This is a genomic window from Streptomyces sp. NPDC091279 (assembly GCF_044757465.1).
In the GTDB taxonomy this organism is placed as follows: Bacteria; Actinomycetota; Actinomycetes; order Streptomycetales; family Streptomycetaceae; genus Streptomyces.
The window spans coordinates 54,610-169,952 of the sequence record NZ_JBIVVA010000014.1 but is presented as its reverse complement, the minus strand read 5'-3'; the positions used below and the strand labels follow the sequence as shown (position 1 = coordinate 169,952).

The 115,343-nt window shown below is 71.3% G+C and carries 90 protein-coding genes, 1 tRNA gene, 1 other RNA gene and 2 pseudogenes (2 of these 94 only partly in view); 53 read left to right on the top strand and 41 right to left on the bottom strand.

Translation table 11 applies throughout. From position 1 onward, the window contains the following. Window positions 1-4,508: the 3' portion of an NAD-glutamate dehydrogenase gene (locus ACIQOU_RS31290; protein ID WP_401542153.1), read on the top strand. The gene continues 451 nt to the left of window position 1, outside the view; the window shows 4,508 of its 4,959 coding nt (coding positions 452-4,959); its start codon lies beyond the left edge, outside the window; the stop codon is at window positions 4,506-4,508. 359 nt (window positions 4,509-4,867) lie between these two features. Here ACIQOU_RS31290 and ACIQOU_RS31285 read toward each other — a convergent pair whose 3' ends face one another. Next, entirely contained in the window at window positions 4,868-5,707 is an 840-nt protein-coding gene (locus tag ACIQOU_RS31285; RefSeq protein WP_401542150.1) for an ABC transporter ATP-binding protein, read from the bottom strand. Beyond that, window positions 5,700-6,614, bottom strand: a complete 915-nt coding sequence (locus ACIQOU_RS31280; protein ID WP_401542147.1) for an ABC transporter permease — start codon at window positions 6,612-6,614, stop codon at window positions 5,700-5,702. Before ACIQOU_RS31280 ends, ACIQOU_RS31285 begins: the two co-directional genes overlap by 8 nt. 218 nt (window positions 6,615-6,832) lie before the next feature. Between ACIQOU_RS31280 and ACIQOU_RS31275 the strand changes: the two genes are divergently transcribed. Continuing rightward, window positions 6,833-7,459 carry a TetR/AcrR family transcriptional regulator gene (locus ACIQOU_RS31275; protein ID WP_401542145.1) on the top strand — a complete coding sequence of 209 codons (627 nt, stop codon included), beginning with the start codon at window positions 6,833-6,835 and terminating at the stop codon, window positions 7,457-7,459. Window positions 7,460-7,514: 55 nt separating this feature from the next. Further along, entirely contained in the window at window positions 7,515-8,159 is a 645-nt protein-coding gene (locus ACIQOU_RS31270; RefSeq protein ID WP_401542142.1) for a response regulator transcription factor, read from the top strand. Between the two features lie 128 nt (window positions 8,160-8,287). On the opposite strand, the gene ACIQOU_RS31265 is transcribed toward ACIQOU_RS31270, so the two are convergent. The 4 genes from ACIQOU_RS31265 to ACIQOU_RS31250 form a co-directional block, all read right to left on the bottom strand. Beyond that, on the bottom strand, window positions 8,288-9,247 hold the full coding sequence (locus tag ACIQOU_RS31265; RefSeq protein WP_401542140.1) for an alpha/beta fold hydrolase: 960 nt from the start codon (window positions 9,245-9,247) through the stop codon (window positions 8,288-8,290). A gap of 244 nt (window positions 9,248-9,491) precedes the next feature. Beyond that, window positions 9,492-10,529: a UDP-glucose 4-epimerase GalE gene (gene galE, locus ACIQOU_RS31260; RefSeq protein ID WP_401542137.1), complete on the bottom strand. Its 1,038-nt coding sequence runs from the start codon at window positions 10,527-10,529 to the stop codon at window positions 9,492-9,494. Between the two features lie 37 nt (window positions 10,530-10,566). Beyond that, a complete protein-coding gene (locus ACIQOU_RS31255; RefSeq protein WP_401542134.1) occupies window positions 10,567-11,862 on the bottom strand; it encodes a glycosyltransferase 87 family protein in 1,296 nt (431 codons plus the stop codon). Between the two features lie 75 nt (window positions 11,863-11,937). Then, window positions 11,938-12,435: a MarR family winged helix-turn-helix transcriptional regulator gene (locus ACIQOU_RS31250; RefSeq protein WP_401542132.1), complete on the bottom strand. Its 498-nt coding sequence runs from the start codon at window positions 12,433-12,435 to the stop codon at window positions 11,938-11,940. Between the two features lie 120 nt (window positions 12,436-12,555). On the opposite strand from ACIQOU_RS31250, the gene ACIQOU_RS31245 reads away from it, so the two are divergent. Beyond that, window positions 12,556-12,969 (top strand): organic hydroperoxide resistance protein, encoded by a 414-nt coding sequence (locus tag ACIQOU_RS31245; protein WP_401542129.1) that lies wholly within the window; start codon window positions 12,556-12,558, stop codon window positions 12,967-12,969. On the opposite strand, the gene ACIQOU_RS31240 is transcribed toward ACIQOU_RS31245, so the two are convergent. From ACIQOU_RS31240 to ACIQOU_RS31200, 9 genes are all read right to left on the bottom strand, one after another. Beyond that, window positions 12,959-14,566: a hypothetical protein gene (locus ACIQOU_RS31240; RefSeq protein WP_401542126.1), complete on the bottom strand. Its 1,608-nt coding sequence runs from the start codon at window positions 14,564-14,566 to the stop codon at window positions 12,959-12,961. The two genes, ACIQOU_RS31245 and ACIQOU_RS31240, sit on opposite strands and share 11 nt — an antisense overlap. Before the next feature lie 99 nt (window positions 14,567-14,665). Continuing rightward, window positions 14,666-15,973 (bottom strand): hypothetical protein, encoded by a 1,308-nt coding sequence (locus ACIQOU_RS31235; RefSeq protein WP_401542124.1) that lies wholly within the window; start codon window positions 15,971-15,973, stop codon window positions 14,666-14,668. Next, on the bottom strand, window positions 15,970-18,186 hold the full coding sequence (locus ACIQOU_RS31230) for a CDP-glycerol glycerophosphotransferase family protein (RefSeq protein WP_401542122.1): 2,217 nt from the start codon (window positions 18,184-18,186) through the stop codon (window positions 15,970-15,972). The genes ACIQOU_RS31235 and ACIQOU_RS31230 overlap by 4 nt, the downstream gene beginning before the upstream one ends. Window positions 18,187-18,193: 7 nt before the next feature. Continuing rightward, a complete protein-coding gene (locus ACIQOU_RS31225) occupies window positions 18,194-20,401 on the bottom strand; it encodes a CDP-glycerol glycerophosphotransferase family protein (protein ID WP_401542119.1) in 2,208 nt (735 codons plus the stop codon). Window positions 20,402-20,565: 164 nt separating this feature from the next. Beyond that, window positions 20,566-22,695, bottom strand: coding sequence for a CDP-glycerol glycerophosphotransferase family protein (locus ACIQOU_RS31220; protein ID WP_401542117.1), 2,130 nt, complete (start codon window positions 22,693-22,695; stop codon window positions 20,566-20,568). A 172-nt stretch (window positions 22,696-22,867) separates the two neighbouring features. After that, complete coding sequence (locus ACIQOU_RS31215) at window positions 22,868-23,749, bottom strand: carbohydrate ABC transporter permease (protein ID WP_401542114.1); 882 nt, start codon at window positions 23,747-23,749, stop codon at window positions 22,868-22,870. Further along, window positions 23,746-25,095: a carbohydrate ABC transporter permease gene (locus tag ACIQOU_RS31210; protein WP_401542111.1), complete on the bottom strand. Its 1,350-nt coding sequence runs from the start codon at window positions 25,093-25,095 to the stop codon at window positions 23,746-23,748. Before ACIQOU_RS31210 ends, ACIQOU_RS31215 begins: the two co-directional genes overlap by 4 nt. A 13-nt stretch (window positions 25,096-25,108) precedes the next feature. Next, window positions 25,109-26,536: an ABC transporter substrate-binding protein gene (locus tag ACIQOU_RS31205; RefSeq protein ID WP_401542109.1), complete on the bottom strand. Its 1,428-nt coding sequence runs from the start codon at window positions 26,534-26,536 to the stop codon at window positions 25,109-25,111. A gap of 113 nt (window positions 26,537-26,649) precedes the next feature. Next, a complete protein-coding gene (locus tag ACIQOU_RS31200; protein ID WP_401542106.1) occupies window positions 26,650-33,438 on the bottom strand; it encodes an FHA domain-containing protein in 6,789 nt (2,262 codons plus the stop codon). Between the two features lie 488 nt (window positions 33,439-33,926). On the opposite strand from ACIQOU_RS31200, the gene ACIQOU_RS31195 reads away from it, so the two are divergent. From ACIQOU_RS31195 to ACIQOU_RS31180, 4 genes are all read left to right on the top strand, one after another. Beyond that, window positions 33,927-35,561: a serine/threonine-protein kinase gene (locus tag ACIQOU_RS31195; protein ID WP_401542103.1), complete on the top strand. Its 1,635-nt coding sequence runs from the start codon at window positions 33,927-33,929 to the stop codon at window positions 35,559-35,561. A 154-nt stretch (window positions 35,562-35,715) separates the two neighbouring features. Then, a complete protein-coding gene (locus ACIQOU_RS31190) occupies window positions 35,716-36,954 on the top strand; it encodes a serine/threonine-protein kinase (RefSeq protein WP_401542100.1) in 1,239 nt (412 codons plus the stop codon). A 466-nt stretch (window positions 36,955-37,420) separates the two neighbouring features. Continuing rightward, window positions 37,421-38,527: a peptide chain release factor 2 gene (gene prfB / locus ACIQOU_RS31185; RefSeq protein WP_401542098.1), complete on the top strand. Its 1,107-nt coding sequence runs from the start codon at window positions 37,421-37,423 to the stop codon at window positions 38,525-38,527. 333 nt (window positions 38,528-38,860) lie between these two features. Beyond that, window positions 38,861-39,463 (top strand): LPXTG cell wall anchor domain-containing protein, encoded by a 603-nt coding sequence (locus ACIQOU_RS31180; RefSeq protein ID WP_401542096.1) that lies wholly within the window; start codon window positions 38,861-38,863, stop codon window positions 39,461-39,463. A gap of 173 nt (window positions 39,464-39,636) precedes the next feature. Here the strand turns inward: ACIQOU_RS31180 and ACIQOU_RS31175 are convergent, their stop codons facing one another. After that, window positions 39,637-39,828, bottom strand: coding sequence for a hypothetical protein (locus ACIQOU_RS31175; RefSeq protein WP_093824555.1), 192 nt, complete (start codon window positions 39,826-39,828; stop codon window positions 39,637-39,639). A 333-nt stretch (window positions 39,829-40,161) separates the two neighbouring features. Here ACIQOU_RS31175 and ftsE point away from each other — a divergent pair, with 333 nt between their 5' ends. From ftsE to ssrA, 5 genes are all read left to right on the top strand, one after another. Next, entirely contained in the window at window positions 40,162-40,851 is a 690-nt protein-coding gene (gene ftsE, locus ACIQOU_RS31170) for a cell division ATP-binding protein FtsE (protein WP_401542093.1), read from the top strand. Window positions 40,852-40,886: 35 nt separating this feature from the next. Continuing rightward, a complete protein-coding gene (gene ftsX, locus ACIQOU_RS31165) occupies window positions 40,887-41,801 on the top strand; it encodes a permease-like cell division protein FtsX (protein WP_401542091.1) in 915 nt (304 codons plus the stop codon). A 138-nt stretch (window positions 41,802-41,939) separates the two neighbouring features. Continuing rightward, on the top strand, window positions 41,940-43,115 hold the full coding sequence (locus ACIQOU_RS31160; RefSeq protein WP_401542088.1) for a S41 family peptidase: 1,176 nt from the start codon (window positions 41,940-41,942) through the stop codon (window positions 43,113-43,115). Between the two features lie 46 nt (window positions 43,116-43,161). Next, the gene (smpB, locus tag ACIQOU_RS31155) at window positions 43,162-43,704 is read left to right on the top strand and encodes an SsrA-binding protein SmpB (protein ID WP_401542085.1); all 543 of its coding nucleotides are present in this window, start codon (window positions 43,162-43,164) and stop codon (window positions 43,702-43,704) included. 127 nt (window positions 43,705-43,831) lie between these two features. Continuing rightward, window positions 43,832-44,220, top strand: a transfer-messenger RNA (tmRNA) gene (gene ssrA, locus ACIQOU_RS31150). Between the two features lie 71 nt (window positions 44,221-44,291). Here ssrA and yicI read toward each other — a convergent pair. From yicI to ACIQOU_RS31125, 5 genes are all read right to left on the bottom strand, one after another. Then, complete coding sequence (gene yicI, locus ACIQOU_RS31145) at window positions 44,292-46,541, bottom strand: alpha-xylosidase (RefSeq protein ID WP_401542083.1); 2,250 nt, start codon at window positions 46,539-46,541, stop codon at window positions 44,292-44,294. Window positions 46,542-46,552: 11 nt separating this feature from the next. Then, window positions 46,553-47,383: a carbohydrate ABC transporter permease gene (locus tag ACIQOU_RS31140; protein WP_401542080.1), complete on the bottom strand. Its 831-nt coding sequence runs from the start codon at window positions 47,381-47,383 to the stop codon at window positions 46,553-46,555. Further along, the gene (locus tag ACIQOU_RS31135) at window positions 47,380-48,342 is read right to left on the bottom strand and encodes a carbohydrate ABC transporter permease (RefSeq protein ID WP_401542077.1); all 963 of its coding nucleotides are present in this window, start codon (window positions 48,340-48,342) and stop codon (window positions 47,380-47,382) included. Before ACIQOU_RS31135 ends, ACIQOU_RS31140 begins: the two co-directional genes overlap by 4 nt. After that, entirely contained in the window at window positions 48,339-49,661 is a 1,323-nt protein-coding gene (locus ACIQOU_RS31130) for an ABC transporter substrate-binding protein (RefSeq protein ID WP_401542074.1), read from the bottom strand. The genes ACIQOU_RS31135 and ACIQOU_RS31130 overlap by 4 nt, the downstream gene beginning before the upstream one ends. Window positions 49,662-49,825: 164 nt before the next feature. Next, window positions 49,826-51,124, bottom strand: a complete 1,299-nt coding sequence (locus tag ACIQOU_RS31125; RefSeq protein WP_401542072.1) for an MFS transporter — start codon at window positions 51,122-51,124, stop codon at window positions 49,826-49,828. Window positions 51,125-51,280: 156 nt separating this feature from the next. On the opposite strand from ACIQOU_RS31125, the gene ACIQOU_RS31120 reads away from it, so the two are divergent. After that, complete coding sequence (locus ACIQOU_RS31120) at window positions 51,281-52,282, top strand: LysR family transcriptional regulator (RefSeq protein WP_401542070.1); 1,002 nt, start codon at window positions 51,281-51,283, stop codon at window positions 52,280-52,282. 129 nt (window positions 52,283-52,411) lie between these two features. Here the strand turns inward: ACIQOU_RS31120 and ACIQOU_RS31115 are convergent, their stop codons facing one another. After that, window positions 52,412-53,029 carry a hypothetical protein gene (locus tag ACIQOU_RS31115; RefSeq protein ID WP_401542067.1) on the bottom strand — a complete coding sequence of 206 codons (618 nt, stop codon included), beginning with the start codon at window positions 53,027-53,029 and terminating at the stop codon, window positions 52,412-52,414. A gap of 92 nt (window positions 53,030-53,121) precedes the next feature. Then, a complete protein-coding gene (locus ACIQOU_RS31110; protein ID WP_401542064.1) occupies window positions 53,122-54,507 on the bottom strand; it encodes an aminotransferase class V-fold PLP-dependent enzyme in 1,386 nt (461 codons plus the stop codon). Window positions 54,508-54,666: 159 nt separating this feature from the next. Between ACIQOU_RS31110 and ACIQOU_RS31105 the strand changes: the two genes are divergently transcribed. The 9 genes from ACIQOU_RS31105 to ACIQOU_RS31065 all read left to right on the top strand — a co-directional run bounded on the left by ACIQOU_RS31105 (window position 54,667) and on the right by ACIQOU_RS31065 (window position 65,826). Next, window positions 54,667-55,641: a hypothetical protein gene (locus ACIQOU_RS31105; RefSeq protein WP_401542061.1), complete on the top strand. Its 975-nt coding sequence runs from the start codon at window positions 54,667-54,669 to the stop codon at window positions 55,639-55,641. 164 nt (window positions 55,642-55,805) lie between these two features. Beyond that, a complete protein-coding gene (locus ACIQOU_RS31100) occupies window positions 55,806-57,179 on the top strand; it encodes a nitrate/nitrite transporter (RefSeq protein ID WP_401542058.1) in 1,374 nt (457 codons plus the stop codon). 130 nt (window positions 57,180-57,309) lie between these two features. Beyond that, window positions 57,310-58,467, top strand: coding sequence for a uroporphyrinogen-III synthase (locus ACIQOU_RS31095; RefSeq protein ID WP_401542055.1), 1,158 nt, complete (start codon window positions 57,310-57,312; stop codon window positions 58,465-58,467). Window positions 58,468-58,698: 231 nt separating this feature from the next. Beyond that, entirely contained in the window at window positions 58,699-59,295 is a 597-nt protein-coding gene (locus ACIQOU_RS31090; RefSeq protein ID WP_401542053.1) for a CGNR zinc finger domain-containing protein, read from the top strand. Between the two features lie 329 nt (window positions 59,296-59,624). Further along, window positions 59,625-60,146 carry a sigma-70 family RNA polymerase sigma factor gene (locus ACIQOU_RS31085; RefSeq protein ID WP_010039908.1) on the top strand — a complete coding sequence of 174 codons (522 nt, stop codon included), beginning with the start codon at window positions 59,625-59,627 and terminating at the stop codon, window positions 60,144-60,146. Window positions 60,147-60,205: 59 nt separating this feature from the next. After that, entirely contained in the window at window positions 60,206-60,973 is a 768-nt protein-coding gene (locus tag ACIQOU_RS31080; protein WP_401542050.1) for an anti-sigma factor family protein, read from the top strand. An 81-nt stretch (window positions 60,974-61,054) separates the two neighbouring features. Next, window positions 61,055-63,349 carry a HelD family protein gene (locus tag ACIQOU_RS31075; RefSeq protein ID WP_401542048.1) on the top strand — a complete coding sequence of 765 codons (2,295 nt, stop codon included), beginning with the start codon at window positions 61,055-61,057 and terminating at the stop codon, window positions 63,347-63,349. A gap of 491 nt (window positions 63,350-63,840) precedes the next feature. After that, window positions 63,841-65,256 carry an NAD-dependent malic enzyme gene (locus ACIQOU_RS31070; protein WP_401542045.1) on the top strand — a complete coding sequence of 472 codons (1,416 nt, stop codon included), beginning with the start codon at window positions 63,841-63,843 and terminating at the stop codon, window positions 65,254-65,256. A 288-nt stretch (window positions 65,257-65,544) separates the two neighbouring features. Next, window positions 65,545-65,826 (top strand): HU family DNA-binding protein, encoded by a 282-nt coding sequence (locus ACIQOU_RS31065; RefSeq protein ID WP_007382399.1) that lies wholly within the window; start codon window positions 65,545-65,547, stop codon window positions 65,824-65,826. Between the two features lie 453 nt (window positions 65,827-66,279). Here ACIQOU_RS31065 and murA read toward each other — a convergent pair whose 3' ends face one another. After that, complete coding sequence (gene murA, locus ACIQOU_RS31060; RefSeq protein WP_401542042.1) at window positions 66,280-67,626, bottom strand: UDP-N-acetylglucosamine 1-carboxyvinyltransferase; 1,347 nt, start codon at window positions 67,624-67,626, stop codon at window positions 66,280-66,282. Between the two features lie 253 nt (window positions 67,627-67,879). On the opposite strand from murA, the gene ACIQOU_RS31055 reads away from it, so the two are divergent. From ACIQOU_RS31055 to ACIQOU_RS30990, 14 genes and pseudogenes are all read left to right on the top strand, one after another. After that, window positions 67,880-68,452: a YqgE/AlgH family protein gene (locus tag ACIQOU_RS31055; RefSeq protein WP_401542039.1), complete on the top strand. Its 573-nt coding sequence runs from the start codon at window positions 67,880-67,882 to the stop codon at window positions 68,450-68,452. A gap of 30 nt (window positions 68,453-68,482) precedes the next feature. Beyond that, on the top strand, window positions 68,483-68,773 hold the full coding sequence (locus tag ACIQOU_RS31050) for a DUF3039 domain-containing protein (RefSeq protein WP_401542036.1): 291 nt from the start codon (window positions 68,483-68,485) through the stop codon (window positions 68,771-68,773). 318 nt (window positions 68,774-69,091) lie between these two features. Next, entirely contained in the window at window positions 69,092-70,399 is a 1,308-nt protein-coding gene (locus tag ACIQOU_RS31045) for an extracellular solute-binding protein (RefSeq protein WP_401542033.1), read from the top strand. Continuing rightward, a complete protein-coding gene (locus ACIQOU_RS31040; protein ID WP_401542030.1) occupies window positions 70,396-71,361 on the top strand; it encodes a carbohydrate ABC transporter permease in 966 nt (321 codons plus the stop codon). Before ACIQOU_RS31045 ends, ACIQOU_RS31040 begins: the two co-directional genes overlap by 4 nt. After that, a complete protein-coding gene (locus tag ACIQOU_RS31035; RefSeq protein WP_401542027.1) occupies window positions 71,358-72,203 on the top strand; it encodes a carbohydrate ABC transporter permease in 846 nt (281 codons plus the stop codon). Before ACIQOU_RS31040 ends, ACIQOU_RS31035 begins: the two co-directional genes overlap by 4 nt. A gap of 106 nt (window positions 72,204-72,309) precedes the next feature. Beyond that, on the top strand, window positions 72,310-74,004 hold the full coding sequence (locus ACIQOU_RS31030) for a beta-N-acetylhexosaminidase (protein ID WP_401542024.1): 1,695 nt from the start codon (window positions 72,310-72,312) through the stop codon (window positions 74,002-74,004). A gap of 257 nt (window positions 74,005-74,261) precedes the next feature. Further along, window positions 74,262-75,155 (top strand): FAD binding domain-containing protein, encoded by an 894-nt coding sequence (locus ACIQOU_RS31025; protein WP_401542021.1) that lies wholly within the window; start codon window positions 74,262-74,264, stop codon window positions 75,153-75,155. Beyond that, window positions 75,152-77,041, top strand: coding sequence for a 2Fe-2S iron-sulfur cluster-binding protein (locus ACIQOU_RS31020; RefSeq protein ID WP_401542018.1), 1,890 nt, complete (start codon window positions 75,152-75,154; stop codon window positions 77,039-77,041). Before ACIQOU_RS31025 ends, ACIQOU_RS31020 begins: the two co-directional genes overlap by 4 nt. Beyond that, window positions 77,038-79,350 carry a xanthine dehydrogenase family protein molybdopterin-binding subunit gene (locus ACIQOU_RS31015; protein WP_401542016.1) on the top strand — a complete coding sequence of 771 codons (2,313 nt, stop codon included), beginning with the start codon at window positions 77,038-77,040 and terminating at the stop codon, window positions 79,348-79,350. The genes ACIQOU_RS31020 and ACIQOU_RS31015 overlap by 4 nt, the downstream gene beginning before the upstream one ends. Window positions 79,351-79,985: 635 nt before the next feature. Further along, window positions 79,986-81,149 carry an SUKH-4 family immunity protein gene (locus tag ACIQOU_RS31010; protein ID WP_401542014.1) on the top strand — a complete coding sequence of 388 codons (1,164 nt, stop codon included), beginning with the start codon at window positions 79,986-79,988 and terminating at the stop codon, window positions 81,147-81,149. Between the two features lie 361 nt (window positions 81,150-81,510). Further along, window positions 81,511-81,732, top strand: a pseudogene (locus tag ACIQOU_RS31005) (hypothetical protein); the annotation flags it as partial. A gap of 83 nt (window positions 81,733-81,815) precedes the next feature. Continuing rightward, the gene (locus ACIQOU_RS31000) at window positions 81,816-82,496 is read left to right on the top strand and encodes a class I SAM-dependent DNA methyltransferase (RefSeq protein ID WP_401542012.1); all 681 of its coding nucleotides are present in this window, start codon (window positions 81,816-81,818) and stop codon (window positions 82,494-82,496) included. Window positions 82,497-82,726: 230 nt separating this feature from the next. Further along, window positions 82,727-83,035: pseudogene (locus ACIQOU_RS30995) on the top strand (DUF6879 family protein); the annotation flags it as partial. Then, on the top strand, window positions 83,025-83,609 hold the full coding sequence (locus ACIQOU_RS30990; protein WP_401542011.1) for a Scr1 family TA system antitoxin-like transcriptional regulator: 585 nt from the start codon (window positions 83,025-83,027) through the stop codon (window positions 83,607-83,609). The pseudogene ACIQOU_RS30995 and the gene ACIQOU_RS30990, both read left to right, overlap by 11 nt. Before the next feature lie 10 nt (window positions 83,610-83,619). Here the strand turns inward: ACIQOU_RS30990 and ACIQOU_RS30985 are convergent. Beyond that, window positions 83,620-83,694: transfer RNA gene (locus ACIQOU_RS30985), tRNA-Cys, on the bottom strand. A gap of 252 nt (window positions 83,695-83,946) precedes the next feature. On the opposite strand from ACIQOU_RS30985, the gene ACIQOU_RS30980 reads away from it, so the two are divergent. The 3 genes from ACIQOU_RS30980 to ACIQOU_RS30970 all read left to right on the top strand — a co-directional run bounded on the left by ACIQOU_RS30980 (window position 83,947) and on the right by ACIQOU_RS30970 (window position 88,013). Next, complete coding sequence (locus tag ACIQOU_RS30980) at window positions 83,947-85,746, top strand: DEAD/DEAH box helicase (protein ID WP_401542009.1); 1,800 nt, start codon at window positions 83,947-83,949, stop codon at window positions 85,744-85,746. Window positions 85,747-86,260: 514 nt separating this feature from the next. Then, window positions 86,261-86,902 carry an IclR family transcriptional regulator gene (locus tag ACIQOU_RS30975; RefSeq protein ID WP_401542006.1) on the top strand — a complete coding sequence of 214 codons (642 nt, stop codon included), beginning with the start codon at window positions 86,261-86,263 and terminating at the stop codon, window positions 86,900-86,902. Between the two features lie 316 nt (window positions 86,903-87,218). Beyond that, window positions 87,219-88,013, top strand: coding sequence for a S16 family serine protease (locus ACIQOU_RS30970; RefSeq protein ID WP_401542003.1), 795 nt, complete (start codon window positions 87,219-87,221; stop codon window positions 88,011-88,013). Between the two features lie 2 nt (window positions 88,014-88,015). Here the strand turns inward: ACIQOU_RS30970 and ACIQOU_RS30965 are convergent, their stop codons facing one another. The 5 genes from ACIQOU_RS30965 to ACIQOU_RS30945 form a co-directional block, all read right to left on the bottom strand. Beyond that, complete coding sequence (locus ACIQOU_RS30965; protein ID WP_401542201.1) at window positions 88,016-88,903, bottom strand: glycine betaine ABC transporter substrate-binding protein; 888 nt, start codon at window positions 88,901-88,903, stop codon at window positions 88,016-88,018. Window positions 88,904-89,082: 179 nt separating this feature from the next. Continuing rightward, window positions 89,083-89,937: an ABC transporter permease gene (locus ACIQOU_RS30960; RefSeq protein WP_401542000.1), complete on the bottom strand. Its 855-nt coding sequence runs from the start codon at window positions 89,935-89,937 to the stop codon at window positions 89,083-89,085. After that, window positions 89,934-91,226 (bottom strand): betaine/proline/choline family ABC transporter ATP-binding protein, encoded by a 1,293-nt coding sequence (locus ACIQOU_RS30955; protein ID WP_401541997.1) that lies wholly within the window; start codon window positions 91,224-91,226, stop codon window positions 89,934-89,936. The genes ACIQOU_RS30960 and ACIQOU_RS30955 overlap by 4 nt, the downstream gene beginning before the upstream one ends. Further along, window positions 91,219-91,866: an ABC transporter permease gene (locus tag ACIQOU_RS30950; RefSeq protein WP_401541994.1), complete on the bottom strand. Its 648-nt coding sequence runs from the start codon at window positions 91,864-91,866 to the stop codon at window positions 91,219-91,221. Before ACIQOU_RS30950 ends, ACIQOU_RS30955 begins: the two co-directional genes overlap by 8 nt. Before the next feature lie 26 nt (window positions 91,867-91,892). Further along, window positions 91,893-92,372: an Lrp/AsnC family transcriptional regulator gene (locus ACIQOU_RS30945; RefSeq protein ID WP_401541992.1), complete on the bottom strand. Its 480-nt coding sequence runs from the start codon at window positions 92,370-92,372 to the stop codon at window positions 91,893-91,895. Window positions 92,373-92,517: 145 nt separating this feature from the next. On the opposite strand from ACIQOU_RS30945, the gene hppD reads away from it, so the two are divergent. Further along, window positions 92,518-93,666, top strand: coding sequence for a 4-hydroxyphenylpyruvate dioxygenase (gene hppD, locus ACIQOU_RS30940; protein ID WP_401541990.1), 1,149 nt, complete (start codon window positions 92,518-92,520; stop codon window positions 93,664-93,666). Window positions 93,667-94,011: 345 nt separating this feature from the next. Further along, window positions 94,012-94,791, top strand: coding sequence for a Teichoic acid biosynthesis protein C (Precursor) (locus ACIQOU_RS30935; RefSeq protein WP_401541987.1), 780 nt, complete (start codon window positions 94,012-94,014; stop codon window positions 94,789-94,791). A 14-nt stretch (window positions 94,792-94,805) separates the two neighbouring features. Here the strand turns inward: ACIQOU_RS30935 and ACIQOU_RS30930 are convergent, their stop codons facing one another. Further along, on the bottom strand, window positions 94,806-96,287 hold the full coding sequence (locus ACIQOU_RS30930; RefSeq protein WP_401541985.1) for a tetratricopeptide repeat protein: 1,482 nt from the start codon (window positions 96,285-96,287) through the stop codon (window positions 94,806-94,808). Window positions 96,288-96,378: 91 nt separating this feature from the next. On the opposite strand from ACIQOU_RS30930, the gene ACIQOU_RS30925 reads away from it, so the two are divergent. Continuing rightward, window positions 96,379-97,785 carry an FAD-binding oxidoreductase gene (locus ACIQOU_RS30925; RefSeq protein WP_401541982.1) on the top strand — a complete coding sequence of 469 codons (1,407 nt, stop codon included), beginning with the start codon at window positions 96,379-96,381 and terminating at the stop codon, window positions 97,783-97,785. A gap of 131 nt (window positions 97,786-97,916) precedes the next feature. On the opposite strand, the gene ACIQOU_RS30920 is transcribed toward ACIQOU_RS30925, so the two are convergent. Beyond that, window positions 97,917-98,330, bottom strand: a complete 414-nt coding sequence (locus tag ACIQOU_RS30920) for an SsgA family sporulation/cell division regulator (protein WP_401541979.1) — start codon at window positions 98,328-98,330, stop codon at window positions 97,917-97,919. A 245-nt stretch (window positions 98,331-98,575) separates the two neighbouring features. On the opposite strand from ACIQOU_RS30920, the gene ACIQOU_RS30915 reads away from it, so the two are divergent. From ACIQOU_RS30915 to ACIQOU_RS30900, 4 genes are all read left to right on the top strand, one after another. Next, window positions 98,576-100,063, top strand: coding sequence for an RDD family protein (locus tag ACIQOU_RS30915; RefSeq protein WP_401541977.1), 1,488 nt, complete (start codon window positions 98,576-98,578; stop codon window positions 100,061-100,063). 303 nt (window positions 100,064-100,366) lie between these two features. Further along, window positions 100,367-100,723: a hypothetical protein gene (locus ACIQOU_RS30910; RefSeq protein WP_401541974.1), complete on the top strand. Its 357-nt coding sequence runs from the start codon at window positions 100,367-100,369 to the stop codon at window positions 100,721-100,723. Between the two features lie 112 nt (window positions 100,724-100,835). Further along, window positions 100,836-101,198 (top strand): hypothetical protein, encoded by a 363-nt coding sequence (locus ACIQOU_RS30905; protein WP_401541972.1) that lies wholly within the window; start codon window positions 100,836-100,838, stop codon window positions 101,196-101,198. Window positions 101,199-101,390: 192 nt separating this feature from the next. Then, a complete protein-coding gene (locus ACIQOU_RS30900) occupies window positions 101,391-102,146 on the top strand; it encodes an RDD family protein (RefSeq protein WP_401541969.1) in 756 nt (251 codons plus the stop codon). Window positions 102,147-102,247: 101 nt separating this feature from the next. On the opposite strand, the gene ACIQOU_RS30895 is transcribed toward ACIQOU_RS30900, so the two are convergent. Continuing rightward, entirely contained in the window at window positions 102,248-102,514 is a 267-nt protein-coding gene (locus ACIQOU_RS30895) for a hypothetical protein (protein WP_401541967.1), read from the bottom strand. Window positions 102,515-102,932: 418 nt separating this feature from the next. Between ACIQOU_RS30895 and ACIQOU_RS30890 the strand changes: the two genes are divergently transcribed. Together ACIQOU_RS30890 and ACIQOU_RS30885 are read left to right on the top strand one after the other, a co-directional pair. Beyond that, window positions 102,933-105,278 carry an immune inhibitor A domain-containing protein gene (locus ACIQOU_RS30890; RefSeq protein ID WP_401541965.1) on the top strand — a complete coding sequence of 782 codons (2,346 nt, stop codon included), beginning with the start codon at window positions 102,933-102,935 and terminating at the stop codon, window positions 105,276-105,278. 120 nt (window positions 105,279-105,398) lie between these two features. Beyond that, window positions 105,399-105,737, top strand: coding sequence for a hypothetical protein (locus ACIQOU_RS30885; protein WP_401541963.1), 339 nt, complete (start codon window positions 105,399-105,401; stop codon window positions 105,735-105,737). A gap of 325 nt (window positions 105,738-106,062) precedes the next feature. Here ACIQOU_RS30885 and ACIQOU_RS30880 read toward each other — a convergent pair whose 3' ends face one another. Further along, complete coding sequence (locus ACIQOU_RS30880) at window positions 106,063-106,983, bottom strand: MBL fold metallo-hydrolase (protein ID WP_401541960.1); 921 nt, start codon at window positions 106,981-106,983, stop codon at window positions 106,063-106,065. A 101-nt stretch (window positions 106,984-107,084) separates the two neighbouring features. Between ACIQOU_RS30880 and ACIQOU_RS30875 the strand changes: the two genes are divergently transcribed. After that, window positions 107,085-108,098: a cupin domain-containing protein gene (locus tag ACIQOU_RS30875; RefSeq protein ID WP_401541957.1), complete on the top strand. Its 1,014-nt coding sequence runs from the start codon at window positions 107,085-107,087 to the stop codon at window positions 108,096-108,098. A gap of 152 nt (window positions 108,099-108,250) precedes the next feature. On the opposite strand, the gene ACIQOU_RS30870 is transcribed toward ACIQOU_RS30875, so the two are convergent. Together ACIQOU_RS30870 and ACIQOU_RS30865 are read right to left on the bottom strand one after the other, a co-directional pair. Continuing rightward, the gene (locus ACIQOU_RS30870) at window positions 108,251-108,811 is read right to left on the bottom strand and encodes a peptide deformylase (RefSeq protein WP_401541954.1); all 561 of its coding nucleotides are present in this window, start codon (window positions 108,809-108,811) and stop codon (window positions 108,251-108,253) included. Beyond that, window positions 108,811-109,395 carry a hypothetical protein gene (locus ACIQOU_RS30865; RefSeq protein ID WP_401541952.1) on the bottom strand — a complete coding sequence of 195 codons (585 nt, stop codon included), beginning with the start codon at window positions 109,393-109,395 and terminating at the stop codon, window positions 108,811-108,813. Before ACIQOU_RS30865 ends, ACIQOU_RS30870 begins: the two co-directional genes overlap by 1 nt. A gap of 70 nt (window positions 109,396-109,465) precedes the next feature. Here ACIQOU_RS30865 and ACIQOU_RS30860 point away from each other — a divergent pair, with 70 nt between their 5' ends. Then, the gene (locus tag ACIQOU_RS30860; protein ID WP_401541949.1) at window positions 109,466-109,867 is read left to right on the top strand and encodes an AAA family ATPase; all 402 of its coding nucleotides are present in this window, start codon (window positions 109,466-109,468) and stop codon (window positions 109,865-109,867) included. 100 nt (window positions 109,868-109,967) lie between these two features. Here ACIQOU_RS30860 and ACIQOU_RS30855 read toward each other — a convergent pair whose 3' ends face one another. Next, a complete protein-coding gene (locus ACIQOU_RS30855) occupies window positions 109,968-111,443 on the bottom strand; it encodes a hypothetical protein (protein ID WP_401541946.1) in 1,476 nt (491 codons plus the stop codon). A gap of 193 nt (window positions 111,444-111,636) precedes the next feature. Beyond that, on the bottom strand, window positions 111,637-112,299 hold the full coding sequence (gene phzG, locus ACIQOU_RS30850) for a phenazine biosynthesis FMN-dependent oxidase PhzG (protein ID WP_401541944.1): 663 nt from the start codon (window positions 112,297-112,299) through the stop codon (window positions 111,637-111,639). An 85-nt stretch (window positions 112,300-112,384) separates the two neighbouring features. On the opposite strand from phzG, the gene ACIQOU_RS30845 reads away from it, so the two are divergent. After that, window positions 112,385-113,365: a GNAT family N-acetyltransferase gene (locus ACIQOU_RS30845; protein WP_401541942.1), complete on the top strand. Its 981-nt coding sequence runs from the start codon at window positions 112,385-112,387 to the stop codon at window positions 113,363-113,365. Between the two features lie 70 nt (window positions 113,366-113,435). Here ACIQOU_RS30845 and ACIQOU_RS30840 read toward each other — a convergent pair whose 3' ends face one another. From ACIQOU_RS30840 to ACIQOU_RS30830, 3 genes are all read right to left on the bottom strand, one after another. Next, on the bottom strand, window positions 113,436-113,651 hold the full coding sequence (locus ACIQOU_RS30840) for a hypothetical protein (protein ID WP_401541939.1): 216 nt from the start codon (window positions 113,649-113,651) through the stop codon (window positions 113,436-113,438). Between the two features lie 310 nt (window positions 113,652-113,961). Then, window positions 113,962-114,423, bottom strand: a complete 462-nt coding sequence (locus ACIQOU_RS30835) for a hypothetical protein (protein ID WP_401541936.1) — start codon at window positions 114,421-114,423, stop codon at window positions 113,962-113,964. A gap of 208 nt (window positions 114,424-114,631) precedes the next feature. Then, window positions 114,632-115,063 (bottom strand): ATP-binding protein, encoded by a 432-nt coding sequence (locus tag ACIQOU_RS30830; RefSeq protein ID WP_401541934.1) that lies wholly within the window; start codon window positions 115,061-115,063, stop codon window positions 114,632-114,634. A gap of 211 nt (window positions 115,064-115,274) precedes the next feature. Here ACIQOU_RS30830 and ACIQOU_RS30825 point away from each other — a divergent pair, with 211 nt between their 5' ends. After that, a protein-coding gene (locus ACIQOU_RS30825) for a helix-turn-helix domain-containing protein (RefSeq protein ID WP_401541931.1) crosses the window boundary here: on the top strand, window positions 115,275-115,343 show its start. 819 nt of this gene lie beyond the right edge of the window; 69 of the gene's 888 nt are visible here — the first part of the coding sequence; the start codon lies at window positions 115,275-115,277; the stop codon falls past the right edge of the window.

Here is a 115,343-nt window from a genome sequence, read left to right as displayed (position 1 = left end):
TCGTCCGCCGTGACATCACCGGCAAGCTGATCGAGGTGCTCGCCGCCCAGCCGGGCGCGAAGCTCCCGCACGACGGGCACATCGAGTCCTGGATTCACGTCGAGATCGACCGGGAGACCGACCGCGGCGATCTCAAGCAGATCACCGCCGACCTGCTGCGCGTCCTGTCCGACGCCCGCGAGGCCGTCGAGGACTGGGAGAAGATGCGTGACGCGGCCCTGCGCATCGCCGACGAGCTGCCCGCCGAACCCGTCGCCACCGACCTGGTCGACCAGGACGTCGAGGAGGCCCGCGAGCTGCTGCGCTGGCTGGCCGCCGACCACTTCACCTTCCTCGGGTTCCGCGAGTACGAGCTGCGCGACGACGACTCGCTGGGCGCCGTGCCCGGCACCGGCCTCGGCATCCTGCGCGCCGACCCGCACCACTCGCAGGACGAGGGCCACCCGGTCAGCCCGTCCTTCGAGCGGCTGCCCGCCGACGTCCGCGCCAAGGCCCGCGAGCACAAGCTGCTGGTGCTGACCAAGGCCAACAGCCGCGCCACCGTGCACCGGCCGTCGTACCTGGACTACATCGGCGTCAAGAAGTTCGACGCGGAGGGCAACGTCGTCGGGGAGCGCCGTTTCCTCGGGCTGTTCTCGTCGGCCGCGTACACCGAGTCGGTGCGCCGGGTTCCGGTCATCCGGCGCAAGGTGCAGGAGGTGCTGGAGCGGGCCGGGTTCTCGCCCAACAGCCACGACGGCCGCGACCTGCTCCAGATCCTGGAGACCTACCCGCGCGACGAGCTGTTCCAGACGCCGATCGGTGAGTTGCAGTCCATCGTCACCTCGGTGCTCTACCTCCAGGAGCGCCGCAGGCTGCGGCTCTACCTGCGTCAGGACGAGTACGGGCGCTACTACTCCGCCCTCGTCTACCTGCCGCGCGACCGCTACACCACCGGCGTCCGGCTGCGGATCATCGACATCCTCAAGGAGGAACTGGGCGGCACCAGCGTCGACTTCACCGCCTGGAACACCGAGTCGATCCTGTCCCGGCTGCACTTCGTGGTGCGGGTGCCGCAGGGCACCGAGCTGCCCGAACTGTCGGACGCCGACAAGGACCGGATCGAGGTCCGGCTGTCCGAGGCCGCACGGTCCTGGGCGGACGCGTTCGGCGAGGCGCTGAACGCGGAGTGCGGCGAGGAGCGGGCCGCCGAGCTGCTGCGCCGTTACGGCAGCGCCTTCCCCGAGGGCTACAAGGCCGACCACACCCCGCGCGCCGCCGTCGCCGACCTCGTCCACATCGAGGCGCTCGACGAGGGGAACACGTTCGCGCTCAGTCTCTACGAGCCGGTCGGGGCGGCGCCCGAGGAACGCCGGTTCAAGATCTACCGCAAGGGCGGCGCCGTCTCCCTCTCCGCGGTGCTGCCGGTGCTCAGCCGGCTCGGCGTCGAGGTCGTCGACGAGCGGCCCTACGAGCTGCGCTGCTCGGACCGTTCGATCGCCTGGATCTACGACTTTGGCCTGCGCATGCCGCAGTTCTCCGGCTCCGTCGCCGACTACCTCGGCGAGGACGGCCGCGAGCGCTTCCAGGAGGCCTTCGCCGCCACCTGGACCGGCAAGGCGGAGAACGACGGCTTCAACGCGCTGGTGCTGAGCGCCGGTCTCTCCTGGCGGCAGGCGATGGTGCTGCGCGCCTACGCGAAGTACCTGCGCCAGGCGGGATCGCCGTTCAGCCAGGACTACATGGAGGACACCCTCCGCAACAACGTGCACACCACCCGGCTGCTCGTCTCGCTGTTCGAGGCGCGGATGGCGCCGGAGCGGCAGCGGGCCGGGCACGAGATCGTCGACGCGCTCCTCGAAGAGGCCGACGCGGCGCTCGACCAGGTGGCCTCGTTGGACGAGGACCGCATCCTGCGCTCGTTCCTGACGGTCATCAAGGCGACCCTGCGCACCAACTTCTTCCAGGCCACCACGGGCGGCACGCCGCACGACTACGTGTCCATGAAGTTCGACCCGCAGGCCATCCCGGACCTGCCCGCGCCGCGTCCGGCGTTCGAGATCTGGGTGTACTCGCCGCGCGTGGAGGGCGTGCACCTGCGGTTCGGGAAGGTCGCGCGCGGCGGGCTGCGCTGGTCCGACCGGCGTGAGGACTTCCGCACCGAGATCCTCGGCCTGGTCAAGGCGCAGATGGTGAAGAACACCGTCATCGTGCCGGTCGGCGCCAAGGGCGGCTTCGTCGCCAAGCAGCTGCCCGACCCGGCCGCCGACCGCGACGCGTGGCTCGCGGAGGGCATCGCCAGCTACAAGACGTTCATCTCGGCGCTCCTCGACATCACCGACAACATGGTGGCCGGCGAGGTCGTCCCGCCGGCCGACGTGGTCCGGCACGACGAGGACGACACCTATCTCGTCGTCGCCGCCGACAAGGGCACCGCGACCTTCTCCGACATCGCCAACGGGGTCGCGCAGACCTACGGGTTCTGGCTCGGGGACGCGTTCGCCTCCGGCGGCTCGGCCGGGTACGACCACAAGGGCATGGGCATCACCGCGCGCGGCGCCTGGGAGTCCGTCAAGCGGCACTTCCGCGAGCTGGACGTGGACACGCAGGCCGAGGACTTCACCGTCGTCGGCATCGGTGACATGTCCGGTGACGTGTTCGGCAACGGCATGCTGCTGTCCGAGCACATCCGCCTGGTCGCCGCCTTCGACCACCGGCACATCTTCATCGACCCGACCCCCGACGCGGCCGGCTCCTACGCCGAGCGCCGCCGCGTCTTCGAGCTGCCCCGCAGCTCCTGGGCCGACTACGACACCGGCCTGATCTCGGCGGGCGGCGGTGTCTTCCCGCGCACCGCCAAGGCCATCCCGGTCAACGCGCACATCCGCGAGGCCCTCGGCATCGAGGCCGGCGTCACCAAGATGACCCCGGCCGACCTGATGAAGGCGATCCTCAAGGCACCGGTCGACCTGCTCTGGAACGGCGGTATCGGCACCTACGTCAAGGCGTCGACGGAGTCCCACGCCGACGTCGGCGACAAGGCCAACGACCCGATCCGGGTGGACGGCGCCGACCTGCGCGTCAAGGTCGTCGGCGAGGGCGGCAACCTGGGCCTGACCCAGCTCGGCCGCATCGAGTTCGCGCTGTCCGGCGGAAAGATCAACACGGACGCCATCGACAACAGCGCGGGCGTGGACACCTCCGACCACGAGGTGAACATCAAGATCCTGCTCAACGGCCTGGTCAACGACGGTGACATGACCGTCAAGCAGCGCAACAAGGTGCTCGCCGCGATGACCGACGAGGTCGGCACGCTGGTCCTGCGCAACAACTACGCGCAGAACACCGCCATCGCCAACGCGCTCGCCCAGTCCAAGGACATGCTCCACGCCCAGCAGCGGTTCCTGCGCCACCTGGTGCGCGAGGGGCACCTCGACCGGGCCCTGGAGTTCCTGCCCTCGGACCGCCAGATCCGCGAGCGGCTCTCCCAGGGCCAGGGTCTGACCAGCCCCGAGACCGCCGTGCTGCTGGCCTACACGAAGATCACCGTCGCCGACGAGCTGCTGCACACCACGCTGCCCGACGACGACTATCTGCGCGGGCTGCTGTACGCGTACTTCCCCTCGGACGTGCGCGAGAAGTTCGCCGAGTACGTCGACAAGCACCCGCTGCGCCGCGAGATCGTCACGACCGTGCTGGTCAACGACACCGTCAACACCGGCGGAACAACGTATCTGCACCGGCTGCGCGAGGAGACCGGCGCGTCGCTCGAAGAGATCGTCCGGGCGCAGACCGCGGCCCGCGCGATCTTCCGTTCGGGGCCGGTGTGGGACGCGGTGGAGGCGCTCGACAACACCGTCGAGGCCGCCGTCCAGACCCGTATCCGGCTGCACTCGCGCCGGCTCGTGGAGCGGGGCACGCGCTGGCTGCTCAACAACCGGCCGCAGCCGTTGCAGATCGCGCAGACGGTGGAGTTCTTCGCGGAGCGGGTCGAGCAGGTGTGGCAGGAGCTGCCGAAGCTGCTGCGGGGTGCTGACGCGCGGTGGTGGCAGAAGATCCACGACGAGCTGGCGGGGGCGGGGGTGCCGGATGAGCTGGCCACGCGGGTCGCCGGGTTCTCGTCCGTCTTCCCCGCCGTCGACATCGTGTCGGTGGCCGACCGGATGGGCCGGGAGCCGATGGATGTCGCCGAGGTGTACTACGACCTCGGTGACCGGCTGAACATCTCCCAACTCATGGACCGCATCATCGAGTTGCCTCGTGCGGACCGGTGGCAGTCGATGGCGCGGGCGTCGATCCGGGAGGACCTGTACGCGGCGCACTCCGCGTTGACGGCGGATGTGCTTGCCGTGGGGAGCGGTTCGGATACGCCGGGGGCTCGGTTCGAGGCGTGGGAGGAGAAGAACGCGCCGATTCTTGGGCGGGCGCGGGTGACGCTGGATGAGATCCAGGGGTCTGAGGCGTTTGACCTCGCCAACCTGTCTGTTGCTATGCGCACGATGCGTACGTTGCTGCGCACGCGGGCGTAGTTCTTGAGGGGCGTTGCTTTGACGCCCCTTCTTTTCAACGACGATGAAGGCGCCCCGGACCTTGATGGTCCCGGGCGCCTTCATCGTCGTTCCACGACCAGGTTGTCGGGCGGGTGCTGCGCCGTCGTGGCTGGTCGCGCAGTTCCCCGCGCCCCTTAAAAGCCGGGCGTTGCAGCGCCGTTGGCTAGCTGCTCGGCCCTGCTGGTCGCGCCCGCGCGGCGGAGCCGCATATCGATAACAGCCCCGCGCCCCTTAAAAGCAAAAGCCGGGTGTTGCGCCGCCGTTGGCTACAGGCTTGCGCCCCTGAAAGGGGAAGCCGGGCGTCGGCCCGCCGTTGGTCGGCTGGTTACTGGAGTTGGTTAGGCCGGGATTGGGGTTTTCTTTGGGGTTTTTGGGTGGGGCTTCTGGGTGGATTTGTCGCCTGTGAAGGATTCGTATTCTTGGAGGACCTCTTCGGTGGGGCCGTTCAGGCGGAGTTCGCCTCGTTCCAGCCAGAGGACCCGGTCGCAGGTGTCCCGGATGGACTTGTTGTTGTGGCTGACGAGGAAGACGGTGCCGGCGTGCTTGCGCAGTTCGCGGATGCGGTCCTCGGAGCGCTTCTGGAACTTGCGGTCGCCGGTGGCCAGCGCCTCGTCGATGAGGAGCACGTCGTGGTCCTTGGCGGCGGCGATGGAGAAGCGCAGCCGGGCCGCCATCCCGGAGGAGTACGTGCGCATCGGGAGGGTGATGAAGTCGCCCTTCTCGTTGATGCCGGAGAAGTCGACGATGTCGTCGTAGCGGTCCCTGACCTGCTCGCGGGACATGCCCATGGCGAGGCCGCCGAGGTAGACGTTGCGCTCGCCGGTGAGGTCGTTCATCAACGCGGCGTTGACGCCGAGCAGGGAGGGCTGGCCGTCGGTGTAGATGCGGCCGTTCTCCACCGGGAGCAGCCCCGCGACCGCCTTGAGCAGCGTCGACTTGCCGGAGCCGTTGGTGCCGATGAGGCCGATCGCCTCGCCGCGGTAGGCGACGAACGACACGTTCTTGACGGCGTGCACGCGGCGTACGCCGGCCGCCTTCTCGGTCTGCCCGCGGCGCAGCATGCGGTTGAGGGCGGCGGTGGCGGTGCCGCGTCCGGCGCCGGTGCCGTTGACCCGGTAGACGATGTCGACGCCGTCGGCGACGACGGTGGGGATCAGCTCGGGGGTGTTCTCAGCCACGGCCGTACGTCTCCTCGGACTTCCAGAAGTAGATGAACCCGCCGACTCCGGCGAGCAGCGCCCACCCGACCGCCGCCGGCCACACGTGCGGCGGCAGCTGGCTGGAGTGGAAGGTGTCGATCAGCGAGTACCGCATCAGGTCGATGTAGACGGCGGCCGGGTTGGTCTCCAGCGCCACCGTCACGACGTGCGGCAGGTGGTCCTTCTTGGTGAGCTTGTCGATGCTCCACATCACGCCGGACACATACATCCAGGTGCGCAGCAGGAACGGCATCAGCTGGGCGATGTCCGGGGTCTTCGCGCCCATCCTCGCCATGATCATCGACATGCCCGCGTTGAACACGAACTGGAGCACCAGCGCGGGCACCGCCAGCAGCCACGACGCCGAGACGGGCACCCCGAAGCAGAGCAGGATCACCACGAGGGCGCCCATCGAGAACAGCAGCTGCTGGAGCTGCTGGAGGCAGAACGAGATCGGCAGCGCCGCCCGCGGGAAGTGCAGCGCCCGCACCAGGCCGAGGTTGCCGGAGATCGCGCGGGTGCCCGCCATGATCGAACTCTGCGTGAAGGTCCAGATGAAGACGCCCGTGACCAGGAACGGGATGTAGTCGGGCACGCCCCGCTTGGTGTCCAGCAGGACGCCGAAGATGAAGTAGTAGACGGCCGCGTTCAGTAGCGGCGTCATGACCTGCCAGACCTGGCCGAGCTTCGCCTGGCTGTACTGCGAGGTGAGCTTGGCGGTGGAGAAGGCGCTGATGAAGTGGCGCCGGGCCCACAGCTGGCGGACGTACGCCGACAGGCTGGGGCGGGCGCCGCTGACGGAGAGGCCGTGGCGGGCGGCGAGCGCCGCGAGTTCGCCGTCGGCGTGGGCCGGCGCCGGGGGCGGTGTGTCGATGACCTGGCTCACATCCGCTGCTTTCGCTCGGGGGAGGGGAGGGAGGGGAGGGGAGGAGACGGGGTGGGGGTGAAGGCTGGTGGGCGGCGGGTGCCCGGCGGCCGACGTTTCCTTACGCTTCTCTTCACGTTTTCTTACGTCGGGACGGGACCGTATCGTCGCAACGTGAGCGTAGGCCGAATCGACGTCGGGACGCAACCGTTTCGTCGTGACGGCCTATGCTGGTCGGCATGACGACGAACGCCGACGAGCCCCAGACGCGTCCGCGCCGCCGTGCCCCCGCCGGGGCGGCCGTTCTGCGGGAGGACGTGACGGAGGCCATCCGGGCGGCCGTCTTCGAGGAACTCGCGGCGGTCGGGTACGCGCGCATGTCCATCGAGGGCATCGCGCGGCGCGCCGGGGTCGGGAAGACGGCGGTGTACCGGCGGTGGCGTTCCAAGCTGCACCTGGTGCTCGACGTGGTGTCGGCGCTCGCGGTGCAGGGCCTGCCGGCTCCGGACACCGGTTCCCTGGAGGGTGACCTGCGGCTGCTGTACGAGGTGACCTCGCGCGCCCTGCGGCACCCGGTGGCCTCCCAGATCATCCCGGACCTCCAGGCCGAGGCGGCCCGCAACCCGGAGATCGCCGAGGCGATGCAGAAGGCGCTGCGGGAGGGCCAGGAGGGCGTCGCCAGCAAGATCGTCGTCGCGGCCGCCCGGCGCGGCGAGGTCGGCCAGGACATCGACGAGGACCTCGCCCTCGACCTGATCTCCGGCCCCCTCTACTGGCGTGCCGTCGTCATCCGCACCCCGAAGCTGCCCAAGTCGTATCTGCCGTCGCTGGCCCGGGCCACCGCCGCCGCGCTGAAGGCACTGTGAGTAGGCTGCCCGCGCAACGTCGCCGCACGGCGGCCCGAGCCTGGACGGTGCTGCCGTGAGAGTTGTGATCGCTGAGGACAACGCCCTGCTCAGGGAGGGCCTCGTCCTGTTGTTGACGTCTGCCGGGCACGAGGTGGTCGGCGTCGCGGTCACCGGCCCCGAGGTGCTGCCCGCCCTGCTCGAACACCGTCCGGACGCGGCCGTGCTCGATGTCCGGATGCCGCCCGGGTTCCGGGACGAGGGGCTGCGCGCGGCGCTTGAGGCGCGGGAGCGGATTCCCGGGCTGCCGGTGCTGGTGCTCTCGCAGTACGTGGAGGAGTCGTACGCCGCCGAGCTGCTGGCCGGGGGCGCGGGCGGGCTCGGCTATCTGCTGAAGGACCGGATCGGCCGGGTCGACGCGTTCCTCGACGCCCTGGAGCGGGTCGCGGCGGGCGGTACGGCCCTCGACCCCGAGGTCGTCACCGAGCTGCTCACCCGCCGCAAGGACTCTCCGCTGGACGCGCTCACGCCCCGCGAGCGTGAGGTGCTCGGGTTGATGGCGGAGGGCCGCGACAACGCGACGATCGCCCGGACCCTCGTCGTCACCGAACGCGCGGTCCACAAGCACATCGGCAACGTCTTCCTGAAGCTCGGGCTCCCGGCGAGTGACAGCGGGCATCGCCGGGTGCTGGCGGTGCTGGCCTACCTCAACAACCGGTAACGGGACGGGACTTGCCGGTGCCGGTGCCGGTTCCGGGTGCGTGGGCGGGGGCGGGGGACGGGACTTCGCGGTGCCGGGTTGGTGAGGCGGACCGGGATTTCATGCCCGGGTCGCGAACTCGGGGCTGGTCAGTGTTGGTTCAGGAAGGTGAGCAGGGTGTGGTTCCAGGCGGCGGGCTGTTCCCAGTGGGGGTTGTGGCCCGCCTCGGTGATGACGTGGGTCTCGACGTTCCGGAGGTGCCGGGCGATGAGCCGCTTGACGGAGGGCGGGGAGTAGAGGTCCGCGTCGCCGGTGATCAGCTGGACCGGCAGGGCGAGGGTCTCCAGGGCCGCCCAGGTGATGGTGTGGGCGAACGTCTGGCTGAACGCGTCGTCCGTCCTGGCCCGCGCGTGGATCGCCAGCCAGGCCGCCACACCGGCCGGGTCGCCGCCCCGGTAGGAGGGGCCCAACTCCTGGAACTCGACGGGCAGTTGGGAGAACCCGGCGGGCCGCAGCGACGCGGAGAGCCGGGTGTAGTCGGCGTCCGAGATGCCCATGATGCTGCCGGAGACGGTGAGGCTGCGCAGCCGTTCCGGATGGGACAGGGCGTGGTCGACGGCGACCTGGCCGCCCGCCGCCGACGCGGCCAAGTGGAAACGGTCCAGGCCGAGTTGGTCGGCGAGGGTGTGCAGATCGCCGGAGACGGTGTCCGCGCGGGCCGGGTCCCCGGCCACCGAACCGTGGGCGCCGCGCCGCGAGTAGCCGATCGTCCGGAACCCGGCGCGGGCCAGCACCGGCTGCTGGTACGGCCAGCTCTCGCCGCTGCCGGAGCCGGGGTGCAGCAGCACGACGGGCTCCCCGTTGCCGCCGGTGTCCCAGCACCACAGGCTGCCGCCCCCGGCGACCGGCACCCGGTGTTCGGTCACCGGCACCTGTTCCGGCACCGGCACGGGCTCCCAGGGCACGGCCGGCCCCTCCACTCCGCCCCGCCCGGCGCCGTCGTCGGCGGCGGAAGCCTGCCCGGCGCCGACACCGGTGACGGACAGCGCGGCCAGCGCACCGCGCCCCACCAGCGCACGCCGACTCGGCCCCGACGACCCGGCCGTCATCCGTCCTTCGCCCCGGTCGCCGGTATCGCCCCTGCCACCCTTGCGGCCCCTGCCGCCCAAGTCACCCATGCCGTCCACGCCTTCCTGGTCCGCCTGTGATCACGCCGATCGCACTGTAACTACCGTGCTCCCAGCGGAACTTGGGAAGTTGACGTGATCGAGGTGCAGGCGGACAGGTCAGGGCGCGTCGACGCGTCGCCGTCGGCCCGGACGGCAACGGCCCCTGCTGCGAGGCCTGTTGGAGTCAGGCCGGGGTCGTGGGCAGGTCGGTGGGGCCCGCAACCGGACGGGCGCCTGCCTCCGGGCGGGTGTCCGCCTCCGGATGCGTGCGCACCCAGCCCGCCCATGCCGACGTGATCATGTCCTGGACGTCGTGGTGGGCCTTCCAGGCCAGCTCGGTGTGGGCGCGGGCGGCCGAGGCGACGACGCTCGCCGGGTCACCGGGGCGGCGCGGGACGACCAGCGGGGCGCGGACCTGACCGGTGACGGCACCCACCCGGTCGATCATCTCGCGCACCGAAACGCCCTCGCCCCGCCCGATGTTGAGGGTCAGAGCGCGACCGGGACCGGCGCGCAGGGCACGGGCGGCGGCGACATGGGCCTTGGCGAGGTCGACGACGTGGATGTAGTCGCGCACGCAGGTGCCGTCGGGGGTGTCGTAGTCGGCGCCGAAGATCCGGGCGGGCTCGCCCGCGCCGAGCCGCTCGAAGATCATCGGGATCAGGTTGGTGACGCCGGTGTCGGCGAGGTCGGGGGAGGCGGCGCCGGCGACGTTGAAGTACCGCAGGGACGCGGTGGCCAGGCCGCTGGCGTGACCGGTGGCGCGGACCAGCCACTCACCGGCGAGCTTGGTCTCGCCGTACGGCGACATCGGCACGCAGGGCGTCTCCTCCGTCACCAGGTCGACGTCCGGCATGCCGTAGACCGCCGCCGACGACGAGAACACGAACGCCCCGACCCCGGCCGACGTGACCGCCTCAAGCAGGACGCGCAGGCCCTCGACGTTCTCCCGGTAGTAGTGCAGGGGGAGGTGGACGGACTCGCCGACCTGCTTCTTCGCCGCGAGGTGGATGACGCCGGTGACCTCGTGGTCGGCGAGCGCGCGGGCGACCCGTTCGCCGTCCAGGGTCGAGCCCGTCACCAACTCCACGCCGTCCGGCACCCGTTCGGCGGCCCCCGTCGACAGGTCGTCGTACACCACGGTCCGCTCGCCCGCCGCCGTCATCGCGCGCACGACATGTGCCCCGATGTATCCGGCGCCGCCGGTGATGAGCCAGGTCATGTCGGCCGTCCCCTCGTCAGTTGGCCTGTTCCCGGTATCAGTGAAGCAGGCGGGGCGCGCCGAGGGCGGGGGCGGGGAGCCGGGCGCCTCGGGTCAGCGGCGGCAGCGCGAGGGGCCGGGTCGTGCGCCACAGACGCGTGAACGACACGACGGCCGCCGCCAGCAGCAGGCCGTTGCGCAGCACCATCAGGCCGCACCCCGTCCAGGTGCACTCCCTGACCTGGTCGTACAGGACCGGGTAGACGACGGTGCTGACGGCCGTGGCCGCGAGGATCAGGGCCGCCACCGGGCGTTGCGTGGTGTGCCGCGAGGTCAGGCAGACGGCGGCCAGGCCGAGCAGCCAGATCAGGTACTGCGGGCTGATGACCCGGCTGGTCACCGTGAAGAGCAGCACGGCGCTGAGCGCGGCGTCGTAGGGCGTGGCCGGGCTCCAGCGGCGGGCCCGCAGCCGCCACAGCAGCATCAGCGCGAACGCCAGCGCGGTGAGCGCGAGGGAAGCGTGCGCCACCGTACGGACGTACGGTCCCGTGAACTCGAAGGCGCCGTACCGGTAGCGGACCTTCCCGGGCCAGCCGGCGTGGGTCGCGAGGCCGAGCACGGTGCCGCCGAGGGACTCGATCTGCACACCCCGGCCGCCCTGTTCGCGCAGGAAGGACAGGGGGTGGCTGAAGAGCGCGGCCAGCACGCCGAGGGCACCGGCGCCGGTCGCGGCGGCCCAGCTCCACGACGACCTCGTCGCCCGCCCCTTCGTCACGCCCAGCAGCACCAGCACCGGCCACACCTTCACCAGGGCGCCGAGTGCCGCCAGCGCCCCGCACGCACGCGTGGAGCGCGACAACGTCAACAGGGCGATGACGGCGAACGCCGTGGCCTGCACGTCGTAGCGGGCCAACGGGAGGTGCAGCAGCAGCGGGAGGCCCCCGGTCCAGTAGGCGGCGCCCCGCAGCGAACGGCCGGGACGCGCACCCGCGCGCGCGAGCGACGCCGTGACGGCCGCGTCGGCGACGAGAGTGAGGGCGACGAACGCCTGGAAGTACGTCAGCCCCGGCAGCAGCGCGGGCGCGAGCAGCACCGGACCCGCACCCGGCGGGTACTGCCAGAGCGGGTCGTGGGTCGGGAAGACGCCGTGCGCGAGGACGCCGTACCAGTGGTGGTAGAGGCGCCACACCTCCCGGGCGACGCCGCCCCAGCGCAGCGCGGGCGACCCGCTCTCGACGAGCAGCCACAGCATCAGGGCGCGGCTCAGGGCCCAGCCGACGGCGAGAACGAGGAGCCGGTGGGCGCCGGCGACGTTGCGCAGGATGTCCGTGATGGCACGTGGGGAGGCTTTCATCACGGCGGATCGTAAGCCGCCCGTATGCCGGGTCCGTGCCTATACGCGACTAATGGTCGGTAAGAGTCGCAACGGCTAGGAGGTCGGCGGTGGCTGTGGGGCGGACGTCGGCGCGCTCGCCTCCCGGTGGGTCGCCGCGTCCAGGGCCGAGGTGAGGGCGTCGAGGCGGGTGCGCAGGGCGCCGATCTCCTCGATGTCGAAGCCGGTCGCGGTGGCGATGCGGCGGGGCACCTCCAGGGCCCGTTCGCGCAGGGCGGTGCCCTCGGCGGTGAGGCGGATCTCCACCGAGCGTTCGTCGCGGGCGCTGCGTTCGCGGTGGACCAGACCGGCCGTCTCCAGCCGTTTCAGCAGCGGGGAGAGGGTGCCGGAGTCGAGGCGCAGCTGCTCGCCGAGCTTCTTGACGGGCAGTTCGCCGTGTTCCCACAGCGCCAGCATCACCAGGTACTGCGGATAGGTGAGGCCGAGGTCCTTGAGGATCACGCGGTAGAGGCCGCCGAAGGCGCGCGAGGCGGCGTTCAGGGAGAAGCAGATCTGCTGGTCGAGGCGGAGCCAGTCGGCGGAGGGCGTGGTCATGAGCCCAGGATAGCCCCGGCGAGCCATTTAGTTGTGCCCAATTGAATTGTGTGCTCTACTTCTGCTGTGAGGCGGCACCCCAGGAGCCGCCGGACACGACTTCGAGAGGGATGGTTCTCCATGGACGCGCTCTACACCGCCGTCGCCACCGCCACCCACGGCCGCGACGGCCGTGCCGTCTCCTCCGACGGCAAGATCGACCTCCAGCTCGCCATGCCGCCGCAGCTCGGCGGCGACGGCAACGGCACCAACCCCGAGCAGCTGTTCGCCGCCGGGTACGCCGCCTGTTTCGGCAGCGCCCTCGGCCTCGTCGGCAAGCAGGCCAAGGTCGACGTCAGCGACGCCGCCGTGACCGCCGAGGTCGGCATCGGCAAGGTGGGCGAGGGCTTCGGCCTCAAGGTCACCCTCCGCGTCGAGCTGCCCGACACCGTGGACCAGGCCACCGGACGCACGCTGGTCGAGACCGCCCACCAGGTCTGCCCGTACTCCAACGCCACCCGGGGCAACATCGAGGTCGACCTCGTCATCGAGTGACCCCCGCCGACCCCGGCGACCCGACCCGCGCCAGCACCTCCCCGGTCCGCCGGTTCCACGCCACCACCACCGCCTCCTCCGGCACCCGGTGCCAGCGCGTCAGCAGCAGCCAGCGCACGCGGTACCGGCGGGCGACGGCGGCACGCCCCGCGCGGGTCGAGTCGCGGGCGAGGTAGGCGCGGACGTCGGCGACCCGGCGCAGCCGTTCCCGCTCGTCCAACGACGCGTCCGGCCAGGCCGGCGCCGCGAGATCGGCGCCGTACCCGGCCAGCGCGTGACCGGCGTAGTAGCCCTCGGTGATCACCGGCTCGCCCGGCTTGATGTGCCGCGCCGCCCAGGTGTACGCGGGCCAGCGCGGCGGCTGCTCGAACCCCACCGGATCGAGCGCCCTCGGCACCACCGCCCCCGCCTGCACGGACAGGAACCCGACCCCGGCACCCACCGCCGCGACCCACCCGAGCACCCGGCGCCGGGTGGGCCAGGGGCGCGGCGCCGCCAGCTCCACCGCCAGCGCGAACTGGAGCGGCACCAGCGTCAGCCCCAGAATCCGCCCGTAGGTGTAGTGCCCGCTGACCCAGCCGTACGTCACGACCAGGCAGTCGAGCAGGAACAGCAGCACCAGCGGATCACGCGCCCAGGACCACACCGAGCCCGGGCGCGCGGTGCGCCGGGCCCGCAGCCACAGCGCCGGGAGCCCGATGGCCGCCAGCCAGAAATGGCCGCCGAGCGTGTCGTAGAGCCGCCGGTGCACGGCGTCGACGCTGGGATCACCGGCCAGCGCGAACACGTCGAAGTACGGCCACGCGCCCGCCACCAGCAGCGCCGTCGCCCCCGCCAGCGCCCAGCGGCCCAGCACCTCCGCACCCCAGCCGCGCTGCCAGCCCGCCACGAACGCCACCGCGCCCAGCGCCGCCGCCACCGACGTGATCGGGTGCACCAGCAGGATCAGCCCGTACAGCACCCCGAGGCTCGCGTACCCGGCGAGGTTCGGCAGCCCGCTCGGGCCGACGTACCGCATCCGACCGGCGTTGCGGGCCCGCTCCGCCGTCAGCGCCCACGCCCAGAACGTCAGGCCGATCGCGCACGTCGACGGGTAGCCGAGGTTGCCGGTCATCGACATCAGCCCGAGGTACCCGCTCCACCAGGCCCGCTCGGTGCCCCACAGCAGCGTCATCGCGGCCAGCGCCAGCACCGGCGCCCACGGCCGGGCCGTCAGCACCCGCACCAGCCGCCCCACGCCGGTCAGCAGCACCACCAGGTTCAACGGCCCCGCAAGACGCAGCACCTCCCAGCCGCCGAGGCCGGTCAGCCGCGCGAACACACCCTCGGCCACCGCGTACGGCGAGTAGTACGGGCTGCCCGCGCCCGGCAGGTCGGCCATCGGATGACGCGGCGCGAACAGGGACGCCTTGAGGCGCTCGACGACCGCCGCGTGCTGACCGGCGTCGCAGCACAGCGGCACCCGCCAGTAGGCCAGCGACATCACCAGCCAGAACACGAGACCGCACAGCTGGAACGGCGTCGGACGCCAGAACCGGCCGCCGCGCAGCGCCGTCGCGCCACGCGTCGCCCGCCGGACGCCGAGACCGGCGCTCACGAGGAGGAAGGGGTAGCTCGGGGCATTTGCGGTATCTTCCCGAGCCCGTCAACCATATGACCGACCATCACCTTGTCGGGTGAGCAGATCGGCTGATTTTCACCTCATCGAGTGAGCTGCCCGCTCTCCTTGACCCTGGCCCTGGCCCTGGCCCTGGCCCTGATCCTGGCCCGGCACACCGACCCGCGCCCGCACCACCGGCTCCAGCAGCAACGGCACCCCCAGCACCGGCAGCAGCCACGCCAGCACGATCAGCCGGTCCCCCCAGATCCCGATGTCCGGATGCCCGGCCTGCGTCAGCACCCCGGTGGCCGCGCCCGCCACCAGGAACGCCCCGAACGCGGGCCGCCGCGACGCGCCCCACGCCCCGGCCGCCAGCGCCGCCACGAACACCGGCTCCCACAGCTGCCGGCGCGTCCACTCCACCCAGAAGTTGACCGTCAGCCGCAGGAAGTCCGCCCACGGCCGGGCCCGGTCGGGCCGCGCGAAGTGATCCGTCAGCAGATCCTGGAGGCTCTCCGACTCCGACGGATAGTGCAGCAGCCGCGCCAGCAGCAACGTCCCCAGCGCCGCGCCCAGACCGATCCCGGCCACCGCCACCACCCCGCGCCCCGGCGCCCGGCCCCCACGACGCCGGGCAACGGCGATCAGCGCGCCCGCCCCGGCCAGGCACAGGCCGAGGAACAGCGCCTGCGAGTGCTTCACCGTGAACAGCGCCAGCAGCGCACCGCCGACCAGCGCGAGCCCCGCCCGCGGCCGCGTCCCGCGCAGCACCAGCGCACAGCCCCACAGCGCGGCCAGCGTCAACGCCAGCAACAGCCCCTCGGTCATCGGCCGCATCGCCGTCGTCCCGCACGGCAGCACATAGAACAGCGCCTGCCCGGTCAGCGCCAACGGCACCGGCACGGCCAGCGCCCGCAGGATCAGGAACGCCAGCACCCCGCCCGCGACCGTCACGACGACCCCGGCCAGCCACAGCCCCCAGGTCACCCCGAACAGCGTGAGGAACGGCACCAGGAACGCCGGATACCCCGGCCGCACCTCGAAGATCCGCTGGAACCGGTACGACGCGAACGGCACCGTGTGCGCGCCGGTGTCCCCGGCCCGCAGCCGCTGCTCCACGCCCCGCCACTGCGCCGCCCGGCACCGCGCGGCCACCCGGGGCGCCGGATCGGGGGCGTGGAAGTGGACGACGTTCACGAGCTGGTTGCGGTGGGCCATGGTCGCCTCGCCCGCGCAGACGTAGGCGACGGTGGCGGCGGTCGCGGCCCGGGTGTCGTCGCCGCGCAGGAGCAGCGCGTACGCCAGGTAGTTCTTGGTGTCGGGGGTGTCCCGGCCGGTGACGTTCGCGAGCTGGAGCACGGCGAAGACGGCGGCCAGGAGCAGCACCCAGGTACGCGGCCTCACGAGGAGGCGAGCAGGTCGCGGGCCGACTGCGGCGACGGCACCCGGGGGTCGCCCGGCGCGGGCATGTCCTCGCCGAGGAGCAGGGTCCGCACCACCCGCTCGGCGGCCCGCCCGTCGTCGAACTGGCCGAACCTGTCCCGGAATTGGCCCCGGTGCCGGGCCGACTCCGCGTCCCGCCAGGTCCCGGACGCGAACAGCCACGCCAACTCCCGGTAGGAAGCGGTCACATGGCCGGGCGGCGCGGCGGTGACGTCGAAGTACACGCCCCGGCTCGCGGTGTAGGCGCCCCAGTCGTCGGCGTGCACGACGATCGGCCGGTCCAGGAGGGCGTAGTCGAACATCAGGGCCGAGTAGTCGGTCACCAGCACATCGGCGGCGAGCAGCACATCCTCGACGTGCGGGACGTCGGTGGCGTCGACCAGGACGCCCCGCCGGTGCAGGTCCGACAGGCCCAGGCCGCGCGCGTGTCCGGTGGCCAGCGACGGATGCAGCCGCACGACCAGGGTGTGGCCGGGCCCCAGATCGGCGGCGAACCGGGCCAGGTCGATCCGCTCGACATGCCCGCCCCTGCGGTACTCACGCCGGGTCGGCGCGTACAACACGGCGGTGTGACCTGCGGGGATGCCCAGGCGCTCGCGGGCCTCGCGGGTCCGGGCGGCGGGCGCGGCGACCAGGACGTCGTTGCGCGGGCTGCCGGTCCTCGCCGACGTGAAGTGGCAGGGGTAGGCCCGCTCCCACACCCGCTCCGAGTGCAGGTTGGCGACCAGGCTGTGGTCCCAGCGGTCGGCGCGGCGCAGCATCTGCGGCACGTCGACGCCGTGCCGGGCGCCCGGCTTGGTGAGCAGGTCGGCCGCCATGTACTTGAGCGGGGTGCCCTGGTGGGTGTGGATGTGGACGCTGCCGGGCCGTTTGGCCAGCGTGCCGGGCCAGTTGACGTTGTTGACGAAGAAGGAGGCCCGCGCGGTGACCCGGCGGTACTCCGGGGAGTCGAGCACGACACGTTCGACGTCCGGTGCCAGCAGCGCGGCCGTCTCCTCGTCCCGCACCACCCACACCCCGCGCAACTGCGGTGCGATCTCACGGGACTTGAGATAGATCGCCCCCGGGTCACCGAGCACACCCCGGTGCGAGAACGCCGAGTACACCACCAGGTTCGGGTCCAGGGAACGGCGAGCGGTGACCGCGTCGCGCGTGCGGGCAAGGCGAACGGCCGCTGCTTTACGGGGGCGTTGGGCGCGGCGGGCCAGCTCCCGCACCGCACGGCCCGCCTGCCGACGGGACTGGTAGACGGCGTAACTCCCCTCCAGCACCCGCAGTTCGGGCGGCACCCGCACGCCGTCGGGGCGGTGGGCGCGGAACATCCCGGCCGTGCGGCGGAAGAACTCGGCCTTGTCGGCGGGCGGCAGCCGGTCCGGCTTGGAGAGGATGTCGAGACAGTGCTCACCCATCTTGGCGTGCAGATACGGCCGCCAACTCACAAGCTCCGGGCGGGAGTCGACGAACGCGAAGACCCGCGCGTACTGGTCGTGGATGTCGAAGTGCTTACGGCTCGTGGTGGACAGGATGTTGCCCTGGCGCCGCTGCCGGTAGTCCAGACAGATCCGGTCCAACGTCGCGATCCGCCCCGCGCTCAGCAGCACCGGGAACGTCCACGGGGTGTCCTCGTAGTAGCCGGGCGGGAACACGAACCCGTGCTCGGCGACGAACTCCCGCCGGTACACCTTGTTCCACACGACCATCAACAGGTCCAGGATCTCCGGCCGTTCGGCGACCGTGAACGTCCCCTCGGCCGCGTCGGCGAGGATCTGCGCGAGGACGTTGCGCCGGGTGCCGCCCCACCAGTAGGTGCGCGCGTAGTCGAAGACCAGCACATCCGGATCGCCGGTCTCCGCCAGCCGGTCGGCCATCGCCCGCAGCGCGCCCGGGGTGAGGGTGTCGTCGCTGTCCAGGAAGAACAGGAAGTCGCCGGTGGCCTGCGGCATCCCGGCGTTGCGGGCCCGGCCGAGGCCGACGTTCTCAGGCAGGTGCAGCACCCGCACCCGGGGGTCGCGGGCGGCGTACTCGTCGAGGATCGCGCCGCAGCCGTCCGGGGAACAGTCGTCGACGGCGATCACCTCCAGGTCCCGGTACGACTGCTGAAGGACCGAGTCGAGGCACTCGCGCAGAAAGCCCTGCACCTTGAAGACGGGCAGGATGACGCTGAAGCGGGGCACTGCGGGGTCAGCTCCTTACGAGGGGGGCGGCGGCGGGGGCCGGGACGCGCTCGGCGAGCGGCGTGAGCGGGGGGATCGCCTCGGGCGGCTCACCGAGCAGCACCCGGCGCACGACCCGCTCGGCGGCCCGCCCGTCGTCGAACTGGCAGAAACGGGACCGGAATCGGGCCCGCGCCGCCGTCGACGCGGGCCCCGCGTACGAGCCGTCGGCGAAGACCCGCGCCAGCTCCTCGGCACTGCGCGCGACCGGGCCGGGCGGCGCAGCCAGCAGGTCGAAGTAGACGCCCCGGGTCTCCCGGTAGACCTCCCAGTCGTCGGCGAACACGACGATCGGCCGGTCCAGGTTGGCGTAGTCGAACATGATCGACGAGTAGTCGGTGATCAGCGCGTCGGCGGCCAGGCACACATCCTCGGAGGAGCGGTGCCCGGTCACGTCGATGACCCGGCCGTCGCCCAGCGCCCGGCCCTCGTCGTAGAAGTAGTGCGCCCGCAGCAGCACGACCACGTCGTCACCGGCCGCCCGGCAGAACGCGTCCAGGTCGAGGCCGGTCTCGAACCCGGTGTGGTGGTCGCGGTGGGTCGGCGCGTACAGCACCGCCGTCCTGCCCTCGGGGACGCCGAGTTCACGCCGGATACGGGCCACGTCGTCGGCGGTCGCCGTCAGATAGACGTCGTTGCGCGGATAGCCGTACTCCAACTGCTCGTAGGAGCCCGGGAAAGCGCGCTCCCACACCTCGGTGGAGTGCCGGTTCGACGACAGGTTGTAGTCCCAACGGTCCACCCGGCCCAGCAACTTGGTGAAACTGCCGGTCGCCGCGGCCACCACCGGGTACGTCGACTGGTCGACCCCCATCTTCTTCAACGGCGTCCCGTGCTGCGTCTGGACGTGCACGCTGCCCGGCCGTTTGACGACACCCTCGGCGAAGTTGGCGTTGTTCACCAGGTACGTGGCGCGGGCCAGCAGCTCCCAGGCGCGGTGCGAGCCGATCACCGCGTACTCCACGCCCTCCGGCACCGACGCCACCGCCTCCGGCTCCACCAGGAACACCGACCTGATGTGCGGGGCGAGTTCAGCCGCCTTCGCGTGGATCGCCGCCGGGCTGCACGCGTAACCCCGGCCCCAGTAGGCGCAGTACACCGCGAGGTTCTCGTCCAACGGGCGGCGCAGCGCACGCGCGTACCGCAGCCGGGTGCGCAGGCCACGCGGGCGGGGCAGCCGGGCCAGCGACCCGGACACCGCGCGGTTGGCGCCGCGCAGCGCCTGGAACGCCGGGTACGAACCGGCCGCGAGGAGCCGGTGCTGCACGCCGACGCTGCCGCCCGGGGCGCGGTACCCGGCCGGGCGGTGCCGTCGGTACAGGATGCTCGCCCGGCGGAAGAAGTCCCGGCGCCTGGAGCCGAGGCGGCGGGGGCGGGCGGCCGTCTTCAGCACCAGCGCGAAGAGCTGCTCGAACAGCGGGCCCGTCCGCCGTGCCGGGGTGCCGAGTTCGGCCGCGCGGGTCAGCAACAGGTCGACCTGGTCGAGGAGTTCGAGGTGCTCGGCCTCGGGGAGGGCCATCCGGCTGCCCTGCCTGCGGACCAGGTGGCGGACCAGGACCGTGCGCAGGACCGCGACGCGGGTGGCCGCCAGCATGGTCAGGCCGCCGAACGACACGTCCGTGAAGTCGCCGTCGTTGAAGGTGAGTTCGTGCTCCGCGAGGAAGGCGCGGCGGTAGGCGGCGCTCCACGCCGGGAGGTGGACGCCGGTCAGGCGGGGGACCTCCTCGGGGTGGAAGGCGTCCGGTGGGGTCTTCGGCACCAGGAGCGCGGCCGGGTTGGTGGCAGGGCCCTCCCACCACGGGACGCGTTCGTGCTCGAAGTGCAGGACATCCGGGTCGTCCGTCTCCCGCAGGCGGGCGTCCAGCGTTGCCAGCGCGCCCGGGGCGAGGGTGTCGTCGCCGTCGAGGAAGAGGACGTACGTGCCGGTCGCCGTGTGGAGTCCCGTGCGGCGGGCCGCCGCCAGGCCGGCCGACGGGGGGGAGTGCACGGGGGTGACTCGGGAGTCCCGTGCCTGGTGGCCGGCGGTGACTTCGGTGGCGGCAGGCGCGTCGGTGGGGGTGTCGTGGACCGGGATCAGCTCGAAGTCGCCGAAGGACTGGGAGAGGACAGAGTCCAGGGCCTCGGGTAGGCGGCCGGTCACCCCGTGGGACGGGACGATGATGCTGAAGCGGGGCATTCTTGTCTTTCTCTCCGGGGGATCGGGTTGTTTTTCGGGTGCGGCGCCGTGGGGCTGGTCGCGCTCGCGCGGCGGAGCCGCCTATCGAATACAGCCCCGCGCCCCTTGACCGGCGTTGCCGGGACGCTCGTTGGCAGGGACCCCGCGCCCCTTGGCTGTGTTTCTCAGCCGGGGTTGTCCAGGAGCACCCGGCGGGCCACTCGGGTCGCTGCTCTGCCGTCGTCCTGGGGGCAGAAGTGGGAGTGGAAATGGGCTCGTTGGCGGGTGGCGGCGGGGGATCGCCAGTGGTCCGTGGTGAAGAGGGTGATCAGGTCGTCCTCCGTTCGGGCGGTGGGGCCCGGTGGGGTGGCGTGGAGGTCGATGTACGTGCCCTCGGCCGCCTTGAACGTCTCGTGGTCGGCCGTGTGCAGGATGATCGGGCGGTTCAGGTTGGCGTAGTCGAACATCAGGGACGAGTGGTCGGTCAGCAGGGCGTCCGAGGCGAGGCAGAGCGACGGGACGCTCGGGTGGGCGCTCACGTCCAGGACGCCGGGGGGCGGCGGGCCGTCGAGGGAGGCGTGGGTGCGGGCCAGGATCGTGAAGCCGGGGCCGAGTTCGCGGGCGATCCGCTCCAGGTCCAGTGGGCAGTGCTGGGTACGCCGGAAGGCGCGGCGGGCCGGTGCGTAGAGGATCGCGACCGTGTCCTCGGGGATGCCGAGCGAGGCGCGCAGCCGGGTCACGTCCGCCGAAGTCGCCCGCTGGAACACGTCGTTGCGCGGGCTGCCGTACTCCAGGGTCGTGTAGGTGCCCGGGTGGACGCGTTCCCAGGTCAGCGTGGAGTGGCGGTTGGCGGAGACCACGTAGTCCCAGCGGTCGACGTCCTTGAGAAGCGCCTCGAAGTCCAACTCCCGTACTGCCGCAGGGCGTTCCAGGAGGTCGAGGCCCAAGTGGCTGAGCGGGGTGCCCTGGTGGGTCTGGACCATGATCTGGCCGCGCCGCTTGACCATGCCGGGCTCGAAGTGGGCATTGCTGACCAGGTACTTGGAGCGGGCCAGCGCCGTCCAGTACGCGGCCGAGTCCGGCGCGATACGGGCCGTGGCCGAGGGGATCGTGTGGTGGTGCTCGGGCCGCGCGACCCACGCCGTGCGCAGCTGCGGGGCGTGCGCGCGGAACGCCTCCTCCAGCGCGCCCGGATGACAGCCGTGGCCGTGCCCGTCGTCGCCGGTGAACACCGCACGGTCGGCCCGCAACGGCAACCGGCACTGCACGCGGTAGTGCAGCCGCAACGCCGAAGTGCGCAGCGCCCGCCGGGACGTGACGCCGATCCTGCGGACGCGACGGCGTGTGGACGCCGCCCACTGGAGGGTGCGGTACGTGCGGTGCAGGCCGCGCCTGACCAGGACGTGCCGCAGCCGCGCACCCGGCGTGAGATCGAGGCCCGGGACCCGGTAACGCCGGTAATACGTACGGGCCTTGCGCAGGAACTCGGCGCGGGCGGCACGCGGCAACCGGTCCTTGCGGGTGTACACGGTGAGCAGGTGATCGACCATCCGCCGGAACAACACCGGCTGCCAGCGCGCCAGTTCGGGACGCGTCCCGACGTACGCGAAGACCCGGTCGTACTGGTCGAAGACGTCGAAGTGGGCGCGGCCCGTGGTGGAGAGGATGTTGCCCGCCCGGCGCTGCCGGTAGTGCACGCACACCCGGTCCAGGGTCGCCACCGACTCCGCCGCCATCAGCACCGGATACGTCCACGGCGTGTCCTCGTAGTAGCCCGGCGGGAACAGGAACCGCTCCCGGAGCACGAACTCCCGCCGGTACGCCTTGTTCCACGCCACCATCAGCAGCCGCAGCAGCCCCGGCCGGTCCTCCAGACGGAACGGCGCCGGGCCCTCCTCGCTGAGCTGGACGGCCGCCTTGTTGCGGACGGTCTCACCGGTCCAGTACAGCCGCGCGTAGTCGTAGACCAGCACATCCGGATCGCCGGTCTCCTTCAGCCGGTCGGCGATCGAGCGCAGCGCGTGCGGGGCGAGGGTGTCGTCGCCGTCCAGGAACACCAGGTAGTCACCGCTCGCCCGCGCCATCCCGGCGTTACGGGCCTTGCCGAGCCCCTGGTTCTCCGCCAGCCGCACCGCCCGCACCCGCGCGTCCCGCGCCGCGAACTCCTCGATGACCGCCCCGCTCCCGTCCGGCGAACAGTCGTCGACCGCGATGACCTCCAGGTCCGGGTACGACTGCGACAGCACCGATTCCAGGCAGGCGGTCAGATACGCCTGCACCTTGTACGCGGGGACGATGACACTGAACCTGGGCAAGGCACATCCATGGGTCGGCGAGGACGGTCGGCCCGTCGTCGAACGGGCCTTTGCCGGGAACGGCCGAAGGAGTGACTTGGTTACGTTCCCTGCGGCATACGGGGGACCGGCCGGGCAGCCGAAAGGGCGGGACCCGCGCGGCCCCGCCCTCCCGATCCCGTTGCCCCGTCGGCTACTTGACCGCGCCCGCCATCACGCCCGACACGAACTGCCGCTGGAACGCGAAGAACACGACCAGCGGCACCACCATCGACAGGAACGCGCCGGGCGCCAGCACCTCGATGTTGCTGCCGAACTGCCGTACCTGCTGCTGGAGTGCCACCGTCAGCGGCTGCGACGCGGAGTTCGAGAACACCAGCGCCACCAGCATGTCGTTCCACACCCACAGGAACTGGAAGATGCCCAGCGACGCGAGCGCCGGAGCCCCCAGCGGCAGCACCACGGTCAGGAACAGCCGGGTCTCACCGGCCCCGTCGAGCCGCGCCGCCTCCAGGAGTTCGCGCGGGATCTCCGCGAAGAAGTTCCGCAACAGGAAGATGGCGAACGGCAGTCCGAAGCCGACGTGGAAGAGGACCACGCCGATGATGTCGCCGAAGATCCCGATCGTGCCGAACAGGGCGGAGAGCGGGATCAGCGCCACCTGCACCGGCACCACCAACAACGCCACCACCAGCAGGAACCACCAGTCCCGCCCCCTGAAGTCGATCCACGCGAAGGCGTATCCGGCCATCGCGCCGAACAGCACCACGAGCAGCGTCGCCGGGACCGTGATCCACACGGTGTTGAACAGGGCGTGCGTGATCGCGTCCTTCTCCAGCAGCGACTCGTAGCTGCGGGCGGTGAGTTGGCTCGGCGCGGTGAACACCTTCCACCAGCCCGACGACGCGATGTCCGTCGGATCGCGGAACGACGACACCAGCAGCCCGAAGGTCGGCACCAGCCAGAACAGGGCCACCAGGACCAGGAAGACCCGCAGCGCCCCGCCCGCCGCGCCGCTCGTCACCCGGGCGGCGAGCGAACGCCGGGCCCCTGCCGTCGTGTCGTGTGCGGTCACGGTCGGCGCTCCTTCCGCAGCCGGCGGATGTTCACGTACATCACCGGCGCCACCAGCACCAGCAGGATCACACCGAGCGCGCTGCCGACGCCGTAGTTGCCGCCGCCGCCGAACGACGACAGGAACAGTTGCAGCGCCAGCACATTGGCGTTGTCCTGGCTGGGCTGCGGGGCGATGATGTAGACGAGGTCGAACACCTTCATCACGTTGATCATCAGGGTGACCATGACGACCACCAGGACCGGCGCGAGCAGCGGCACGGTGACCCGGCGGAACACCTGCCACTCGTTCGCCCCGTCCACCCGCGCCGCCTCCAGCAGATTCCGGTCGACCCCGGCGAGCCCGGCCGCGATCAGCACCATCGCGAACCCCGCCCACATCCACACATAGCTCCCGATGATCGCCGGGGTCACCAGCGTCGGGCCGAGCCAGTCGATGCCGTTGTACGGCGCCGCGAAGTTCGAGCCCGGCAACCGGAGCCGGGCGCCGTCGGCCGAGGCGGGCAGCGTGAAGGTGCCGTCGGCGGCGGTCGTCGCGGAGGCCACCGTCCGCCCCTCCTTCACGGCCTCCACCCGCACCCCCTTCAGCGCCTTCTCGCCCGGGTCGACCCGGCCCTTCGTGCCGCCGCCGCCCAGCCTGAAGTCCAGCCAGACGGTGCCGGTGATCCCGGAGCCGGCTGCCGACCTGGCGTCCTTCGGCGTGCCGGGCAACCGGCCCGGGGCGATGCCGACGAGGGGGAGCAGCACCGGGGTGCCCGCCCGCACGGTGCCGGTCGTCGTGAACGACCCGCCGCCCGACGCCTTCAGATCGCTCGCCGCCGCGTTCGGCCGCGCGTTCGGATACACCGACGACGACACGAACGTGTCATGGATCGACTTCACGACCGCGTTCGCCGCCCCCTGACTCGGGTCCTGCTCGTACACCAGCCGGAAGATGATCCCGGCCGCCAGCATCGAGATCGCCATCGGCATGAAGACGATCAGCTTGAACGCCGTTCCCCAGCGCACCCGTTCGGTCAGCACCGCGAAGACCAGCCCGAGCGCGGTGACCAGCGCGGGCGCCACCGCCACCCAGATCGCCGTGTTGCGCACGGCGGTCAGCGTCGCGCTGTCGGTGAAGACGTCGACGTAGTTGCCGAGCCCCACGAACCCCGAACCGTCGGCGTCGTAGAGGCTGCGCCAGACCGAGTACCCGATCGGGTAGACCACGAGCGCGCCGAGCAGCACCAGCGCGGGCAGCAGGAACAGCACCGCCACCCCGCGCCGGGACCCGGTCACGCTCTTGCGCGGACGCGCGGAGGGCGGCGGCGGTGCACCGGCCCCCTCCGGACTCACCACAGTCGTCATGACCGTCCGCCCGTCAGCCGGACCCGTACGCCTTGGCCGCGTCGGCCTCCAGTTTCTCCTGAACTCCCTTGACATCCTTGGGGTTTCGCAGGAAGTCCTGGAGGTCCTTCCACTCACCGATGCCCTGCGTGCCGCCGAACGCCGCCGGGGCCTGGTCGGACATGTCGAACCGGAAGCTGTCGCCCGCCCGGATCAGCGCCCGCGCGATGGTCCGCGTCACCCCGTCCTTGTACGCGCCGAGGTCCAGCGACTTGTTCGGCGAGATGAACCCGCCCTGGCCCGCCCAGATCCGCGCCGCGTCCGTCGATCCGAGGAACGTCAGCAGGGCCTGTGCGCCCTTCCCGTCCTTCAGCGCGACGGCCACGTCACCGCCGCTGACCACGGGCGCGTCCGCGCCGACCGCCGGGAACGGGAACACCTTCGCGTCCGTGCCGAGCTTCGCCTTCGTGTCCGCGTCGATGTTCGCCGTCACGAAGTCGCCCTCGTAGACCATCGCGGCCGGGGCGTCGCCGGTGAACACCTGCGTGACCGACTTCGGGAACTCCGTGTTCAACGCGCCCTGCGTACCGCCCGCTATCAGATCGTTCTTGCCCCACAGCTGAGCGAGCGTGGTCAGCGCGGCGGTGACCGACGGGTCAGTCCACTTGATCTCGTGCGCCGCCAGCCGGTCGTACTTCTCCGGACCCGCCTGCGACAGATAGACGTTCTCGAACCAGTCGGTGAGCGTCCAGCCGTCCGCGCCGCCGATCGACACGGCCGGCGAACCCGAGTCCGACAGGGTCTGCGCGGTGGTCAGGAAGTCCTTCCAGGTCGTCGGGGTCCCGCTGATCCCCGCCGCCTCGAAGGCCTTCGTGTTGTACCAGACCAACGACTTGTTCGCGGCCTTCGCGTAGATGCCGTACTGCTTGCCCCGCCAAGCCCCCAGCTCCTGCCAGCCCTTGGAGAAGTTCTTCTCCAACTGGCCCTGCGCGTCCGCCCCGAGAGGCTTCAGCCAGCCCTTCTCCGCGAACTGGTGCAACACCCCGACCTGCGGCAGGAACGCCACGTCCGGCGGCTTGCCGCCCTCGATCTTCGTCCCCAGGAACGTCGAGGTGTTGTTGCCGGTCGGCACGAAGTCGACCTTGGCGCCGGTGCGCCGGGTGAACTCGTCCAGCACCTTGGTGAAGTTGTCCTGCTCCGGCCCCGTCCAGACCGCGGCGACCTCCAGGCTCTGGCCCTTGAGGCTCGGGAGCGTGACGGTGCTGGTCTGGCCGGTCGAGGCCGAGGCCGAGATGTCGACCGGGCTCGACTTCTGATCGCTCCCGCCGCACGCCGACAGAGCGACGGCTCCCGCCAGAAAGGCGGCGGTGGCGGCAACTGCCTTGTAGGTACGGCCTCTTGGACCCGCACTACCCGCACTACCCGTACTGCCCGTGGTACCCGTCCTACCTGTACTGCGCATTGCTGCCCCGTTCTTCGTCGAACGTTCTCGCGCTGTCCCCTGCGGATCGTCCATGGCGACGGGGGGTGGCGGCAAGGGTGCGTCACGACAACTCACCCTGGCCGCCCGGACTTTCAGAGCAGCGAGGGCGCCTTCTGGGCCGCTACCTGCTTCGCCGCCCGCTCCAACGCACTGGCCAGCAGCGCCAGGTCCGTCGGCCCGTTGCCCAGTTCACGCACCGGCCGCCGGGTCGGCGGGTCGCCCATCCGAGGCCAGTCCAGCGCGACGACCGTCGGCCGCAGGGTCGCGGTCCGGGGAATGCGCCCCGTCACCCGACCGCCCTGGAACGGCGTCGACGTCCCGTCCGGACGCGTCAACCGCCCCCGCCCCGGCGCCGGTTCATCGGGCCCCGAGCTGGGCGCGTCCAGCGTGACCCGCAGGCTCGCCAGGCGCGACGGCTCCGTCTCCGCCGTCCGGCCACCCGGACCCGCCGCCGCGACCAGATGCACGCCGAGCCGCTCACCCTCCCGGGCCACCGCCTCCAACGCCCGCATCACCGACCCCGCCGCAGGCCGCCCCGGCGACCCGAGCGCGGGCGACACCAGCGCGTCCAGATCATCGACGACCACCACAAGCCGGGGCAACGACGGTGACGGCGACGGCTGTTGACGCGTCGCCGTCGGCCGCAGCCGGATCGTCGCACTGGACGCCGACTCCACGTCCCCGGCACCGGAGGAGGGTTCACGGGGCGCCACCACGCGCCCGGCCGACGCCGACGGTCCGGCGTGCCGGGCCGCGAAGTCGCCGCGCCCCACCCACTCCGCCCGGCGCTTCAGCTCCGCGCTCAGCGACTGCGCGAACTCCCGCATCCGCACCGGGTCGTTGGCGGTCAGATGGGTCGTCACATGCGGGACGTCCGTGCACACCCGCAGCCCCTCGCCGTGACCGTCCACCAGGACGACGCCCAGCCGGTCGGGGCGCTCGGCCGCCGCCAGCGACGCGACCAGCGCCCGCAGCAACTCGGTGCGCCCGCTGCCCGCCGGGCCCTCGATCAGCAGATGCGGGCCCTCGGCCACCAGGTCCGCGGTGACCGGCCCACGCGGCCCGGCGCCGAGCACCGCCACCGCCCGGCCGCCGACCGACTCCGGGTCGTCCGCCGCGTCCGCCCACCGCGCCATCAACGACGCCGGGGTGGCCCGCGCGAGCCCCAACTCGTCCAGCAGCCGCGCCGCTTGGGGCAACGGCAGCGACACCCGAGGCCGGGACCCGGCCCCGGCGGTGCCGTCCTGCCGCAACGGCGCCAGCGCCCGCGCGAACCGTTCGGCCCAGGCCGACGACACCGCGTCGACGGCGGCGACGGTGCCGGGGCCGACCGGGACGGGGGTCGGTTCCTGCGGGGCACGCGCCACCCGCATCAGCCGCAGGGCCGTCGCCACATCGCCGCTCAGCAGCGCGACCGCCCCGCACTCCCGGAACGTCGGCGCCGCCGCGCACGCCGCCTCGTAGGTGTCCGTCACCGGCGACGCGGGCGACGCCGGATCGGCCTCGGCCAGACACACCACGTGGATACCGGCCCGCGGCCCCTCGCTCGCCAACTGCCCGACGGCGTCCCGGAGTCCGGCGCCGCCGGGATCGCCGTCCACGACCAGGACCGTGTACGGACCGGCGGACGGTTCGTCGAGTCGCCGCAGCAGTTCGCCGGTGCGGGCGGCCGCCTGCTCACGGTCGTACGCCAGCAGCAACCGGCAGTCCTGCCCGTGTGCCGGACGCAGATGCGGCAGCCACCCGAGCCAGCCCCACTCCGCGATCCGCTCCGCCTCGGAACGGCTCCGGTCCGCACTGATCAGCACGATCTCCAACGACTCCGGGGCGTGCAGCGCGGCCAGCTGCGCCAGCACCGCGCGCGCCAGCCCCGACAGCCGGTCCCGGGGCCCGGCCAGCCCCAACGCCCCGACCTCCCGCAGATCCGCCGTCACCGGCACCGCGGGCAACAGGCCGTCCGGCGCGGCCCGGTCGGCGGTCCCGAGCCGCACGGTGAGCGCCTCGGGATGCCCGGCCCCGCGCTCCCAGAGCCGCGGCCCCGGCCCGAGCGCGGTCAGCAACAACGCGGCGGGATCGGGCCAGGTGTCAGCCGACGGAACGCCTCCGGCGACAACCTGCTCGCCAACGTCCCCGACCTCCCGCCCTTCCTCCGGGTCGCGGTCATACACATCCCGCTCTCCCCGCCCGACCCCGGTCAACCACCGAGCCCAAGCCGAGAACCCGCCCCGCTTCCGAGGCCCAGGAGCAACGTCCCCACCCTGGTCCGGGACACCCCCACGCCGCCGCCCCGCTGCGGAGCCGTCGGACTTGCCGGGGCCACCCTTACGACGAGGCGACCCCTCGGGCTTGCCGGGGCCGCCTTGCCGACTGCCCGCTCCGGGGAGCTGATGAGTTCCGGTGGGCTCGGTGCCATAGGGATCGGCCCCCTGACGACGCCCTGCACGCGAGGCGTCCCGCTGATCGCGGGGCTGGGAGGCCTCACCGGGAGCACCACCACGCGACGAGGCACGGCGAGAGTCCGCCGGGCTCTCGCCAGGCGAGGCACCCGTGCCGCGCGCCGCCGTGCGACGCCGGTCCGTGGGCTCGCCGGGCGAGGATTCCGTGCCTCGCGGGGAGGTGCGGCGGGAGTCCGTGGGGTCGCCGACGGGCGCGGGGGCCTGGCGGCCGGGGGAGGCGTCCGTGGGGCGAGGAGAGGTGCGGTGCGGGGCGTCCGTGGGGTCGCTGGGCGTGACGCCGGGGCGGCCCTGCACGGGGACGTGCCGCGCGGGTGCGGTGTCCGCGCTGCGCGTGGAGGTGCGGTGCCGGTCTGCGGGGTCACCGGCCGGGTTCCCGGAGCGGCCCTGCGCGGCCTGGCGGTCGGAGGCGGCGTCTGCGCCGCGCGGCGAGGTGCGGCGCGAGTCCGTGGCGTCACCGACGGAGCTGTCCGGGCGGCCCGGTGCGGGGTTGGTGCGGGGGCCCGCCTCCCGGCCGCCGGGTGCGGCAACTCGGTTGCCCGGTGAGGGGATTCGGTGTTCGCCGGTGGTGTCAGAACCGTAGGGGCCGGCGGCCTGGTGATGGACCGTGCGCGGGGCTTCGCGGTCACGGGCGGTTGCCGGGTTGCCGGGGGCGGCGCCGGGGGCCTGACGGTCGGTGGGGTGTGCCGGGTTGCCCGGAGCGGCTCCGGAACGCCCGGCGCCCGGGACCTGGTGAGCGCCGGTGGTGTCGGCGTCGTACGGGTCGGTGACTTGGCGGTGGCTCGCGCGCTCGCGGGTGCCTGGCGCGTCGTCAGGGGAACTGCCTCGGCGGTCGGGACCGGGGAACTGACGGTCGTCGGCCGCCTCGTAGTCGAAGAGGGGGGTGGCGCCGCGCCGGGTGGAGCCGGGGAGCGGGTGGGTGCCGGTGCTTTCGGTGCCGTACGGGTCGCCGGCCTGACGGTGGCCGGCCCGGTCGCGGGTGCCTGCGGGGTCGTCGGTGCCGGTCAACTGACGGTCGCTGGCCCCGTCGTACAGAGGAGTGGCTCCCCGCCGGGCGGAACCGGGGAGCGGGTGGGTGCCGGTGGCGTCGCTGCCGTGACGGTGCCCTGCACGGGGGGTGTCCTGGTCGCCGGGGGCCGCCGGGGTGCCGGGAAGTTGGTGGGTGTTCGTGGCGTCGCTGTCGTACGGGCCGGTGCCTTGGCGGCGGCCTGCGCGGGGGGTGCCTTGGGCGCCGCTGGCCGTCGGAGTGTCGGGGCGGCCCGAGCCGGGGAGTTGAGGGGTGCCGGTGGGCTCGGGGCTGTAGGGGTCGGTGCTCTGTCGGCGGCCCGAGCGGGACGTGCCCTGGTCGCCGGTGGCCGCCGGGGTACCGGTGCGGGCGGAGCCAGGCATCTGGTGGGTGCCGGTGGACTCCGGGTCGTACGGGTCGGTGCTCTGGCGGCGCTGGGTGCGCGCGGACCGCTGTTCGCGGAGGTCCGTCGGGTCGTCGGAGACGGCTCCGGGTCGGCCCGGTGCGCGGTCACCGGTGTTCTCAGCGCGCCGCCCTGAGCTGGGCACCTGGTGGGTGCCGGTGCCCTCGGCGGAGTACTGGTCGGCGCCGGGTCGGTACGCGCGCGTGGCTTCCCGGTCACTGGTGGCCGTCGGAGTGCCGGGGCGGGCGGCGCCGGGGAGTTGGTGGGTGCCGGTGGGCTCGGGGCCGTAGGGGGCGGTGCTCTGTCGGCGGCCCGAGCGGGGGGTGTCCCGGTCGCCGGTGGCCGCCGGGCTGCCGGTGCGGGGGAGTTGATGGGTGCTAGTGGACTCCGGGTCGTACGGGTCGGTGCCTTGGCGGCGCCGAGTACGCGAGGACTGCTGGTCGCGCAGGTCGGTCACGTCGCCGGGGGCGGCTTCACGGCGGCCCTGTGTGGGGGCCTGGCGGTCGTTGGTGCCGTACCCCGGGGTGGCTCCACGTCGACTGCTGCCGGGGAACTGGTGAGTGCCGGTGGCGTCCGAGCCGTAGGGGTCGGTGCCCTGGCGGCGGCCCGCCCGGGGGGTGTCCCGGTCGCCGGTGGCCGGGGTGCCGGGTCGGCCCGAGTGGGGCATCTGGTGGGTGCCGGTGGATTCCGGGCTGTACGGGTCGGTGCCTTGGCGGCGCTGGGTGCGCGAGGACCGTTGGTCGCGGAGGTCCGTCGGGTCGTCGGGAACGGCTCCGGGTCGGCCCGGTGCGGGCGTCTGGCGGTCACCGGTGTTCTCGGCACGGCGGGCTGTGCCGGGGAGTTGGTGGGTGCCGGTGGACTCGGGGCTGTAGGAGCCGGTGCCTTGGCGGCGCTCGGTGCGGGAGGACCGTTGGTCGCGGAGGTCCGTCGAGTCATCGGAGACGGCTCCGGCTCGGCCCGCTCCAGAGGCCTGGCGGTCGTCGGCTGGTTCGGCACCGTAAGGCAGATTGCCGTTGCGGCGACCCGAGTTGGGCACCTGGTGCGTGCCGGTGTTCTCGGCGCTGTACTGGTCGGCGCCCGGTCGGGACGCGCGCGTGCCTTCCCGCTCACCGGGGGACGCCGAGGTGCCGGGCCGCCCCGAGCCAGGAAGCTGATGCGTGCCCGTGTTCTCGCTGCGGCGCCCCGTGCCGGAGGCCTGGCGCTCCCCGGTCGGGTCGGCGCCGTGCGCCGGGGCGTTGGGACGGCGCCCCGAGCCGGGCAACTGGTGCGTGCCCGTGCCCTCGGCACCGTACTGCTCGCCGCCCGACCGGTACGCGCGCGTGCCCTCCCGGTCGCGGACGCCCGTCGGATCGACGTCGGCGCCTCCACGGCGCCCCGTGCCCGAGGCCTCCCGCCCGCCTGCACCCCGAGGACCACCGTCGGCCACCGAACCGGTGTCCGCCCACGTCCCCGCGCCGCCCCGACCCGCCTGTGTGCCGCCGACCCCCCGAGGGCCACCCTCGGCTGCCGAACCCGTGTCCGATCGGGCCCCCGTGCCGCCGCGACCCGCGCGCGTGTCACCCAAACCCCGAGGACCACCGTCGGCAGCCAAGCCCGAATCCGCCCAGGCCCCCGCGCCGCCGGCCCCCCGAGGACCACCCTCGCCCACCGACTCCGTGTCCGCCCGGCCCCCCGTGCCCCCGCGACCCGCGCGCGTCTCACCCGAACCCTGCGGCCCCCGCCTGCTCTCGATGCGAGGCGCCCCGCCCTGCCCCGGAACCCCGGTGCCCGGACCGAAACCACTCTGGCCGGTGCCCCCCGAACCCTGCTCCGGCGTCACCGCACCCCGGTCGACGCCCCCGCCGCCCGACCCGCGTGCGTGCGGAAGCCGCCCCGAGGGCGTCGACGCCTCGGAGCCGCCCTCGCCGACGCGGGACACGCGCACGTGGCCTTCGTCGCCCGGGCCGCCCCGCCCTGCCATCCCGCGCGCGTGCCCGTCGCCGTCCCGCGCACCCGGCACCGGCCGCGCAGACCGCTGGCCGTCCGCTTGCGCCGCCGCACGACCCTTGCCGTCCGGCGCCGTCGGGGTGGGCCGTCGCCCATCCGCTCGCGCCGCCGCCCCACGACCCTCGCCGCCCGGCGCCGCCGTCCCACGCCCCCCGCCGACCGCGTCGGCGCCCGTGCCGTCCGCGCCCGTCGACACGCGCACGGGACCTTCGCCGTTCCCGCCGGTCGACACGCGCACGTAGCTCTCGCTGTCCTCGCCCCTCGTCACGCGCACGTGGCGCTCGCCGTTCCCGCCCGTCGTCACGCGCACGTGGCCTTCGCCGTTCCCGCCCCCCGGCACGCGCACGTGGCCCCCGCTGTCCGCCCCCGTCGGGACACGCACGTGGCCCTCGCCGTCCGGGGTGGTGGGGACTCGGGTGGTCGAGGGGGTGGACGGGGTGAGGCGGAGGGACGATTCGCCGACCTGGAGGAGGGCGCCCGAGGGGAAACGGACCGGACGGGACGTCACGGGGACGCCGTCCAGGAGGGTGCCGTTGGTGGAGCCGAGGTCGGCGACCGACACCTGGCCGTCGGCGGCGACCGTCACCACACAGTGGAGCCGCGAGACGTCCGGGTCGTCGAGCGGGACATCGGCGTCGGCGGAACGGCCGATGCGGATCTCGCCGCCGTGCAGGAGATGCACCCCGCCCGCGTCCGGACCCGCCGTGACGTGCAACTGGGTCGGCGCGTCGTCCAGTTCGGGGTGCGGCTCGGGCTCCGCGGGGGCGCCCAGCGCGAGCACCGCGCCGTCGATCAACGGCGGCTCGCCCAGCGTGCACCGGCGGTCGTCCAGGCGCTCCGCGCCCGCGTACAGCACCACCGGGCCGCGCTCCGAGAGCGCGCCCTCTCCCGAGACCACCGAGGACAGTGCCGACGCCACCGCCGACAGAGCCGTACCGGCGGGGGCCGTGACCAGCACGTCGCAACTCGCGGCGCGGCCCCGCCCCCGGTCGGTCGGGCCCAGCGGATCTACGACGGTCAGCCGGATCTGCATCGCCGTCAGCGGTCCCTTCTGCGCGGGAGCGGACTTTCCCCCCACCCCACACGAGCACGTCGGCCAATACTCCGAAGCATCCTCGCACCTGCCACTGACAATCTGCCCCCGCTCCCGCCAGAAGTGATCTTGATTGGTCGGCTCTGCCCTCAAAAGTGCCTGATCAGTAGTTCACTCTGGACCGATAGAGATCGGTCACGTTCGGGGCGAGCAACCGGAAGGACCAAGTCGAGCGTCTTTCCTTCGAACGTGTACGACACTTCCGAACGTGTACGACTCTTCGACCTTGGACGACTCTTCGAACGTGTACGACCGAACCCGTGCGACCAGCGGTCCGTAGGACGCACCAGGACGTACGGGGGCCCCACCAGGACGCACGGGGCCCACCCGAGACCCTCCGGGGACGCGACGGAATCAGGAGAACCCGGTGCCGGGCCGCCCGGCACTACAGTGGTCGGAACGCAAGCAAGCAGCAGGGAGCGGATGACGTGCGGCCGGTTGGCAGCAAGTACCTCCTGGAGGAACCGCTCGGACGCGGCGCCACCGGGACCGTCTGGCGAGCGCGCCAGCGGGAGACCGCGGGTGCCGAGGCCGCCGTGCCCGGCCAGCCCGGCGAGACCGTCGCGATCAAGGTCCTCAAGGAGGAGCTGGCGAGCGACCCCGACATCGTGATGCGGTTCCTGCGCGAGCGTTCGGTGCTGCTGCGGCTGACCCACCCGAACATCGTCCGGGTCCGTGACCTGGTCGTCGAGGGCGATCTGCTGGCCCTCGTCATGGACCTCGTCGACGGCCCCGACCTGCACCGCTACCTGCGCGAGAACGGCCCCCTCAGCCCCGTCGGCGCCGCCCTGCTCACCGCCCAGGTCGCCGACGCGCTCGCCGCCAGCCACGCCGACGGCGTCGTCCACCGGGATCTGAAACCGGCCAATGTGCTGCTGCGGCAGTACGACGGCCAGATGCACCCGATGCTCACCGACTTCGGCATCGCGCGCCTCGCCGACTCCCCGGGCCTCACCCGCACCCACGAATTCGTCGGCACGCCCGCGTACGTCGCGCCGGAGTCCGCCGAGGGCCGCCCGCAGACCTCCGCCGTCGACATCTACGGCGCCGGCATCCTGATGTACGAGCTGGTCACCGGCCGTCCCCCGTTCGGCGGGGGGTCGGCACTCGAAGTCCTGCACCAGCACCTCAGCGCCGAACCGCGCCGCCCCTCCACGGTCCCCGACCCGCTGTGGACGGTCATCGAGCGCTGCCTGCGCAAGAACCCCGACGAGCGGCCCAGCGCCGAGAACCTCGCGCGCGCCCTGCGGGTCGTCGCCGAGGGCGTCGGCGTGCACGCGGGGTCGGCGCAGATCGCCGCCGCGGACGCCGTCGGCACGCTGCTCGCGCCCGACCCGCAGCCCGCCGCCGTGCCCGGCGCCGCCGACCAGACGCAGGTGCTGCCGCACAACGCGGGCTCCTACGACCCGGCCGCCCCGACCAGCGTCCTCCCGCACACCGGCGCACCCGGCGGCCCCGCGGGCGCCGCCGACCCGACCGCCGTCATGCCCCCCGTGCCCCCGGGGCAGCCCGGCGGGTCGCCCGAGCAGCCGCACCCCTGGCAGAACCAGCTGCGCGCCGCCCGCGACCGCAACGAACAGACCCAGGTCCAGTACCTCGACCCGAACGAGGACCCGCTGCGCCGCCGCCCCCAGCGGCAGGTTTCCCACCAGCAACAGCAGCCCGCCGCCGACTACGGCTACCCGCCGCAGCAGCAGCCCCAGCAGCAGGCTCCGCAACGACGGCAGCAGCGGCAGCAGCGCCAGCAACAGCCGCAGTACGCCCCGCCGCAGCCAGAACCGCAGCGCTACGCCCCGCCGCCCACCCCGCAGCAGCCCGCGCGCGAGCCGCGTGAACCCCGCCAGCGCGGCGCCAACCCGATGAAGATCCCCGGGCTCGGCTGCCTCAAGGGATGCCTGTTCACGCTCGTCATCCTGTTCGTCGCGAGCTGGCTGATCTGGGAACTGAGCCCGCTCCAGGAGTGGATCGGCACCGGCAAGGGCTACTGGGACCAGCTCACCACCTGGTACGACCAGGTCGCGGGCTTCTTCAGCGACCTGGGCAACGGCGGCCCCCCGAACTAGCCGACCGACGCAGCCCTCCCCACGCCGGTCGCCTCAACGACGTTTCCGAGCTTGGGGATTTGTCGACACCTGCTGGGTGATTTCCGTCTCCGCGGTGAAGGTTGGCTTCTCGGACGCGTAGTTTTAGCGACAACACGCGTCGGTAGGAGCAGTCTTGGCACGGAAGATCGGCAGCCGGTACACCGCGAACCAGATCCTGGGACGCGGCAGCGCCGGCACGGTGTGGCTCGGTGAGGGACCGGACGGACCCGTCGCCGTGAAGCTGCTGCGTGAGGACCTCGCGTCCGACCAGGAACTCGTCGGCCGGTTCGTGCAGGAACGCACCGCGCTGCTCGGCCTCGACCACCCGAACGTCGTCGCCGTCCGCGACCTCGTCGTCGACGGCAACGACCTCGCGCTCGTCATGGACCTGGTCCGCGGCACCGACCTGCGCACCCGCCTCGACCGTGAGCGGCGGATGGCGCCCGAGGCCGCCGTCGCGATCGTCGCGGACGTCGCCGACGGGCTCGCCGCCGCGCACGCGGCCGGGGTCGTGCACCGGGACGTCAAGCCGGAGAACGTCCTCCTCGACATGCAGGGTCCGCTCGGGCCCGGCGGCTCGCATCCCGCGCTGCTGACCGACTTCGGCGTCGCGAAGCTGATCGACTCCCCGCGGCGCACCCGCGCGACGAAAATCATCGGCACGCCCGACTATCTCGCCCCCGAGATCGTGGAGGGGCTGCCCCCGCGCGCGGCGGTCGACATCTACGCGCTCGCCACGGTCCTGTACGAACTGCTCGCCGGATTCACGCCGTTCGGGGGCGGGCACCCCGGTGCGGTGCTGCGGCGGCATGTCACGGAGAGCGTCGCGCCGCTGCCCGGTATCCCGGACGAGCTGTGGCAGCTGCTCATCCAGTGCCTGGCCAAGGCGCCCGCGTCCCGGTTGCGCGCGTCCGAGCTGGGCACGCGGTTGCGGGAGCTGTTGCCGACGCTCACGGGGATGCCGCCGCTCGACGTCGACGAGCCCGATCCCGAGCTGGTCGAGCCGGCCGAGCCGGTGGAGCCGCCCGCTCCGGCGGAACGTCCCGCCAAGCGGCGGGGGGCGGTGCCGTTGGTGCCCGGTGCGAAGCCCTCCGGGGCCAACCGGGACACGCACACGTCGATGCGGGTGCCGGCGCCGGACGAGTTGGAGGGCGGGGCGCGTGGGACGGCGCGGGTGCCGAGGTCTCCCGGGGCTCGGCGGCCCGGTTCCGCGCGGCATCGGGCGCAGGCTCGGCGGCGGCGGATCGCCCTCAGTGCGGGGGCGGTGACCCTGGTCGCGGCGGTGGGTATAGGTACGTGGTGGGCCACGTCCGCCGACGACACGGACACGTCGCCGCAGACCACCCAGAACTCCTCCACGGCAACCCCGTGACCGCTCCGTCCTCAATCGCCGGACGGGCTGACTGGCCAGTCCCCCGCGCTACGGATATCGGCCCTGAACGGGCCTCGTCCTCAAACGCCGGACGGGCTGATTTTTGCCGACCCCGGCCCCAGAAGTCCCGGAGCCACCCACCCCAACGTCCTCAAACGCCGGACGGGCTGATTTTCCCGCACCAACGCCGCAAAGCCGAGCCGGACCACCACGCCCCCGCACCCCGAGACCTGAGCAACCGGCACACCCAGCCCGTCCGGCGTTTGAGGACAAGGCGCTCGGCCCTTCGCCGGGGGTCAGGCATATCCAGCCCGTCCGGCGTTTGAGGACAAAGGCGTGAGGCCCCGCTCGGCCGCAGCCGCACTCGGCCCGTGCTTCCGGCCCGTCCGGTGTTTGAGGGGGAGGTTGGTGGGGTTAGGGGGGTCGTAGGAGTGAGGTCGGTTGTTGTTGCCGTTAGGCTGGGCGTGTGGCAGTCGTCGATGTATCCGAAGAGCTCAAGTCCCTCTCCTCGACCATGGAGTCGATCGAGGCCGTTCTGGACCTCGACAAACTGAGGGCAGACATTGCCGTGCTTGAGGAGCAGGCCGCCGCGCCGTCCCTGTGGGACGACCCGGACGAGGCGCAGAAGATCACCAGCAAGCTGAGCCACCTCCAGGCCGAGGTCAGGAAGGCCGAGACGTTGCGCGGCCGGATCGACGATCTCGCCGTGCTGTTCGAGATGGCCGAGGAGGAGGACGACCCGGACACCCGCTCCGAGGCGGAGTCCGAGCTCGCGGCCGTCAAGAAGGCGCTGGACGAGATGGAGGTCCGCACGCTGCTCAGCGGTGAGTACGACGCCCGCGAGGCGCTCGTCAACATCCGCGCCGAGGCCGGTGGCGTCGACGCCGCCGACTTCGCGGAGAAGTTGCAGCGGATGTATCTGCGGTGGGCGGAGCAGAAGGGCTACAAGACCGAGATCTACGAGACCTCGTACGCGGAGGAGGCGGGCATCAAGTCCACCACCTTCGCCGTGCAGGTGCCGTACGCCTACGGCACCCTCTCGGTCGAGCAGGGCACCCACCGCCTCGTGCGCATCTCGCCCTTCGACAACCAGGGCCGCCGCCAGACGTCGTTCGCCGGTGTCGAGATCCTCCCGGTGGTCGAGCAGACCGACCACATCGAGATCGACGAGTCCGAGCTGCGGGTCGACGTCTACCGCTCCTCGGGCCCCGGCGGCCAGGGCGTCAACACCACCGACTCCGCCGTCCGCCTCACCCACCTGCCCACCGGCATCGTCGTCTCCTGCCAGAACGAACGCTCGCAGATCCAGAACAAGGCGACCGCGATGAACGTCCTCCAGGCGAAGCTCCTTGAGCGCCGCCGCCAGGAGGAGCAGGCGAAGATGAACGCCCTCAAGGGCGACGGCGGCAACTCCTGGGGCAACCAGATGCGTTCGTACGTCCTGCACCCGTACCAGATGGTCAAGGACCTGCGCACCGAGTTCGAGGTCGGCAACCCGGAGGCCGTGTTCAACGGCGAGATCGACGGGTTCCTTGAGGCCGGGATTCGCTGGCGCAAGCAGCAGGAGAAGTAAGTTCGGCCCAGGCAATGGGCCTCGCTTTGTCGACAAGGCAACTGCCGTTCATCAGACGGCAGTTGCCTTTCGTGTTCTGCCCGTGACCCCTTTTCTGTACGGGATGTCCGGGATTTACATCACACTCACAGAGTCCAACTCCCTGCAAACGCCATGGAGATGGACATTGCGTACGCAACGGCCTTGACGCTGCTGTGAAAAGTGGGTTGGGTGAAGCCTGGCACGCGTGTCTCCGGGGCGCATGTGAACCGGGGGGCTCTTTCGTAGCTGATCCCGTCATCGCCACCCCGAGCGCCGCCTCTCTGACGATCAGCTACTGGGGGTAGCAGACTTATGACGAACAAGACGCGGGTCCGCGTCGCGCGGATCGCCGCGGGCGCCGTGATCGCCGCCGGCGCTTCTTTCGCCGCCGCCGGTGTCGCCGCCGCCGACGACTGTGGCTTCCTGGGGATCTGCATCACCCCGGAGCCCACCCCGACCGAACCGGAGCCCACCCCGACCGACCCCGAGCCCACCGCCCCGACCGGGCTCCCCTCGGACCCGGAGAGCCCCGGCACCCCGACGCCCACCGGTGAGCCCACCGAGGAGCCCACGGAGGAGCCCACCGCCACCCCGACCGACCAGCCCACCGAGGAGCCGACCGGGAACCCCACCAGCACCCCGACCAGCGGCGGCGGCACCGGCAACAACGGCGGCGGCAACAACAACACCGACCCCAACGGCGGTTCCGGCACCTCCGCGCAGGAGGAGGGCTCCTCCGCCCTCACGGACACCCGCACCGACACCTCCGCCCAGGGCGGTGGCAAGGAGCTGGCCGAGACCGGCGCCGCGCAGACGACGTTCCTGGTCATCGGTGCCGCCACGATGATCGCCGGTGGCATCGGCTTCCGCATCCTCCCGCGTCTCGTGGGCGGCCGCGGCGGAGCTGCCGCCTGACCTCGGACGGCGGACACCGGGTGCCCGACACCCGGTGACCGATCGCTCACGTGAGGTGACTCTCGTACGACGCTGAAGGGCCCGGGGCGACCACTCACCCCGGGCCCTTCTCGTCGTTCACGAGGCCCGCCCCGCGCACGGCCGCACGCGGGGTGCCGTGCCGGGCCGGTGGCCTACGCGGTCTGGTGGGCCAGCAGGGCCACGGCCGCGATCAGTACCGCGAGCAGGGCGATCAGGGCCGCGGGGTTCAGACCCGCGAAGAAGTTCTCGTGCTGTAGGCGCTCGCGGTTCGCGCGGCACACCGGGCACCGGCCCTCACTGACGGGGGCCGCGCAGTTCGCGCACACCAGCCGGTCGTACGTCATGCGCTCGCCCTCCTTGCGACAGTTCTCCAGTATCGGAAGCTCCAGGGGGAGAACGTCTCCCGGGCGGAGAACGTTCCCCTTCCACTCTGCCAGGTTCCGCCAGCCGGTGCGCGGCCTCGCCCCGGACCGGGCCCGCGGGGGCCGTACAGGCCCGCCCGGAGCGCTCCACGCGGCCTCCCCGCACGCTCCCCGCGGTGTCCGTACCGCCCCCGTACCGCCTCCGTGTGGTCACAAACCGCACAACTGCTACGCAACCCCGACCGGCGCCTGCGCTCGCACACCCGGTTCGCGTATGGTCACGCTCATCTACCCCCGGCGACCCGTGGTGCACCCGTGATCCGATTCGACAACGTCTCCAAGGTCTACCCCAAGCAGAACCACCCCGCACTCAGGGACATCTCCCTGGAAGTCGAGAAGGGCGAATTCGTCTTCCTCGTGGGGTCGTCCGGCTCCGGCAAGTCCACCTTCCTGCGGCTGATCCTGCGCGAGGAGCGGTGCAGCCACGGCCAGGTGCACGTACTGGGCAAGGACCTGGCCCGGCTCTCCAACTGGAAGGTGCCGCAGATCCGCCGCCAGCTGGGCACCGTCTTCCAGGACTTCCGGCTGCTGCCCAACAAGACGGTCGCCGAGAACGTCGCCTTCGCGCAGGAGGTCATCGGCAAGTCACGCGGTGAGATCCGCAAGTCGGTGCCGCAGGTGCTCGACCTCGTCGGGCTCGGCGGCAAGGAGGACCGCAGGCCGGGCGAGCTGTCCGGCGGTGAACAGCAGCGCGTCGCCATCGCGCGCGCGTTCGTGAACCGGCCCAAGCTGCTGATCGCGGACGAGCCCACCGGCAACCTCGACCCGCAGACCTCGGTCGGCATCATGAAACTCCTGGACCGGATCAACCGGACGGGCACGACCGTCCTGATGGCGACGCACGACCAAAACATCGTGGACCAGATGCGCAAGCGCGTCATCGAGCTGGAGAAGGGACGCCTCGTCCGCGACCAGGCCCGCGGCGTCTACGGCTACCAGCACTGACCGCGACCGTCCACGGAAAGGCATAACCCGACGCCATGCGCGCCCAGTTCGTTCTGTCGGAGATCGGTGTTGGTCTCCGCCGCAACCTCACCATGACCTTCGCGGTCATCATCTCCGTCGCCCTGTCGCTCACCCTGTTCGGCGGCTCCCTGCTGATGCGGGACCAGGTCAGCTCCATGAAGGGCTACTGGTACGACAAGGTCAACGTCTCCGTCTACCTCTGCAACAAGGCCGACGCCGAGTCGGACCCCAACTGCGCCAAGGGCGCGGTGACCGACGACCAGAAGAAGGCCATCCGCGCCGACCTGGAGAAGCTGACGACGGTCGTCCAGAAGGTCAGTTACGAGTCCCAGGACGAGGCGTACAAGCACTACAAGGAGCAGTTCGGCGACTCCCCGCTGGCGAGTTCGCTCACGCCGGACCAGATGCAGGAGTCGTTCCGGATCAAGCTCAAGGACCCGGAGAAGTACGAGGTGATCGACACCGCGTTCTCCGGACGGGCCGGCGTGCAGTCGGTGGAGGACCAGCGCAACGTCCTCCAGAACCTCTTCAACCTGCTCAACGGCATGAACATCGCGGCGCTCGGCGTGATGGCGCTGATGCTGATCGTGGCCCTGCTGCTCATCGTCAACACCGTGCGCGTCTCGGCGTTCAGCCGACGGCGTGAGACCGGCATCATGCGCCTGGTCGGCGCCTCCGGCTTCTACATCCAGGCGCCGTTCATCGCGGAGGCCGCGATCGCGGGGCTGATCGGCGCGACCTGCTCCGTCGTGCTGATCGTCGGCGCCAAGTACTTCCTGATCGACCAGTGGCTGGCCGCGAAGATCCCGCTGGTCACCTTCATCGGCTGGGACGTCGTCGTCACCAAGCTCCCGCTGGTCCTGGCGATCGGCCTGCTGATGCCGTCGGTGGCGGCGCTCTTCGCCCTCCGGAAGTACCTGAAGGTGTGACGCGGCACGTCCCCGCTTGAGACGTCCGCCGCGCCCCCGCCCTGCCGGTGCGCATGGGCCCGGTGATGTGACGCACGCCCCGAGGGCCGTACGGTCAACCGGCCGTGCGGCCCTGCCTCTTGTCCTAGACTCCTCGGCATGCCAGGCCCCCGCGACCTGTTCTGCCAGCCCCGCCGCCTCGGCCGCGGGGCCGCCCTGACCATGGTGTTCGCGAGCGTGCTGCTGGCCGGAGCGGCCACCGGCGCCCTCCCCGACAACGGCCCCCAGGGCAACGGCGATACGGCCGGCGCCGACCGCGCCCCGGGCGCCCACGAGGACGTCGCCCGCGCCGCCGCCGAGGCCATGGCCGCCGGCAAGTCCCCGACGGAGGCCGCCGAACGCGCGGTCAGCCGCAGCGGCGACCGGTGGGGCGCGGTCTACTCGCCGGGCGAGTACGAGGAGTTCGAGGAGGCGCTCGACGGCCGCTACACCGGCGTCGGCCTCTCCGCGCGGCGCCAGCGGGACGGCCGTATCGAGGTGAGCCGGGTGCAGTCCGGGTCGCCCGCCGCCGCGGCCGGCATCCACCGGGGCGACCGACTGCGCACCGTGGACGGCGAGGAGGTCGAGGGCCGCCCCGTCACCGAGGTCGTCTCCTTACTGCGCGGCGACGCCACCGACGCCGCGGCCGGTACCGAGGTACGGCTCGGCCTCGCGCGCGGCGCCCACGACTGGTCCCGCACCCTGCGCCGCGCCGAACTCTCCACCGACCCGGTCACCGCCCGCGAACTGGACGACGGGACAACGGTGATCAGGGCGTCCGCGTTCACGAAGGGCGCCGGCAGCGCCATCGCCGACGCCGTACGGCACGCTCCCGCCGGTGTCGTCCTCGACCTGCGCGGCAATGCGGGCGGCCTGGTCACCGAGGCCGTCACCGCCGCCTCCGCCTTCCTCGACGGCGGCCTCGTCGCCACCTACGACGTCGACGGCGCCCAGCGCGCCCTGCACGCCGCGTCCGGCGCCGACACCTCCCGCCCGCTGGTGGTGCTCGTCGACGGCGGCACGATGAGCGCGGCCGAGCTGCTGACCGGCGCCCTCCAGGACCGGGGACGCGCGGTCGTCGCCGGGTCCCGCACCTTCGGCAAGGGCTCGGTGCAGATGCCCAGCCGGCTGCCCGGCGGCTCCGTCGCCGAACTGACCGTCGGCCACTACCGCACCCCCTCGGGGCGCACCGTCGACGGGCGGGGCATCACCCCCGACCTGGAGATCACCGCGTCCGGCGAGGCCGCCGTCCAGCGTGCCGAGACGGTTCTGAGCGGGCTCGGGGACGCTTCGTAATCGGCTTTCCCTCCAGGGCCCCTGTAGTGCGAAAATGGCCAGCACTATGAGCAAGGGAATGTACGTACCCAAGGAGTCCCAGCCCAAGCAGGGCGCCGGCACCGCGAAGGTCAAGGACGGCAAGCGGAAGATCGTCGCGCAGAACAAGAAGGCACGGCACGACTACGCGATCATCGACACCTACGAGGCCGGTCTGGTGCTCACCGGCACCGAGGTGAAGTCGCTGCGCCAGGGCCGCGCCTCGCTGACCGACGGCTTCGTGCAGATCGACGGGGGCGAGGCGTGGCTGCACAACGCGCACATCCCCGAGTACAGCCAGGGCACCTGGACCAACCACACGGTGCGCCGCAAGCGGAAGCTGCTGCTGCACCGCGAGGAGATCGACAAGCTGTCGTCGAAGTCGGAGGAGACGGGTCACACGATCGTGCCCCTCGCCCTGTACTTCAAGGACGGCCGGGCCAAGGCCGAGATCGCGCTCGCCCGGGGCAAGAAGGAGTACGACAAGCGGCAGACCCTGCGTGAGAAGCAGGACCGCCGGGAGTCGGACCGCGCCATCGCGGCGGCCAAGCGGAAGCAGCGGGGCGCCTAGCCACGGGAGTCTCCGGGGGCCCGCCGGGAATACGGTGGCACCTGCGGACGTCGGTCACGTACGATGGCTGCAAGCACCCCACAGCGGGTGTGGAGCTGTTGTGAACTGTCTTAATTGAATACAGCATGGGGATGATCGGTTTCGACAGCGGCTGTCGAAGCAGGGGAAGCGTGTCGAGGAAGCGGCAATGATCTCGTAAACCATATGTCGCAACCAATAATCGCCAACACCAAGCGCGATTCCCAGTCCTTCGCCCTCGCTGCCTAATAAGTAGCGACTGAAGGACCCTTAATGGGTGTCAGCCCGGGGAAGTTCCCGACCCGGACCCTGGCATAATCTAGGGAACTAAACCATCGAGCCCGGTCACGGGGTTCGATGGGAAATCAAACAGTGACTGGGCCCGTCGGCGACTTGTTCGCGTGATCACCGGGGCCGAGAAAATCACAGCGAACTGCACACGGAGAAGCCCTGATTCTGCACCGGTGGACGCGGGTTCGATTCCCGCCATCTCCACTCATCCCATGTTTGTGCAACAAGGAAAAGCCCCGCTGCTTCGGCAGCGGGGCTTTTCTTTTCCACGGTCACCGTCAGGCCTGCTCCAGGGCAAGCCGCCCGGTCCCCGCCGGTGCCCTGACCTCCCGGTCCCCGGCGGCCAGCGCCCAGGGCGCCGACGGGTCGTCGCAGCTCGCGCACAGGGTGCCGTCCTCGGGGGTGACGGTGAAAGTGACGTCGCCGACCGCCACGGTCACGTGGGCGCCCGGGGCCAGGCCGAACGCGCGCAGGGTGACGCCGTCGGCCAAGTCGTAGTCGGGCCGGTCGCACACCGCGCCGACCGGGATCACCGCGCCGGGCCGCACCAGCAGCGGCACGCTGAGGAACCCGTGCCGTTCCCGCGTCCAGCGGGGGCCGGTCACCGTCTCGCCGGTCAGGAAGTGCGTCCAGGTGCCCTCGGGGACGTAGTAGGTGACGTCACCGTCGTCGTCGAAGACCGGGGCGACCAGCAGATCGGGGCCCAGCATGTACTGCCGTTCCAGGTGGGCGCAGCCGGGGTCGGCCGGGAACTCCAGGACCATCGCGCGCATCATCGGCACGCCCTCGGTGTGGGCGGCGCGGGCGGCCTCGTGGAGGTAGGGCATCAGGGACAGCTTGAGGCGGGTGAAGTGGCGCAGCACGTCGACGGACTCCTCGTCGAAGTGCCACGGCACCCGGTAGGAGGAGGAGCCGTGCAGGCGGCTGTGCGAGGAGAGCAGGCCGAAGGCGACCCAGCGTTTGAAGAGGGCGGGGGTGGGGGTGCCCTCGAAGCCGCCGATGTCGTGGCTCCAGAAGCCGAACCCGGACAGGCCGAGGGAGAGGCCGCCGCGCAACGACTCGGCCATCGCGGCGTAGGTGGACTCGCAGTCGCCGCCCCAGTGCACCGGGAACTGCTGGCCACCGGCGGTCGCCGAGCGCGCGAAGACGACGGCGTCGCCCTCGCCCCGGTGTGCGCGCAGGACGTCGAAGACGGTCCGGTTGTAGAGGTGGGTGTAGTAGTTGTGCATCCGCTCGGGGTCGGAGCCGTCGGACCAGACGACGTCGAGGGGGACCCGTTCGCCGAAGTCGGTCTTGAAGCAGTCGACGCCCTGCGTGAGCAGCGCCCGCAGTCTGCCGGCGTACCAGTCGCGGGCGGCGGGACTCGTGAAGTCGACCAGGGCCATGCCGGGTTGCCACAGGTCACCCTGCCAGACGCTGCCGTCGGGGCGGCGCAGCAGATGGCCGAGTGCCTTGCCCTCGGCGAACAGCGGGGAGCGCTGGCCGATGTACGGGTTGATCCAGACACAGATGTGCAGGCCGCGTTCCTTGAGGCGGGCGAGCATGCCCTCGGGGTCGGGGAAGACGCGTTCGTCCCATCGGAAGTCGCACCACTGGAACTCGCGCATCCAGAAACAGTCGAAGTGGAAGACGGAGAGCGGCAGTTGGCGTTCCCGCATGCCGTCGATGAACGACGTCACGGTCTCCTCGTCGTAGGAGGTGGTGAACGACGTCGACAGCCACAGCCCGAACGACCAGGCGGGCGGCAGGGCCGGGCGGCCGGTGAGGGCGGTGTATCGGCGCAGGATGTCCCCGGGGGTGGGCCCGTGGATGACGTAGTACGTCAACTCCTGTGTCTCCACGCTGAATTGGACCTGGGAGACGGCTTCCGAGCCGACCTCGAAGGAGACCTTGCCGGGGTGGTCGACGAAGACGCCGTAGCCCGCGTCGGTGAGGTAGAACGGGACGTTCTTGTAGGCCTGTTCGGTGGCGGTGCCGCCGTCGGCGTTCCAGACGTCCACCACCTGGCCGTTCTTGACCAGCGGGCCGAAGCGTTCGCCGAGGCCGTACACGGATGTGCCTACGCCCAGGGCGAGTTGCTCGCGCAGATAGTGGGTGCCGTCGGCGTCCCGCATGATGCCGATGCCCTTGCGGCCGCTGCCGGTGAGGAGGCGGCCGTGAGCGAGGAAGTCGACGTGCCAGGGGCCGGTGCGGGGGAAGCGGACCGACAGGGCGCCGGAGGTGAGGGTGGCGCCCTCGTCGTCGTAGCTCGCCCGGGCGGTGAACTCCTCGTGGTGCAGGGCGAATCGGGGTCGCGGTGGCTCCGCGCCGGTGAAGTGGGTGAGGGTGATGCCGATGACGTCGGGCAGCGGGGCGTGGGCGCGGATCGTCACCACCGGACCCTTCAGCAGGTCGCCCCGGTGGCGGACGGGGTGGGTCGGCGCCTGGATCTCCAGGGTGCCGTCGCCCGCGATGACGTCGTGGGCGACGGCGGGGTGGGCGGCGGTGACGCCCGCGCGCGGCAGCCAGTAGCCGTCGGTGAACTTCACGTGGGGGGTCCTTACTTGACGGCGCCCACCGCGACACCGCGGGTGAGCGTGCGCTGGAAGACGAGGAAGAACACGAGCGCGGGCAGCACACCGAGCAGGGCCGCCGCGTTGGTCATCGTGGCGTCCATCAGCCGTTGCCCCTGGAGGACGCCGAGGGCGACCGAGACGGTCTGCTGGTCGTTGGAGATCAGCATGACCAGCGGCAGCAGGAACTCGTTCCAGGTCCAGATGAAGAAGAAGACCAGCAGTACCCCGAGGGCCGGGCGGCTGACCGGGACCACGATCCGCCACAGGATCTGCCAGGGACCGGCGCCGTCGATCCGGGCCGCCTCGACGATCTCGCGGGGGAACCGGCCGAGCACCGACGCGAGCAGATACGTGCCGAACGCCGCCTGGATCACCGTGAACACGATGATCACGCTGAGCCGGGTGTCGTAGAGGCCAACTGCCTTGCTGAGGTAGTAGATCGGGTAGACCAGCGCCTCCTGCGGGAGCATGTTCGCCAGCACGAAGAACGCCAGCACCCAGGCGCGGCCCCTGATCCGGCCGATGCCGAGGGCGTACGCGTTCAGCAGCGACAGGACGACGGCGAGGACGGCCACCGAGCCACTGATCAGCACCGAGTTGAACAGCTTCCGCCCGTAGTCGACCCGGGTCCAGAAGTCCTCGATCCCTTGCAGATAAAGGCCGTTGGGCATACTGAGCGGGCCGTGCGCCGCGTACTCGGCCGGTGACTTGACCGCGTTGACGGCGACGATCAGGAACGGCACCACCATGAACAGCGCGGCCAGCGAGAGGGCGATGAGCACCGGGTAACGGCGCAGGGCGGCCTTGGCGGTCATGCGCGGCCTCCTTCCTCGGCGTCCTCGGCGCGGGTCTGGAGGCGCAGGGCGAGCAGGGACAGCGCGAGGATCAGCACCGTGAGCACGGTGGAGATCGCGGCACCGTAGCCGACCTGCGTCTTCTCGAAGAACGTCGAGAACGAGAAGTACGACGGCACATCCGTGGCGCCGCCTGGCCCGCCCTTCGTCAGCACGTACACCGCGCCGAACACCTTGAGCGCGGCGATCGTGCACCAGGTGAGGACCACCGAGATCTCCGGGCGGATCTGCGGCAGCGTGATGTGCCAGAACCGGCGCCACCAACCCGCGCCGTCCAGTTCGGCCGCCTCGTACAGCTGCGGGTCGACGCGTTGCAGGCCCGCCATGAACACCACCAGCGGGAACCCGATCTGCACCCACACCATCACGCCCATCACGCTGTACAGGGCGAGGTCGGGGTCGCCGAGCCAGTCCTGCTGCCAGGAACCGAGCCCGACCGCCTGGAGCAGGGCGTTCAGGGAGCCGTCGTCGGGGGCGAGAATCCAGCTCCAGACGATTCCGGCGACCGCGATCGGCAGCACCTGCGGCAGATAGAAGCAGGCCCGCAGCACGGCGGCCGCGCGTGCCCCGACGTGCTTGCCGACGTAGTCGAACAGCGCGGCCGCCAGCACCAGACCGATCCCGGTCGGCACCAGCGCCATCGCGACGACCATGGCCAGACTGTGCCGGAACGACGCCCAGAACTCCGCATCCGCAAGCAGCGCACGGTAGTTGGCGAGCCCGGTCCACCGCGGCGTGCCGATGCCCTGCCACGCGGTGAAGCTGACGCCGGTGTTCATCAGGAACGGCACGACGACCACGGCGAGGAAGGCGAGGACGCCGGGGAGCAGGAAGAGGGCGTAGGAGTCACGGGGGCGGGACCGGCGCGGGCCGGGGTGTGCGCCGACGGCCCGCGTGCCCCGTTCGACGGGGGCCGTCATCGCTGCGGTACGCCCTTGTCGTACGCCTGTTGGAGGGCGTCGAGGTAGGCGTCCGGTGTCGCGCCGCCGGTCATCAGCTTCTGCGTCTCGGAGACCAGGACGTCGTAGAAGCCGTTGACCGGCCAGTCCGGGTAGAAGGCGAGGCCGTCGCGGGCGGAGAGGGTACGGAAGTTGTCGATCAGCGACTGTGAACGGGGGTCGGTGATGGCCGAGGGGTCGGCGGCGACCGGGATGCCGCCCTGGTTGCCCAGCAGGTTCTGGATCTTCTTCGACAGGGTGATGTCGATGAAGTCGTAGGCGAGTTGCTTGTTCCTCGCGTTCTTCGGAACGACCCAGAGGTTGCCGCCGGAGCCCAGGGTGAGCTTCGAACCGGGCCAGAGTCCGCTGTCCCAGGCGAAGTTGGCCTCGCTCCGGAAACGCCCGTACCACCAGCTGCCGGAGAACAGGATCGGCGCCTTGCCCTGAATCCAGGACACGCCCGCGTCCTCCGCCTTGGCGCTGGTCGTCTTCCTGCTGAGGTAGCCCTTCTTCACCCAGTCCGCGAAGGTGCGCGCCGCGTAGGTCCAGGCGGCGTCATGGAAGTCCGTCTTCCCCCGGTACAGCTGGTACGCGTCCACCCACGAGCGGTCCGCCTTCGACAGCGCCAGCTGGTACAGATACTGCTGGGCCATGTACTCGGCGCCCGCGTTGGCGAGCGGGGTGATGCCCTTGCGCGTGAACGCGTCCATGGCGGCGGTGAGTTCGGCGAACGACGTCGGCTGGGCGACCTGGTACTTCGTGAACAGGTCCTTGTTGTAGAAGACCATCGTGTACTCGGCGTAGTCCGGCACCCCGTACCAATTCCCGCTGCCCATCACGCCGTTGGTGTCGTACCGGCTGGTCGTGCGGACGGCCGCGCTCAGCTTCTTGTCCCAGCCGCGCCTGCCCGCCTCGGCGGTCAGATCGGTCAACAGCCCTTGTTCGGAGAGCTGTCCGGTGGTCGCGTTGCCCTTGTTGTACTCCATGAGGTCGGGGGCGTCGGAGGAGTTGAGGACCATGGGCGCCGTCTTCTGGATCTGCTCGAAGCCCTTCTCCTCGAACTCCACCTTCACGCCCGGGTGTTGGGCCTCGAACTCCTTGATGGCCGCGTTCCAGGCCACCCCCATCGCGCTGTCGGGACCCTCGTAGTGCCAGAGCCGCAACGTATGGGCGTCACCGGAACCACTGCCCGAGCCGCCGCACCCGCCGAGCAGCAGGGCGCCGGAGAGCGCCACCGCCGTGCACGCGGTCGCCCGCCGCGCCGTTCGCCTTCGTGCCGTTCGCCTTCGTACCGTCAACATCCAGTTCCTCCAAGGGAGTCGGATGGGTATCGGGGCGTCACGCGGGGTTCGTCGGACCGTTCCGACGCGTGACGTCGAAGCGCTTCGACGGGGCAACGTAGGCGGGCGGAGGGGATCACGTCAATGCGGCGGACGCGGCGAAACGGGGTGGGGGCGGGGGAGGTTCAGCGGGCGCGTGCGGTGAGGGAGACGGCCAGGGCGAGGGCCGCCGCGCTCACCGGTACCGCGAAACCGGCGCCCGGCGTGAGGTGTTCGGCCGCCCACCCGCCCGCCGCCGAACCGCAGGCGATGCCGCCGAGGAGACCGGTCACGGCGAGGGTCAGGGCCTCGTTGAGGCGGCTGGGCGGGGTGCGTTCACGGACCAGCGTCATCGTCGTGATCATGACCGGCGCGGTCGCCGTGCCCGCGATCAGCAGCGCGAGCGCGAGCAGGACGAGGGAGCCGGTGAGGGTCGCCGCGAGCGACGGCAGGGTCAGCAGGGCGGCCATCGCGGCCACGCACCACGGCAACCGGCGCGCGGCCGGGCCCCTTGTCCGCACCGCCCCGAACACCAGCCCCGCCGCGCACGATCCGGCCGCCTGGAGCCCCAGCACGACCCCGGCCGCCGCCCGGTGCCCCCGCTCGTCCGCGAACGCGATCGTCACCACCTCCATCGACCCGAATACCGCGCCCAGCGCCAGGCAGAGGGCGAGCAGCGGCGGTATGCCGGGGGAGCGGACCGGGGATCGCGTGCCCGTGCCCGGGTGCGCGGGCGGCTCGGTGGCGCGCCGCGCGGCGAACGCCACCACACCGGTGAGCAGCAGCACCGCCCCCACCAACGTGCCCGCCTCCGGGAAGAACGTCCCGCACAGGAAGGCCGCGAGGACCGGGCCCAGCATGAAACACAGCTCGTCGGCGGCCTGTTCGAAGGCCTGCGCGGTGTGCAGGGCGTCGTCGTCGCCCGTGAGATGGGCCCAGCGGGCGCGGGACATGGCGCCGGTGTTCGGGGTGGTGGCGGTCGCCGCGTAGGAGGCGAACAGCGTCCAGGCGGGCGCGTCGTACCGCACGCACAGCAGCAGCGCCAGCGACCCGAGCACCGCGCACACCGTCGCGGGGACGGCGATCCGCGCCTGCCCGTACCGGTCGACCAGCCGCGCGATCCAGGGCGCGACCACCGCCGTCGCCACGAGCCCCGTCGCCGTGACGGCCCCGGCGAGCGCGTACGACCCCCGCACCCCGGCGATCATCACGACCGCGCTCACACTGAACATCCCCATCGGCAGCCGAGCCACCACCCCGGCCAGCGCGAAACCCCGCGCCCCCGGCAGCCCGAGCAGCCGCCGATAAGGCCCGGGCGGACGGCAGTTGGACGAAGAACGTGGAGTGAGATCAACGATCACCAGGGCATCGCCGGTGACGGTGTGAAGCCGCGTGGGAGCGGGACCGGGGCCCCGGGGAGCGGGCTCGGGATGAGGAGAGGGCATGGGAACCACGGTGACGCGGGGACGATCGCGAGGTCCAACACCTGTTGGGAGGCGATTCACACGGGCGGGTTGTGAATGCGGGAGGGGGGAGGCTCGCGTGGGCGCCGGGTGAGAAATCGCCGGGGCGGGCGGGGCCCCGGGAGGTAGGTTCGCGGGATGCCCTCCCACCTCGATCCCCGGTTGCTGCGGGTCTTCGTCGCTGTCGCCGAGGAGTTGCACTTCACGCGGGCGGCGGCTCGGCTGCGCCTCGCCCAGCAGGCGTTGAGCCGTGATGTGCGGCGCCTGGAACGGGAGTTGGACGCCGAACTGTTCGTGCGGAGCACCCGGCAGGTGGTGATGACGGCCGACGGTGAACGTCTGCTGCCGTACGCCCGGCGGGTGTTGGCGGCGCAGGAGGAGTTGCTGGCGGCGTTCGCCGAACCCCGCCCGCTCCTCGTCGACCTGAACTCCCCGGGCCTGGTCACCGGCCGCCGCGTCCTGCACCGGGCCCGCGAACTCGCCCCCGACTGCGAGCTGATGGCCCGCTTCGAGAGCGGTCTCACCGGCGCCGCCACCGAACTCGTCGCCGGACGCCTGGACGCGTCGTTCGGCCGCTTCGCCGGTCTGGAACCGGCGCTGCGGGACCGGCTCGACCATCAGCCCGTCCGGTTCGAACCGATGGCGATCGTGCTGCCCGAACACCACCGGCTGGCCCGGGCGGAACAGGTGCCGCTGGCCGAGCTGGCGGGCGAGACGGTCTACGCCGGCGCGGGAAACCCCCGCACCCCCGAGTGGACCGACCTCGCACGACAACTCTTCAAGGACCGAGAAATCACCCTCGCACCCCCGGCCCCACTGGCCGTAGGCCCCGAAGAATTCCAACGCCTCATGACCAAGACGGGTGCACCGGTCCTGGCGGTGACGGACTTCCCGGCGCTACCGGGGATGGTGGTACGGGGGTTGGTCGATCCGGTTCCCTGGTCGCTCGTGTCCCTGGTGTGGCGAAAGGGGCTGACGCACCGAGGACTTGAGGCGCTACGCCGGGCGGCGGCGGAGCTGACCCAGGCGGAAGAGTGGCTTCGACGACCGGTCGAGGGCTGGATTCCCCCCGTCGACCTGCGCATCCTCCACGCACACAGAGGAAACGGGGCGGGAGCGCCGGAAACCGTGACGGGCTGATGCGCGTCCGAGGGCTCCGACGCGTCCTCGGCCGGGAGGCGACCGACGACATGGCACCCACGGCGGGGCTGGACGGAGTGCCGTGTCACGCTGCCCTGCTGGCCTGGCCGACGGCCCGGGCATGGCCAGTCACACCGTGCGGGAGCCGAGAGTTCCCGCCGATTCGCCGAGCGTGGCCGCGTTCCGTGCCGAGGCGGCGCTCACGGAAGGACCGTACTTCTGCGGCGAGGAACCCCGCTTGCTCAGGTGACCCCCTGCGATCTGGCCCAGTCCGAGTCTCTTCCACGGGATCATCGCCAGGGGCATCCAGCTGAAGCCGATGGCGAACACGGCGGTGAGCGTGGTGAGTTTCTCCGGCAGGAGGCGGCCGGCCTGCGAGACGAGCAGTGACAGGGCGAGTACGTAGGCGTCGAAGACCAGCAGGGCCAGCAGTGTGCGGGCGGCGGCGCCGGGGCCGACCCTCGGGGTGGTGTCGTTGCCCCGCACCATGCCGAACAGCACCACCGGCACGAACAGCCCGGTGCCGCCGCCGAGTGCGATTCCGCCGATGACCAGGGCGTTGCGTCCCGCGTCGGGGACCACTGAGGCCAGCGCCGCCGTGTCGAGCAGGAGCGCCACCGCGGCGAAGGCACCCAGCACCGTGGTGGCCAGGACGACCAGGAATCCCAGTGCGAAAGCGGCGTTCGCGACGGAGGAACGCCGGGGGCGCCGCGCCGTCGAGTGGTCGGAGTTGGGCTCGGCCGACATGGACTCTCCCCCTTCCTGTGCGGGTCCGGTCGAGGATAACGGGTGGGCGGAACGCGAAGGGGCCTGGTGCTGACCCCGGACAGAGCCGATCCTCAGCAGCCCACCCGGGGCTCTGTAGGTGTCAGTCCCGGGCGGTTCACTACCTTTGCGCAGACTGAGAGCAGGCGGTCTACGTCCTTCGTGTTCGTTGCCGCTCCCATGGAGGCTCGGATCGCGCCCTGGGTGTAGGTGTTCAGTTGGCGGAGGTAGGTGTCCACGTCGGGTGGGGAGCCCAGGGCGAGGGCGTTGCGGATCGTGGTCGGGGTGAGGGCGTTGGATTGTTCGGCGGTGCCCGGGTTGCAGAAGCAGCCGGTGCGGATGCTGATGCCGGCTGCGGAGGCGGCCCGTTGGAGGATGCGTTCGTCGAGGGGGGTGCCGTCGGGGGAGAGCAGGTTGAAGGTCACCGTCGGGCCCCGGCCGACCGGGGTGGCGGGGCCGAGGAGGCGGATCGCGGGGGCGCCGTCCTGGTGGCGCAGGCCGGTCAGGCCGGCCAGCAGGTGTGCCGTGAGGCGGGTGGTGTGGTGGGCCAGCGCCGGGAGGCCGACGGCGTCGTGCCAGGCCGCCGCCGCGGTCACGTCGGGCAGGGCCAGGAAGGGCAGCGTGCCGTCCTCGAACCCCTCCGGCGGCGGCGAGGGGAGGTGCCATGCCGTGGACGCGGAGGACGCCCGGACCGTGCCGCCCGCGAACCACGGCCTGCGCAGCACCTCCAGCGCGTCCCGGCGGGCGATCAGCGCGCCGACGCCGGTCGGGAACCCCGTGATCTTGTACCAGGACAGCACCGTGAAGTCGGCCGGGACCGCTCCCAAGTCCAGCCGCCCCGTGGGGAGATGGGCCGCCGCGTCCAGCAGGACGTGCCAGCCGCGCCGCCGAGCCGTCGCCACCCGGTCCAACGGGTGCCGGATTCCGGTGGCGTTGGACTGGGCCGGGTACGCGAACAGGCCAGGACCCGACCGGTCCGACAGGGCGTCGAGGCACCCGGTGAACTCCTCCTCGTCGGTCTCCAGGGCGTCGTTCAGGGGCACCGCCGCGAACGGGGCCCCGGCGCGCTGCGCGTAACACCGCATGCCCAGCACGGAGTTGTGGTTGTCCGCCGAGAACGCGAGCGGGGTGGCGGGGCCGAACGGGTAGGACTCGGCCACCAGCCGGACCGCCGCCGTGGCGTTCGCCGTGAAGATCACCACATGCTCCTCGGGGGACGCCCCGCACAGCCCGAGGACCGCCGCCCGCGCCTCCGCCACCAGCCGGGTCGACGCCCGCGACGCCGGGCTCGCGGAGTGCGGATTGCCGAACACCCCGGTCATCAAACGCCGTTGCTGCCCCCGCACCAGGGACAGCGGGGGTAACGCCGCGCCCGTGTAGTCCAGGTACGCCTGCCCGGTGGCGTCCAGATAGGGGAACTCCGTCGCGCGCAGGGCGTCCACGGAACACGCACTGTTCATCACTCACCTGCTCGATCGCTGACGTACGCCGTCATATCCCCCCAATCTACGGTCACGGCCTGGTCAAGTGGGCTTGCTGGGCAACGCCGTTGTCCGACCCGTGCGAAAATCGGCCCGTTGCTGAAGTGAACAGCGAGCGGGCCCACGGGGAGCAGTGCGATGAGCAAGCGGCAGATCCAGAAGATGCTGCGGGAGATGGCCGGGGGCCAGCCCGTCGAACTCACCAGTCCGATGTCCTCGGTGAAGAAACTCTCCCGACTCGCCTTCATCGCCCAGCAGTTCGGCTACGAGTACGTCGACGCCCGGCACACCGGCGCCCGCAACAACGTGCTGAAGCTCGTCCTGGTGCCCGACCCCGGCCCGCAGGCCCGCGCCCGCGCCGCCCAGAACTGGGCGCAGTACCCGAACGCCGCCGACGGCGTCTCCCTCCCGCCGCTGGTCCCGGACGCCCTCGAACTCCTCAAGGCCCGCATCCAGTTCGACCTCACCGGCAAGAACGCGCAGAAGCGGATGGGGTACGGCGTCCTCGGCGTCACCGTCGCCTCCCTGATCCTCGCGCTGCGGACCGGCGGCGAGGCCATCGACTTCGCCGCGGCCGGTGTCCTGTGGGCGCTGTGCCTGGTGATCCTCGGCATCGGGTACCTCGTCACCCGCGCGCGCAACACCAAGTTCGCCGCCCGCCTCCAGGCCGCCGGGTTCACCCCGGTCCAGGACGAGACCGGACGCGTCCGCTATCTGCCGCCCGGCGCCCAACTCCCGGGCCAGCAGAACCCGTTCGCGACGACCGGCCCCTACGGCCAGCAGCCCCACCAGCAGCCGCAAGCGCAGCAACAGCCCTACCCGCAGCCCTACTCCCAGCAGCCCGGACCGTACGGCCGGCCCCAGCCCCAGCCCCAGCCCCAGCCCCAGCCGTACCCCCAACAGCCCGCGCCCTACGGCCAGCCCCAGCCCGGCAACCACGTCCCCCCACAGCAGCCGCAGGCCCCTTACGGGTACCCCCAGCAGAACCCCGGCCAGGCGGCCCCCGGCCCCTACACCGCCCCGCCCCCGCCGCACCCGCAGACCCCGCCGCCCCCGCAGGCCCCCTACGGGTACCCCCAGCAGAACCCCCACTGGCAGCCCCCGCAGCGCTGACCGCGCCGTCGACCCGCGGCGCGGGGACCTCCGCCCCGGACCTCTCACCCCCGCACCCCCCGAGGTGAGAGCGAAGTTCCCTTGCGGTCACCGGGAACCACAGGGCCGAAACGCGGTGTTCCTACCGTCGGGAGGAACCCGTCCAGGACCCCCGTGGAGGCGCCATGACAGCCCCGAGCCCCCGTTCCCCCGCCCCCGGCCGCTGGATAACCGAGTGGGACCCGGAGGACGAGGCCTTCTGGAAGGAGACCGGGGAGCGGGTCGCCCGCCGCAACCTGCTCTTCTCGGTGCTCTCCGAACACATCGGCTTCTCGATCTGGACCCTCTGGTCGGTCCTGGTGCTGTTCATGGGCCCCGAGTACGGGCTCACCCCGGCCGACAAGTTCCTGCTGACGTCGATGGTCACGCTGGTCGGCGCGGTCGTCCGGGTCCCGTACACGTTCGCGGTCGCGATCTTCGGCGGACGGAACTGGACGATCGTCTCGGCGGGGCTGCTGCTGGTGCCGACGGTCGCCGCGTTCGCGGTGATGGAACCGGGGACGCGCTTCTCGACGTTCCTCTGGGTCGGTCTGCTGGCCGGGATCGGCGGCGGGAACTTCGCGTCCTCGATGACCAACATCAACGCGTTCTTCCCGCTGCGCGAGAAGGGCTGGGCGCTCGGCCTCAACGCGGGCGGCGGCAACATCGGCGTCCCCGTCATCCAGCTGATCGCCCTCGCCGTGATCGGCGCCGGGGGCGGGCCGCGCGTGCTGCTCGGCGTCTACATCCCGCTGATCCTGCTCGCCGCGACCCTCGCCGCCCTGCGCATGGACAACCTCGCCTCCGTGAAGAACGACACCGGCGCCGCCCGGGACGCCGCCCGCGACGCCCACACCTGGATCATGGCGTTCCTCTACATCGGCACGTTCGGGTCGTTCATCGGCTACGCCTTCGCGTTCGGGCAGGTGCTCCAGGTGCAGTTCGGGCGCACCCCGCTCCAGGCCGCCTACCTCACCTTCATCGGCCCGCTGCTCGGCTCGCTGATCCGGCCCGTCGGCGGCCGGCTCGCCGACCGCTTCGGCGGCGCCCGCATCACCCTCGTCAACTACCTCGGCATGGCCGCCGCCACCGCCGCCCTGATCGGCGCCGGGCTGGCGAAGTCGCTGCCGCTGTTCGTCGCCGTGTTCGTCGTGCTGTTCGCCCTCAGCGGGCTCGGCAACGGCTCGACGTACAAGATGATCCCCGGCATCTTCCAGGCGAAGGCCCGGGCCAAGGGGCTGACCGGGGAGGAGGCGGCGGCCTGGGGGCGGCGCCTGTCGGGCGCGTCCATGGGGCTGATCGGCGCGGTCGGCGCGCTCGGCGGCGTCGGCATCAACCTCGCCTTCCGGCAGTCGTTCCTCAGCTCCGGCACCGGCACCGGCGCCTTCGTCGGCTTCCTCGCCTTCTACGCCGTCTGCACGGCCGTGACCTGGGCCGTATACCTTCGCCGCACCCCTGCCCCGGCCGAGGCCACGGCGACCACCCCGGCGCAGCAGCGGCTGAACTACGCCGAGGTGTGACGTAACGTCGGCGACATCAGCGCGAACCTGGCCTGTCACGCGCCGTTGACAGGCTCGTTCGCTGTCCGGGGCCGCCGGACGCACGGCACGATTCCAAGGCACGGCACGACTTCCAGCCGGAACGAGAGTGATGGACGACGACGGACAGCAGCGCCCCGAGCCGCCCGGCCCCCTGGCGGGCTTCACCGTCGGGGTCACGGCCGCCCGCCGGGCCGACGAGCTGGGCGCGTTGCTGACCCGGCGCGGCGCGGCCGTCCTGCACGCCCCCGCCCTGCGGATCGTGCCGCTCGCCGACGACAGCGAGCTGCTTTCCGCGACCAAGGGCCTGATAGACCGGGCCCCGGACATCGTCGTCGCGACCACCGCGATCGGCTTCCGGGGCTGGATCGAGGCCGCCGACGGCTGGGGGGTGGGCGAACCGCTCCTGGCACGGCTGCGCGACGCCGAGGTGCTCGCGCGCGGCCCCAAGGTCAAGGGCGCGATCAGGGCCGCCGGGCTGACCGAGCAGTGGTCGCCGTCCAGCGAGTCCATGGCCGAGGTGCTCGACCGGCTCCTGGACGAGGGCGTCGACGGCCGCCGCATCGCCGTCCAGCTGCACGGGGAACCGCTGCCCGGGTTCGTCGAGGCCCTGCGCGCGGCCGGTGCGGAGGTGGTCGGGGTCCCGGTGTACCGGTGGCTGCCCCCGGAGGACATCGGCCCGGTCGACCGGCTGCTCGACGTCACCGTCGCCCGCGGCCTGGACGCGCTCACCTTCACCAGCGCGCCCGCCGCCGCGTCCCTGCTGAACCGGGCCGAGGCGCGCGGTCTGCTGCCCGACCTCCTCGCCGCCCTGCGCCACGACGTGCTGCCCGCCGTGGTCGGCCCGGTCACCGCGCTGCCCTTGCAGGCGCACGGCATCGACACCGTGCAGCCCGAACGGTTCAGGCTCGGCCCGCTCGTCCAGGTGCTGTGCCGTGAACTCCCGGGCCGGGCACGGGTGTTGCCGATCGCCGGGCACCGGGTGGAGATCCGGGGGCACGCGGTCCTGGTGGACGGCGCCCTCAAACCCGTACCGCCGGCCGGGATGTCCCTGCTGCGGGCCCTGTCCCGACGGCCCGGCTGGGTGGTCGCCCGCGCCGAACTGCTGCGGGCACTGCCCGGCGCCGGCAAGGACGAGCACGCCGTCGAGACCGCGATGGCCCGGCTGCGCACGGCACTCGGGGAGCCGAAGCTGATCCAGACGGTGGTCAAACGCGGCTACCGACTCGCCCTGGACCCCTCGGCCGACACCAAGTACGACACCGTCTGAACGCCGGTCAGGGCACGGCGCGTCGACCGTCGAACGTCGGCCACCAGTGCGGCCGCCTGCGGGGCCGTCGGTGGGGCCGCCTGCGGGGCCGTCGGTGGGTTGATCGACAACGGCCTTGTGGTGCGGGGGGTTTCGGGGGCGTGGCCGGGAAGGCACTGTAGGGGAGGAACGGTTCCTCGTCCCCCTTCGCCGACATTCCGACTCGGGCAACTCCTAGGCGGTGGCAGGCATATGGCACTGGGTACGGTCACGGCACCCTACGAGCTGCGCTTCGACGCCGGGCGGGTCTGCCTCGACCTCCTCGCGACCACGCACCCGGAGGAACGGTTCGACTCCGTCCCGGTGCTGCGGGCCTGGATCGCGGGCGCCGGACTGGTCCCGCCGGGCACCTCGCTGGCCCATGTCGACGCGTCCTGGCCGGGTGAGTTCCGTGAACTGCGCGCACTGGTCGGGCAGTTGGTGCGCTGCGGGCTCGGCGGTGAACCCCGGCCCGCGTCCCGCGCCGTGCTCGCCCGGGTCAACGAGGCCGCCCGCACGGCACCGCCCGCGCCCAGCGCCGTACTGGCCGAAAGCGGGGCACTGGTACGGGAGTTGGCGGCGGCGCCGGAGTGCGCGGCCCTGCTCGGGGCGATCGCGCGGGACACCGTCGAACTGCTCACCGACCCCGTCGCGCGGGCCGGACTGCGCCAGTGCGCCGGGGACAACTGCCCCATCGTGTACGTCGATTCGTCCCGGGGCCGGCGCAGGCGCTGGTGCTCGAGCGAGGTCTGCGGAAACCGCGAAAGAGTGGCCCGGCACCGTCGCCGGGTCGCGCTCACCCGCGCCTGACTGTCCGTGATGCGCCCAATGTGCGTCCAGGGGTTCGGAGTTGTCGAAGTGATTTCGACAACATTCGGTTTGCCGTCGGCGGCTCACGCGCGCGCGAAGCCCGTTCTGTCGTGTGGTGGAAATGTAAAGAATACGCAGTGGGAATGTGCGCTCATGTCCCCCTCGTCAGGACACCCGGAAGGAAACTGTCGTCCCGCGTTGAACATGACACGCGTCACCCGCGTACCTCTGGGCGAGCGACCGACTGGGGGAACCCCCGGACATCGGAGGTGGGCGTGCGCAAGGATTCCGTCGTGGCCAATGAACGTGGATCGAGGGCCCGACATCGCATGTCCCAGCCCTCGGAGCCAGATGAGGAGTTGATGCGTGCCCTTTACAGGGAACATGCCGGCCCCCTCCTTGCGTATGTCCTTCGACTGGTCGCCGGAGACCGGCAGCGAGCAGAAGACGTCGTGCAGGAAACACTCATCCGTGCCTGGAAGAACGCCGGACAGCTCAATCGAGCGACCGGATCGGTACGCCCCTGGCTGGTGACGGTCGCGCGCCGCATCGTCATCGACGGCCACCGCAGCCGGCAGGCCCGGCCGCAGGAGGTCGATCCGTCGCCGCTGGAGGTCATCCCCGCGGAGGACGAGATCGACAAGGCGCTGTGGCTGATGACGCTGTCGGACGCGCTCGACGACCTGACCCCGGCCCACCGGGAGGTGCTCGTCGAGACGTACTTCAAGGGGCGTACCGTCAATGAGGCGGCCGAGACCCTGGGGATACCCAGCGGCACGGTCAGGTCTCGGGTCTTCTATGCCCTGCGGTCGATGAAGCTCGCACTGGAGGAGCGGGGGGTGACGGCGTGATGAGTGTGTACGGGGGAAGCGCGGGATTCGGCACAGGTGGTACGGGTATGTCTGGTGCCATGCAGGGATCTCCCGGCCCGAACGAACACGAGACCGTCGGCGCCTACGCGCTCGGGATTCTCGACGACGCCGAGGCGACCGCCTTCGAGGCCCACCTCGCCGGATGCGAGTGGTGCGCCCAGCAGCTGGACGAACTCGCCGGTATGGAACCGATGTTGGCCGCCCTGGCCGACCTCCCGGGGGCCGGCACCCCCGCCATCGGCGAGTCCCTCTCGGCCCGGCCGAGCCCCCGCCTCGCCGAGAAGCTCGTCGTCGAGGTCACCGAGAAGCGCAAGGTCCGCAGCCGCCGCAGCCTCTTCGGGCTCGCCGCCGGCATCGTCCTGATCGCCGGCGGCCCGCTCGCCGTGTACGCGGCCACCAGCGGCTCCGGCGACTCCGGCAACGACACCGCCAACCAGGCCGCGGGGCCCGCGCAGGCGGCGTTCCAGACCATGGCGGACAAGAAGTCGGCCACCGACGCCACCACCCATGTCTCGGCGACCGTGGCCATGGAGAAGAAGGACTGGGGCACCCACGCGGTCCTCCAGCTCAGCAACGTCAAGGGCCCCCTCAAGTGCTCCCTCATCGCCGTCGGCAAGAACGGCGACCGCGAGACGGTCTCCACCTGGTCCGTCCCGAACTGGGGCTACGGCATCAAGAACGCCACCCGCGCGGAGGCCCGCAGCCCCCTCTACGTCCATGGCGGCGCCGCCTTCACCCCGAGCGAGATCGACCACTTCGAGGTCATGACGTTCACCGGCAAGAAGCTGGTGCAGGTCGACGCGTAGGTCCGCCCGGACCGGCATCTCGCTTCCGGGGCCCCCTTCGCGTACGGTTGACGGCTGCCCAGCACGTCAGAAGGGGGCCCGGTGGCCGCTCAGGCTCAGTCGTCCGTGGTCGGTTCGGTCCAGGACTCGGTCCGGGACCGGGAGATCGGCATCGAACAGGTACACCTGGACCGGGTGTACCGGCGCCTTGAGGAGAAGATCCACGAGGCCGAGTTCCTGATGCACGACGCCGCCCAGCGCGGTCAGGTCGGCACTCCGGGAGCGTTGGCCGAGCGGGACGCGCAGGTCTTCCGGGCCGGCATTCACCTCAACCGCCTCAACAACGAGTTCGAGGACTTCCTCTTCGGACGCATCGACCTGCTCCTCGGCAAGGACGGCAAGAAGGGCCCCGACGGCGCCTACACCGCCGTCGAACCCGCCGAGGGCGCCGTGCGCGAGGACCGCACCGCCGACATCGCCGAGACCCTGCACATCGGGCGCATCGGGGTCCTGGACTCCGAGTACGCGCCGCTGGTCATCGACTGGCGGGCCCCGGCGGCGGCGCCGTTCTACCGCTCCACGCCGGTCGACCCCGGACGCGTGGTGCGCCGCCGGGTCATCCGCTCCAAGGGCCGCCGGGTCCTCGGCGTCGAGGACGACCTGATGCGCCCCGAGCTGACCGCCTACCTCGACGGCCGTGAGCTGTCCGTCATCGGCGACGGCGCCCTGATGGCCGCCCTCGGGCAGGCGCGCGGCCACACCATGCGGGACATCGTCTCCTCGATCCAGGCCGAGCAGGACCTCGTCATCCGCGCCCCCGCCGCCTCCGTCACCTACGTCGAGGGCGGCCCCGGCACCGGCAAGACCGCCGTCGCCCTGCACCGCGCCGCCTACCTGCTCTACCAGGACCGGCGCCGGTACGCGGGCGGCATCCTCATCGTCTCCCCGACCCCGCTCCTGGTCGCGTACACCGAGGGCGTGCTGCCGTCCCTCGGCGAGGAGGGCCAGGTCGCGATCCGCGCCATCGGCTCCCTCGTCGACGGCGTCGAGGCCACCCTCTACGACACCCCGGCCACCGCCCGCGCCAAGGGCTCCTCGCGGATGCTCAAGGTGCTGCGCAAGGCGGCCCGCGGTGCCCTGGAGCAGGGCGGCGCCCCCGACCGGCTCCGGGTCGTGGCCTTCGGCCGCCGGCTCGAACTGGAGGCGGCCGACCTCGAACGGGTCCGGCAGACCGCCCTCAGCGGCACCGCCCCCGTCAACCTGCTGCGCCCGCGCGCCCGCAAACTGCTCCTGGACGCCCTCTGGGACCGGTCCGGCGGCGCCACCCGCCACTCCGACCCGGAACTCGCCGCCGAACTGCGCTCCTCCTTCGACGAGGACGTCACCGACGAGGACAGCTTCATCGAGTTCCTGGACGCCTGGTGGCCCGAGCTGACCCCGGCCGGGGTGCTGGCCGCGATGTCCGACGAACGCCGCCTCGGCCGCTGGGCCCGCCGCATCCTGAACCCGGGTGAGGTGCGTCGGGTGGCCCGTTCGCTGCGCCGCGAGGGCAGCACCGCGCACGACGTCGCCCTCCTCGACGAGCTCCAGGCCATCCTCGGCCTCCCGGCCCGCCCCCGGAAGAGACGGGACCTGGACCCGCTGGACCAGCTGACCGGCCTGGAGGAGCTGATGCCGGTCCGTGAGGAGACCCAGCGCGAACGGGCCGAGCGGCTCGCCCAGGAGCGCGTGGAGTACGCGCACGTCATCGTCGACGAGGCCCAGGACCTCACGCCGATGCAGTGGCGGATGGTCGGCCGCCGGGGCCGGCACGCCACCTGGACGGTGGTCGGTGACCCCGCCCAGTCCTCCTGGTCCGACATCGACGAGGCCGCCCAGGCCCGCGACGAGGCCCTCGGCAGCCGCCCGCGCCGCCGCTTCCAGCTCACCGTCAACTACCGCAACCCGTCCGAGATCGCCGAGCTGGCCGCCAAGGTCCTCGCCCTCGCGATGCCCGGCGCCCAGTCCCCGAGGGCCGTCCGCTCCACCGGCGTCCGCCCCCGCTTCACCGCCGTCGACGACACCCTCGCGCGCACCGTCCGCGAGGAGGCGGCCCGCCTGCTCGACCAGGTCGACGGCACCGTCGGCGTCGTCGTCGCGATGAACCGGCGCGAGGAGGCCGCGCGCTGGCTGGCCGGGCTCGGCGACCGGGTGGTGGCGCTGGGCAGCCTGGAGGCCAAGGGCCTGGAGTACGACGCCACGGTCGTCGTCTCCCCGGCGGAGATCGCCGACGAGTCCCCGGCGGGCCTGCGGGTGCTGTACGTGGCGCTGACCCGGGCGACCCGGCAGCTGACGATCGTCTCCGGCGACCGCGACGACCCGGACCCGGACGGCGTCCCGGACCTGCTGCGCGACTGAGCGCCCGGAAGGGCCCAAGGATCTGCGGGAACGACCGAGGCCCGCACCGTCAGCTGACGGTGCGGGCCTCGGTCTTCGCTGACGACACCGGCCCGCCATGCTCGCCTCGCGGCAAGTGGTCGCTCGTAGCGACGAAGGTTGGGCCCGGGGGCTTGGATCGAGCCGGTGTCACGTCAACGGTAACAAACGATCCCCGCAAGGCAATTCCCGTCACGAGAGTTCGTGGTGCCGTCAAGGGTCAAAGTTTCGCCATCCGGACGAATCTCGTATAGTGGAAGCCGTTTTCCGAAATCAAGGCCTGTGGGGGAACGCCGAGCCCCGGTGTGTGAACAAAACGTCCGCAACCCAGGGTGGTTACCACGTACTCGGGGGTAGGTGCGACGATCGGAAGGCATACAGAGCTACTTACACAGCTGGCCTCATTTGGGGCTGGCGGTGTGGGCAGCTGACGAGCTACACGCCTACACGGTGAAAGCAGAGGGAAGTCGGCCATGGCTACGGCGCCCAGCGTCTCCTACTCGATGACGGTCCGGCTGGAGGTGCCCGCGAGCGGAACCGCAGTCTCGCAGCTCACCACCGCCGTGGAGTCCTCCGGAGGCTCGGTGACCGGCCTCGACGTCACCGCCTCCGGTCACGAGAAGCTCCGCATCGACGTCACCATCGCGGCGACCTCGACCAGCCACGCCGACGAGATCGTCGAGGAGCTGCGCGGCATCGAGGGCGTCACCCTCGGCAAGGTCTCCGACCGTACGTTCCTGATGCACCTCGGCGGCAAGATCGAGATGCAGTCCAAGCACCCCATCCGCAACCGTGACGATCTCTCGATGATCTACACGCCGGGTGTCGCGCGCGTCTGCATGGCGATCGCCGAGAACCCCGAGGACGCCCGCCGCCTCACCATCAAGCGCAACTCCGTTGCGGTCGTGACGGACGGCTCCGCCGTGCTGGGCCTCGGCAACATCGGCCCCAAGGCCGCGCTGCCCGTCATGGAGGGCAAGGCGGCCCTCTTCAAGCGGTTCGCCGGCATCGACGCCTGGCCGCTGTGCCTGGACACCCAGGACACCGACGAGATCGTCGCCATCGTCAAGGCGATCGCCCCCGGGTTCGCCGGCATCAACCTGGAGGACATCTCCGCCCCCCGCTGCTTCGAGATCGAGGCACGGCTGCGCGAGGCCCTCGACATCCCGGTCTTCCACGACGACCAGCACGGCACCGCCATCGTCTGCCTGGCCGCCCTGAAGAACGCGCTGCGCGTCACCGGCAAGGCGATCGAGAACATCGAGGTCGTCATGTCCGGCGCCGGCGCCGCCGGTACCGCCATCCTCAAGCTGCTGCTCGCGGCGGGCGTCAAGAACGCCGTCGTCGCCGACATCCACGGTGTCGTGCACGCCGGCCGCGCCGACCTGAAGGACGCCGACGCCGAGTCGCCGCTGCGCTGGATCGCGGACAACACCAACCCCGAGAACCTCACGGGCACCCTCAAGGAAGCCGTTCGCGGAGCGGATGTCTTCATCGGCGTCTCCGCCCCGAACGTGCTGGACGGCGACGATGTGGCCGCCATGGCCAAGGACGCCATTGTGTTCGCACTCGCGAACCCTGACCCCGAGGTCGACCCCGCCGTGGCCCGCGAGACGGCCGCCGTCGTGGCCACCGGACGCTCCGACTTCCCGAACCAGATCAACAACGTCCTGGTCTTCCCCGGCGTCTTCCGCGGCCTGCTCGACGCGCAGTCCCGGACCGTCAACACGGACATGATGCTGGCCGCCGCGACCGCGCTCGCCGACGTCGTCTCCGAGGACGAGCTGAACCCGAACTACATCATCCCGAGCGTCTTCAACGACAAGGTCGCGGGCGCCGTCGCCGGTGCGGTGCGCAACGCCGCCAAGGCCGCGGGCGTCGCGCAGTAACGCTCCTTCGGGCGGGGCGAGGGCTGTGAGGATCACCACCATGGCCCCCGCCCGGCGCGTCGTGGAACCCTGTCCCGGCGAGCGCCCCCTAGGGTGGCGGGCGCGCAGGCCTTCGGTGTCACTCCCCTAGGGTGCTCTCACGACTCCTACGAGTGCCGGATTGGCTTTCCCGCAGCAGGTAGGGGCAGGATGCGTCCCTGGGCGCGAGCGCATCGGCTTCACAGCGCCTAACATGCGGCTTCGCCGCGTGGCACGCGTCAACGGCAAGAAGAACACGGGAGTACAAACATGAACCGCAGTGAGCTGGTGGCCGCGCTGGCCGACCGTGCCGAGGTGACCCGCAAGGACGCCGACGCCGTTCTGGCCGCGTTCGCCGAGACCGTCGGCGAGATCGTCGCCAAGGGCGACGAGAAGGTGACCATCCCCGGCTTCCTGACCTTCGAGCGCACGCACCGTGCCGCTCGCACCGCGCGTAACCCGCAGACCGGTGACCCGATCCAGATCCCGGCCGGTTACAGCGTCAAGGTCTCCGCGGGTTCGAAGCTCAAGGAAGCCGCCAAGGGCAAGTGATCTTGCCGTCCGTGCGCCTGTTGGTGTGCGGCGTGTAGACGCCGGTGGGGCGGCGCCCGTTCTTGTACGGGCGCCGCCCCAACGCGTTTGCCGTCCCGGCGAGGGGGGTTCCGGCCGTCTTGCAGCGGGCGGCTGCCGCCGGGGGGTGCGGGCGGGGGGTGTGGGCGGGTGCGGCGCCGTCGTGGCTGGTCGCGCCCGCGCGGCGGAGCCGCATATCGATACAGCCCCGCGCCCCTGGACATACAGGGTTGTGGGCGGGTGCGGCGCCGTCGTGGCTGGTCGCGCAGTTCCCCGCGCCCCTTAAGGGCGTTGCTGAGCCGTATCTCGACGAGGCGCCCCGCGCCCCTTAGCGGCGTTGCTGGGCCGTATCTCGACGAGTCCCCCCCGCCCCCCATCGCGACAAGCCCGGTGGCGCCCCTTTTGGGGGCCGCCGGGCTTGTTGTTGGGGTGGGGTCAGGTCAGGGGCTTGGTGGGGAGTTCTACCTTGGCGCCTAGGGCTACCAGCTTTTCCATGAAGTTCTCGTAGCCTCGGTTGATGAGGTCGATGCCGTGGACCCGGGAGGTGCCCTGGGCCGCGAGGGCGGCGATGAGGTAGGAGAAGCCGCCGCGGAGGTCGGGGATGACCAGGTCGGCGCCCTGGAGCTTGGTGGGGCCCGAGACGACCGCGGAGTGCAGGAAGTTGCGCTGGCCGAACCGGCAGTCGGAGCCGCCCAGGCACTCGCGGTAGAGCTGGATGTGGGCGCCCATCTGGTTCAGCGCGGAGGTGAAGCCGAGCCGGGACTCGTACACCGTCTCGTGGACGATCGACAGGCCCGTGGCCTGCGTCAGCGCCACCACCAGCGGCTGCTGCCAGTCGGTCTGGAATCCGGGGTGGACGTCCGTCTCCAGGGCGATCGACTTCAGCTGCCCGCCGGGGTGCCAGAACCGGATGCCCTCGTCGTCGATCTCGAACGCCCCGCCCACCTTCCGGTAGGTGTTGAGGAACGTCATCATCGACCGCTGCTGAGCGCCCTTGACCCGGATGTCGCCCTCGGTCGCGAGCGCCGCGGACGCCCAGGAGGCGGCCTCCAGGCGGTCCGACAGGGCGCGGTGGTTGTAGCCACCGAGCTGGTCCACACCGGTGATGCGGATGGTGCGGTCGGTGTCCATCGCGATGATGGCGCCCATCTTCTGGAGCACGCAGATCAGGTCCTCGATCTCCGGCTCCACGGCCGCGTTCGAGAGTTCCGTCACGCCCTCCGCGAGCACCGCGGTCAGCAGGACCTGCTCGGTCGCGCCCACCGACGGGTACGGCAGCCGGATCTTCGTGCCGCGCAGCCGCGTCGGCGCCTCCAGGTACTGCCCGTCCGCCCGCTTCTCGATCCGCGCGCCGAACTGCCGCAGCACGTCGAAGTGGAAGTCGATCGGCCGGCCGCCGATGTCGCAGCCGCCGAGCCCCGGGATGAACGCGTGGCCGAGCCGGTGCAGCAGCGGGCCGCAGAACAGGATCGGGATACGGCTGGAACCCGCGTGGGCGTCGATGTCGGCGACGTTGGCGCTCTCCACATGGGTCGGGTCCATCACCAGCTCGCCCGGCTCGTCGCCCGGCCGGACCGTGACGCCGTGCAGTTGCAGCAGTCCGCGCACGACCCGCACGTCACGGATGTCCGGAACGTTGCGCAGTCGACTCGGGCCACTGCCGAGCAGGGCGGCGACCATGGCCTTCGGTACGAGGTTCTTCGCACCGCGGACCCGGATCTCGCCCTCCAGCGGGGTTCCGCCGTGGACAAGCAGTACGTCGTCAGAGCCGTTGACCGTCATGTATCTCGCGTTCCGATGAGGGGGGCAGGGGCCAGAAAAGACAAGGGTAATCGCCGCTCGACCCCCTACCGCATGCCGTGCACGCACTCAGATGCTTCACAGCCACGCCACAACACGAACCGCGTGCGCCCGGCCACACGCGGTCACCGCTCGGGGCGTGCGCCCGTGGCGCGTCCTTACGCCCTGAGCTGCATTCACTCCCGGACTCCCATTGCCTCCCCACGCGCGGGGAAGATGCGGGATCATGTCAGGCATGACCGAGGTGTCCTCGCTCACAGGGCGACTGCTCGTGGCCACGCCCGCCCTGGCGGACCCCAACTTCGACCGTGCGGTGGTGCTCCTTCTCGACCACGACGAGGAGGGCTCCCTCGGTGTCGTCCTCAACCGGCCCACCCCGGTGGACGTCCGCGACATCCTGGAGGGCTGGGCCGCGCTGGCCGGCGAGCCCGGCGTGGTCTTCCAGGGCGGCCCGGTCTCCCTGGACTCCGCACTCGGGGTCGCCGTCATCCCGGGCGGCTCGGCCGGGCAGGGCGCGCCGCTGGGCTGGCGCCGGGTGCACGGCGCGATCGGCCTCGTCGACCTGGAGGCGCCGCCGGAACTGCTCGCCTCCGCCCTGGGCAGCCTGCGCATCTTCGCCGGGTACGCGGGCTGGGGGCCCGGGCAGCTGGAGGCCGAGTTGAACGACGGTGCCTGGTACGTCGTCGAGTCGGAGCCCGGTGACGTGTCCTCGCCGGCGCCCGAACGGCTGTGGCGCGAGGTGCTGCGACGGCAGCGCAGTGAGCTGGCGATGGTGGCCACCTACCCGGACGACCCTTCGCTGAACTGACGGGGGCGCGCTTCAGTACCCTTGACGGTTATGAGCACTCTTGAGCCCGAGCGCGGGACTGGTACGGGGACCCTCGTAGAGCCGACGCCGCAGGTGTCCCACGGCGACGGCGACCACGAGCGCTTCGCCCACTACGTCCAGAAGGACAAGATCATGGCGAGCGCGCTCGACGGCACGCCCGTCGTGGCGCTGTGCGGCAAGGTGTGGGTGCCCGGCCGTGACCCGAAGAAGTACCCCGTCTGTCCCATGTGCAAGGAGATCTACGAATCGATGAGCGGCGGCGGGGACGACAACGGCAAGGGCGGCAAGGGCGACAAGTAGTCCTTGTCCCTCTTCGCTCTCTCCTTGACTGCCTCGTCCGTCCTGTCCGTCTCATCTCTTGTGTCGTTCTTGCCGGTTGACGGATTCTGACGGTCGGTGGGCCCCCGGGCGCGATGGCGCGCGCCCGGGGGCCTTTCGCTGCCCGCGCGCTGTCCGGTCGCTGGCCGATCTCCGTCCGGTCGGTGTCTACCAAGTACATGTCACGAAGTGGTAGAGACCTCTTGTGGGCATGTTCGGGTAGTCCATAGCCTCCGGGGTGTTGTCCAGAGCGAAACACCCGTTGCAGGTGCTGCAACGACCCCTTCGGAGGCCCGCTCCATGAAGTTCGCCCCCCGACGCGCCGCGCTGCTGACCGCCCTGGTCACCGCCGCCCTCACCGCCACCTCGTGTGCCCCGCAGACGTCGTCCGACTCCTCCTCCGGCAAGGACGAGAAAAGCGGCACCCTGCGGGTGTGGCTCTTCCAGGAGGTCGGCAACAAGCCGAAGGAGAAGGTCGTCGACTCCGTCGTCGACGCCTTCGAGAAGGCGCACGACGGGACGAAGGTGCACGTCGAGTACATCCCGATCGACACCCGCGCCCAGCGCGTCAAGGCCGCCTTCAACGACCCCGCCTCCGCGCCGGACGTCATGGAGTACGGCAACACCGACACCGCCGGGTACGTCCATGACGGCGGACTCCTCGACATCTCCAAGGAGTTCGGCGACTGGAGCGACACCAAGGACGCCGACCCCACCGCGAAGCAGTCCGTCGCCGTCAACGGCAAGGTCTACGGCGCCCCCTTCTACGTCGGCGTCCGCGCCCTCTACTACCGCACGGACGTCTTCAAGGACCTCGGCCTCGAACCACCCAGGACCATGGCCGAGTTGGCCACCACGGCCCGCGCGATCCGCGCCGCCCGCCCCGAGATGTACGGCCTGGTCGTCGGCGGCGCCTACACGTACGGCGCGATGCCGTTCGTCTGGGCCAACGGCGGTGAACTCGCCGTCGGCAAGGGCGGTTCCTACGCCTCCGAGATCGACAGCGCCGACGCCCAGAAGGGCATCAAGGCCTACACCGACCTCTTCAGCGACGACAACTGCCCGCCCGCCAAGTGCGCGAGCATGGGCGGCAACGACACCGTCAGCGCGTTCGCCGCGGGCAAGGCCGGCATGGCGATCGGCGGCGACTTCAGCCACGCGGCCGTCGAGGCGGGCAAGTCGAAGGGCAAGTACGCGGTCGTGCCGCTGCCCGGCGTCACCAAGGGGTCGATCGCACCCGCGTTCGCCGGCGGCAACAACGTCGGTGTCCTGAAGAGCACGTCGCACCGCACCCTGGCCGTCGAACTGATGGAGCAGCTCGCGTCGAAGAAGACGCAGGGCGAGATGTTCGACGCGATGGGCTTCCTGCCGACGTTCACCGATGTGCGGGACCAGGCCGCGGCGAAGGAGCCGTATGTGAAGCCGTTCGCCGAGACGCTGTCCGCCGGGACGAAGTTCGTGCCGGCCTCGCCCGCGTGGTCGCAGATCGACTCGTCGCTGGTGCTGCCGACGATGCTCCAGGAAGTCATCAGCGGCAAGAAAGATGTCGCGGAGGCCTCCGGGGACGCGGCCAAGAAGATGAACGACGCGTTCGGCTCAGCCGGGTGAGCGGGACAACGCCCAGTGGGGTGGGGGTTCTTGCGCGTCGGCGGGTACGGGCCCGTGGCTCGGCGCGCCGTTCCCCGCGCCCCTTCGGGGCGGCTGGTGTGGTCCCCTGGCTCTATCTCGCGCCCGCTCTGGTCGTCCTCGGTGGGCTGCTCGGGTATCCCATCTATCAGCTCGGGTTGATCTCTCTCTTCACCTATACGCAGGCGCAGGTGAGCGGTGGGGAGGCGGCCACTTTCGAGGGGCTCGGGAATTACCAACACCTCTTCGCCGACCCGGAGTTCTGGCAGGTGCTCGGGGCGACGGTCGTGTTCGCAGCCGCCTGTGTGGTGTCGACGTTGGCCGTCGGGTGTGCGCTCGCGGTGCTGCTCACGCGGGTGCGGGCGGTGCCCCGGCTCGCCCTGATGCTGGCCGCGCTCGGCGCGTGGGCGACCCCTGCCGTCACCGGGTCGACCGTCTGGCTGTTCCTGTTCGACCCCGACTTCGGCCCCGTCAACCGGATGCTCGGACTCGGCGACTACTCCTGGACATACGGCCGGTACAGCGCCTTCTTCCTGGTGCTGCTCGAAGTGGTCTGGTGCTCCTTCCCGTTCGTCATGGTCACCGTGTACGCCGGGATACGCGCCGTGCCGGGCGAGGTGCTGGAGGCCGCCGCCCTGGACGGCGCCTCGCAGTGGCGGATCTGGCGCTCGGTGCTGGCGCCGATGCTGCGGCCCATCCTGACCGTCGTCACGATCCAGTCCGTCATCTGGGACTTCAAGGTCTTCACGCAGATCTACGTGATGACCAACGGCGGCGGCATCGCGGGCCAGAACCTCGTCCTGAACGTCTACGCCTACCAACAGGCCTTCGCCTCCTCGCAGTACAGCCTCGGCTCCGCGATCGGCGTCGTGATGCTGCTGCTCCTGCTCGCCGCCACCCTCGTCTATCTGCGCCTGCTGCGCCGGCAGGGGGAAGAACTGTGAAGCTCCGGCACGGCCTGATCCGGCGGCCCTGGCGGCTGGCGGCGGAGACCTCGGCGCTCCTCGTCGCCGTCGTCGTCGCCTTCCCGCTCTACTGGATGGTGCTCAGCGCCTTCAAACCGGCCGGTGAGATCGAGTCGACCGACCCGCGCCCGTGGACGTCCGACCCTTCCCTCGACGCGTTCCGGCGCGTTTTCGAACAGCAGGAATTCGGCCGGTACTTCCTCAACAGCGTGATCGTCGCGGGCACGGTCGTGATCGCCTCGGCGCTCATCGCGTTCCTCGCGGCGACCGCCGTCACCCGATTCCGGTTCCGCTTCAGGACCACCCTCCTGATCATGTTTCTGGTGGCCCAGATGGTGCCCGTCGAGGCGCTCACCATCCCGCTGTTCTTCCTCATGCGGGACGTCGGCCAACTCAACACGCTGGGCGCGCTGATCCTGCCCCATCTCGCGTTCTCGCTGCCGTTCGCGATCTGGATGCTGCGCGGTTTCGTGAAAGCGGTGCCGGAGGCGTTGGAGGAGGCCGCGTACATCGACGGGGCGAGCCGCGGACGTTTTCTGTGGCAGATCCTTTTCCCGCTGGTGTTCCCGGGGCTCGTGGCGACGAGCGTGTTCTCCTTCATCTCCGCCTGGAACGACTTCCTGTTCGCGAAATCCTTCATCATCAGCGACACCTCCCAGTCGACCCTGCCGATGGCCCTGCTGGTCTTCTTCAAGGTGGACGAGCCGGACTGGGGCGGTGTGATGGCCGCGTCCACGGTGATGACGATTCCCGTCCTGGTGTTCTTCGTCCTCGTCCAACGCCGCCTGGTCTCGGGCCTGGGCGGAGCGGTCAAGGACTGAGAACCCGGGGGCAGTTGAGGGCTGTCGGGGGCGGTCGGGGACGGTCGGGGGCTGAGGTTCTGACGGTTCGACCATCGATCCATCGATCCATCGATCAAGGAGTGCCGTGACGTCACCGCATGCGCAGACCCCGCCGACCCCCTCCGCCTCACCCGAGGCCTCGGCCGATCTGATCCCGGCTCCACTGAGGGTCCAGGAACCGCCCGGGGGACGGGCGTCGGGCCTCGACGACAGCACCGTTCTGTGGGCCGGGCCGGGTACCGGCTCGGTGGAACGGTGGCTGCGGGCGACGTTGGGCGCGGCCTTCGGGCTCGCTCTGCCACCCGGGCCCGCGGACACTCCCGGCGCCGTTCGGCTGGTGGTGGACGACGCGTTGACGCCGGAGGCGTACCAGCTCGACGTGTCCCGGGACGGCGGCGTCGAGATCCGGGGTGGTGATGCGGCCGGCGTGTTCTGGGGCGCCCAGACGCTGCGTCAACTCCTCGGTCCGCGAGCCTTCCGACGCGCTCCCGTGGCTCCCGGCGCCGTTTTGGAGCTGCCCGAGCTGACCGTCGAGGACGCGCCGCGCTTCCGCTGGCGCGGTCTGATGCTCGACGTGGCCCGGCACTTCATGCCCAAGGACGGCGTCCTGCGCTATCTCGATCTGATGGCCGCCCACAAACTCAACGTCCTCCACTTCCACTTGACGGACGACCAGGGCTGGCGCGTCGAGATCAAACGCCACCCGAAGCTCACCGAGACCGCCTCCTGGCGGGCCCGCACGAAATTCGGCCACCGCGCCTCGCCGCTCTGGGAGGAGAAGCCGCACGGTGGCTTCTACACCCACGACGACATCCGCGAGATCGTCGCCTACGCGGCCGAACGGCATATCACCGTCGTCCCCGAGATCGACGTACCCGGGCACTCGCAGGCCGCCATCGCCGCATATCCGGAACTCGGCAACTCCGACGTCATCGACACCGCCTCCCTGACGGTCTGGGACAGTTGGGGGATCTCTCCGAACGTACTCGCCCCCACTGACAACGCCCTGCGCTTCTACGAGGGCGTGTTCGAAGAAGTCCTGGAACTCTTCCCGTCCGCGTTCGTGCACATCGGCGGCGACGAATGCCTCAAGGACCAGTGGCGGGCCTCACCGGCCGCCCAGGCCCGCATCGCGGAGCTCGGCGTCGGCGACGAGAACGGCCTCCAGGCGTGGTTCGTAGGGCACTTCGCCACCTGGCTGGCCGCGCGCGGGCGCCGTCTCATCGGCTGGGACGAGATCCTGGAGGGCGGCACCCTGGAGGGCGGCCTCGCGCCCGGCGCCGCCGTCTCCTCCTGGCGCGGGTACGCGGGCGGGATCGCCGCCGCCCGCTCGGGACACGACGTCGTCATGTGCCCGGAGCAGCACGTCTACCTCGATCACCGGCAGCACGACGGCGCCGACGAACCCGTTCCCATCGGGTACGTGCGCACCCTGGAGGACGTCTACCGGTTCGAGCCCGTTCCCCCGCAGTTGACGGAACGTGAGGCCACGCGCGTGCTGGGCACGCAGGCCAACCTGTGGAGCGAGGTGATGGAGGATCACGCGCGCGTGGACTACCAGGCGTTCCCGAGGCTCGCCGCGTTCGCCGAGGTGGCCTGGAGCGATCTGCCGGACCCTGCGGAGCGGGACTTCACCGACTTCGACCGGCGGATGGGCGCCCACTACCGGCGACTTGACGCCCTCGGGGTCGGATACCGGCCGCCCGCCGGGCCGTTGCCGTGGCAGCGGCGCCCCGGGGTGCTCGGCCGCCCCCTCGACGGCGCGCCGCCGAACCGGTAACGCGCGCCCATAACGGACCCATCGCTTACATCGGGGAAAAAGCCCGCAAGCATCACCGAAGAGTGGCAATTCGTGCGCGTCGGTGATGCCGTGCGAAAACCGGCCATCTCCCTGGTGAGACGGGCGAATGCCGCCTAGTGGACCCCTGTCTTCGGGCCCCGCGAAGATGTGCCAGAGTTGCCACGTCCGCCCTGTCAGCACGTACCGTACGGCAGCACAGGTGGGACCAGGTGGGGCAGCGGGAAGGGGCAGCCGGTTTGACCACGCACGCACCGCAGGCGGGGCAGTCCGTCACCCTGCCCACGACGCTGGACGAGGCCGTGGCCGCGCTCGCCGCGCAGCCCGCCGCCGTGCCCGTCGCGGGCGGCACCGACCTGATGGCCGCCGTCAACTCCGGGCAGCTCAGGCCCGCCGCGCTGGTCGGCCTCGGCCGGATCAGCGAGATCCGCGGCTGGCAGTACCAGGACGGCCACGCCCTGCTCGGCGCGGGACTCACGCACGCGCGCATGGGCCGCCCCGACTTCGCCGCCCTGATCCCGGCACTCGCCGCCGCCGCCCGCGCGGCAGGCCCGCCGCAGATCCGCAACGCCGGCACCCTGGGCGGCAACATCGCCTCCGCCGCCCCCACCGGGGACGCGCTGCCGGTGCTGGCCGCCCTGGAGGCCACGTTGATCATCGCGGGCCGGGGCGGCGCCCGCCGTGAGATCCCGGTCTCGCATCTGCTGGCCGGCGTCGACATGCTGCGCGGCGGCGAACTCATCGGCTTCGTGCGCGTGCCGCTGCTGCACGCCCCGCAGGTCTTCCTCAAGGCCACCGGCAGGACCGGACCCGGACGCGCCGCCGCCTCCGTCGCCCTCGTCCTCGACCCCGCCCGGCGCGGCGTGCGGTGCGCCGTCGGGGCCATCGCGCCGATGCCGTTGCGGCCCCTGGACGCCGAGCACTGGGTGGCCCGGCTCATCGACTGGGACAACAACCGCACGATCGTGCCGGAGGCGCTGAGCGCGTTCGGCGAGTACGTCGCCGCGGCCTGCATCCCCGACCCGGCCGCCGAACCGGACGGCTCCGTACCGCAGTTGCCGCCGGCCGTCCTGCACCTGCGGCGCACCGTCGCCGCACTGGCCCGACGAGCACTCGGGAGGGCGCTGTCGTGACCGACGACCAGCACGATCGCCACGACCAGTACGACCAGTACGACCAACATGATCAGTATGCCGAGGGCGCGCCCGGCAGCGGCGGCCGCTGGGACCCGTTGCCCCAGGGCGACTACGACGACGGCGCCACCGCCTTCGTGAAGCTCCCCGAGGGGGGCATAGACGCCCTCCTGGCGTCCGCCGACAGCCCGCTCGCCGCGCCGGGCCACGGTTACGTCCCGCCGCACATCACGGCCACCCCCGACCAGCCCGGCGGCGACTGGGGCACGCCCCCCGAGGCCGCCCAGTGGCCCGACCCGAACACCGTGCCGCACGAGAGCGACGACCGCTTCGCCTACCGGCCCGACGGCACCCAGCAGTGGGCCTACCAGGAGCCGCAGGCGCCGGGCGCGCACGACCCGGGCGCGGGCGGCCAGGACGTCACCGGGCAGTGGTCGATCCCCGTCGCCGGGGGCGAGCTGCCGGACGAATCGGGCGAGTTCACCGCGTCGTCGCTGGTCCAGCAGTGGGGCGGCACCCCGCCCGCGACCCTGCCGGGCGGGGCGTCGGCACCCTGGGCGACCGAGCCGGCCGACCCGGCGGGTTACGCCACGCCGACGGACCACCCGGCCGACTACCCCGGCGCCGAACACCAGCCGGGCCCCGCCGCGGACTACGCCGGCCAGGCCGACCACACCGGGCTCGCGGAGCCGCCGGCACAGCCGGGGCAGGCGGGGCAGTTCTGGGGGAGCGAGCCGGGGGCGCACGAGTACGGCACTCCGGCGCACGGAACGCCCACGCACGACGGGCCCGCCTACGGGACTCCGGCCCACGGAACACCCGTTCCCGAGACTCCCGTTCACGAGACTCCGGCCCATGGCGTTCCCGTCCAGGAGACTCCGGCGGGGGGAACGTCCGTTCAGGAGACGCCCGTTCAGGGGACTCCGGCGCACGGGGTGCCCGTCGGTGAGGCGCACGTCGGTGAGGCGCACGCGCCCGTGGACGCCGGGGGCGGTGAGGCCGACGGCGCGCCGCACGCCGGGGAGTTCGCGAGCGAGGGCGACGAAAGCGCTGGAGCGGCTTCTCAGGAGCTGGCGGAGGCCGGAGGGGACGTCGAGCCCGCCGAGGTCTCCGAGGGTGCTGAGGGGGCCGTGGAGGCCGTCGAGGGGCTCGTGGAGCCGGAGGCGGCGCCCGTCCCGGACGCCGAACCCGCGGCGGACGGCGCCGACATCGCCGTCGCCCCCGCCGAGACCGACGCCGACGGGCCCGCGCCGCCCGGTGAGGAACACCCCCTCGCCTCCTACGTGCTGCGCGTCAACGGCGTCGAACGGCCCGTCACCGACGCGTGGATCGGCGAGTCGCTGCTCTACGTGCTGCGCGAGCGGCTCGGGCTCGCCGGCGCCAAGGACGGCTGCTCGCAGGGCGAGTGCGGGGCGTGCAACGTCCAGGTCGACGGCCGCCTCGTCGCCTCCTGCCTGGTCCCCGCGGTCACCGCGGCCGGGTCCGAGGTGCGCACCGTCGAGGGGCTCGCGCAGGACGGGCGCCCCTCCGACGTGCAGCGCGCGCTGGCCCGTTGCGGCGCCGTGCAGTGCGGCTTCTGCGTGCCCGGCATGGCCATGACCGTGCACGACCTCCTGGAGGGCAACCCGGCGCCCACCGAACTGGAGACCCGCCAGGCCCTGTGCGGCAACCTCTGCCGCTGCTCCGGCTACCGGGGCTTCCTGGACGCCGTCAACGAGGTCGTCGCCGAACGCGAGGGACACTCCGCGGGCGACGACGTCGAACCCGATGGCGACCAGGCCCGTATTCCTCATCAGGCGGGCCCGGGCTCCGGCGGGGTCAACCCGTCGGCGTTCGACCCCTCGACGCACGACCAGGCGTACGGACAGGACGGAGGCCAGGCGTGACCAACGAAGCCGCCACCGCGACCACCGCCGCGGAGGCAGCGCCGGCCCCCGAGCCGATCCCGCACGGCCTCGGCGTCTCCCTCCCGGCCTCCGACGCGCGCGCGAAGACCGAAGGCACCTTCCCGTACGCGGCCGACCTGTGGGCCGAGGGCCTGCTCTGGGCCGCCGTGCTGCGCTCCCCGCACGCGCACGCGCGCATCGTCTCCATCGACACCAGCCACGCGCGGGAGATGCCCGGCGTCCGCGCGGTCATCACCCACGAGGACGTGCCCGGCGCCGCGAGCCACGGGCGGGGCGTCGCCGACCGCCCGGTGTTCGCCTCCGACGTCGTGCGCCACCACGGCGAGCCGATCGCCGCCGTCGCCGCCGACCACCCCGACACCGCGCGGATGGCCGCCGCCGCCGTCATCGTCGAGTACGAGGTGCTCGACCCGGTCACCGACCCCGAACGAGCCTTCGAGGCCGAGCCGTTGCACCCCGACGGCAACCTGATCCGGCACATCCCGCTGCGCCACGGCGACCCCGACGCGGCCGGTGAGATCGTCGTCGAGGGCCTCTACCGCATCGGCCGCCAGGACCCCGCCCCCATCGGCGCCGAGGCCGGTCTCGCCGTGCCACGCCCCGACGGCGGCGTCGAGCTGTACCTCGCCTCCACCGACCCGCACGGCGACCGCGACGCGGCCGCCGCCTGCTACGGGCTCGAACCCGACCGCGTCAAGATCGTCGTCACCGGTGTGCCCGGCGCCACCGCCGACCGCGAGGACCAGGGCTTCCAGCTCCCGCTCGGGCTGCTCGCGCTGAAGACCGGCTGCCCGGTGAAACTGACCGCCACGCGCGAGGAGTCGTTCCTCGGCCACGTCCACCGCCACCCGACCCTGCTGCGGTACCGGCACCACGCCGACGCCGAGGGCCGGTTGATCAAGGTCGAGGCGCAGATCCTGCTCGACGCGGGCGCCTACGCGGACACGTCCTCAGAGGCGCTCGCCGCCGCCGTCGGCTTCGCGTGCGGCCCTTATGTCGTGCCGAACGCGTTCATCGAGGGCTGGGCCGTCCGCACCAACAACCCGCCCTCCGGCCATGTGCGCGGCGAGGGCGCGATGCAGGTGTGCGCCGCCTACGAGGCGCAGATGGACAAGCTCGCCAAACGCCTCGGCGTCGACCCGGCCGAACTGCGCCTGCGCAACGCCCTCGCCACCGGCGACGTGCTGCCCACCGGACAGACCGTGACCTGCCCGGCGCCGGTCGCCGAACTCCTCCAGGCGGTACGGGACTTCCCGCTGCCCGCGCTGCCCAAGGACACCCCCGAGGACGAGTGGCTGCTGCCCGGCGGCCCCGAGGGCGCGGGTGAACCGGGCGCCGTGCGCCGGGGCGTGGGCTACGGCCTGGGCATGGTGCACATGCTGGGTGCGGAGGGCGCCGACGAGGTCTCCACGGCCACCGTGAAGGTCCACGACGGGGTCGCCACGGTGCTCTGCGCGGCCGTCGAGACCGGCCAGGGATTCACCACGCTGGCCCGCCAGATCGTCCAGGAGACCCTGGGCATCGACGAGGTCCACGTGGCGCCCGTCGACACCGACCAGCCGCCCGCGGGCCCCGGCTGCCGTGGCCGCCACACCTGGGTGTCCGGCGGCGCGGTGGAACGCGCGGCCAAGATGGTGCGCACCCAGCTCCTCCAGCCGCTCGCGCACAAGTTCGGCATGTCCACCGAACTGCTCCAGATCACCGACGGCAAGATCACCTCCTACGACGGCGTCCTGTCGACGACCGTCGCGGAGGCCCTGGACGGCAAGGAACTGTGGGCCACCGCCCAGTGCCGCCCGCACCCCACCGAGCCGCTCGACGAGGCCGGGCAGGGCGACGCGTTCGTCGGGCTCGCGTTCTGCGCGATCCGCGCGGTCGTCGACGTCGACATCGAACTGGGCTCGGTGCGGGTCGTGGAACTCGCCCTCGCCCAGGATGTCGGCCGCGTCCTCAACCCGGCCCAGCTGGCCGCCCGCATCGAGGGCGCGGTCACCCAGGGCGTCGGCATCGCCCTCACCGAGAACCTCCGCACCGCGCGGGGCCTCGTCCGCCATCCCGACCTCACCGGCTACTGCCTGCCGACGGCCCTGGACACCCCGGACATCCGCATCGTCAAGCTCGTCGAGGAACGGGACGTCGTCGCGCCCTTCGGCGCCAAGGCGGTCAGCGCGGTGCCGGTGGTGACGTCCCCTGCGGCCGTCGCGTCGGCGGTCCGCGCGGCGACGGGCCGCCCGGTCAACCGCCTCCCGATCCGCCCCCAGGCGGCGGTGGTGACGGCCCAGCAGTGAGCCGTGGCGCCCGCACGGAGCGACGGCCTGCCCGTCATCCCGGGCGGGCCGCCGGCCGGGGGTAGGCAGGCCTCGGCTCGGGCTCCGGTTCCAGGCGGAGGCTCAACTCCGGCTTCGGTGCTGGCTGTCGGGGGCGGTCGTTGGACGCGTTACGCGCGCGGGGTTCGCGGCGGTCGTTCAGGGTGTGCTGCTGGGCGCGGCGCGGGCCGCCTGAGTCGAACTGGTGTGCGGGGCTGGCGCTGTACGTCGTCGTCCTGGCGGCCAGGGAGGCGGGGCGGGGGGCTGGGCTGGGCGATGAAGGGGACGTGGACGCGGAAGCCTCGGGTCGGGTTGTGGCTGGGCCTGTCGGGGCTGACGGTGGGGGAGGCGTTGGGGGAGACGGTTCAGGAGATTCCCGGGCGGAGGCAACGGGCGGGGGTGGTTCGAGCGTCTGACGGTATGAGCCCCTTTCTGCACGAGCCCCTTTCTGCTTCTGCATGAGCCCCTTTCTGCGGGGGTGTTGCCTGGCCCGGGGGCGTTGTCAGTGGTGGCGCGTAGGGTTTTGAGCGGTGGGAGAGGGCCGATGGTTCGGCCCGTCACCGCTGCCCCTGCGAGGGGCGGGGCGGGGCGCGGGAGACTTCCGGGGGAACGGAAAGATGAGCACGATGAACATCGCCGTACCGGCGATCACACTGACCGACGACCAACTCGATCCCTACGTCACGCACGCGGCGACGCGCGGCTGGCTGACGGGACACGGACTGCCGGGCGCGAGCGGCCTGTTCACCTTCGAGGGGCTGCGTGACAGGGGTCTGCGCACGGTGGCGGACTCGGCCGGGGCTGCGGTCTCCCCGGAGCTGCGGGACCAGCTCGTGATAGGCGCCCTGCGTGCCCCGGGCGCGGTGGACGCCGGGTCGATCCTCCTCGACGGCGCGACGGGCGCGGTCGCGACGACGTCCTTCCTGCCCGGCCACCCCGAGCTGATGGACCGCGCCCCGCTGGCGCCGTCCCTGTGCACGCTGGTGTCGTTCGCGACCGCCGCGGACGAACTGGCGGGCCTGCGCGGGAGGTTCGCGTCGTTCGCGGGCCGCTCGGGACCGAAGGCGGCGGCGGAAGCGTCGCGCAAGCTGCTGGAGGTGTTCGAGGAGGGAACGGACGGCGAGCTGTCGCCGTTCTGGAGGATGACGGCACTGATCCGCCCCCTCTCCCTGGTGCCGGCCCCGGGCGCGGCATCGGGCCTCGCCCTGGAGCTGCCGGGGCGGCTGCTGGACCAGGAGTTCGGGCAGGGGGCGGTGTGGCGCTTCGAGGAGGTCGACTTCCCGCCGACGCTCACGCACGGGCCGACGCGCCGGTTCCTGCGGGAGACGGGGCTGCCGGAGAGCGGGCCGCTCTTCCAGTTGGACACGGACGTCCCGCTGCCGACGCTGCGTGAGCACCACGCGCAGGACGACGCCGAGGACGGTGTCGAACTCCCGCTGAGGGCCGACCAGTTGATCCGCCTGGGCTACCTGGCCGAGGATCACAGCCTGGTCGTGGACGGCGAGACGGGCGCGGTGCTCACGTTCAGCGAGCCCGAGGCCACCCTGACGCCCCTGAACACCGACCTCTCCACCCTCGCCTTCACCCTCTGGCTCCTGCACCGGGAGAAGGCGCTGGACGGCGCCCTGTCGCACGCGCTGACGACCGAGGCGTACGACCAACTGGCGACGACAATGCTCCAGACCCTGGCGACCATCGACCCCACGGCGGTGTCCCTCCCCCCGACCGACTGGCACTACTGGACAGAGGCGTTCCAGGACGAGGCGGGCGGAGCACTCTGATCCTGACGCGACGCCCGGCTGACTTTCCAGGGGGCTCTTCACGGGGTTCCGGGCGGCGTCCATGAAACCTCGCTCACCTCGTCGACGTGGCTTTACCCGACTACGCGAATATTGGCGTAGCCGGATGGACGGCCATGGCGGGCCCTCGTATGGTCTTGGCCGAGGGACCCGGCAGGGGCGAAAACAAAGGATGTCCAGTGTGTCCTGCGAGGAAATGACCAGATGTCCCCGGGGGGCGATCCTCGCTCTTTATCCGACAACGTGAATAACCCTTGTGTTGTCCGGCGCTGCTCGGCACTGTCGGGTGAACGCAGAAATGCTGAGCCCCATCCCGGCGACCCGAACGGGTCTGAAGAATCCGAAGATCATTCTGGACACCCCCGTCTACTTCGCCTTCTGCGAGGCGTACAACGGCGGGCGCTACAAGCATCACGCCCCCCTTGTGGAGCGGCGGCGCGACGGAACCGTCCTGCGCACCGCTGAACTCGTCCGGCAGGCCGGCTTCGAGGTCGACGTCGAGCTGTGGGAGGTCGGCGCGTCCGACTGCGGGCCGTGCGACGACAAGGTGCCGGACAGCCACTGACCGACCCGGTGGAGTGCGCCGCCCCTGCTCTTCGGACGGGGCGGCGCACTCGCCCCGTTCAACTTGCCCTGTGAGGAACGACGTTGGTATCCGTCCACAACTTCGTGCACGAACGCGCCGTCTGGGACACGTACGCCGAGTCTGCGTGGAAGGACATCGCCGAATCAGCCCCGGTGTTCCGGTGGACCCAGTACAAGGACCATGGACCGGGGCCGGAACTCCTCGGTGATCCAGGGACGGTGCTGGAGATCGGGTGCGGTACGGGTCGTGCCTTGGCGTCGCTCGCGGAGCAGGGGGTGAAGACGCGCGGGGTCGATCTGTCCCCGACCATGGTGGCGAAGGCCGGTGAGCGGTGGGAGCCGCTGGGAGTGGAGTTCGTGTGCGCCGAGGTGCTCGACTTCCTGAGTCAGGACACGCGTACCTATGACGCCGTCTACTCGGTTTTCGGGGCTGCGTGGTTCAGCGACCCGAGGAAACTCTTCCCGCTGGTTCTGGGACGGTTGAACCCGGGTGGCGTGTTCGTGTTCTCCCAGCCGCCCGCCATCCCTGGGGCCTACGGCCGACAGGGCATGTACAAGGGCGGCTTCGCCGGCCCGGCCATGTACACCTACCGCTACAGCCACACGCCGAGGAGATGGCGGAGTCTGCTTCTCGCGGCGGGATTCGAAGGAGCCGACCCCCGTGTTCTTCAGGCGCCGGACCCGGACAGCATCGGGACCCTGATCGTGCGTGCGGTCGCTCCGAGGCAGGGGCGTTCGAAATGAGGGCGCCTCACCCACGCCGGTCTCCCTCATGAGCGGCTGGTGCCCGGCGCCGTGCAGTCCGCGTCCGCGGGGCCGGCACGCTTTACCCGACAACGCGAATATCGGCACGGCCGCACAGACATCCAGGACCGGTCCCGGTGCCGTCGCATCCAGGGCGAGGTGTCCCACGCGTTCGATGCCCCGAGCGGGGAAGGGATTGTGGAGATCCCGGAAGAGACGCTGAGGGAGGCTTTCCCATCGTTTCCCGCCCTCTGTCCGACTACCTGCGCTTCGAGTTCATGTACTACCAGCCGCACCTGTGGGCCGGTGAGGACATTCGCATCATGGATGTCACCGGACGCCCCAACCCTCTTGAAGAGGTTCAGGACTTCTGGATGTTCGACCGGTCGGAAGTCGTGCTCATGCACTATGAAGCAGACGGAACGCAGATCGGTCGCGAAGTGCACGAAGGGGAATTGGCGCCGTTCCTCGAATATCAACGCATCGCGTTGGCCGAGTCGGTGCCTTTTGAGGAGTACGTGAAGGGTCTTGACGTTTGAGCCTGAATCCCTGGGTCGGTCGAGATCCGACCTGGCGGAAGCACTACGCAACGAGCGCAAGCGGGCCGGGTTGGCGCAGACCCGGCTCGCTCAGCGCTGCAACATGTCAACACCCGACTATGTGCGGGCGAGCCTCGTGCGGAACTCCGGCGATCTGTCCAAGACCGTGGCCAAGAAACTGGAGCGGCAGCACGTTCTGCTGGATTCGTCGAAGTCCTTCACCTTTGTGCTGACGGAGCAGGCCGTGCGATGGCCGCTCGTCTCCCCCCTCGCCATGGCCATGCAACTCGACCGGCTGGTGTCCGTCTCGCGCATTCCGCAGGTGCGGCTGGGCGTCATCCCGCTCGGTATGGGCGGCCCTGTCGTCGACACCCCACTGAGTGTCTTCACCCTGTACGACCGGCGACTGGTCCAGATCGAGACCAATACGGGGGCGCTGATCCTGCGCGACCACAGGGATGTGAACGCGTACCGAGACGACTTCGAGCGGTACGAGACCTATGCCGTCTTCGGGAACGAGTGCCGGGAACTTCTCTCCGACTGGGCCCTGGGTTTCAGCGGGCTTGGTCGGTGAGACCGGGCTTTGGAGGCCGTGGCGGGAATCGAACCCACGTAACTCGCTTTGCAGGCGAGTCCCTAAACCACTCGGGCACACGGCCGTGTTCGTGAGGACGACGTTACGGAGGGGTGGGGGGTGGGGGCAAGAGGTGCAATGTGACTGCCATGCCGCGTTCATGAACGGCTGGAGGGGGTGGCGTTGTGACGTCAGTCCCAACCGGGGTGGTGGTGGGCTTGTCCGCGTGTGGGGGGTGGTGGGGCGCCGGTAGGGTGGCCCGGTTGTCATACGTAGACGAGCATGCGCCGGCCGGCCGCCGGTTCATGGACCGACCGACCCCCTTGCTACGGAGACCGTGACTACCACCGCCGCTTCCTCCTCCGCCTCCCACCACCTCTCCCCGGCCTTCCCCGGCCGTGCCCCGTGGGGTACCGCCAGCAAGCTGCGCGCCTGGCAGCAGAACGCCATGGACAGGTACGTCCAGGAGCAGCCGCGCGACTTCCTCGCCGTCGCGACGCCGGGCGCCGGCAAGACGACGTTCGCGCTGACCCTCGCCTCCTGGCTGCTGCACCACCATGTCGTGCAGCAGGTGACCGTGGTCGCGCCGACCGAACACCTCAAGAAGCAGTGGGCCGAGGCCGCCGCGCGGGTGGGGATCAAGCTCGATCCCGAGTACAGCGCGGGACCGCTCGGCAAGGACTACGACGGCGTCGCCGTCACCTACGCCGGTGTCGGCGTGCGCCCCATGCTGCACCGCAACCGCGTCGAGCAGCGCAAGACCCTCGTCATCCTCGACGAGATCCACCACGCCGGTGACTCCAAGTCGTGGGGCGAGGCCTGCCTGGAGGCGTTCGAGCCGGCCACCCGGCGGCTCGCGCTCACCGGAACGCCGTTCCGCTCGGACACCAATCCGATCCCGTTCGTGACATACGAGGAGGACAACGCCGGCATCAGGAGGTCCGCCGCCGACTACACGTACGGCTACGGGTCCGCGCTGGCGGACGGAGTCGTCCGGCCGGTCATCTTCCTCTCCTACAGCGGCAACATGCGCTGGCGCACCAAGGCCGGTGACGAGATCGCCGCCCGGCTCGGCGAGCCGATGACCAAGGACGCCGTCAGCCAGGCCTGGCGCACCGCGCTCGACGCCCGCGGCGAGTGGATGCCCAGCGTGCTGCGCGCCGCCGACCAACGGCTCACCGAGGTCAGGAAGGCCATCCCGGATGCCGGGGCGCTCGTCATCGCCTCCGACCAGGACTCCGCGCGCGCCTACGCCAAGCTGATCCGTGAGATCACCGGCACGAAGGCCACCGTCGTGCTGTCCGACGAGGCCGCCGCCTCGCAGCGCATCGACGACTTCAGCGCGAGCACCGACCGGTGGATGGTCGCCGTTCGCATGGTGTCCGAGGGCGTCGACGTGCCCCGGCTCGCGGTCGGCGTGTACGCGACGACGATCTCGACGCCGTTGTTCTTCGCGCAGGCCGTCGGGCGGTTCGTGCGGTCACGTCGGCGGGGTGAGACGGCGTCGGTGTTCCTGCCGACCGTGCCCGATCTGCTCACCTTCGCCAACGAGATGGAGGTCGAGCGCGACCACGCCCTCGACAAGCCGAAGAAGGACGGGGAAGAGGACCCTTACGCCGAGTCCGAGAAGGAGATGGACGAGGCGAACAAGGAGCAGGACGAGGACACGGGGGAGCAGGAGCAGTTCTCGTTCGAGGCGCTGGAGTCCGAGGCCGTTTTCGACCGGGTGCTCTATGACGGGGCCGAGTTCGGGATGCAGGCGCATCCGGGGAGCGAGGAGGAGCAGGACTACCTCGGGATTCCTGGGCTGCTCGAACCCGATCAGGTGCAGATGCTGTTGCAGAAGCGGCAGGCTCGGCAGATCGCGCACAGCCGGAAGAAGCCGGATGATGAGGCGGATCTGTTGGAGTTGCCCGCTGAGCGGCGGCCCGTTGTCTCCCACAAGGAGATGATGGAGTTGCGTAAGCAGCTGAACACGCTGGTGAGTGCGTATGTCCATCAGAGTGGGAAGCCGCATGGGGTGATTCATACCGAGTTGCGGCGGGTCTGTGGGGGGCCGCCCAGTGCGGAGGCTACGGCGGGGCAGTTGCGGCAACGGGTTGCCAAGGTTCAGGAGTGGGCTACTCGGATGAAGTAGGCCCACTTCGGGACAGGCGGGCAGTTCGTCGGGTGCGGCGCCGTCGTGGCTGGTCGCGCCCACGCGGCGGAGCCGCACATCGATACAGTCCCGCGCCCCTTATCTGCGTGACCTGAGCCTTTCTCGGGAGGTGCCCCGGGTCTCTTTAACGGCGGGGACTGAGCCGTGTTGGGGCGGTGGCCCGGGCTCCATGTGCGGCGTGTACTGGTCCGTGTTGGGGTGGCGGCCCCTGTCTGAAGTTGGGGCATAAGTGATCAAAAGTGGGCGCCTCCCGTTCGTTGGTGACCGGATTCTGGACGGAGGGTTTCGGTGAGCGAACCTTGGCCGTTACTGTCCCGCTACGCATACGCCCCGTGGCAGCGCCGCCGCGGAGCGCAGCCGTGAAGCGACGCGGTTCGGCACCAGGCCGGGCCGCCGGCCGATCGGCGGCCTCTGAAGCGCGTCACTGACGGGACTCGGTGACGCAACTGCCGCGACGGAGGGCGCCGACTCACCACCTGGAGGAGTGGGCGTCGTGACCGCGGAGACCTCTCAGACGCTCGACCGGGGACTGCGTGTCCTCAAGCTGCTGGCCGACACGGACCACGGGCTGACCGTCACCGAGCTTTCCCAACGCCTTGGCGTGAACCGGACCGTGGTGTACCGGTTGCTCGCCACGCTGGAACAACACGCCCTGGTCCGACGTGACCTCGGCGGCCGGGCCCGCGTCGGGCTCGGCGTGCTGCGGCTCGGGCGTCAGGTGCATCCGTTGGTCCGGGAGGCCGCGCTGCCCGCGCTGCGTTCGCTGGCCGAGGACATCGGGGCCACCGCTCACCTCACCCTCGTCGACGGGTCCGACGCCCTCGCCGTGGCCGTCGTCGAGCCGACCTGGACCGACTATCACGTCGCCTACCGGGCCGGGTTCCGGCATCCGCTGGACCGGGGTGCGGCCGGCCGGGCCATCCTCGCCGCCCGCATCCAACCCCCCGGCGAACCCGGCTACACCCTCACCCACGGCGAACTGGAGGCCGGTGCCAGCGGCGCCGCCGCGCCCCTCCTGGGGGTCACCGGCGTCGAGGGCAGCGTCGGGGTCGTGATGCTGGCCGACGCCATACCGGACCGGGTCGGCCCCCGGGTCATGGACGCGGCGCGGGAAGTCGCGGAGGCATTGCGGTAACGACGCCTGCGGGCACGGGAGTTGAGTGGCGGACCCCTGCGGGGCGGACCCCTGCGGGGCGGACCCCTGCGGGGCGGACCCCCGCAGCCCCCGGCGCCGCCCGCGCTTCCCAGTGCCTCCGCCGCCCCTGGAATCTCCGCAGCCCCCGCAGTCCCTGCCGCCTCCGCCGCCCCCGGAGTCCCCGCCGCCCCCGGACTCCCCGGCGCCTCCGCAGCCCCCGGGATCTCCCCCACCCCGGCCCTCTGTCGCCACTTGCCCCGACCCCCGGCACCCCCAGGTTTCTGGCTGGATCAGGGGGGCGCGTTAGATTGATCTCGTGCTTTCTCGTCTTACGCGCCCGTGGGCCGTTGCCGTCTGTGCTGTGCCGGTTGTGGCGTTGCTCGCCACCGCGGCCCTCTCGCCGTTGCCGTTCTCGCTGGCGCAGCCCGGGATGACGGCGGATGTGCTCGGTGAGTACAAGGGGACCCCGGTCATCACCATCTCGGGGGCGAAGGCGCGGGCGACGACCGGGCAGCTGCGGATGACGACGATCGAGGCGACCAACCCCGATGTGCGGATCTCGCTGCGGCAGGTCGTCGACGCGTGGTTCGCGACGGACCGGGCGGTGATGCCGCGCGACGCGGTGTACCCGAGCGGCAGCAGCACCAAGGAGATCGAGCAGCACAACACCGAGCAGATGACCCAGTCGCAGGACGCGGCGACCCACGCCGCCCTCGACTATCTCCACCTGGAGGACAAGGGCATCAAGGTCAGCCTCAAGCTGTCCGACGTCGGCGGGCCCAGCGCCGGGCTGATGTTCACCCTCGGGATCATCGACAAGCTCGACAGCTCCGGCGCCTCCCACGGCGGGCTCACCGGCGGCCGGGCCATCGCCGGGACCGGCACCATCGCCGACGACGGCACGGTCGGCGCCGTCGGCGGGGTGCCGTTGAAGACGATGGCCGCCCGGCGCGACGGCGCCACCGTCTTCCTGGTGCCGAAGGCCGAGTGCGCCGACGCCACCTCCGAACTGCCCAAGGGGCTGCGGCTGATCCCCGTCACCACCCTCAAGGGCGCGATCAGCTCCCTGCACGCCCTGGAGACCGGCAAGGGGAACGTTCCCGCCTGCTGACGTCAGCCGCCCTTGACGAAGCCCTCCTTCTTCATCCACTCCAGGGCCACGTCGTGCGGGTCCTGGCCGTCCACGTCGACCTTCGCGTTCAGGGTCTGCGCCACCGTGTTGTCGAGCTTCCTGGTGACCGGGTCGAGGACCGTCGCGATCGCCGGGTACTTTTTCAGGGCCGTGGAGTTGATCTCGGGCGCCGCGTTGTAGTTCGGGAAGAACTTCCGGTCGTCCGCCATCACCACCAGGTGCATCGACCTGATCCGCCCGTCGGTCGTGAACACCTCCCCGTACGTGCAACTCCCCTTCGCCGCCTGCGTGTAGATGATCCCGGTGTCCATCTGCGTGATGTTCTTCGCGGGCAGGTCCATCCCGTACGCCTTCTCCATGCCGGGCAGCCCGTCCGCCCGGTTGGCGAACTCGCTCTCCACGCACAGGGTCACCGCACCCGGGTCCTTCCCGGCCAGCGCCGCGACCTCGGAGAGCGTCTTCGTGCCGTACTTCTTGAAGTGGGCCTCGTTCATGGCGAGCGCGTACGTGTTGTTCAACGCGGACGGCGCCAGCCAGGTCAGGCCGTTCGCGCGGTCCGCGTCCCGCACCGCCGCCCACTGTTTCCCGGGGCTGACGATCGGCTTGCTGTGGCCCAGGTAGGTGATCCAGGCGGTGCCCGTGTACTCGTACATCCCGGCCGCCTCCCCGCTCTTGACGGCCTCGCGGGCCCCGACCGACCCCTGGATGCCGGTGCGGTCCAGGACGTCAGCGCCGGCCGCCTCGAAGGCGATCCCCATGATGGCGCCGAGGATCAGCTGTTCCGTGAACTCCTTTGAGGTGACGGTGAGATGAGCCCCCTTGAGCGGCAGCCCCGTGCCGATCGAGCCCGGCGTCACGTCGTCCACCATCGGGGAACCACTGGTCAGCCCACATCCCGACCCGGCCAGCAGGGAAAGGGCCACCAGGAGGGAGAGGGAGGGGAGTTGGGCCCGTTGCGCCCCGGTCCGCCGCACGCCGGCCCGTTTCGCGCCCGTCCGCTTCCCGTCCGTCCGCTTCCCGTCCGTCCACCCGGCATCCATGCCTCCGCTCATGTCGTCACCTCCAAACCCCGTGGGCGCAGCAGGAGTTCGGCGAGTGAGGCCAGCCAGTCGACCAGCAGGGCCAGGGACACCGTGAGGATCGAGCCGAGGACCAGCACCGGCATCCGCTGGTTGGTGATGCCGGTGGTGATCAGCACGCCGAGCCCGCCGCCCCCGCCGAACGTCGCCAACGTCGCCGTACCGACGTTCAGGACCAGGGCGGTGCGGACGCCGGCCAGGATCAGCGGGACGGCGAGGGGGAGTTCGACGCGGCCGAGGACGCCGAGGGGCGACATGCCGATGCCCCGGGCGGCCTCCAGGAGGGTCGGGTCGTTGGCGCGCAGTCCGGCGATGGTGTTCGACAGCACCGGCAGGACGGCGTAGATGATGATGCCGATCAGGGCGGCCTTCATGCCGGTGCCCAGCCAGATCACCAGCAGCGCCAACAGGCCGATGGCGGGCGTGGCTTGACCCATGTTGGCGAACGTCATCGCGACCGGGGTGGCCCGGCGGAACATGGCCCGGGTGAGCAGGATGCCCAGCGGGATCGCGATGATCAGCACGAAGAACGTGGAGATCACGGTGAGTTCGACATGCTGCCAAAGCGCCTTGGACACCTGCCCGTTGGAGAGGGCGTTCGTCGAGATCGCGTCCAGGTGCGCCTGCCGGAACCAGAGCCAGGTCGCCAGCAGCAGCGCCACCAGGAACACCGGCAGGAACGTCAGCCGCTGCCAGCTGATCCGGCGCCGGGGCCGTACCGGGGTCGGCGGGGGCGCCTCCGACTCGACCTCGCCCTCGTCGCGGAAGGCGAGCCCCTTGACCTCGTGCTCGCCGGGTGGCCGCCTCGGCGTCGGATCGCTCACTCGCCCGGCCCTCCCGCCGCACCCTCCTGCTCGGCCCGGGTCTGCTCGGCCCGCGCCTCCTCCAGCTCGTGCTGCGCCTCCATGGCCTCCAGCCGGTCCGCGTCGAGGAGTTCGTGCACGGAGTTCATCAGGGTCTCCATGTCGACGACGCCGGTGTACTCGCCGCGCCGCCCGGTCACCGCGACCCGGCCCGCGTTGTCGGTGAGGACCGCCTCCAGGGCGTCCCGCAGGGTGGCGTCCCGGGTCACCGTGTCGTGCACCAGCGTGCCCGCGCGGGCCAGCGAACCCCGCGCCCGCATCAGGTCGCCGCGCCTGAGCCACTTGTAGGGGCGGCGCCGTCTGTCGAGGAGCAGGATCTCGTTGGTGCCGCTCTCCCGCAGCCGATTGAAGATCGACTGGAGCGGGTCGTCGACGGTCACCGTCGGATAGTCGGTGATCTCGACGTCCCGCACCCGGGTGAGGTTCAGCCGCTTCAGGGCCGCGCCCGCGCCGACGAAACCGGAGACGAAGTCGTCCGCCGGGTTGGTGAGGATCGCCTCCGGGGTGTCGAACTGCGCGATGTGGGAACGTTCCCGCAGCACCGCGATCCGGTCGCCCAGCTTGATCGCCTCGTCGAAGTCGTGGGTGACGAAGACGATCGTCTTGTGCAGCTCGTGCTGGAGCCTGATCAGCTCGTCCTGAAGATGGTCGCGGGTGATCGGGTCGACGGCGCCGAACGGCTCGTCCATCAGCAGCACCGGCGGATCGGCCGCCAACGCCCGTGCCACGCCCACCCGTTGCTGCTGCCCGCCGGAGAGCTGGCGCGGATAACGGCCCCGGAACTCACCCGGGTCGAGCCCGACGAGGTCGAGCAGCTCCTCCACCCGGTTCCTGATCCGGGACGTCGACCAGCCGACCATCTTCGGCACCAGGCCGATGTTCTGCGCGACGGTCATGTGCGGGAAGAGACCGGCCGACTGGATGGCGTACCCGACCTTGCGGCGCAGCTTCACCGCGTCGATGCGGGTGACGTCCTCGTCGCCGATGCGGATGCGGCCGCTGGTCGGCTCGATCAGCCGGTTGATCATCTTGAGCGTCGTCGACTTGCCGCAGCCGGAGGGGCCGACGAAGACGACCAGTTCACCGGCCTTGATCTCCATGGTGACGCTGTCGACGGCCGGTTCGGGGCTGCCGGGGTAGCGCTTGGTGAGGTTCTCCAGCTCGATGGTGGCGCCGGTGGTGGGGCGCTCGGGCGGCTCGGGGGCCCGCCGTTCCGCCGGGAACGCGGCCGTCTCGGGTGTCTCAGGCACGAATCCCCCTGGGAATGGTCAGCCGGCCGAGCAGGACGTACGCGGCGTCGAACAGCAGCGCGAGGATGATGATCCCGACCGTGCCCGCGAGCACCTGGTTGAGCGCGTTCTTGCTGCCCAGGGAGGCGATGCCGCGGAAGATCTCGTTGCCGAGCCCGGGGCCCGAGGCGTAGGCGGCGATCGCCGCGATGCCCATCAGCATCTGCGTCGAGACCCGGATGCCGGTCAGGATCGGCGGCCACGCCAGCGGCAGCTCCACCCGCAGCAGCCGCATCGTGCGGGACATGCCGATGCCGCGCGCCGCGTCCACGAGCGACGGGTCGACGCCGCGCAGCCCGACGATCGCGTTGCGCACGATCGGCAGCAGCCCGTACAGGGTCAGCGCGATCACCGTGGGCGGCACGCCGAGCCCGACGATCGGGATCAGCAGGCCGATCATCGCGAGCGACGGGATGGTCAGGATCGTCGAGGTGGCGGTGGTGGCGAGGGTCCCGGCCCAGTCGCTGCGGTAGGTGACGACGCCGATCAGCACGCCGATCACGGTCGCCACGACCATGCACTGGAAGACGGCGCTGGCGTGTTGGTACGCGTCGGTGAGCAGCTGCTGATGGCGGTTGCCGAGATAGTCCCAGAAGTTCACACGCGCTCACCCCAGGGTGTGGTCGGCTACGTCCGGTCGGCGTCCTCCGCCGCCTGCTCCACCAGCGGGATGATCCGCAGCGGAACGGGGTTCTCCATCACGATCGCGGTGGCGGCCCGGACGATCCCATCAAAACCGACAACCCGGTCGATGACCCGCTGGAGATCGGCGTTGGACCGCGCCACGAGCCGGCACAGCATGTCGCCGCTGCCGGTGGTGGTGTGCAGTTCGAGCACCTCCGCAACGGTGGCCAAGTGGGCCCGCACGTCCGGCCCTTGGCCCTGCCGGATCTCCAGCGTGGCGAAGGCGGTGACCGGGTAGCCGAGGGCCGCCGGGTCGACCTGCGGACCGAACCCGCGGATGACTCCGTTCGACTGAAGCCGGTCCAGGCGTGCCTGCGCCGTGCCCCGCGCCACCCCCAGCCGCCGGGACATCTCCAGGACCCCGATCCGCGGCTCCCGCGCCAGCAGCACGATGATCCGCCCGTCCAGCCCGTCGATCCCCACAGCACCCCTCCGGTCATGGTCACGCGTTGACTGTCCATGGTCATCCTGTACAGAGAGGGCGGGAACTCCCTCCTCTTGCTGTACAGAATGCTCCATGAAAACGTGAACTGTTGCGCACCTTGCGAAGCGGCCACACGCTGGTCGTATGACGCAGACCACACAGCACGCTCCCGACGCGACCGCCCGGCAGGCCGACCCCTTCCCGGTCAAGGGAATGGACGCGGTCGTCTTCGCCGTCGGCAACGCCAAGCAGGCGGCGCACTACTACTCCACCGCCTTCGGCATGACCCTGGTCGCGTACGCGGGCCCGGAGAACGGCAGCCGCGAGACCGCCAGCTACGTCCTGGAGAACGGCTCCGCGCGCTTCGTTCTCACCTCCGTCATCCGCCCCGCCACCCCCTGGGGCGAGTTCCTGGCCCGGCACGTCGCCGAGCACGGTGACGGGGTCGTCGACCTCGCCCTGGAGGTCCCGGACGCCCGCCGCGCGTTCGCCTACGCCGTCGCGCACGGGGCGCGGGCGCTGACCGAGCCGCACGAGGTGACCGACGCGCACGGGACCGTCGTTCTCGCCGCGATCGCCACGTACGGCGAGACCCGGCACACGCTGGTCGAGCGCACCGGCTACACCGGGCCCTACCTGCCCGGATACGACGCCGCCGAGCCGCTCTCCGCCGCGCCCGGCCGCCGTACCTTCCAGGCCATCGACCACTGTGTGGGCAACGTCGAACTCGGCCGGATGAACGAGTGGGTCGACTTCTACCACCGGGTCATGGGCTTCACGAACATGAAGGAGTTCGTCGGCGACGACATCGCCACCGAGTACAGCGCGCTGATGTCGAAGGTCGTCGCCGACGGGACGCGGAAGGTGAAGTTCCCGATCAACGAACCGGCCGTCGCCAAGCGGAAGTCGCAGATCGACGAGTATCTGGAGTTCTACGGGGGTGCGGGGGTTCAGCACATCGCGCTCAACACGAACGACATCGTGGCCACGGTGCGGGCCATGCGGGACGCGGGGGTGCGGTTCCTCGACACCCCCGACTCCTACTACGACACCCTCGGGGAGTGGGTGGGGGAGACTCGGGTGCCGCTCGACACGTTGCGGGAGTTGAGGATTCTCGCCGATCGGGACGAGGACGGGTATCTGTTGCAGATCTTCACCAAGCCGGTGCAGGACCGGCCTACCGTGTTCTTCGAACTCATCGAGCGGCATGGGTCGTTGGGGTTCGGCAAGGGGAACTTCAAGGCGTTGTTCGAGGCGATCGAGCGGGAGCAGGAGCTTCGGGGCAACTTGTAGTCGCCGGTTCCCTGTCCTGGGGGAGGAGGGGAGGGGTTCGTTCTCGGGTGCGGCGCCGTCGTGGCTGGTCGCGCCCGCGCGGCGGAGCCGCAGATCGATACAGCCCCGCGCCCCTTAAAGGCAGGCGGTTGCCCGGCCCGGCGTTGCAACGTTCCGGTTTCCTGTGCAGGAGCCGTGAGTCCGGTGTCGGTCGGGTCAAAGGGCCTTCTGTTGGCGGGGGTTGCGGGTATCAAGGCCTATGGATGTCCGTGGGACTTGTGGGGGTGGGTTGTGGTGGGGGCTATTGATCTGGGGGTGGCGGCTGAGCGGTGGTTGTGGAAGGAAGGGTCGCTGAAGGAGCCGACGGTGCTTCAGTCGTTCGCCTTCGACGAGGTGCACCGGAATCTGTACGCCCTTCAGCTCACCAGGACCGGGCAGGCGGCCGGGGACCTCTGCCTCAACAGGCTTGACTACCAAGGGGCGTTCCTGGGCCACATGTACCTGCGCGGCTTCGGGCACGGCGTCAGCGTCGGGGTGCAGAACGAGTCCGACGGCAGCGTCTGGATCTGGACCGAGGCCGCTGCCCGCAGCGGTTACGGGCAGGGCGTCACCCGGTTCCACTTCTTCGACGGGGCCGTCCGCACCGGCGCCGACGTGGCGATCCGGTACCCGATCCCCGGGTCGACCAACAACCAGCCGACGGTGTGCATGGAGTCCCGTCGGCTCGCCGTGCGGTACCGGATCAAGGGCGTGCCCCGGTACCGGATCTGGGACCTGGACGCCTTCGTGGCCCGCGACTACGCCGACCCGGTCGCCGACATCGCGCAGACCGGCGCCCACCCGGACCCCGACGTGCCCTTCCAGGGGTACGCCCTGCACGGCGACTTCCTCTACCAGGTCGCCGGGTCCGCCTACGCCACCGGCACCAACCCCCCTGCCGGGCACGGCAATACGTATCTGTCGTGCCTCGACATCACGACCGGCGCCCTGCTCCAGCGCAGCCGCACGGAGGCCGGGTACTCGCTGACGTTCCGGGAACCGGAGGGGCTCGCGGTCCGGCGGTCCCCGACGCCGACGCTCTGCCTGGGGCTCGCCTCGGGCGAGGAGGGCGCCCGCAAGTTCTCGGTGTACACCAAGAACTCATAGACGCCGTAAGGGAGTTACGCGGTCGGGGCGGGCGTTCCGGTCGGGAGCGGTTCGTCGGGGACCTCGCCCAGGGACGCCAACGCCGCTTTCGCCAGCGGGACTCGGAGCGGCGAGAAGTGCGGGTTCACGCGCAACGCGTCCTGGAGATGCCGACGCGCGGGACCGTACCGTTCCAACTCCCGCTCGATCAGGCCCCGGTGGAACGCGAACAGCGCGCTGCGCACCCCACCCCCGTGCGCCTTGTCGGTCGCCGCCGTCGCGAACCGCAGCGCCTCCTTGTCGTCGCCGGTGCGGTGCAGCGCCCAGCCGAGCGCGTCGGCCACCTCGATCCCCGGCTGCCTGCGCCACTCCGCCCGCAACCGGCGTACCGCGGACGCCGGATCACCGTGGTCGGCCTCGAACACCCCGAGGACCAGCTCGTCGTCGACCCCGCCCGCCGCGTCGGCCCGCACCCGCGCCCGCAACAGGTCGTACTGCACCTTCGCGGCCTGCCCGAGCCCCAACGACTCGTACAGTTCGCCCAGTTCGAGCGCGTACTGCGGGCACGGCTGACCGTCCAGGGCCACCCGGTAGGCGTTCAGGGCGTCGGTCGTGCGGCCCAGGGACGCCAGCGCCCGGCCCTGCCCGGCCTGCGCCGCCCGCTGGTCGGGATCGAGCCGGACGGCCTCCTGGAAGTGGCGCAGCGCGTCCTCCCGTTCACCGCGCTCCCAGGCCAACTGGCCCGAACGTTCCAGCCAGGCGGCCTGTTCGGCCGGGGTGGTGGCACCGGCGGCCGCGTCCGCGAGGTTGGCCGCCGCGTCCTCCCGCCAGCCCTTGTCCCGGTAGACCCAACCGGTGCGGGCCAGCACCGTGGGCCCGGAGCGCAGCTCGGTCAGCTTCTCCAGGACACGCCCGGTCGCCTTGTAGTCGTTCAGCCCGGTGTACGCGTCCAGCAGCAGCGGATACGTCGTCCAGCGCTTCGGCGCCGCCTTCAGCGCGGCCTCGCCCCAGGTGCGGGCGGCGCGGAAGTCCCGGCGGGCGTTGGCCAGCGCGGCCAGCGCGCCGAGCGCGTCGACGTTGGCCTTCGGGCGGGCCTTCAGCGAGGTGCGCAGGGCCTGCTCGGCGCGCGGATAGTAGGTGGCGTCGGCGGTCCTGCGGCCCTGTTCGACGTAGGCGGCGCCCAGCACGGCCCAGGAGCGGGCGTCGGCCGGATGCTCACGGACGGCGGCCTCCCGTTGCCCGATCAGCACCGCGAGGTCGGGCAGCGCGGCCGGTACCCCGAAGGTGACGGCGGCCAGCGCCTGCGCCCCCGGCGCCGGAGCGGGCGGCTGTTCCGGGGCGTCCTCGGTGGGCCAGAACCAGACACCGGCCCCGGCGAGCAGGGCCACGACGACCCCGGTGACCAGCCGGCGGGCGCCGCGCCGACGCCGTTTCCCGCCCTCCTTGAGGCCGGCCGCCTGGCCCCCTTCCCACACGTCCCTGCGGGCCGTCGCCAGGGGATTCCGCTCGTTCTCCATGCCGATCACTGTGCGTCAATAGGACGAGCTACCCGGGCATACCGCAGTCGGCGCAGACGGGGTTCACACCGATGGCCCCGGGTGCGACGCTGTGATCATGAGCCGCATCGAAGCGCCCCGTGACGAGCACACCGGCGATCTCGTCGGCCGGCTGCTCACCGGACTGCCCGCCGAGGCCGTGCTGACCGACCCGGACGTCACCGCCTCCTACGCCCACGACATGGCGAGCTTCTGCCCGGCCGGTGCCCCCGCCGCCGTCGTGCTGCCCCGCACCGTCGAACAGGTCCAGCACGTCCTGCGCGTCGCCACCGAGCTGCGCGTGCCCGTCGTCCCGCAGGGCGCCCGCACCGGACTGTCCGGCGCCGCCAACGCCACCGACGGCTGCGTCGTCCTCTCCCTCACCAAGATGGACCGCATCCTGGAGATCGACCCGGTCGACCGCATCGCCGTCGTCGAACCCGGCGTCGTCAACGCCGCCCTCTCCCGCGCCGTCGCCGCGCACGGCCTCACCTACCCGCCCGATCCCTCCAGTTGGGAGATGTGCACGATCGGCGGCAACATCGGCACCGCGTCCGGCGGCCTGTGCTGCGTCAAGTACGGGGTCACCGCCGAGTACGTCCTCGGCCTCGACGTCGTCCTCGCCGACGGCCGCCTGCTGTCCACCGGCCGCCGCACCGCCAAGGGCGTCGCCGGGTACGACCTCACCCGCCTGTTCGTCGGCTCCGAGGGCACCCTCGGCATCGTCGTCCGCGCGGTCCTCGCGCTGAAGCCGCAGCCGCCCCGACAGCTGGTGCTGGCCGCCGAGTTCGCGTCGACGGCGGCCGCCTGCGACGCCGTCTGCCGGATCATGGCCGGCGGTCATGTCCCCTCCCTCCTCGAACTGATGGACCGCCCCACCGTCAAGGCCGTCAACGCCCTGACCCGCATGGGCCTGCCCGAGACCACCGAGGCCCTGCTGCTCGCCGCGTTCGACACCCCGGACCCGGCCGCCGACCTGGCCGCCGTCGGCGCGCTCTGCGAGGCCGCCGGGGCCACCGCCGTGGTGCCCGCCGACGACCCCGCCGAGTCCGAACTCCTGCTCCAGGCACGGCGATCGGCCCTGCCCGCACTGGAGGCGGTGAAGGGCACCACGATGATCGACGACGTGTGCGTGCCCCGTTCCCGGCTCGGCGACCTGCTCGACGGCATCGAGCGGATCGCCGAGAAGTACCGCCTCACCATCGGCGTCTGCGCCCACGCGGGCGACGGCAACACCCACCCCACCGTCTGCTTCGACGCCGCCGACCCCGACGAGTCCCGGCGGGCCCGTGAGTCGTTCGACGAGATCATGGGCCTCGGCCTGGAACTCGGCGGCACGATCACCGGTGAGCACGGGGTGGGCGTGCTGAAGAAGGAGTGGCTGGCGCGGGAGATCGGCCCCGTCGCCCTCGACCTCCAACGCCAGCTCAAACACGTCTTCGACCCCCTCGGCCTCCTCAACCCGGGCAAGGTCCTCTGACGCCAGCGGCCCGGCGGGGCGGCCGGTGGCCCTGACAGGGTTCCCCTGACATCCCGGCGGGGCGGCCGGTGACCCTGACAGGGTGACCCGTAACCCCGGTGGGGCGTCGGGAACGTCCCCTAGGGGTGCCGTCACTGGGCGAGCAGCTGGTCGAGCGCGTCGTCGATGCCCAGCTGCTCGGCCTCGGTCCCCGGGGGCACCACCCGCAACGTCCGCTCCAGCCACGCCGACACCTGCGCCGAGGGCGCTTCGAGCAGCGCGTCACCGTCCGGCGAACTCAGCGCCATCAGCACCACACTCCGCCCCTCCGCCTTCGTCGGCCACACCCGCACGTCCCCGTGTCCGCAGGGCCGGAACACCCCCTCGATCAGCAGTTCCCTGGAGAACGTCCAGTGCACCGGATGCTCGGAGTTGATGTGGAAGGCGATGTGCACGGCGTACGGGTCGTCGGTGCGGTACCCGAGCAGCGCGGGCACCGGAATGCTCCGCTCCGGCGCCAGGATGAGCCGCAGCTCCAGTTCACGTTCCACCACGGTGTAGGGCATGACGGGTGTCCTCTCTCCAGATCTCTCACGCGTCCCCGAGCCCCTAGGGGAGGCCCGTACCTGGAGAGACAGCGGTCGGCGCCGACCATTACGCGGGTTCCCGAAGATTTTTTCCGTACGTGTGAATCCGGTGCACGAGGTTGCCCGAAAGGGGTGGGTACGGCGGGAGAGGCGGTGCCGGTCGCACCGGTCTGATAGATGTGGAGCCCCCATAAAGACCCCCGAGCAGATACGGGACGACGGACATGAGCGCCCCAACCCCGGCCCCCGGTGACGACAGGCCCCGCGAGGGGTACTACCCGGACCCGTCCATTCCTGGATACGTCCGCTACTGGAACGGCGCGTCCTGGGTCCCCGGCACCAGCCGCCCGGCCCCGGCGGGCGGCGAGACCCTGCCCCCGCCGCCGGGCTCGTCCCCCGAGCCCGGCTGGCCCCCGGGGCAGTCCAACGCGCCCGCGCGGCACCCCGGTTCGGCAACGGCGGCGCAGGCGCCCGGCACGCCCACCGGTGCGCCGCCCGCCTCCGTCGAGGTGACCGGGCCGCACTTCTTCGACGAGGACCCCGACGCCGGTGTCCCGTCGCAGGCCGGTGACGCCCAGCGCGGCAGCCGGCCCGAGCCCGCGACCGCGTGGGGCGCCGACCGGTCCCGGCAGGCCGGGTTCGGCGCCGACCCCGATCACCGGGTCTCCTGGGGGTCCCCGCCCGGCGCCGACCCGCGCCGCCCGGCCGAGACCCCGGCCGGGCCGCAGACCCCGGCCCCTGCGCAGACCCCGGCGCCCGAACCGCCGCCGTCCGACGGCACGTTCGTCTTCCGCCGCCCCGCGACCGGCCAACCGGCGCCCGCCGAAGGGCCCGGCGCGGACCAGGGCACGATGACGTTCCGCGCGGTGCCTCCGCGCGCCGACCAACAGCCGGGCGCGCAGGGCGGGTTCGGCCCGACGCCGCCCGCCGCCTCGGGCCCGGGCTTCGGTGCCGGGAAGGCGGCGGCCGACCGCGCGGCAGCGGCCCAGGCGCAGGCCCAGCCCCTGCCGACCCAGACCCCGCCCCCAACTCCCGCCCCCGCAGCGGCGGTTCCGCCCCAGGCCGCAGTTCCGCCCCCGGCTGCGATGTCCGGCGGTCCCGGTGGCGGCCAGCACTCCTGGGCGCAGCAGGTCCACCAACTCGCCGGTGCCGGTGACGAGTCGCCCGTCGTGCCCTGGAAGCAGCCGCCCGCCGAGGACATCTTCCAGGCGGCGGCCCGGCGGCAGGCGGCGGCCCGCCCCGCGTCCCTCGTCAAACGGCTGGTGGCGCGGCTCCTGGACACCCTCGTCCTCGGCGCCGTCACCGCGCTGGCCGCCGTTCCGCTGGGCGCCAGGGCGATGGCCCACGTCGACGAGAAGATCGAGGAGGCCAGGCTCTCCGGCGAGACCGTCACGGTCTGGTTCCTCGACGGCACGACCACGCTCTACCTGGGCATCGTCGTGGCCGTCCTGCTCCTGACCGGCGTCCTGTACGAGGCCCTGCCCACCGCGAAGTGGGGCCGCACCCTCGGCAAGAAGCTGCTCGGCCTGGAGGTCCGCGACATCGAGGGCCACGAGCCCCCGTCCTTCGGGGCGGCCGTACGCCGCTGGCTCGTCTACAGCGTGCCGGGCCTGCTGGGCATCGGCGTGGTCGGCGCCGCCTGGTGCCTCTTCGACCGACCGTGGCACCAGTGCTGGCACGACAAGGCAGCGCACACCTTCGTTGCGGAGTAGGGGAGTTGGGGGGTTGGCGAGCAGGAGGGGCTGAGGAACTGGGGAGTTGGGGGCGGGGAGCAGGGGGCTCGCGTCCCGCGCCGCCGGCCCGGGCGCTCGGGGATCGGCACTCGGCGCCCCGACCGGTCCCTGATCCCGGGCCCCTGCTCCCCGACCCCGGTCAAGCCGTGCCAGGGGCCTCGCTCCTTTGGGTGTTCCGTCCGCTTTGCCCTTCCTTGGGGCCCTCCTGGGCCGACAGAATTCTGGTGGTCCCGGAGGGGCAACAGCCGCTCCCGGACCCCGAGTTCTTCTCAGGAGGTCTGCATGCAGCGCAGTCTGATCACCGCACTCGCGGGAGCCGTCCTGTCCCTCGCGGCCATCGCCCCGGCCGCCGCCAACAACATCCGCTACTTCGCCTACGAGGACCCGGCCCACACGGGCGTGGCCAAGGTGGTGAACATGGTCGACCGCGCTCCTCAGCACACCGACGAGGCCCAGTGGGGCGTGTGCAAGCGCCTCACCATCGGCCGGGACTTCATCAACGACACCGGCGGCACGGTGTTCCTCTACGAGGACGAGGGCTGTGCGGGATCGCCCAAGCACCGGCTCGACGACACCGAAGAGGTCGTCAACATGCCCAGCAAGTCGATCAAGTCGGTGAAGGTCATCCTGACGCCGTAGCGGCCCGGCCGACTCCCGGCCCCTTCGGCCGCGACCCGGCCGCCGTCGACGAACGGCGGCCGGGTCTCCGTGGTCGTTCGTCCCCCGACGCCACCGCCCCGAGGAGGGCACCATGCGCCCCTGGTCGACCGCCCTGGCCACCGTCGCGCTCCTGCTGGCCGCCGCCGCCCCGGCCGCCGCGGACAACATCCACTTCTACGTCTACGAAGACCCCGGCCAACCGGGCCGCGCCCGCGTGATGACCGTCGTCAAGGACTACCCCGCCCCCTCGGAGCAGCAGATCGGGACGTGCCGGAACGTCCACGGCACCGGGGATCTCGTCAACCACACCGACAACGTGCTGTACCTCTACGCCCTCCCGAACTGCGGGACGACGGCACAGTTCCCGGCCCGAAGGATCAACGACGGTGAGCGCGTTCCGGACGCCGCGTTCCAGTCCGTCCACGTCGGACAGCTCGTGCCGCCGGGTTCGTGAGGCGGGGCCCGGCGGGGTAGGCCGGGTCCGGCGGGGCAGGCAGGGCAAGCCGGGGTCCGGCGGGGCAGGCGGGGACCGACGGGGCCGTTTCCTCCCTCCTGAGTCCCCTCCCCCTTCCTGAGTCGCTCCCCGCGTCCCCCGGACGGCCGCTCGCCGGATGCGGAGCGTGGGGGATCGCGGTCGACTCGGGCCATGAGCAGCCAACCGCCCCCCGGCTCCGGCGGGACCCCGGATGACGACCCGTTCAGGAAGCAGCCCCCGTCCTACGGCGACTCCTCGCAGGGCGGCAACCCTTACGGGTCCGGGCCCCAGGGCGGCGGCAGCCCCTACGGGCAACCCCCGGAGGGCGCCCCGTACGGGAACGACCCTTACGGGAACAGCCCCTACGGGAACGACCCCTACGGGGGCGGCGGGCCCGGGGGCGGCGGGCCTGGCGGCGGTCCCGGTGGACCCGGCGGGCCCGGTGGGCCGTTTCCCGGTGAGGGGGACCCGCTCGCCGGGATGCCCCCGCTGGCGGAGAGCGGCAGGCGCACGCTCGCGCGGATCATCGACCTGATCCTCGTCGGGATCGTCGTCTGGCTGGTGACGTGGCCGCTCGGGGCGCACCAGTACAACGTCGGCGGCACGGTCACCTACGGGAAGTCCCTGGTGCAGTCGGTGATCGCCGCCGTTCTCTACATCGGCTACGACACCGTCATGATCAGCCGCACCGGGCAGACCCTGGGCAAGAAGTGGCTGAAGATGCGGGTCGCCAACCTCGACAACGGCGCCACGCCCTCCGTGCAGACCAACCTGATCCGCGCGGCGGTGCTGTGGATTCCGTTCGCCTTCTGCTGTGCCTGCATCTGGACGGCGATCTGCGGCGGCTGGAGCTTCTTCGACAAGCCCTACAAGCAGGGCCTGCACGACAAGGCCGCCAAGACCGTCGTCGTCAGCACCACCGACTGAACCGGCGCCGGACGACGCCAGGGGCGCGGACGCGGCGCCATGACGTCATGGCGCCACGGGGTGCGGTGGTGACGAGGTCATGGCGTCATCGAGGCAGGGGTTCAGGAGGAGGTCGAACGGCCTGTCGCCGCCACTGGCACGGGCTGTTCGGCCTGTTGCCGTGCGGGCTGGGGGGCGGGTTCGGCTTCGGTCCGCTGCCGGGGCAGGGGCACCGTCATCGCGACGAGCAGCCCGAGCGCGAGCGCCGCGAGCGCGATGACCGCGACTCCGACACCGGAACTGGTCTCTGACAGCAGCAGCATGGCGAGCGTGGAGAGGACCACGGTGCAGGAACCGTAGACCAGCTGTGCGGCAGTCGGACGAGGCATGGCAATCGTGTCCTCGGAGATGGGGGTCACGGGGGCGTTTGACCTGGCTTGCCGCCAGAGTTCGGGGGCGTCCGCCAATCGACTCTAATCGCCTGCATGCCCGAGTGGGACCGCAAGTAAGCGTGACCTCAGTGACAGGACCGGAGCACGGGGGGCGCACAGAATCATGCCGCCCGCCCTCCGGGCAGGTGCGCGCGCCCGTTCGAACGGGGCCTGAGCTTCGTCACGTTACGGTCATGTGTCCGCAATGCGATCCCCGGTGCCCGTTAATGCACTTGATCTGTCCAAGTCAAGGTCTGTTTTTTCTTCTAAACCAGTAGTCAAATGGCGTCACTTGACTACACGCGTATACCGCGCGCGGACTTCCACCTCGGGACCCCCGATCCGCGCGGACGGACGCGTTAGGGGAGGACATCAAGTGACCAGTAGATCCTGGACGTTCAGAGCAGCGGCGACGGTCGTCGCGCTCGCCGCCGCGTCGGCGACGTTCACCACCTTCGCCGTGGCGCAGGCGGCCGAAGGCCCGGCGTCGGCACCGGCGTCGGACCAGCACGACCCCCAGCCCGCCAAGGCCAGGGAGCACGACTTCGACGGACCGCTGACCCGGACGCAGACCGCGCAGCGTGAAGAGGCGCTGCGCCAGGTCATATCCGGCAAGGCGGCGGTCAAGGACCGCGACGGCTCCAAGGTCGTCCAGCTCAAGGGCAAGAAGGGCGACAACAGCAAGTACGTCGAGCTGGGCCGCGAGAAGACCGACAAGATCTTCACGATCCTGGTCGAGTTCGGCGACGAGGTCGACAGCCGCTACGGCGGCACGGCGGGCCCGCTGCACAACCAGATAGCCGCGCCGGACCGGAGTACGGACAACTCGACGGACTGGAAGGCCGATTACAACCAGGCCCACTACCAGGACCTCTACTTCGGCACCGGCGCGAACACCGAGTCCCTGAAGAAGTACTACGAGAAGCAGTCCTCGGGCCGCTACTCGGTCGACGGCCAGGTCACCGACTGGGTCAAGGTCCCCTACAACGAGGCCCGTTACGGCTCCAACGACGCCGCGACCGGCGCCTGGTACGCCGTTCAGGACGGCGTCAACGCGTGGGTCGCCGATCAGGAGGCGGCCGGCAAGTCCGCCGCCGAGATCAAGGAGACGCTGGCCGGCTACGACCAGTGGGACCGCTACGACTACGACGGCGACGGCGACTTCAACGAGCCGGACGGCTACATCGACCACTTCCAGATCGTGCACGCCGGTGAGGACGAGTCCGCCGGCGGCGGCGCGCAGGGCGAGGACGCCATCTGGGCGCACCGCTGGTACGCGTTCGGCACCGACGCCGGTTCGACCGGCCCGGACACCAACAAGCTCGGCGGCACCCAGATCGGTGACACCGGCATCTGGGTCGGCGACTACACCATCCAGCCGGAGAACGGCGGACTCGGCGTCTTCGCCCACGAGTACGGCCACGACCTCGGTCTGCCGGACGAGTACGACACCTCCGGCGGCGGCGAGAACTCCACCGGCTTCTGGACGTTGATGTCCTCCGGTTCCTGGCTCGGCACCGGCAAGGAGTCGATCGGCGACCTGCCGGGCGACATGAACTCCTGGGACAAGCTCCAACTGGGCTGGCTGGACTACGACGTTGCCCAGGCGGGCGTGAAGTCCTCGCACAAGCTGGGCGTCGCGGAGTACAACACCAAGAACCCGCAGGCCCTGGTGGTGACGCTGCCGGACAAGGAGGTCACCCAGGAGATCGTGACCCCGGCCGAGGGCGCCTCCCAGTGGTGGAGCGGCAGCGGCAACGACCTGAAGAACACGCTGACCCGGAGCGTCGACCTCACCGGCACGTCGTCCGCGAGCCTCAGCCTGGACGCCTGGTGGGACATCGAGCAGGACTACGACTTCCTGTACACCGAGGTCTCCACCGACGGCGCCAACTGGACGCCGCTGGACGGGACTCTGGCCGACGGCACCGCCATCCCGCGCGACGGCAGCGACAAGCCGACCCTCACCGGTTCGGTCGACGCCTACCAGAAGCTGACGTTCCCGCTCGACGCGTACGCCGGTAAGAACATCCAACTCCGGTTCCGTTACGCCACGGACGGCGGGCTGGCGCTGAAGGGCTTCACGGCCGACGAGATCACGGTGACCGCCGACGGCGCGACCGTCTTCTCCGACAACGCCGAGACGGCGGACGCCGGTTGGACCGCGAGCGGGTTCTCCCGCATCGGCGCGGCCATCACCGACGACTACCCGCAGTACTACCTCGCGGAGAACCGTCAGTACGTGTCCTACGACAAGGTCCTCAAGACCGGTCCGTACAACTTCGGTTCGGCCGCCCGTCCCGACTGGGTCGAGCACTACGCCTACCAGAACGGCCTGTTGATCTGGAAGTGGGACACCTCGCAGGCGGACGACAACACCAGCGAGCACCCGGGCGTCGGTCAGATCCTTCCCGTCGACGCGCACCCGGACATCCTGAAGTGGACCGACGGCACCCTGATGCGCAACCGCGTGCAGGCCTACGACTCGACCTTCAGCCGGTACCCGACGGACGCGATCACGCTCCACAAGTCGGACGTCGCGACGAAGATCAAGTCCCGTGCCGGGGTGCCGGTCTTCGACGACGGCCGGTCGACGTACTACGACTCGGCCAACCCGCTCGCCGGCGTCAAGATCACTGACACCAACACCTCCATCAAGATCACGAACGAGCCGTTGGACGGCTCCACGATCAGCCTGAAGGTTGGACCGTCATCGAAGTAATGACGTTTTAGCAGGTCAGACGCGTATCGGCGGCAACCCCTTGGCGGGTCGCCGCCGATCGTGTTTAGGTGCGTCCTGTGACTTCCTTATTGACACCGACGCACACGGGGGTGTGACCGCATGGCCGCAGGAGGCTTCTGCAAGCTGCCGACCGGCAGTGTCGTGGTGGCGATGAATCTGCCCAGTCCGGTCGCCGACGGCACCGGTGTCCGGGTGCTGGTGCACGCCCACAACCGGGCGCGGGCGCTGACGCGGCTGCGGAATCTGGGGTTGCGGGCGGTGTATCTGCGCGGGAATGCCGCGCCGCCTACGCCGGATGAGATCACTGCGGTTCTGCATCATCCGGACGGGTTGATATGGCGGGGGTCTGGGGACGCCCCGCTGGCGAAGGGGGTCACGGCTACGGAGCTGTGGCATCCGATCCGGGCGTTGCCTCGGGGGCCGGTGGTTCGGTTGTAGGTGGGCCGGTGGGCCGGTGGGCCGGTGGGCCGGTGGGCCGGTGGGCCGGTGGGCCGGTGCGGCGCCGTCGTGGATTGTCGCGCCCACGCGGCGGAGCCGCATATCGAATACAGCCCCGCGCCCCTGGGTGGGCTGCCTGGCCGTGGGCTGCCTTGTGCCGGTGGCTCGGGGGTAGGTAGGTGGTTGGCTGCGGCGCCGTCGTGGTTGCTCGCGCAGTTCCCCGCGCCCCTAGGTGGGCTGCCTGGCCGTGGGCTGCCTTGTGCCGGTGGCTCGGGGCTGTTGGGTGCGGCTCCGCGACCCCTAGGTGGGCTGTCTGGGCCTGGGATTACATGGGGGTCGGGGTTGACCAGGGGCCTGTGGCGAAATGGGGGCCGGTTTTCTGGATCTCCAGGGCTCCTGGGCCGGCGAAGTGGGACGGGATGAGGAGTTCTCGTTCGTCTGCGGCTCGGGTGAGGATGCGGTGGCGGGTCGTGGCCGCTTGGGCCGGGGTCTGGCAGGCGTTGGAGTTGCAGCAGGGGGCGAGGATCTGGATCGGGCTGTGCAGGATGTCGCCCACGAAGATCGCCCGGTCGGTGCCGGAGGCCAGGCGCAGCACGGCTGAGCCGGGGGTGTGGCCGGGGGCGGACTCCAGGGTGAGGTGGTCGTCGATGCGGTGCTCGCCGTCCCACAGCACGGCCTGCCCGGCCCGGTGGATCGGCGCGATGCTGTCCTCGTAGATCAGGCGGTCGACCTCACGCGCACCGTTCGCGTACCCGTTGTCCGGGCCGAAGTGGAAGTCGTCGGCGGCCGGGATCAGGTACTGGGCGTGGGGGAAGGTCGGCACCCACTGCCCACCCGCGTCGACGGTGTTCCAGCCGACGTGATCGACGTGGAGGTGCGTGTTGACGACGACGTCCACGTCCTGCGGGCGGACCCCGGCCCTCGCCAGGAGGTCGAGGAAGTCGCTCGGGGCTTGAGGGAACGTTCCCATGCCGGGACGTTCGCGCCCGTCGCCCACCCCGGTGTCGACCAGGACGGTCCGCCCGCCGCTGCGCAGCACCCAGCTCTGTAGGGCGACCACCACCCGATCGCCGTCCGGCTCCCAGTGGTCCGGCGCCAACCAGTCCGCGTTGTCCCTCCACACCTCGGCACCGGCCTCCGGGAACATGGTGGAGGTGGGCAGGAACGGCTCCTGCCACTCGATGACCCGGATGACCTCGACATCCCCCAGCATCATGTGCTGCACGCGCTCGTTCTCGTTCATCATGGGCTCGACCCTAAGAAGGCTCGGGTGAGCCTTCCAATGCGTATCGGGCTCAGAAAAATACGCGTCCGGCTCACAACTCATACGGGAGATATTGTCGACGTATGGATGTGGTGAGCGACGCGATCTCCGCCATGCACCTCGGGCACCCGCGATCCAACCGGTTGCGGATGGGCGGGAGCTGGTGCACGAGGCTGGACCCGTACGACGGCGCCGGATTCCACGTCGTGCTGAAGGGCCACTGCTGGCTGTGGACCGAGGGCGGCGACCCGGTGTCCCTCGGGGTGGGGGACGCGGTGCTGCTGCCGCACGGAACCGGTCATGTGATCGCCGACACCCCGCCCGGCGTGGCGGACCCGGCGCGGGAGCCGGTGCCGTTCGAGCGATGGTGCGCGGAGGCCGGGGCGGAGGTCCGTGGCGACCGGGAGGGCACGGAGATGCTCTGCGGCAAGTACTGGCTCGACGGCAGCCGCATGCATCCGCTGCTGGCCGAGCTGCCCGAGGTCGTCCACCTGCCCAGCCGCGTCGGCCGCCACCTGGAACTGCGCGCCGCGATCGACCTGCTCGCCGGCGAACTGGACGAGGTGCGGCCCGGCTCCTGCGTGGCGCTCCCGAACCTGCTCGACCTGCTCCTCGTCTACATGATCCGTTCCTGGATGACCGAGACCAGCAGCGGAGCCTGGCCCGGCGCGCTGGGCGACCCGGTGACGGCCGCCGCCCTGCGGGCCATGCACGCGGACCCGGCCGCGCCGTGGACCAACGACCGCCTGGCCGCGGAGGCGGGCGTCTCCCGGCCCACCCTGGCGCGCCGGTTCACCGCCCTGGTCGGCCGCCCTCCGATGGCGTACCTCGCGTGGTGGCGCGTGGTCCGCGCGGCCGGTCTGCTCCGCGACACCAAGGAGACCCTGGCCACCATCGCCACCCGCGTCGGCTACGGCAGCCCGTACGCCCTCTCCCACGCCTTCGAGCGAGAGTTCGGCACCACACCGGGCCGCTACCGAGCCCAGGCCACAGGCCGCCCAGCCTCCGTCCCCCCACCTCAACGGCCGCCAGGACAGGGCGACTTCGGCGACACGGCGGGGCGACGCCTGTCCGCCCTGCCACGTGCTGAGCGCTGAGTTCTCGACGGATCAGGCGGTGCTGCCGGGGCGAAGCGCGTGGGCGACCCCTTGCGGACTGCACGGCAACTGTTCCAGGAGGCGGCGCCACGGGTTATCCGCTTGAGACCTTCAGGCGCCCCGGAGCTGTAGAGACGTTCACCGGTAACGGCCTACTCGTACGCCCAGGCCCTGCCGGTCTGGCGGTACTCCTCCACGGGGATCGGTTCGATGCCGGTACGCATGCGGGCGGTGTACAGCAGGCCGTCGAGGTGGTCGATCTCGTGGTGGATGAGGCGGGCGAGGCCGCGTTCGTACACGGTGGTGACGGTCTCGCCGGTCAGGGACGTGGTCTCGACGGTGATCTTCAGGGGGCGGGGGACGAGGCCGCGGACGTCGAAGAAGCTCAGGCAGCCCTCGTACTGTTCGTCCAGTTCGTCGAAGCGGTCGGTGATCCGCGGGTTGAGCAGGATGACGGCGGGTGCGTCACCGGGCGGTTGGACAACGGCGGCGGCGCGGCCGATGCCGATCTGCGGGGCGGCGATGCCCATGCCCTTGGCGAAGGGGTGGACCTGGCCGATCCGTTCCATCGCGGCGAACAGTTCGTCGGTGATGCGCTCGGCCTCGTTGCGCTCGGCGGGCAGGGCGAAGGCGCGGGCCGGTTCGGCCAGGATGCCGGCGCCGTGCTGAACGACTCCGAGGTCGCGCATCTGCTCGCTGGGCCGCACGTCCATCACCTGAAGTCCCCTTGTTCCATGTTGTGTTCGGGCCGTGCCCGGAACCTCCATTCAAGACGGTACCGAGCGTGGAGTGCGGGTGTGGTCGTGATCCATGTGAATTGCCGGAGCTCACCGTCGTCGCTGCGGACGGGCGGGGTCCGCAGTGGGGAGGCCTCGGCTGTCATGGAGGTCTCAGTGCCCCATACGACAGGGTCGAGAGCGGCGGGAAAGGCAAGCTGGACTTCGAGCTGTTCGGTGGGCAGCCGTACGGCCCGCTGGAACCAGTTGCCCCATTTGTCGTCGCCGACGGTGTAGGCGTACTCGATCCACACGGACTCGCCGGGGTAGAGCGGGAAGCGGCCGTGGTCGTTGTCGAACAGCAGCCAGACTTCCTTGAAGGCGTCGCGGTCGTGCTTGGCCTGCCGACGCATCGCCTCGCCTCGGCAGGTGGCGGTGAGGTCGAGTTCGTCCCAGGTCAGCGGGTGGACCCGATAGTGCGCGTTGGACTGCTCGGGGTCGCCGGGATAGCGGTCGACGGAGATACGGATCAGGTAGCGGGTCACCGGTTCGTCGCCGGTGTTCCGCAGCAGCCGTCGCATGGTGAGCCGGTAGGCGCGGCCGTCGTACTGGAGGCGGGCGGCGTCGTGTTCGACGACGAGGGCGGACCCGGTGGCGTACGGCTGCTCGTGCCTGCGCTGGGCCGGAGGGGCCGCAGGTTGGCGCCGGGACCTCGTCCGGGGCCGGTTCATCAAGGAGATCGAGGCCGGGAACGACGTCGTCCTGGACCACGGCCTGTGGCGCCGCGCCGAGCGCGACGCCTGGCGGCGGGCCGCCCGCGAAGCGGGAGGCCTGCCCGTTGTGGTCTACCTGCCGACCGAGCGCGACGAACTGCTGCGGCGCCTGGCCGAGCGCAACGCACGCGAGGACGCCAACGCGCTGATGGTCACCCCCGAGGCCCTGGCCGACTTCTTCGCCCGCTTCGACGCCCCGGCCGATGACGAAGACGTGATCATCTATACCGGGAACCCGGACGTGCTGGTGACGGCACTGACCGAGGCTCGGGGCCGGTAGCGCCGACAAGGGGCGCGGGGTCGGATGCGCTATGCGGCTCCGCCGTGCGGGTGCGACCCGTTACGGCGGTGCCGGACCCGGAGTCCCCCGTGTGACGGCCTCAGCCCTTGAGGTGTGCGATCGACAACGTCGTTGTGGTGGGGGAGTTGGCCGGGAGCGGGGTGCTGTAGTCCGGGGTCGCTGCGGCGAAGGCCCAGGTGAGGGAGCCGTCGGGGAGGGTGGCGATGTCGCCGGCGATACGGGCGTTCACGACCTGGTCGGCAGAGACGGTCGTGCCGTTGGCGTCGATGACCTGGAGGTGGGTCCCGGTGAACTTGCCCGTGCAGGTGCCGTCCTTGCAGCTGGCGTCGGCGACGCTCTCCCAGGAGACCAGCAGATTCTTGCCGTAGGGCGTGACGTGGACGTTGACGTGGTCGGTGGCGGGGTCGTCGGTGAGCTGGACCGAACTGCCGGGAGTCGAGGCGTCCTTGAGGAGCGCGACCGTCACCTGGTGGGTCGCGGTCTTGGGCGTGACGGTCCAGCCGCGCCCGCTGCTGTCGTCGGGGTTCTTGACGGCGGAGGCGGCCCCGCGACTGGCGAAGGCGGTGGCGTAACCGCCGTTGGACGTCTTCACCAGGTCACCGGAGGAACCGGGGTACGCGCCCCCGCAGTACCCGGCCCAGCACTGCTCGCGCCCTACGACGGGCGCCTCGTTCGGGGCGCCGATGCCGGTGCTGACGAAGAGGCCGGAGCGCCAGTCGTCGAAGCACAGGGAGGCGAAGTCGCCGCTGGTGGAGGGGGCGAGGGCGATGCCCTCGTTGTGGCTGCACCCCCAGTTCCAGCCACCGGACTGGGTGGTTCCGGCGTCGTTGACGTAGGCGAGCTTGTCGCCGAAGTGGCCGTCGGCGAAGCCGCCCGCGCCGTGGACGACGAAGTAGGCGCCGTACTTGCTGCCGTTCCACTTCAGGGCGCCGTCCAGGACGGGCGCGGTGTCCTCGCTCGCGGTGCCGGTCAGCTTCTTGTTGAAGACGGCGGAGCCGTTCTTGTAGCGGATGAGGGCGGCGGCCGTCTCGTTCCACTTGTTGGTGTCCGGGACCCGGGTCAGCAGGGCGAAGCCGTCGTCGTGCGCGACGAGTCCGCTGACCTCCTTGGTCCCCGCGACGACGGTGTCGCTGCCCTGGCGCTCCAACGACGGTGACAGCGAGGTGACATGGACGCCGTCGGCGGCCGGCCAGGCCACCCGCACGGAACCGTCGGGCGCGGCCTGGGTGTCGACGCGGGTCCACTGGGCGGCGCCGTTGTAACCGGCCTCCTGGTAGCCGAACGCCGACGGCAACGTCACCTGGGAGACGGTGAGTTGACCCAGCGGGTCCGCGGCCGCCGCCGTGCGGGAGTAGCCGGCGGGGTCGACGGTCGCGGCGTGGGACTCGGACTGCGAGAGCAGCAGATACGGGCCCAGCATCGCCGGTATCCCGAGGGCCAGACCGGCCGTGGTCCAGCGCCTGCGGTGGCGGCCACGCGGTCGTCGACCGGCGCCGGGCGCCTGGTCCACCGCGCTCGAATCGGCCGTGGGGACAGGGGAGTTGACGTCACTCATGCGGTTGTTCTCCTTGCGCACTTCGGGGCTCGGAGGGGAGCGCCCTGAATCAGCCGATGAGTGGTCGCAGAGGAGGGAAAGGTTGCCGAACGGCGGTGATGTGACCCGATCCATCACCGGGTGGCCGTCGAGTACCGATCGTAGAGGGGCCCAACGGCCGTGCGCATACGGTTACTTGGCGGCCCGGGGTGGCTCAGGGCTGGAGCCGCCGATGCGTCCACCCGGCATCGGTATCGGCGTCGGCATCGACGATCGGCCGCTCGTAACGGAGCCTGCGATGAAGGCGATCGGGGCTGCCGTACCAGAACTCCACTGCGGTGGGCCGGAGTCGGTACCCGGTCCACTCGTCGGGACGCTGAACGACGGTGTCGGCGTCGTCGACCAGCGCGCGGGCGTCGGCGCGCAGGGCGGCCTCGTCGGTGAGCGGGCGGCTCTGGAGGGAGACGGCGGCGCTGGCGCGGGCGGTGCGGGGCCGGGTGGCGAAGAGGGCGTCGGACTCGTCGGCGCCGACCTGTTCCACGGGCCCGGCGACGGTGAGCTGCTGGAGGGTTTCACGCCAGTAGAAGGTGAGCGATCCCCAGGGGCGGACGGCGAGTTCGCGGCCCTTGCGACTGCCGGTGGAACTGGCGAAGAGCAGGCCCCATTCGTCGGCCTCCTTGATCAGCACCACCCGGGTCGACGGCAGCCCGTCGGCACCGGCGGTCGCCAGCACCGCCGCGAACGGCTCCCGCACCCCGCGCCGCACGGCACTTTCAAGCCACGCACGCAGCAACGCCAGCGGCTCGGCGGGCGGGTTGTCGAACTCGGGGAGTTCGAGGGTGGCGTCACCACTCAGGGTGTTCGGCAGCGAGGACATGGGCCGCGTTCTCCTTGCGAGTCGGTGAGGAGAGAAGAATAAAAGGAGTTGATGTGAAGGGCCTCTCACAAGGAACCATTGGCCCATGCACTCTTACGAACCAAGGAACACCCACTTCGACGACCCTCGGGCCGTGCCTGCGGGTACGCCTCGGGTCACGCCCTCCGACGAACCACACGCCACGCAACCTCCCCCAGACCCTCCACCGGACGACGGCTGGAACGTCACCCACGACGTCGAGGCCTTCCTCGACCGGACCGGAGACTTCCTGCACTCCCAACCCGCCCTGCACACCGTGCAGTTGACGGTGACGGAGCGGCTCCGCACGCGGGGGGCGGACACGTACGGTTCCGAAGTTCCCTTCCTCGGCTGGTTGGAGGAGGGGGACGACATCCACGCCACCTATCTGCGCACCCCGCCCCATCCCCTGGTCCTGAGCCCGCTCACCACGGCTCAGGCCGACACCCTCGCCGCCCGCCTCGCCGCCCTTGGTCACCAACTCCCGGGCGTCGACGCGGATCACGCCACCGCCACGGCGTTCGCCGAGGCGTGGCAACGGCACACAGGCGTGGCGTCGATGCTCCGTCGGCGCCACCGCCTGTACCGGCTGGGCACGTTGACGCCACCGTCACCGTGCCCAGCGGGCCGGGGCCGCCGGGTGGATGCCGCAGACCGTGGCCAACTCACCTCCTGGTACAGCGAGTTCATGAATGCCGTGGGAGAGGGCCCGGTCACGGACGCCGCTTCCCTGGCCGACCTGGGCATCAGCCGTGGGCTGGTCACGTTCTGGGAGACGCCGGAGGGAGCGGCCGTTTCCATGGCCGGGGTGACACCGCTGATCGCCGGGCAGATCCGGGTGACGACGGTCTACACCCCGGCTCACCTGCGTGGACGCGGTTACGCGGGCGCGGTGACGGCCGAGGTGAGCCGGGCGGCGCTGGCGGCGGGGGCACAGGAGGTCCTCCTCTTCGCGGACCTGTCCAACTCCACCAGCAACGGCCTCTATCAGCGCCTCGGCTACACCCCGGTCGAGGATTTCGCGGCGTACGACTTCGAGGCCGGGTGACGGGGCGGGGCTAACGGACTTGACGAACAAGCTTGACCAACAAGGGAGTTGGCGTCGCGGGCTGCGTCGTTCAGCTGCCGATGGGGCGCTGTTCGTCCTTCGGCAGGGCATCGTGGGCCGCGCGGTAGGCCTCGCGGAGGCGTTTGGCGTGGTGGCAGTCGATGCCCTTGAGGCGGCAGGCGCCCTTGCACCCGGCCGCGTGTACCAGCCACTCGCTGTAGATGCGGGCGCGGAGTTCCTGCGGAGTCTCGTCCGGTCGCGGCGGGACCGGGGCCGTCGGGCTCATCGGCAACTCCCTTGCCCACGAGGGTGGTTGGGCTTGAACCACGTGTCGCGAGGTGAGCGGGAGCGCCAGCAGGGCTCGTCGGCCAGCGGCAGCAGCATCCATCCCTCGGCCCGTGCCCGCCGCCCGCTCTTGCACCACCGGTTCCAGCGGGCGTAGTAGGGAGAGGGAAGCGGCGAGACGTACGGGTCCCGGGGGCGGGGAGAGTAGGGAAGCCCTTGAGGGTCCGGCCAAGTCGCCGCCGACGAAGTCGACTTGCGGCGACGGCCGAGTAACGCGCCCAGCCGGAGGCGGAGTTGGCGCAGGGGACGTTTCATCGGGGGTCGGCTCCTGTGGGGGTGTGGGCGGGGCGCTTGCGCCGGGGGACGCCCCAGTCGTCGAGGCGTTCGGCGGTCCAGACGGGGCTGACCTGGTACTCACGGGCGAGGGTGGTGACGGAGGTCCCGTCGAGATAACGGGCGGTGACGTCGGCGCGGTCGGCGGTGAACTGGGCCTGGGCGGCGCGGACTTCGGCGGTGGAACGACGCCGGGTGCGCCCCCGGAAGACGTGCCCGGCAGGCCGCCGCAGCGCGTGCGCCTCGTGCCGGTGCCGCCGAGGAACCCCCCACTCGACGAGCTGTTGCCCGAGCCAGTTGGGGGTGACGCCGTAGTCGTCGGCGATCCGGGCGATGGGTTCGCGGGCGTGGTACCGCTGGATGATGACCTCGCTGTCGGCGCGGGCGGCATCGCGGGCGGCGGTCTTCTCGGCCACGGTGGTGGGGCGGGGGCGTTGCATCAGAGGTCGGCTCCTGCGGGGTTGTGGTGGAGGGGACACCGGCGCCCAGGTGGAGGTGGGGGGCCCTGGGCGCCGGCGGAGGCTCGACCGGCGGCCGGGGGTGCGCGCCGGGAACCTCGTTCCTGCCGTGGGGTGTTGGGGGTGTCACCCGCGCGACAGGGTCTAACGGCAACGGGAGGCTCTCGAAGCCCTAGAAGATCCAGGGCCCCTACGGGTTCTGGGGGAACGGCGGTGAGGTGAGCGTCTTCTCGGCCCACACGGTCTTGCCGATGACCTCGCGGGTGACGCCCCAGGCGCTGGAGAGCGCGTCGACGATCGCGAGCCCCCGCCCCCGTTCCTCGTCCCGCTCGGCCTTGTGGAGGTGCGGCAACCGGTCGCTCTGCGTGTCCCGCACCTCGACGCGGAGCACCTCACCGGTCCTCGCAAGGGTGAGCCGCACCCGCCGCCCGGTGACGCCGGGGACACGGCCGTGGGTAACGGCGTTGCTCATCAACTCGTCGACGAGGAGGACGAGTTCGTCGGCGAGGTCGGCGGTGACGGTTGCTCCGCAGGTGGCGAGGAAGGTGCGACAGTCGGTGCGCGCACGGCTGACGGACCGCTTCGCGGTGGGATATTTGAAGCTGGCGAACGTTTCGGGCATGACTGACATCCCCTCGGAGGGCACGGCAGGGCGACAGGGCGGTTGGTGAGCGTCCGACTCCGGACGGTTGCGAACAAGGTTGTACCCTTGCGGTACCTGCGCACAACCTTGTACCAAAAATTCGCTCTTTCGAGTGGTGCCCGAGTTGTATGGTGTTTCCGCGCTCCGGCGGCTGCTATCGCTGGTCAGACCAGGAAAGGGGGGCCAACTCATGGCAACGCGCCGGTTGTTGCAGCCAACTGCCCGTCAGGTCCGACTGGGGTCGATCCTTCGAGGCCTG

Bases quoted from the DNA above. Each gene is read 5' to 3' on its own strand.
- ACIQOU_RS30905 (WP_401541972.1), top strand. From the start codon at position 100,836: ATGCGCCCCTGGTCGACCGCCCTGGCCACCGTCGCGCTCCTGCTGGCC.
- ACIQOU_RS31175 (WP_093824555.1), bottom strand. From the start codon at position 39,828: ATGACGTACGACCGGCTGGTGTGCGCGAACTGCGCGGCCCCCGTCAGT.
- ACIQOU_RS31275 (WP_401542145.1), top strand. From the start codon at position 6,833: ATGACGACGAACGCCGACGAGCCCCAGACGCGTCCGCGCCGCCGTGCC.
- ACIQOU_RS31130 (WP_401542074.1), bottom strand. From the start codon at position 49,661: ATGTTGACGGTACGAAGGCGAACGGCACGAAGGCGAACGGCGCGGCGG.
- ACIQOU_RS31090 (WP_401542053.1), top strand. From the start codon at position 58,699: ATGGCACTGGGTACGGTCACGGCACCCTACGAGCTGCGCTTCGACGCC.
- ACIQOU_RS30870 (WP_401541954.1), bottom strand. From the start codon at position 108,811: ATGGACGTGCGGCCCAGCGAGCAGATGCGCGACCTCGGAGTCGTTCAG.
- ACIQOU_RS31045 (WP_401542033.1), top strand. From the start codon at position 69,092: ATGAAGTTCGCCCCCCGACGCGCCGCGCTGCTGACCGCCCTGGTCACC.
- ACIQOU_RS30920 (WP_401541979.1), bottom strand. From the start codon at position 98,330: ATGCCCTACACCGTGGTGGAACGTGAACTGGAGCTGCGGCTCATCCTG.
- smpB (WP_401542085.1), top strand. From the start codon at position 43,162: ATGAGCAAGGGAATGTACGTACCCAAGGAGTCCCAGCCCAAGCAGGGC.
- ACIQOU_RS30885 (WP_401541963.1), top strand. From the start codon at position 105,399: ATGGCCGCAGGAGGCTTCTGCAAGCTGCCGACCGGCAGTGTCGTGGTG.
- ACIQOU_RS31210 (WP_401542111.1), bottom strand. From the start codon at position 25,095: ATGACGACTGTGGTGAGTCCGGAGGGGGCCGGTGCACCGCCGCCGCCC.
- ACIQOU_RS31080 (WP_401542050.1), top strand. From the start codon at position 60,206: ATGCAGGGATCTCCCGGCCCGAACGAACACGAGACCGTCGGCGCCTAC.
- ACIQOU_RS30900 (WP_401541969.1), top strand. From the start codon at position 101,391: ATGAGCAGCCAACCGCCCCCCGGCTCCGGCGGGACCCCGGATGACGAC.
- galE (WP_401542137.1), bottom strand. From the start codon at position 10,529: ATGACCTGGCTCATCACCGGCGGCGCCGGATACATCGGGGCACATGTC.
- ACIQOU_RS31050 (WP_401542036.1), top strand. From the start codon at position 68,483: ATGAGCACTCTTGAGCCCGAGCGCGGGACTGGTACGGGGACCCTCGTA.
- ACIQOU_RS31085 (WP_010039908.1), top strand. From the start codon at position 59,625: ATGTCCCAGCCCTCGGAGCCAGATGAGGAGTTGATGCGTGCCCTTTAC.
- ACIQOU_RS30910 (WP_401541974.1), top strand. From the start codon at position 100,367: ATGCAGCGCAGTCTGATCACCGCACTCGCGGGAGCCGTCCTGTCCCTC.
- ACIQOU_RS31200 (WP_401542106.1), bottom strand. From the start codon at position 33,438: ATGCAGATCCGGCTGACCGTCGTAGATCCGCTGGGCCCGACCGACCGG.
- ACIQOU_RS31105 (WP_401542061.1), top strand. From the start codon at position 54,667: ATGAGCAAGCGGCAGATCCAGAAGATGCTGCGGGAGATGGCCGGGGGC.
- murA (WP_401542042.1), bottom strand. From the start codon at position 67,626: ATGACGGTCAACGGCTCTGACGACGTACTGCTTGTCCACGGCGGAACC.
- ACIQOU_RS31125 (WP_401542072.1), bottom strand. From the start codon at position 51,124: ATGCCCTCTCCTCATCCCGAGCCCGCTCCCCGGGGCCCCGGTCCCGCT.
- ACIQOU_RS30930 (WP_401541985.1), bottom strand. From the start codon at position 96,287: ATGGAGAACGAGCGGAATCCCCTGGCGACGGCCCGCAGGGACGTGTGG.
- ACIQOU_RS31100 (WP_401542058.1), top strand. From the start codon at position 55,806: ATGACAGCCCCGAGCCCCCGTTCCCCCGCCCCCGGCCGCTGGATAACC.
- ACIQOU_RS31140 (WP_401542080.1), bottom strand. From the start codon at position 47,383: ATGACCGCCAAGGCCGCCCTGCGCCGTTACCCGGTGCTCATCGCCCTC.
- ACIQOU_RS30855 (WP_401541946.1), bottom strand. From the start codon at position 111,443: ATGAGTGACGTCAACTCCCCTGTCCCCACGGCCGATTCGAGCGCGGTG.
- ACIQOU_RS31160 (WP_401542088.1), top strand. From the start codon at position 41,940: ATGCCAGGCCCCCGCGACCTGTTCTGCCAGCCCCGCCGCCTCGGCCGC.
- ACIQOU_RS30845 (WP_401541942.1), top strand. From the start codon at position 112,385: ATGCACTCTTACGAACCAAGGAACACCCACTTCGACGACCCTCGGGCC.
- ACIQOU_RS30915 (WP_401541977.1), top strand. From the start codon at position 98,576: ATGAGCGCCCCAACCCCGGCCCCCGGTGACGACAGGCCCCGCGAGGGG.
- ACIQOU_RS31120 (WP_401542070.1), top strand. From the start codon at position 51,281: ATGCCCTCCCACCTCGATCCCCGGTTGCTGCGGGTCTTCGTCGCTGTC.
- ACIQOU_RS31180 (WP_401542096.1), top strand. From the start codon at position 38,861: ATGACGAACAAGACGCGGGTCCGCGTCGCGCGGATCGCCGCGGGCGCC.
- ACIQOU_RS31070 (WP_401542045.1), top strand. From the start codon at position 63,841: ATGGCTACGGCGCCCAGCGTCTCCTACTCGATGACGGTCCGGCTGGAG.
- ACIQOU_RS30835 (WP_401541936.1), bottom strand. From the start codon at position 114,423: ATGCAACGCCCCCGCCCCACCACCGTGGCCGAGAAGACCGCCGCCCGC.
- ACIQOU_RS30840 (WP_401541939.1), bottom strand. From the start codon at position 113,651: ATGAGCCCGACGGCCCCGGTCCCGCCGCGACCGGACGAGACTCCGCAG.
- ACIQOU_RS30865 (WP_401541952.1), bottom strand. From the start codon at position 109,395: ATGCGACGGCTGCTGCGGAACACCGGCGACGAACCGGTGACCCGCTAC.
- ACIQOU_RS31245 (WP_401542129.1), top strand. From the start codon at position 12,556: ATGGACGCGCTCTACACCGCCGTCGCCACCGCCACCCACGGCCGCGAC.
- ACIQOU_RS31205 (WP_401542109.1), bottom strand. From the start codon at position 26,536: ATGCGCAGTACAGGTAGGACGGGTACCACGGGCAGTACGGGTAGTGCG.
- ACIQOU_RS30880 (WP_401541960.1), bottom strand. From the start codon at position 106,983: ATGATGAACGAGAACGAGCGCGTGCAGCACATGATGCTGGGGGATGTC.
- ACIQOU_RS31250 (WP_401542132.1), bottom strand. From the start codon at position 12,435: ATGACCACGCCCTCCGCCGACTGGCTCCGCCTCGACCAGCAGATCTGC.
- ACIQOU_RS31255 (WP_401542134.1), bottom strand. From the start codon at position 11,862: ATGAAAGCCTCCCCACGTGCCATCACGGACATCCTGCGCAACGTCGCC.
- ACIQOU_RS31010 (WP_401542014.1), top strand. From the start codon at position 79,986: ATGAGCACGATGAACATCGCCGTACCGGCGATCACACTGACCGACGAC.
- ACIQOU_RS31135 (WP_401542077.1), bottom strand. From the start codon at position 48,342: ATGACGGCCCCCGTCGAACGGGGCACGCGGGCCGTCGGCGCACACCCC.
- ACIQOU_RS30965 (WP_401542201.1), bottom strand. From the start codon at position 88,903: ATGGTGGACGACGTGACGCCGGGCTCGATCGGCACGGGGCTGCCGCTC.
- ACIQOU_RS31095 (WP_401542055.1), top strand. From the start codon at position 57,310: ATGGACGACGACGGACAGCAGCGCCCCGAGCCGCCCGGCCCCCTGGCG.
- ACIQOU_RS31065 (WP_007382399.1), top strand. From the start codon at position 65,545: ATGAACCGCAGTGAGCTGGTGGCCGCGCTGGCCGACCGTGCCGAGGTG.
- ACIQOU_RS31225 (WP_401542119.1), bottom strand. From the start codon at position 20,401: ATGCCCCGCTTCAGCATCATCGTCCCGTCCCACGGGGTGACCGGCCGC.
- ACIQOU_RS31110 (WP_401542064.1), bottom strand. From the start codon at position 54,507: ATGAACAGTGCGTGTTCCGTGGACGCCCTGCGCGCGACGGAGTTCCCC.
- hppD (WP_401541990.1), top strand. From the start codon at position 92,518: ATGACGCAGACCACACAGCACGCTCCCGACGCGACCGCCCGGCAGGCC.
- ACIQOU_RS30830 (WP_401541934.1), bottom strand. From the start codon at position 115,063: ATGCCCGAAACGTTCGCCAGCTTCAAATATCCCACCGCGAAGCGGTCC.
- ACIQOU_RS31265 (WP_401542140.1), bottom strand. From the start codon at position 9,247: ATGACGGCCGGGTCGTCGGGGCCGAGTCGGCGTGCGCTGGTGGGGCGC.
- ACIQOU_RS30895 (WP_401541967.1), bottom strand. From the start codon at position 102,514: ATGCCTCGTCCGACTGCCGCACAGCTGGTCTACGGTTCCTGCACCGTG.
- ftsX (WP_401542091.1), top strand. From the start codon at position 40,887: ATGCGCGCCCAGTTCGTTCTGTCGGAGATCGGTGTTGGTCTCCGCCGC.
- ACIQOU_RS30875 (WP_401541957.1), top strand. From the start codon at position 107,085: ATGGATGTGGTGAGCGACGCGATCTCCGCCATGCACCTCGGGCACCCG.
- phzG (WP_401541944.1), bottom strand. From the start codon at position 112,299: ATGTCCTCGCTGCCGAACACCCTGAGTGGTGACGCCACCCTCGAACTC.
- ACIQOU_RS31055 (WP_401542039.1), top strand. From the start codon at position 67,880: ATGACCGAGGTGTCCTCGCTCACAGGGCGACTGCTCGTGGCCACGCCC.
- ACIQOU_RS31115 (WP_401542067.1), bottom strand. From the start codon at position 53,029: ATGTCGGCCGAGCCCAACTCCGACCACTCGACGGCGCGGCGCCCCCGG.